General features: G+C 53.3%; 98 protein-coding genes and 2 riboswitches (2 of these 100 only partly in view). Of the genes, 68 read left to right on the top strand and 30 right to left on the bottom strand.

What is annotated here, in order from left to right; translation table 11 throughout:
- From MHI43_RS02200 to MHI43_RS02230, 7 genes are all read left to right on the top strand, one after another.
- Window positions 1-109, top strand: partial view of an EamA family transporter gene (locus MHI43_RS02200; RefSeq protein ID WP_012818639.1) — the final stretch only. 803 nt of this gene lie to the left of the window's left edge; only the last 109 of its 912 coding nucleotides appear in the window; its start codon lies off the left edge, out of view; it ends in the stop codon at window positions 107-109.
- A 231-nt stretch (window positions 110-340) separates the two neighbouring features.
- Window positions 341-1,300, top strand: coding sequence for a LacI family DNA-binding transcriptional regulator (locus MHI43_RS02205; protein ID WP_012818640.1), 960 nt, complete (start codon window positions 341-343; stop codon window positions 1,298-1,300).
- 164 nt (window positions 1,301-1,464) lie between these two features.
- The gene (locus MHI43_RS02210) at window positions 1,465-2,727 is read left to right on the top strand and encodes an ABC transporter substrate-binding protein (RefSeq protein WP_012818641.1); all 1,263 of its coding nucleotides are present in this window, start codon (window positions 1,465-1,467) and stop codon (window positions 2,725-2,727) included.
- Between the two features lie 168 nt (window positions 2,728-2,895).
- Complete coding sequence (locus MHI43_RS02215) at window positions 2,896-3,771, top strand: sugar ABC transporter permease (RefSeq protein WP_012818642.1); 876 nt, start codon at window positions 2,896-2,898, stop codon at window positions 3,769-3,771.
- On the top strand, window positions 3,771-4,607 hold the full coding sequence (locus MHI43_RS02220; RefSeq protein ID WP_009595886.1) for a carbohydrate ABC transporter permease: 837 nt from the start codon (window positions 3,771-3,773) through the stop codon (window positions 4,605-4,607). Before MHI43_RS02215 ends, MHI43_RS02220 begins: the two co-directional genes overlap by 1 nt.
- A complete protein-coding gene (locus MHI43_RS02225; protein ID WP_036664769.1) occupies window positions 4,604-5,365 on the top strand; it encodes a polysaccharide deacetylase family protein in 762 nt (253 codons plus the stop codon). The genes MHI43_RS02220 and MHI43_RS02225 overlap by 4 nt, the downstream gene beginning before the upstream one ends.
- A 75-nt stretch (window positions 5,366-5,440) precedes the next feature.
- On the top strand, window positions 5,441-6,850 hold the full coding sequence (locus MHI43_RS02230) for a serine hydrolase (RefSeq protein ID WP_341283217.1): 1,410 nt from the start codon (window positions 5,441-5,443) through the stop codon (window positions 6,848-6,850).
- Between the two features lie 67 nt (window positions 6,851-6,917).
- Here MHI43_RS02230 and pruA read toward each other — a convergent pair whose 3' ends face one another.
- On the bottom strand, window positions 6,918-8,465 hold the full coding sequence (gene pruA / locus MHI43_RS02235; protein WP_012818645.1) for an L-glutamate gamma-semialdehyde dehydrogenase: 1,548 nt from the start codon (window positions 8,463-8,465) through the stop codon (window positions 6,918-6,920).
- A 196-nt stretch (window positions 8,466-8,661) separates the two neighbouring features.
- Between pruA and MHI43_RS02240 the strand changes: the two genes are divergently transcribed.
- Window positions 8,662-9,582, top strand: a complete 921-nt coding sequence (locus MHI43_RS02240; RefSeq protein WP_012818646.1) for a proline dehydrogenase family protein — start codon at window positions 8,662-8,664, stop codon at window positions 9,580-9,582.
- 149 nt (window positions 9,583-9,731) lie between these two features.
- On the opposite strand, the gene MHI43_RS02245 is transcribed toward MHI43_RS02240, so the two are convergent.
- Window positions 9,732-10,193: a hypothetical protein gene (locus MHI43_RS02245; RefSeq protein WP_012818647.1), complete on the bottom strand. Its 462-nt coding sequence runs from the start codon at window positions 10,191-10,193 to the stop codon at window positions 9,732-9,734.
- Window positions 10,194-10,329: 136 nt separating this feature from the next.
- Window positions 10,330-10,502, bottom strand: a riboswitch (cyclic di-AMP (ydaO/yuaA leader).
- A 542-nt stretch (window positions 10,503-11,044) separates the two neighbouring features.
- Window positions 11,045-11,213: riboswitch (cyclic di-AMP (ydaO/yuaA leader) on the top strand.
- A gap of 129 nt (window positions 11,214-11,342) precedes the next feature.
- On the opposite strand from MHI43_RS02245, the gene MHI43_RS02250 reads away from it, so the two are divergent.
- From MHI43_RS02250 to MHI43_RS02270, 5 genes are all read left to right on the top strand, one after another.
- Window positions 11,343-11,753 carry a hypothetical protein gene (locus MHI43_RS02250; RefSeq protein ID WP_012818648.1) on the top strand — a complete coding sequence of 137 codons (411 nt, stop codon included), beginning with the start codon at window positions 11,343-11,345 and terminating at the stop codon, window positions 11,751-11,753.
- A 257-nt stretch (window positions 11,754-12,010) separates the two neighbouring features.
- Window positions 12,011-13,690, top strand: coding sequence for a potassium-transporting ATPase subunit KdpA (gene kdpA, locus MHI43_RS02255; RefSeq protein ID WP_036664767.1), 1,680 nt, complete (start codon window positions 12,011-12,013; stop codon window positions 13,688-13,690).
- Window positions 13,691-13,712: 22 nt separating this feature from the next.
- Entirely contained in the window at window positions 13,713-15,746 is a 2,034-nt protein-coding gene (gene kdpB / locus MHI43_RS02260) for a potassium-transporting ATPase subunit KdpB (RefSeq protein WP_012818651.1), read from the top strand.
- An 80-nt stretch (window positions 15,747-15,826) separates the two neighbouring features.
- Window positions 15,827-16,459: a potassium-transporting ATPase subunit KdpC gene (kdpC, locus tag MHI43_RS02265; RefSeq protein ID WP_012818652.1), complete on the top strand. Its 633-nt coding sequence runs from the start codon at window positions 15,827-15,829 to the stop codon at window positions 16,457-16,459.
- Between the two features lie 2 nt (window positions 16,460-16,461).
- Window positions 16,462-18,789, top strand: coding sequence for a histidine kinase (locus MHI43_RS02270; RefSeq protein WP_036664765.1), 2,328 nt, complete (start codon window positions 16,462-16,464; stop codon window positions 18,787-18,789).
- 338 nt (window positions 18,790-19,127) lie between these two features.
- Here the strand turns inward: MHI43_RS02270 and udk are convergent, their stop codons facing one another.
- On the bottom strand, window positions 19,128-19,766 hold the full coding sequence (udk, locus tag MHI43_RS02275; RefSeq protein WP_012818654.1) for a uridine kinase: 639 nt from the start codon (window positions 19,764-19,766) through the stop codon (window positions 19,128-19,130).
- 200 nt (window positions 19,767-19,966) lie between these two features.
- Between udk and MHI43_RS02280 the strand changes: the two genes are divergently transcribed.
- Window positions 19,967-20,602 (top strand): carbohydrate-binding family 9-like protein, encoded by a 636-nt coding sequence (locus tag MHI43_RS02280; RefSeq protein ID WP_012818655.1) that lies wholly within the window; start codon window positions 19,967-19,969, stop codon window positions 20,600-20,602.
- Window positions 20,603-20,704: 102 nt separating this feature from the next.
- On the opposite strand, the gene MHI43_RS02285 is transcribed toward MHI43_RS02280, so the two are convergent.
- Entirely contained in the window at window positions 20,705-21,700 is a 996-nt protein-coding gene (locus tag MHI43_RS02285) for an aldo/keto reductase (protein WP_036664760.1), read from the bottom strand.
- A gap of 279 nt (window positions 21,701-21,979) precedes the next feature.
- On the opposite strand from MHI43_RS02285, the gene MHI43_RS02290 reads away from it, so the two are divergent.
- From MHI43_RS02290 to comJ, 3 genes are all read left to right on the top strand, one after another.
- Window positions 21,980-22,579: an SMI1/KNR4 family protein gene (locus tag MHI43_RS02290; RefSeq protein WP_009595862.1), complete on the top strand. Its 600-nt coding sequence runs from the start codon at window positions 21,980-21,982 to the stop codon at window positions 22,577-22,579.
- A gap of 99 nt (window positions 22,580-22,678) precedes the next feature.
- Window positions 22,679-23,329, top strand: coding sequence for a hypothetical protein (locus MHI43_RS02295; RefSeq protein ID WP_036664759.1), 651 nt, complete (start codon window positions 22,679-22,681; stop codon window positions 23,327-23,329).
- 27 nt (window positions 23,330-23,356) lie between these two features.
- Window positions 23,357-23,842: a competence protein ComJ gene (gene comJ, locus MHI43_RS02300; RefSeq protein WP_036664758.1), complete on the top strand. Its 486-nt coding sequence runs from the start codon at window positions 23,357-23,359 to the stop codon at window positions 23,840-23,842.
- Between the two features lie 173 nt (window positions 23,843-24,015).
- Here the strand turns inward: comJ and MHI43_RS02305 are convergent, their stop codons facing one another.
- The 4 genes from MHI43_RS02305 to fabF form a co-directional block, all read right to left on the bottom strand.
- The gene (locus tag MHI43_RS02305) at window positions 24,016-25,131 is read right to left on the bottom strand and encodes a DUF3298 domain-containing protein (protein ID WP_036664757.1); all 1,116 of its coding nucleotides are present in this window, start codon (window positions 25,129-25,131) and stop codon (window positions 24,016-24,018) included.
- Window positions 25,132-25,315: 184 nt separating this feature from the next.
- The gene (locus MHI43_RS02310) at window positions 25,316-26,197 is read right to left on the bottom strand and encodes an anti-sigma-V factor rsiV (RefSeq protein WP_012818660.1); all 882 of its coding nucleotides are present in this window, start codon (window positions 26,195-26,197) and stop codon (window positions 25,316-25,318) included.
- Window positions 26,197-26,709: an RNA polymerase sigma factor gene (locus tag MHI43_RS02315; protein ID WP_012818661.1), complete on the bottom strand. Its 513-nt coding sequence runs from the start codon at window positions 26,707-26,709 to the stop codon at window positions 26,197-26,199. The genes MHI43_RS02310 and MHI43_RS02315 overlap by 1 nt, the downstream gene beginning before the upstream one ends.
- Window positions 26,710-26,933: 224 nt before the next feature.
- Window positions 26,934-28,175, bottom strand: a complete 1,242-nt coding sequence (fabF, locus tag MHI43_RS02320) for a beta-ketoacyl-ACP synthase II (RefSeq protein WP_036664756.1) — start codon at window positions 28,173-28,175, stop codon at window positions 26,934-26,936.
- A 134-nt stretch (window positions 28,176-28,309) separates the two neighbouring features.
- Here fabF and MHI43_RS02325 point away from each other — a divergent pair, with 134 nt between their 5' ends.
- Window positions 28,310-29,149, top strand: coding sequence for a helix-turn-helix transcriptional regulator (locus MHI43_RS02325; protein WP_012818663.1), 840 nt, complete (start codon window positions 28,310-28,312; stop codon window positions 29,147-29,149).
- A 687-nt stretch (window positions 29,150-29,836) separates the two neighbouring features.
- Here MHI43_RS02325 and MHI43_RS02330 read toward each other — a convergent pair.
- The 4 genes from MHI43_RS02330 to MHI43_RS02345 all read right to left on the bottom strand — a co-directional run bounded on the left by MHI43_RS02330 (window position 29,837) and on the right by MHI43_RS02345 (window position 36,113).
- On the bottom strand, window positions 29,837-32,797 hold the full coding sequence (locus MHI43_RS02330; RefSeq protein ID WP_036664755.1) for a DEAD/DEAH box helicase: 2,961 nt from the start codon (window positions 32,795-32,797) through the stop codon (window positions 29,837-29,839).
- On the bottom strand, window positions 32,794-34,443 hold the full coding sequence (locus tag MHI43_RS02335; RefSeq protein ID WP_036664754.1) for an SWIM zinc finger family protein: 1,650 nt from the start codon (window positions 34,441-34,443) through the stop codon (window positions 32,794-32,796). Before MHI43_RS02335 ends, MHI43_RS02330 begins: the two co-directional genes overlap by 4 nt.
- Window positions 34,444-34,584: 141 nt before the next feature.
- On the bottom strand, window positions 34,585-35,484 hold the full coding sequence (gene vgb(C), locus MHI43_RS02340) for a streptogramin B lyase Vgb(C) (protein ID WP_036664753.1): 900 nt from the start codon (window positions 35,482-35,484) through the stop codon (window positions 34,585-34,587).
- 458 nt (window positions 35,485-35,942) lie between these two features.
- A complete protein-coding gene (locus tag MHI43_RS02345) occupies window positions 35,943-36,113 on the bottom strand; it encodes a hypothetical protein (protein WP_012818667.1) in 171 nt (56 codons plus the stop codon).
- Between the two features lie 324 nt (window positions 36,114-36,437).
- Between MHI43_RS02345 and MHI43_RS02350 the strand changes: the two genes are divergently transcribed.
- From MHI43_RS02350 to MHI43_RS02390, 9 genes are all read left to right on the top strand, one after another.
- Window positions 36,438-37,514, top strand: a complete 1,077-nt coding sequence (locus MHI43_RS02350; protein ID WP_036664752.1) for a copper amine oxidase N-terminal domain-containing protein — start codon at window positions 36,438-36,440, stop codon at window positions 37,512-37,514.
- Window positions 37,515-37,911: 397 nt separating this feature from the next.
- On the top strand, window positions 37,912-39,732 hold the full coding sequence (locus tag MHI43_RS02355; RefSeq protein ID WP_036664751.1) for a sensor histidine kinase: 1,821 nt from the start codon (window positions 37,912-37,914) through the stop codon (window positions 39,730-39,732).
- The gene (locus MHI43_RS02360; RefSeq protein WP_235201869.1) at window positions 39,722-41,272 is read left to right on the top strand and encodes a helix-turn-helix domain-containing protein; all 1,551 of its coding nucleotides are present in this window, start codon (window positions 39,722-39,724) and stop codon (window positions 41,270-41,272) included. The genes MHI43_RS02355 and MHI43_RS02360 overlap by 11 nt, the downstream gene beginning before the upstream one ends.
- Before the next feature lie 117 nt (window positions 41,273-41,389).
- Window positions 41,390-42,715: an extracellular solute-binding protein gene (locus tag MHI43_RS02365; protein ID WP_009595478.1), complete on the top strand. Its 1,326-nt coding sequence runs from the start codon at window positions 41,390-41,392 to the stop codon at window positions 42,713-42,715.
- 45 nt (window positions 42,716-42,760) lie between these two features.
- The gene (locus tag MHI43_RS02370) at window positions 42,761-43,636 is read left to right on the top strand and encodes a sugar ABC transporter permease (RefSeq protein WP_009595489.1); all 876 of its coding nucleotides are present in this window, start codon (window positions 42,761-42,763) and stop codon (window positions 43,634-43,636) included.
- An 18-nt stretch (window positions 43,637-43,654) separates the two neighbouring features.
- Window positions 43,655-44,524 carry a carbohydrate ABC transporter permease gene (locus MHI43_RS02375; protein WP_009595479.1) on the top strand — a complete coding sequence of 290 codons (870 nt, stop codon included), beginning with the start codon at window positions 43,655-43,657 and terminating at the stop codon, window positions 44,522-44,524.
- Between the two features lie 256 nt (window positions 44,525-44,780).
- Window positions 44,781-45,845: a trifunctional transcriptional activator/DNA repair protein Ada/methylated-DNA--[protein]-cysteine S-methyltransferase gene (locus MHI43_RS02380; RefSeq protein ID WP_036664749.1), complete on the top strand. Its 1,065-nt coding sequence runs from the start codon at window positions 44,781-44,783 to the stop codon at window positions 45,843-45,845.
- 19 nt (window positions 45,846-45,864) lie between these two features.
- Complete coding sequence (locus MHI43_RS02385; RefSeq protein WP_036664748.1) at window positions 45,865-46,095, top strand: hypothetical protein; 231 nt, start codon at window positions 45,865-45,867, stop codon at window positions 46,093-46,095.
- Window positions 46,096-46,304: 209 nt separating this feature from the next.
- Window positions 46,305-46,757 carry a hypothetical protein gene (locus tag MHI43_RS02390; RefSeq protein WP_012818674.1) on the top strand — a complete coding sequence of 151 codons (453 nt, stop codon included), beginning with the start codon at window positions 46,305-46,307 and terminating at the stop codon, window positions 46,755-46,757.
- A gap of 116 nt (window positions 46,758-46,873) precedes the next feature.
- Here MHI43_RS02390 and MHI43_RS02395 read toward each other — a convergent pair whose 3' ends face one another.
- A complete protein-coding gene (locus tag MHI43_RS02395; RefSeq protein ID WP_036664747.1) occupies window positions 46,874-47,701 on the bottom strand; it encodes an AraC family transcriptional regulator in 828 nt (275 codons plus the stop codon).
- A gap of 139 nt (window positions 47,702-47,840) precedes the next feature.
- On the opposite strand from MHI43_RS02395, the gene MHI43_RS02400 reads away from it, so the two are divergent.
- Both MHI43_RS02400 and MHI43_RS02405 read left to right on the top strand, forming a co-directional pair.
- Window positions 47,841-48,614, top strand: a complete 774-nt coding sequence (locus MHI43_RS02400) for a sugar phosphate isomerase/epimerase (protein WP_012818676.1) — start codon at window positions 47,841-47,843, stop codon at window positions 48,612-48,614.
- 26 nt (window positions 48,615-48,640) lie between these two features.
- Window positions 48,641-49,660 (top strand): Gfo/Idh/MocA family oxidoreductase, encoded by a 1,020-nt coding sequence (locus MHI43_RS02405; RefSeq protein WP_012818677.1) that lies wholly within the window; start codon window positions 48,641-48,643, stop codon window positions 49,658-49,660.
- Between the two features lie 148 nt (window positions 49,661-49,808).
- Here the strand turns inward: MHI43_RS02405 and MHI43_RS02410 are convergent, their stop codons facing one another.
- The 8 genes from MHI43_RS02410 to MHI43_RS02445 all read right to left on the bottom strand — a co-directional run bounded on the left by MHI43_RS02410 (window position 49,809) and on the right by MHI43_RS02445 (window position 60,478).
- The gene (locus MHI43_RS02410; protein WP_036664746.1) at window positions 49,809-50,720 is read right to left on the bottom strand and encodes a glycoside hydrolase family 43 protein; all 912 of its coding nucleotides are present in this window, start codon (window positions 50,718-50,720) and stop codon (window positions 49,809-49,811) included.
- A 23-nt stretch (window positions 50,721-50,743) separates the two neighbouring features.
- The gene (locus MHI43_RS02415; RefSeq protein WP_036664744.1) at window positions 50,744-52,390 is read right to left on the bottom strand and encodes a hypothetical protein; all 1,647 of its coding nucleotides are present in this window, start codon (window positions 52,388-52,390) and stop codon (window positions 50,744-50,746) included.
- A gap of 21 nt (window positions 52,391-52,411) precedes the next feature.
- Complete coding sequence (locus MHI43_RS02420) at window positions 52,412-53,728, bottom strand: extracellular solute-binding protein (RefSeq protein ID WP_012818680.1); 1,317 nt, start codon at window positions 53,726-53,728, stop codon at window positions 52,412-52,414.
- Between the two features lie 74 nt (window positions 53,729-53,802).
- Window positions 53,803-54,642 carry a carbohydrate ABC transporter permease gene (locus MHI43_RS02425; protein WP_012818681.1) on the bottom strand — a complete coding sequence of 280 codons (840 nt, stop codon included), beginning with the start codon at window positions 54,640-54,642 and terminating at the stop codon, window positions 53,803-53,805.
- A 5-nt stretch (window positions 54,643-54,647) separates the two neighbouring features.
- Entirely contained in the window at window positions 54,648-55,562 is a 915-nt protein-coding gene (locus tag MHI43_RS02430) for a sugar ABC transporter permease (RefSeq protein ID WP_009595490.1), read from the bottom strand.
- A 122-nt stretch (window positions 55,563-55,684) separates the two neighbouring features.
- A complete protein-coding gene (locus MHI43_RS02435) occupies window positions 55,685-57,283 on the bottom strand; it encodes a response regulator (RefSeq protein WP_012818682.1) in 1,599 nt (532 codons plus the stop codon).
- Complete coding sequence (locus tag MHI43_RS02440; protein ID WP_012818683.1) at window positions 57,258-59,075, bottom strand: sensor histidine kinase; 1,818 nt, start codon at window positions 59,073-59,075, stop codon at window positions 57,258-57,260. Before MHI43_RS02440 ends, MHI43_RS02435 begins: the two co-directional genes overlap by 26 nt.
- A gap of 113 nt (window positions 59,076-59,188) precedes the next feature.
- Window positions 59,189-60,478 (bottom strand): Gfo/Idh/MocA family oxidoreductase, encoded by a 1,290-nt coding sequence (locus MHI43_RS02445; protein WP_012818684.1) that lies wholly within the window; start codon window positions 60,476-60,478, stop codon window positions 59,189-59,191.
- A gap of 126 nt (window positions 60,479-60,604) precedes the next feature.
- Between MHI43_RS02445 and MHI43_RS02450 the strand changes: the two genes are divergently transcribed.
- The 4 genes from MHI43_RS02450 to MHI43_RS02465 all read left to right on the top strand — a co-directional run bounded on the left by MHI43_RS02450 (window position 60,605) and on the right by MHI43_RS02465 (window position 64,672).
- Entirely contained in the window at window positions 60,605-61,471 is an 867-nt protein-coding gene (locus MHI43_RS02450) for an AraC family transcriptional regulator (RefSeq protein WP_009595482.1), read from the top strand.
- Window positions 61,472-61,996: 525 nt separating this feature from the next.
- Complete coding sequence (locus MHI43_RS02455) at window positions 61,997-62,725, top strand: hypothetical protein (protein WP_036664740.1); 729 nt, start codon at window positions 61,997-61,999, stop codon at window positions 62,723-62,725.
- A 56-nt stretch (window positions 62,726-62,781) separates the two neighbouring features.
- Window positions 62,782-63,204, top strand: a complete 423-nt coding sequence (locus tag MHI43_RS02460) for a hypothetical protein (RefSeq protein WP_036664739.1) — start codon at window positions 62,782-62,784, stop codon at window positions 63,202-63,204.
- Between the two features lie 361 nt (window positions 63,205-63,565).
- Window positions 63,566-64,672, top strand: a complete 1,107-nt coding sequence (locus MHI43_RS02465) for a GIY-YIG nuclease family protein (protein ID WP_012818686.1) — start codon at window positions 63,566-63,568, stop codon at window positions 64,670-64,672.
- Window positions 64,673-64,728: 56 nt separating this feature from the next.
- Here the strand turns inward: MHI43_RS02465 and MHI43_RS02470 are convergent, their stop codons facing one another.
- From MHI43_RS02470 to MHI43_RS02485, 4 genes are all read right to left on the bottom strand, one after another.
- Window positions 64,729-65,250 (bottom strand): hypothetical protein, encoded by a 522-nt coding sequence (locus MHI43_RS02470; RefSeq protein WP_012818687.1) that lies wholly within the window; start codon window positions 65,248-65,250, stop codon window positions 64,729-64,731.
- Window positions 65,251-65,274: 24 nt separating this feature from the next.
- Window positions 65,275-66,237 carry a phosphotransferase gene (locus MHI43_RS02475; protein ID WP_036664738.1) on the bottom strand — a complete coding sequence of 321 codons (963 nt, stop codon included), beginning with the start codon at window positions 66,235-66,237 and terminating at the stop codon, window positions 65,275-65,277.
- A gap of 168 nt (window positions 66,238-66,405) precedes the next feature.
- Window positions 66,406-67,080: a beta-phosphoglucomutase gene (gene pgmB / locus MHI43_RS02480; RefSeq protein ID WP_036664737.1), complete on the bottom strand. Its 675-nt coding sequence runs from the start codon at window positions 67,078-67,080 to the stop codon at window positions 66,406-66,408.
- Window positions 67,081-67,158: 78 nt separating this feature from the next.
- The gene (locus tag MHI43_RS02485; RefSeq protein WP_036664736.1) at window positions 67,159-69,447 is read right to left on the bottom strand and encodes a glycosyl hydrolase family 65 protein; all 2,289 of its coding nucleotides are present in this window, start codon (window positions 69,445-69,447) and stop codon (window positions 67,159-67,161) included.
- A 111-nt stretch (window positions 69,448-69,558) separates the two neighbouring features.
- Here MHI43_RS02485 and MHI43_RS02490 point away from each other — a divergent pair, with 111 nt between their 5' ends.
- The 17 genes from MHI43_RS02490 to MHI43_RS02570 all read left to right on the top strand — a co-directional run bounded on the left by MHI43_RS02490 (window position 69,559) and on the right by MHI43_RS02570 (window position 91,035).
- Window positions 69,559-70,302 (top strand): AraC family transcriptional regulator, encoded by a 744-nt coding sequence (locus MHI43_RS02490; RefSeq protein ID WP_036664734.1) that lies wholly within the window; start codon window positions 69,559-69,561, stop codon window positions 70,300-70,302.
- Between the two features lie 42 nt (window positions 70,303-70,344).
- A complete protein-coding gene (locus MHI43_RS02495) occupies window positions 70,345-72,147 on the top strand; it encodes a sensor histidine kinase (protein ID WP_036664733.1) in 1,803 nt (600 codons plus the stop codon).
- Between the two features lie 6 nt (window positions 72,148-72,153).
- The gene (locus tag MHI43_RS02500) at window positions 72,154-73,710 is read left to right on the top strand and encodes a response regulator (RefSeq protein WP_036664732.1); all 1,557 of its coding nucleotides are present in this window, start codon (window positions 72,154-72,156) and stop codon (window positions 73,708-73,710) included.
- 173 nt (window positions 73,711-73,883) lie between these two features.
- On the top strand, window positions 73,884-75,131 hold the full coding sequence (locus MHI43_RS02505) for a sugar ABC transporter substrate-binding protein (RefSeq protein WP_036664731.1): 1,248 nt from the start codon (window positions 73,884-73,886) through the stop codon (window positions 75,129-75,131).
- A 120-nt stretch (window positions 75,132-75,251) separates the two neighbouring features.
- A complete protein-coding gene (locus MHI43_RS02510; protein WP_036664730.1) occupies window positions 75,252-76,196 on the top strand; it encodes a sugar ABC transporter permease in 945 nt (314 codons plus the stop codon).
- Window positions 76,197-76,201: 5 nt separating this feature from the next.
- A complete protein-coding gene (locus tag MHI43_RS02515) occupies window positions 76,202-77,026 on the top strand; it encodes a carbohydrate ABC transporter permease (protein ID WP_009593690.1) in 825 nt (274 codons plus the stop codon).
- Window positions 77,027-77,052: 26 nt separating this feature from the next.
- A complete protein-coding gene (bglX, locus tag MHI43_RS02520) occupies window positions 77,053-79,182 on the top strand; it encodes a beta-glucosidase BglX (protein WP_036664728.1) in 2,130 nt (709 codons plus the stop codon).
- A gap of 14 nt (window positions 79,183-79,196) precedes the next feature.
- Window positions 79,197-81,269, top strand: coding sequence for an amylo-alpha-1,6-glucosidase (locus MHI43_RS02525; protein ID WP_036664727.1), 2,073 nt, complete (start codon window positions 79,197-79,199; stop codon window positions 81,267-81,269).
- 148 nt (window positions 81,270-81,417) lie between these two features.
- The gene (locus tag MHI43_RS02530) at window positions 81,418-81,888 is read left to right on the top strand and encodes a DinB family protein (RefSeq protein ID WP_012818697.1); all 471 of its coding nucleotides are present in this window, start codon (window positions 81,418-81,420) and stop codon (window positions 81,886-81,888) included.
- A gap of 543 nt (window positions 81,889-82,431) precedes the next feature.
- Complete coding sequence (locus MHI43_RS02535) at window positions 82,432-82,986, top strand: glycerol-3-phosphate responsive antiterminator (protein ID WP_012818698.1); 555 nt, start codon at window positions 82,432-82,434, stop codon at window positions 82,984-82,986.
- Between the two features lie 300 nt (window positions 82,987-83,286).
- Entirely contained in the window at window positions 83,287-84,624 is a 1,338-nt protein-coding gene (locus tag MHI43_RS02540; RefSeq protein ID WP_012818699.1) for an ABC transporter substrate-binding protein, read from the top strand.
- A gap of 5 nt (window positions 84,625-84,629) precedes the next feature.
- Window positions 84,630-85,580, top strand: coding sequence for a sugar ABC transporter permease (locus MHI43_RS02545; RefSeq protein WP_051425401.1), 951 nt, complete (start codon window positions 84,630-84,632; stop codon window positions 85,578-85,580).
- The gene (locus MHI43_RS02550) at window positions 85,570-86,430 is read left to right on the top strand and encodes a carbohydrate ABC transporter permease (protein ID WP_009593684.1); all 861 of its coding nucleotides are present in this window, start codon (window positions 85,570-85,572) and stop codon (window positions 86,428-86,430) included. Before MHI43_RS02545 ends, MHI43_RS02550 begins: the two co-directional genes overlap by 11 nt.
- Window positions 86,431-86,679: 249 nt before the next feature.
- Window positions 86,680-87,399 carry a glycerophosphodiester phosphodiesterase family protein gene (locus MHI43_RS02555; protein WP_036664724.1) on the top strand — a complete coding sequence of 240 codons (720 nt, stop codon included), beginning with the start codon at window positions 86,680-86,682 and terminating at the stop codon, window positions 87,397-87,399.
- Window positions 87,400-87,745: 346 nt separating this feature from the next.
- Window positions 87,746-89,200 (top strand): MDR family MFS transporter, encoded by a 1,455-nt coding sequence (locus MHI43_RS02560; RefSeq protein ID WP_036664723.1) that lies wholly within the window; start codon window positions 87,746-87,748, stop codon window positions 89,198-89,200.
- Window positions 89,201-89,227: 27 nt separating this feature from the next.
- Window positions 89,228-89,827, top strand: coding sequence for a TetR/AcrR family transcriptional regulator (locus MHI43_RS02565; protein ID WP_251500652.1), 600 nt, complete (start codon window positions 89,228-89,230; stop codon window positions 89,825-89,827).
- A 176-nt stretch (window positions 89,828-90,003) separates the two neighbouring features.
- Window positions 90,004-91,035, top strand: coding sequence for a copper amine oxidase N-terminal domain-containing protein (locus tag MHI43_RS02570; protein WP_036664722.1), 1,032 nt, complete (start codon window positions 90,004-90,006; stop codon window positions 91,033-91,035).
- 51 nt (window positions 91,036-91,086) lie between these two features.
- Here the strand turns inward: MHI43_RS02570 and MHI43_RS02575 are convergent, their stop codons facing one another.
- Window positions 91,087-91,803: a DUF421 domain-containing protein gene (locus MHI43_RS02575; RefSeq protein ID WP_036664721.1), complete on the bottom strand. Its 717-nt coding sequence runs from the start codon at window positions 91,801-91,803 to the stop codon at window positions 91,087-91,089.
- Window positions 91,804-92,018: 215 nt separating this feature from the next.
- Here MHI43_RS02575 and MHI43_RS02580 point away from each other — a divergent pair, with 215 nt between their 5' ends.
- Together MHI43_RS02580 and MHI43_RS02585 are read left to right on the top strand one after the other, a co-directional pair.
- Complete coding sequence (locus tag MHI43_RS02580) at window positions 92,019-93,341, top strand: MFS transporter (protein WP_036664720.1); 1,323 nt, start codon at window positions 92,019-92,021, stop codon at window positions 93,339-93,341.
- Window positions 93,307-94,230: a polysaccharide deacetylase family protein gene (locus MHI43_RS02585; RefSeq protein WP_036664719.1), complete on the top strand. Its 924-nt coding sequence runs from the start codon at window positions 93,307-93,309 to the stop codon at window positions 94,228-94,230. Before MHI43_RS02580 ends, MHI43_RS02585 begins: the two co-directional genes overlap by 35 nt.
- Window positions 94,231-94,327: 97 nt before the next feature.
- Here MHI43_RS02585 and MHI43_RS02590 read toward each other — a convergent pair whose 3' ends face one another.
- Window positions 94,328-95,059, bottom strand: a complete 732-nt coding sequence (locus tag MHI43_RS02590; RefSeq protein WP_036664718.1) for a hypothetical protein — start codon at window positions 95,057-95,059, stop codon at window positions 94,328-94,330.
- Between the two features lie 162 nt (window positions 95,060-95,221).
- On the opposite strand from MHI43_RS02590, the gene MHI43_RS02595 reads away from it, so the two are divergent.
- The 3 genes from MHI43_RS02595 to MHI43_RS02605 all read left to right on the top strand — a co-directional run bounded on the left by MHI43_RS02595 (window position 95,222) and on the right by MHI43_RS02605 (window position 98,985).
- Window positions 95,222-95,941, top strand: a complete 720-nt coding sequence (locus MHI43_RS02595; RefSeq protein ID WP_036664717.1) for a response regulator transcription factor — start codon at window positions 95,222-95,224, stop codon at window positions 95,939-95,941.
- Window positions 95,938-97,302 carry a HAMP domain-containing sensor histidine kinase gene (locus tag MHI43_RS02600; RefSeq protein ID WP_036664715.1) on the top strand — a complete coding sequence of 455 codons (1,365 nt, stop codon included), beginning with the start codon at window positions 95,938-95,940 and terminating at the stop codon, window positions 97,300-97,302. Before MHI43_RS02595 ends, MHI43_RS02600 begins: the two co-directional genes overlap by 4 nt.
- A gap of 252 nt (window positions 97,303-97,554) precedes the next feature.
- On the top strand, window positions 97,555-98,985 hold the full coding sequence (locus MHI43_RS02605; RefSeq protein WP_175320790.1) for an aspartate ammonia-lyase: 1,431 nt from the start codon (window positions 97,555-97,557) through the stop codon (window positions 98,983-98,985).
- Between the two features lie 59 nt (window positions 98,986-99,044).
- Here the strand turns inward: MHI43_RS02605 and MHI43_RS02610 are convergent, their stop codons facing one another.
- A complete protein-coding gene (locus MHI43_RS02610) occupies window positions 99,045-99,662 on the bottom strand; it encodes a hypothetical protein (RefSeq protein WP_036664714.1) in 618 nt (205 codons plus the stop codon).
- 206 nt (window positions 99,663-99,868) lie between these two features.
- On the opposite strand from MHI43_RS02610, the gene MHI43_RS02615 reads away from it, so the two are divergent.
- Window positions 99,869-101,482, top strand: a complete 1,614-nt coding sequence (locus MHI43_RS02615; RefSeq protein WP_036664712.1) for an ATP-binding protein — start codon at window positions 99,869-99,871, stop codon at window positions 101,480-101,482.
- Window positions 101,483-101,588: 106 nt separating this feature from the next.
- Entirely contained in the window at window positions 101,589-103,211 is a 1,623-nt protein-coding gene (locus tag MHI43_RS02620; RefSeq protein WP_036664710.1) for a Na/Pi cotransporter family protein, read from the top strand.
- A 101-nt stretch (window positions 103,212-103,312) separates the two neighbouring features.
- Here the strand turns inward: MHI43_RS02620 and MHI43_RS02625 are convergent, their stop codons facing one another.
- A complete protein-coding gene (locus MHI43_RS02625) occupies window positions 103,313-103,771 on the bottom strand; it encodes an SAM-dependent methyltransferase (RefSeq protein ID WP_036664708.1) in 459 nt (152 codons plus the stop codon).
- A 19-nt stretch (window positions 103,772-103,790) separates the two neighbouring features.
- The gene (locus tag MHI43_RS02630) at window positions 103,791-104,591 is read right to left on the bottom strand and encodes a helix-turn-helix domain-containing protein (protein ID WP_036664707.1); all 801 of its coding nucleotides are present in this window, start codon (window positions 104,589-104,591) and stop codon (window positions 103,791-103,793) included.
- A 203-nt stretch (window positions 104,592-104,794) separates the two neighbouring features.
- Here MHI43_RS02630 and MHI43_RS02635 point away from each other — a divergent pair, with 203 nt between their 5' ends.
- From MHI43_RS02635 to MHI43_RS02685, 11 genes are all read left to right on the top strand, one after another.
- Window positions 104,795-105,247: an SRPBCC family protein gene (locus MHI43_RS02635; RefSeq protein WP_036664706.1), complete on the top strand. Its 453-nt coding sequence runs from the start codon at window positions 104,795-104,797 to the stop codon at window positions 105,245-105,247.
- 353 nt (window positions 105,248-105,600) lie between these two features.
- Window positions 105,601-106,932 carry a hypothetical protein gene (locus tag MHI43_RS02640; RefSeq protein WP_012818716.1) on the top strand — a complete coding sequence of 444 codons (1,332 nt, stop codon included), beginning with the start codon at window positions 105,601-105,603 and terminating at the stop codon, window positions 106,930-106,932.
- Between the two features lie 41 nt (window positions 106,933-106,973).
- Window positions 106,974-107,108 carry a hypothetical protein gene (locus MHI43_RS02645; protein WP_012818717.1) on the top strand — a complete coding sequence of 45 codons (135 nt, stop codon included), beginning with the start codon at window positions 106,974-106,976 and terminating at the stop codon, window positions 107,106-107,108.
- A 115-nt stretch (window positions 107,109-107,223) separates the two neighbouring features.
- A complete protein-coding gene (locus MHI43_RS02650; protein ID WP_012818718.1) occupies window positions 107,224-108,240 on the top strand; it encodes an NAD(P)-dependent oxidoreductase in 1,017 nt (338 codons plus the stop codon).
- Entirely contained in the window at window positions 108,240-109,322 is a 1,083-nt protein-coding gene (locus MHI43_RS02655; RefSeq protein WP_012818719.1) for a dihydrodipicolinate synthase family protein, read from the top strand. The genes MHI43_RS02650 and MHI43_RS02655 overlap by 1 nt, the downstream gene beginning before the upstream one ends.
- A 39-nt stretch (window positions 109,323-109,361) precedes the next feature.
- The gene (gene sdaAB / locus MHI43_RS02660; RefSeq protein WP_012818720.1) at window positions 109,362-110,045 is read left to right on the top strand and encodes an L-serine ammonia-lyase, iron-sulfur-dependent subunit beta; all 684 of its coding nucleotides are present in this window, start codon (window positions 109,362-109,364) and stop codon (window positions 110,043-110,045) included.
- Complete coding sequence (sdaAA, locus tag MHI43_RS02665; protein ID WP_012818721.1) at window positions 110,042-110,974, top strand: L-serine ammonia-lyase, iron-sulfur-dependent, subunit alpha; 933 nt, start codon at window positions 110,042-110,044, stop codon at window positions 110,972-110,974. Before sdaAB ends, sdaAA begins: the two co-directional genes overlap by 4 nt.
- Before the next feature lie 506 nt (window positions 110,975-111,480).
- Window positions 111,481-113,088: an extracellular solute-binding protein gene (locus MHI43_RS02670; protein WP_012818723.1), complete on the top strand. Its 1,608-nt coding sequence runs from the start codon at window positions 111,481-111,483 to the stop codon at window positions 113,086-113,088.
- Between the two features lie 79 nt (window positions 113,089-113,167).
- Window positions 113,168-114,133, top strand: coding sequence for an ABC transporter permease subunit (locus MHI43_RS02675; protein WP_009595687.1), 966 nt, complete (start codon window positions 113,168-113,170; stop codon window positions 114,131-114,133).
- Window positions 114,127-115,008, top strand: coding sequence for a carbohydrate ABC transporter permease (locus MHI43_RS02680; RefSeq protein WP_009595681.1), 882 nt, complete (start codon window positions 114,127-114,129; stop codon window positions 115,006-115,008). The genes MHI43_RS02675 and MHI43_RS02680 overlap by 7 nt, the downstream gene beginning before the upstream one ends.
- A gap of 65 nt (window positions 115,009-115,073) precedes the next feature.
- Window positions 115,074-115,343: the beginning of an AraC family transcriptional regulator gene (locus MHI43_RS02685; RefSeq protein ID WP_012818724.1), read on the top strand. The gene runs 1,971 nt beyond the window's last position; the window shows 270 of its 2,241 coding nt (coding positions 1-270); the start codon lies at window positions 115,074-115,076; the stop codon falls past the right edge of the window.

The raw sequence follows: 115,343 nt of genomic DNA on the forward strand, positions 1-115,343 counted from the left end.
GGCCGGAACAGTCTGTATTGGGCTTGGCATTTATCTGGTGAACCGGCCTGGACGAGTGGACGTAACAAAAGATCCATTCATGATCAAGGAGCGGTGCGGTACCGCATAAAGGCAAGAAACCTAATATATTCGAATTTAGCAGGTCGCGACGATGCCATTCGTGCGGCCTGCTTTTTGCCATGACAAGCAAAGGTTTTCTGGCCTGAGCAGGTATCACGATAAGTTATGACAAGGGGGAAATCCAAGAAAAATCTTGTCCCAGCAAAATAAGTAAATTTTATTAAAAATAAATCCATGTTATATTAAATTTACTAACGCCTTTGGAGAGGGGATAGGATTCATGAGTGGTTTGAAGGAAATTGCAAAGCTCGCGGAGGTCTCGGTGTCTACGGTGTCCAACGTGCTGAACGGGCGCAAGAACGTGGGGCGGGAGACGAGGGAGCGGGTGCTGAGGTTATGCTCGGAGCACGGCTATTTTCCGCATAAGTCAACCAAATCCGATAAAAGCAACACGATTATATTCGTCTTCAGCGACTTTGATCGCGATTATTATTTAAAAATCATCAAGGGGATCAGCCATTGCCTCACGGAGAATGGATACGACCTCATCATCTGCACGAATAAATCCAGCACCAATTTTATGCGCAGCAAGTTTGCAAGCGGTACCATAAGCCTCGACCGGAACATGACGGACGAATATTTAGTCTCGGTAGCCACGCCGCAGTTCCCCGTCGTTCTCATGGACCGGATTATCGACAACGAGTATGCCAATACCAAAAGCGTGATCGTGGACAATTACCCCGTGATGTGCGAAATGGTTCAGGCGCTGGTGGATAAACAGTTCAGAACCTTTGGATACATTGGCGGACTGGAGTTTACCCTGGATCATAAGGAACGCTTCGCCGGATTTATGGATACGCTTTCGAAGAATGGCATCGCGTTTGACAGGCGGAATTACTTCCATGGCGATTACAGCGAGGAAAGCGGATATCAGGCGGCCAAGATCCTGATCCTTAGCAACGCATTGCCGGAAGTGCTGGTCTGCGCTAACGACAATATGGCTCTGGGCGCGATCAAAGCTTTGGAAGAGAACGGCATACGGGTGCCGGAGGACATATCGATCACCGGCTTCGATAATTCGGACGCGGCGGCGATGGCCGGCTTGACGACCATTGCGATCCCGCGTTATGAAAGCGGTTATTTGGCGGCGAAGGAGCTGCTCGAGATGATCAAGGGCACGACGGGCAGGGAGCCCTTTAAACTGAATGCCACGATCCAGTGGAGAAAAACGGTGAGATAAACTTTATTTTTACAGCTAGTAAAATATCATAGATTTTACTAGTTTTTTTACTTAGTATTTTTATGAAAACGTGTACATTTTTTATTGACATTCTAGGTAAACCGCCCTATGATGGGTTTGTAAACGTTTTACTTTATAGAGTCCTTGAGGGGGAGGCGTGTCACTTGAAAAAAGTAAAAAAGGTATTGAGCATACTTACGGCAACGGCTTTGGTTGCGACACTCGCGGCCTGCGGCGGTACATCTGACAAAGATTCTGGAGCAGCAGCCGGAGGAGATGGGGGAGATAAGCTGAAGAAGATAACCCTCTTCCAATCGAAAGTCGAAATTACGGAACCTCTTGAAGCCTTGGTTAAAACCTATAAAGAAGAAACCGGCAACGAGGTTGAGGTATGGGGTGCCGCGGGCGACGCTTATTCGCAGCAGCTGGTGGCGAAGCTCAGCAGCAACCAGGGCCCAACGATATTCAGCGTGGCTCCTGGACCCGAGTCCGAGAAGCTGAAATCCTATTTTTCCGATTTGAGCGGCGAGGAGTACGTTAAGAACATTGCGCCGGACATGGAATTGAAGGTCGAAGATAAGACCGTCGGCGTTCCGTACGGCGTAGAAGGCTTCGGTCTCGTATATAACAAGGATCTGGTGGATCCGGCCAACATGAAGGACCTGGACTCCTTCACCAAGACGCTGGAGCAGCTGAAGGCTGACGGCAAGAACGGTTTGAGTCTGTCCCAGGAGGCTTACTTCCTGATCGGACACATCATCAACACGCCGTTTGCGCTTCAATCCGATCCGCTGGCCTTCATCGACCAGCTGAACAAGGGCGAAGTGAAGATGGCCGACACGAAGGAGTTCCAGGAATGGGCGAAATTCATGGATGTCATCAAGGCCAACACCAAGAATCCGCTGGAAGTGAAATACGATAGCCAGATGGGCGACTTTGCAACGGAAAAAACGGCCATGGTGCATCAGGGCAACTGGAGTTATTCCATGCTTGCGGACTTCGGCGATTTCGGCTCCAAAGTCGGCATGATGCCGTTCCCGCTTGCCGGCAACGATAAGATCGCCGTAGGCGTAGCCAGCTACTGGGTCGTCAACAATCAGGCGGACGCTGAGGAAGTCAAAGCCGCAAACGCTTTCCTGAACTGGCTCTTCACGAGCGAGACGGGCAAGAAGGCCATCGTGGACGATTTCAAATTCATCCCGGCTTTAACGAACATTGAAGCAGGCGATCTGGACCCGTTGTCTCAAGCGGTGCACGAAGCAACCACGAAGGGCGAGACGATCACTTGGGCGCTGAACTACTTCCCATCGGGTATCATCACCAATGATTTGGCTCCGGCTACGCAGGAGTACTTCATGAATCCGGGCATGACAGGCGAGCAGTTCCTGCAGAAACTCGATGAAGTATGGGCGAAAGCATCGAAGTAATCTAATTGAAGCCGAAAGGCAATCATCTGATATCACAATTCCATGAAAACGAAAGCCTAGCCTCAGACGTTCTGATGATGAGCGTTAGGCTTTTGTTTTTTCTAACACGACTTCAAGGTTTGATGCCGCCTTGCGGGAATCATCCGGAACGGAAAGAAGGTATGGATTATGAGCAAAAGAAAGGATAAAGCCTGGTTTGCCCTGTTTACGGTGCCGCTTCTGTTTATTTTCACGACCGTGGTCATCATCCCGTTCATTATCGGGATCGTGTACTCCTTCGTCAATTGGGACGGCATTCCGGCGAATCCGAAAGTATTCGTAGGGTTCGACAATTACGTTCAGCTGTTCCAGGACGACCGATTCCTGTCATCGGCTTGGCATACGGTTCAATTCACGCTGCTCGCGCTGGTATGCGTCAACGTACTGGGACTGGGCTTTGCGCTGCTGGTGACGACAAAGCTCCGCTCGAGAAATGCGGCGCGGACGATGTTTTTCATGCCGAACCTGATCGGCGGCCTGATTCTGGGTTACATCTGGCAGTTTATTTTTACGGATGCGTTCAGCTTCCTGGGCGAGAAGACCGGATTCGACAGCGTGTTCTTTAACTGGCTGCTGCATCCGCAGTTTGCGCTGTATGCGATCGTTGCGGTATTCACCTGGCAGCTGGCGGGTTATACGATGATCATCTACATCGCAGGCATCCAGGGGATTCCGGATGAGCTGATGGAAGCGGCGAAGGTCGATGGCGCCAACCTGTGGCAGCGACTGAAGAGCATCGTGTTCCCGCTGTTAATGCCTTCGTTCACGATCTGTCTGTTCCTGACGCTGTCCGGGGCGTTCAAAATCTATGACGTAAACCTGTCGTTGACCAAGGGCGGACCGAGCAATGCGACGGAGATGTTTGCGATGAATATTTTCAACGAAATTTTCGCTTACGGTAATTATGGATTAGGTCAGGCGAAAGCGATCATCTTCTTCCTGATTGTGGCCGGACTCACGCTGACGCAAGTCATCATCACGAAGAGAAGAGAGGTGCAGATGTAATGAAGAAATCAGGGAAATGGCTGCTCGATATCCTGCTGTTCCTCGCCTCGCTGGTCTTCTTGTCTCCGGTCTTCATCATGCTGATCAACTCCTTTAAGGATCGTGCCGAGCTGTATGAGAATGCGCTTGCGCTGCCTTCTTCCTTCAGCTTTGAGTACTATAAATCCGCGATGGAGAAGATGAATTTCTTCACGGCGCTAGGTAACTCGCTGTATGTCACCGTCATCTCGGTGATCATCGTCATCGTGCTCGCCTCCATGACGGCATGGATGCTGGTACGGACGGACAATAAGCTGAGCAAGGTCATTTTCTTCACGTTTGTGGCAACCATGCTGATTCCGTTCCAGACGCTGATGATGCCGCTGATGCAGGTGATGGACTGGATTCGCACCAATCTGCACATTCCGATGCTCAACACCCATGAGGGCTTGATCTATATGAACGTCGGCTTTACGTCCAGTATGGCAGTCTTCCTGTACCACGGGTTCATCAAATCCGTGCCCGTTGCGCTGGAGGAGGCGGCTACCCTTGACGGCTGCTCCAAGCTGGGCGTGTTCTGGCGGATCGTGTTCCCGCTGCTGAAGAACATCAGCGTGACCATCGCGATCCTGAACGTCATCGCGCTGTGGAACGACTATCTGCTTCCATCGCTGACGCTGTCGGACAAAGGGCTGCGGACAATCCCGCTCTCGACCTTTTATTTCTTCGGAGAATTCACGATCGTGTGGAACCAGGCGATGGCCGGTCTGACGCTGACGATCATCCCGGTTGTCATTTTCTACGTTTTCGCGCAGAAATACATTATCAAAGGGATTGCCGCAGGTGCTGTGAAATGAGGCGGATCATTACGAGAGCCGACGACTATGCTTCCAGCCGTTCCGCCAATGCTGCGATTGCCAGGACCGTTGAGGCCGGATTCATCAAAAATGTGTCCATTATGGCGCCCCGTCCTTATCTTGCCGAGGCCGCGCAGCTGCTGGCGCATCGCAAGGACATCTGCTTCGGCTTCCATATGACGCTGAACGCCGAATGGGATAACGTACGCTGGGGACCTGTTGCCGCGAAGGAACAGGTTCCTTCGCTTGTCGATCGGGCCGGGTACTTCTATCAGGACCCGAGCTTGTTTCAACATCATCCGCCTTCGCTGCAGGAGATCCTTATGGAGTGCGAAGCGCAGCTGGATAAACTGACTGCGGCTGGCTTTAACATTTCTTACGCGGATTCCCATATGCTGCCCGAGCGCTTCATTCCCGGGCTGCAAGAGGAGCTGGACCGCTGGATGGAGGCGAAGGGGCTTATCAACCACCGATATTACTACAACTTTTTCCCTGGCGGCGTTCCGGACGGGGCCGAGTCGTTTGAAAGGGTGCTTGGCGGCCTGACGGACGAACAGTACTTTTTCCTGTCCCATCCGGCGCTGTATTCGGAGGAAATGGTGCAGTGCGGCAATGCTCAAGTGGATGGGGAGGAGCTGGCACGAGGGCGTGATCAGGAGGCCGCCTTCCTTGCTCGGGAGGACTTGAACGAGATTAGCGAACGTTGGGGCTTCCGTACCGTGCGATATGATGAAGCGGCGCCGATATCTGGTGTATAATGGAAGGGTCATGATGAATTTATCTTGTTATACAGGGAGAGGCGGAATAGGATGAACACGAACACGGTTCGATTATTGCCAAGAAGTACCCCCGAAAACCAAGGAATCTCATCTCAGTCCATCAAACGTTTTATCGGCTCGATTCAGGAGAAGGAGCTTGAGCTGCACAGCTTCATGCTGGTTCGGCACGGGCATTCCGTCGCGGAGGGCTGGTGGAAGCCGTACGACGCGGACAAACCGCATATGCTGTTCTCGCTAAGCAAGAGCTTTACCTCTACCGCGATTGGACTCCTGGTCCAGGAGGGCCGGATTACGCTGGAGGATCGGGTGATCGGCTTTTTCCCGGAAAACAAACCGGAGGATCCGTCCCCGAATCTGTCCGCGATGACGATACGCGACTTGCTGATCATGGGCACGGGACATGCCCAGGAGCCTGCCATCCAGTCCGATATTTGGGTGGATGATTTCTTCAAGCAAGCAGTCGAGCATGAACCTGGAACCCACTTTGTATATAACAGCGCAGCGACGTACATGCTCTCGGCCATTCTGCAGAAGGTCACCGGCATTACGCTGCTGGATTATTTGCAGCCCCGTCTGTTCGAACCGCTCGGCATTCAGGGGGCTGCATGGGAAAGCTGCCCGCAGGGAATCAACACCGGCGGCTGGGGTCTTAAGCTGAAGACCGAGGACATCGCCAAGTTTGGCCAGCTCTATCTTCAGAAGGGAGAATGGGATGGTCGGCGCTTGATTCCGGAGGCTTGGATTGAAGAAGCGACCTCCAAGCAGATATCCAACGGACCTGCGGATTCCACTTCGGACTGGACCGAAGGATACGGCTATCAATTCTGGATGTGCCGCAACGGCGCTTATCGAGGCGACGGCGCGTTCGGGCAATTCTGCATCGTGTTCCCGCAGCAGGATGCGGTTCTGGCGATTACTTCCGGCCTTGGAGATATGCAGGCCGTGCTGAATGAGGTATGGGAGCATTTGCTGCCGGCGATGGGAGCAGATCCGCTGCCGGCCGATGCCGATGCGGCAGCCTCCCTTGCCGAAACGCTGCAAGCGCTTAAGCTGGATCCGCCAAGCGAGGAGGCGTTATCTCCGATTGAGAAGGACGTATCCGGGATCGTCTATGATCTCGAAGAGAACGAGGAGAAGCTGCATTCGTTCTCCGTCCGGTTTGAAGAGGATGGCGGGGTGTTGGAGCTTACGGGGGAACATGGCGTCAACTCGATTGCCCTTGGCCGGAGCGAGTGGAAGTCGGGAACCACGAAGCTGATCATGATGACGGATCAAGCGTATGCTGCCTCCATGACCTGGAAGGATGACCGGACGCTGCAGCTGATCGTCAGGCTGACCGAGACGCCGTTCTACTTAACGACGGAATGCACCTTCAGCGAGGAAGGCATTCATCTTGCCTACTGGATGAACCAATCGTTTGAAGGCAAGGTAGTCCGGGAGATTAAGGGCAAAGCCAGGGCATAATGCCGATAAAACAAGGTACATCAAAAACCTCTCCATGATCATGGAGAGGTTTTTTGGCATGCCGTATTCAGAACCGTTCTGACACCACCTTCGGCTGCGTGAACAAGAGCAGGTAGTCGCGGCCGCCGGCTTTGGAATCCGTGCCGGACATATTGAAGCCGCCGAACGGGTGGGTGCCCACCAAGGCGCCGGTGCATTTCCGGTTCAAATACAGGTTGCCGACATGGAAATCGCGCCGTGCCTGCTCCAGATGCGCGCGGTTGTTCGAGATCACCGCGCCGGTCAGCCCATAATCGGTATTATTGGCGAATTGAATCGCTTCGTCGAAGGAGGCTGCCTTCGTGAAGGCCACCACCGGGCCGAAGATTTCCTCTTGGGAAATACGGGCAGTGCTGTCCACATCCGCAAAAATCGTAGGCTGAATGAAATACCCCTCCGGATCGCCCGGAAATCCGCCAAGTACCAGCTTGCCTTCGCTTTTTCCGATTTCGATATAGTCGAGAATTTTACGGTACGCCTTATCGTCGATGACGGGTCCCACCTGAGCCTCGGCATGGGAGGGGCTTCCGATCACCAGCTTCTTGGAGCGCTCGATGACCTTCTGCAGCACGGTATCATAGACGTCCTCATGCACGATGGCTCTGGAACAGGCGGAGCATTTCTGGCCGGAGAAGCCGAAGGCCGAAGCGGTAATCGCATCCGCAGCAAGGTCCAAATCGGCTTCGTTGTCCACGATGATGGCGTCTTTCCCGCCCATTTCGGCGATGACGCGCTTGATCCATCGCTGCCCCGGCTGCGTTTTGGCCGCACGCTCTTGAATTCGCAGTCCAACGTCGCGGGAACCCGTAAAGCTGACAAACCTGGTCAAAGGGTGATCCACCAAATAGTCGCCCACTTCCTGACCCGGACCAGGCAGGAAGTTAACGACACCCGGAGGCAGGCTGACTTCTTCCAGAAGCTGCACGAATTTGGCGGCTATGACCGGGGTGGTGCTCGCCGGTTTCAGCACAACGGTGTTGCCGGAGACGATGGCCGCCGTGGTCATACCGGCCATAATCGCGAGCGGGAAGTTCCAAGGCGGAATGACGATGCCGACGCCAAGCGGGATGTAATCGAGATGATTCTCTTCCTCCTCGTGGACCGTCAGCGGCTGGGGCGCGCTCAGGCGCTGCATTTCGCGTGCATAGAACTCCATGAAATCGATCGCTTCGGCCGTATCCGCGTCCGCTTCGGCACGCGTCTTGCCGGCTTCGAGGGTCATCAGCGCGGAGAACTCGAGCTTGCGCCGCCGCATGATTGCCGCGGCCTTGAACAGGTAGCGTGCCCGCTCGTTCGCCTCGGTGTGCTTCCACGTCTCAAAGGTACGCGCCGCCGTCTGAATGGCTTGCTCGGCAAGCTTAGTATCCGCTTGGGACACGACGCCGATGACTTGGCGTTTGCGCGACGGATTGACCGACTTAGCGGTACGTTCCGTATGGATTTTGGCACCGCCGATAACCAAGGGGTACGATTGGCCAAGCTCGGCTTCGACCCCGGATAACGCCGCATCGTATAACTTGTTGTTCCACTCGTTGTTGAAGTCCATAAATGGTTCGTTCCGAAAAGGTGCTCGCATGGGGAGGCCCCTCCTTAACATGATATGAATCGAAGCTTCAGGCCAATGGTCCAGCTGCGGATCGTCATGGTGGCATGGTTAGGATCTCCTGGTGAAAACCTCTATTTAAATATGTATGTCTCCCTGCATGCCGTCATGATTTTTGCATATGAGTTAGATAGAGTCATTTTGGTTACCTTGCAAAGGGGGCGCGCGCATGGACGGAACCGAGCTTTACCGTAAAGTGATCCTGACGGTGTCCGGCAATAAACTCGTGAAATGGCTGTCGATCAAGTACGGCCGGAAATTGGCTGGCCGATTCATTGCCGGCGATACCTTGGATGAGGCGCTGGACGAAATCGAGAGGCTGAACGCGAAAGGCATTCTCGTTACGCTGGATCATTTGGGGGAGGGCATTACGACGCTGGATGAAGCGGCCGGGTACCGAGAGGAATATTTGAAGCTGGTGGAAGGGATTGGGAGGCGCGAAGTGCAATCGAACGTATCCTTGAAACCGACGCAGATGGGCATGGCCCTGGACCCCGAGAAGGCTTACGAAAACATCAGGTCGGTGGTAAGAAAGGCTAAAGAGCACCGCAACTTCGTTCGCCTGGACATGGAGGATTCGCCGTATACCCAGGCAACCATCGATATGACGCTCCGCCTTCATAAGGAGGGGCTGACCAATGTGGGGACCGTGATGCAGGCCTACTTGTTCCGTACGGAGGAGGACGTGAAGAATCTGTTAAGGGCCGGCGTTAATTTACGGCTAGTAAAGGGCGCGTACAAAGAGCCGGGAACCATCGCCTTTCAGCAGAAGCGGGAGGTCATTGACAACTACAAGAAATTGGTCAAAATGCATTTCGACCAAGGGGCCTACGTCGCGATTGCCTCGCATGACGACAACATCATCGACTGGGTGAAGGTATTTGCCGAGCAGAGCCGCATAGACAAACAGGACTATGAATTTCAGATGCTGTATGGACTGCGGATGAACGATCAAGCAGCGCTTGCGCAGGACGGCTACCGTATCCGGTGTTATATGCCCTATGGAACGATGTGGTACCCGTATTTCACCCGGAGGCTGGCAGAGAAGCCGGCCAATCTGATGATGGTGCTCAAAAATATGTTCAAGTGAGCGGGATCCGATTGCAGAACCCCGTCAAAATGCCTGATGAAATAAGTGGCTTTTTGACGGGGTTCTTCATGGTTTCAAAAAACATCAGGCTGCTTAGAAGTGCCCAATCCAAAGGAAACGGGGATAGTAGCTCTCTGTAGCTGCTGCCCCTAGAAATGATAATACGCCTCCGAGCAATCCATCAGGAAGGAACGCTCCAGCGGCAGACTGCCTAACCGCTTCCGGCTAATGTGCTGATGCTGATTGGCCTCTAAATCGGCGAGGGCCGATACCGCCAACAGCATCCGTACGGATCCCCATTGCTGCTTTTGGACATAGCGAATGGCTTCCATCACGTGCATGCCTCTCAGCCTTGAGAATACGGATGCCCAGCGAACCAGATCCGCAAACTCTCTTGTGCTGGGCAGCGCATATTCGGCATACCCGGATGCGTTTTTACAGCTGATTTTGAACAAGCCGCAGTTCCTGCTGTGATCGCTCCAGGGGATAAAACGTTCGGCCGAACCCCGGTCGAAACGAAATATCTCCATATGGCGGATAGTCTCTTCACCTAATGCAGGCACTGCGGTTTCGATGACGGGTGTAAGCGCTGCCTCGATGAGTTTCGTCATGATATGATCTACGCTCCTTTATAAGAATGTTATATGCACGGCAAATAGGCCTGGTGAGCAGAGAAACCCCGCTCTCCAGGCCTATTTATGGTTAGAGCCCCAATTCCGGCGGCCGCTATGCCAAAGCTTGGATGGTATTCTCTCTCAACAACGCGCCTACGAGGTTAGCTGACGGATTCGGACTGAGAGCACCCTACCACTGGGCCCTTCGATCCTAGGCGCAGCGGATTCACCCCATTCACCAATCGAAGACTGGTGACTTTGGTTCCCCCGTCTCCCGGTCTGTCGGGAGCTCGGCGTATAACGTGTTTCGAATAGATGGATGAATCATACGCCGGAGGAAACGAAAAGTAAATGACCGTATGGGACGAATAGATTCCGAAATGTGATGAAAACGGTAAAAGAAAACGCGTACAATCGGCCGTGTCATCTATTATCGTGGCAAAATCTCGGTATCTCGTTGGATTGCGATAAATAAGAGAAAACAAGAGAAATACATAGTATAGAGCAGTATACGGAAGATAAAGACGAAATACTGCTTGGTTCCTGTTCGACATAACGCCAGATGTGTTTTTGCTCACATTTACATCCTGCAGGGCCGGACGTATGATACGAACTATGAATTGACGGTTATCAACGACCAAGGCATACGGGCAGCCGTTCCATGAAGGTAAAGGCAGTGTGAGAGCTGCGCCTGGCGCTTTATGGATCGAATCTTAGGAGAAGGCACCATGGGCCTTGCTGAGATTTGAAGGTAGAGGCGACTCTCACCGCGTGAACCTCCTGTTGCTGTGCTGTTATGCCCAGTCTGGATGACAAGTCAATGGCTAATAGAATAACATGCTACTCGTTTTTAATTTTCGCTGAGTCCTTGAATGGAAAAGGAACGGGGGAACCAGTCGGGAGATGAACCTGATCTCTCTGGGGTGAATCCTGTAGACAAGATAACGGTCTATGGGTAGGGCGACTCTCACGCCCGAATCCGTCAGCTAACCTCGTAAGCGTATCGAGAGAGGCAACGATTGTCGTGGACTTGGGCCACGGTGTATTTCACCGTGGCCTGTAAGAAGCCTGCGGGAAGAGTTCTTCTCTTTCCGCAGGCTTCTTTGTTGTTGCCTTCTCTTTCTGACCTTAGGAGGAGAAACGAAGATGGAGAAACCACAGGAATTCATCCTGGTATCCGCGCCGAACAAGGCCGGGGAGGAATTCGTCCGCCAGCTGATTCACAAACGTGTTCCGTTTGCGGCCATAGCCAACAACCGGGCTGAGCAGCAGAGGCTGCGAGAACTGGGCTGCAGACCCATCATTTTGATTGATACAAGAGACGAGCAGACCTGGATCATTCCCGAGTTTCCCGTCAGCAAGGTGTTTCTGTTCGAAAGCAGCTTGAATCTGTGCTGCCGCTATTTACGGATCTGCCGGACATGGACCTCGGAGTCGATTTACGTGATCACCCATTCCGGCAATCCGCGCTTGATATACAAAGGGCTGGGTGCCGATGTGGTGCTTCATACGAATCATCATCAGGTGTCCTTTCTGATGGCATCCGTAATGAGCTAAGCGTTTGGACTGACGCCACAAGAGTTAGGGGAGGTTACATTCATGCAGGATTTAGTTATGGTGCTCATTTTGGGAGGAACCTACGGACTGCTCATGCTGTTTATGTCCTGGTGCGGGCGCGTGGTTTCGGAACCGGAGGCTGATCAGCCGTGATGATCATGTTGATATTCACGATTTTTATTTTTCTCTATTTGATTTATGCGCTGATTCACCCTGAAAAATTCTAGGGAAACGGCTGAAGGAGGAAGGCATTCGTCATGGGCATTTTACAAATTGCCATCGTTATACTCGTTCTGGTGCTGCTGGTCAAGCCGCTGGGAACTTATCTATATCAGGTGTTTCGTTATGAAAGCAATGGAACGGACAGATGGTTCTCCTGGGCGGAGAAACGGATCTTTGCTCTGATCGGCTTAAAAGAACGCAAGGGGATGACATGGAAAGGATATGCCGTCAGCTTTGTGTTAACGAATATCGTGCTGGTTGCGGAGGGCTACTTGATTCTGCGGCTGCAGAAAGTGCTGCCGTTGAACCCGAGCGGTATCGGCCATATGGAACCAACCTTGTCGTTCAATACGATTATCAGCTTTATGACCAATACGAATCTTCAGCATTACAGCGGCGAGTCGGGATTGTCTTATCTGGCCCAGATGGCCGTCATTACGATGATGATGTTTACGTCCGCAGCGACCGGGCTGTGCGTGGCGATTGCTTTTATCCGGGCGGTGACCAGCAAGGGCACGACCGTCGGCAACTTTTTTGAGGACTTCGTTAAGGCGCATACCCGTGTATTCATTCCGGCTGCTTTCATCATTGCGATGGTACTGGTGGCGCTGCAGGTGCCGCAGACCCTGAAGCCTACGCTCAGCGTCACGACGCTGGAAGGAAGCGAGCAGCAAATAGCGGTGGGCCCGGTGGCTGCGCTCGAATCGATCAAGCATCTGGGCACCAATGGGGGCGGTTTTATGGGGGCCAACTCGGCGCATCCGTTCGAGAACCCGTCCCCGCTGACCAATGTGATCGAGATTCTGTCCATGTGGAGTCTTGGGGCGGCGCTTCCTTACACATTTGGTTTGTTCGCGAAGAGCCGCAAGCAGGGATGGATCATATTCTCGGTAATGATGACCTTGTTTATCGGCTTCCTGTCCTTGAACTATGCTGCGGAAACCAACGGCAACCCGGCATTAAACCAGCTGGGCATCGACGCCTCGCAAGGCAGCATGGAGGGCAAAGAGGTCCGGTTCGGGATCGCCCAATCCTCCCTGTTTACGACGGTGACAACCGCGGCTACGACCGGGTCGGTCAATAACATGCATGATACGCTCACGCCGCTCGGCGGGATTACGCCGCTGTCCCTGATGATGCTGAATTCCGTTTTTGGCGGAAAAGGCGTCGGGCTGATGAATATGCTCATGTACGCGATCCTGGCGGTGTTCCTGGCCGGTCTTATGGTTGGCCGTACCCCCGAATTTCTCGGCAGAAAAATCGAGGCCCGGGAGATGAAGCTGATCGCGATTGTCATTCTGGTACACCCATTGATCATCCTTGCTCCGACGGCGCTCGCGCTCATGACGGATGCGGGACAGGCGGGCATTGCCCATTCGGGCTTTCACGGCATCTCGCAGGTGCTTTACGAATACACGTCATCCGCGGCCAATAACGGCTCCGGGTTTGAGGGCCTTGCGGATAACACGCCGTTCTGGAACATCAGCACCGGACTGGTCATGCTGATCGGACGCTATATTTCGATGATTGCCCTGCTCGCTGTAGGCGGCTCGCTGATGCGGAAGCAGTGGGTTCCCGAGACGCTCGGAACGTTCCGGACAGATAATAAGCTTTTTGCAGGCATTCTCATCGCGGTGGTCCTGATCATCGGTGCCTTGACCTTCCTGCCTGTGCTGGTGCTGGGACCGATTGCCGAGCATCTGACGATTCGTTAAATAGAAAAGGTGGCCTATTACCATGAATAATACGAGAAAAAAAGCGATGTCCCAAGAGATGGTCCGTCAGGCGCTGAAGGAAAGCTTCACGAAGCTGAATCCCGTCCTGATGATGAGAAATCCGGTCATGTTTGTCGTGGAGGCCGGGACTCTGGTCGTGCTGCTTATGACGATATTTCCGTCCTATTTCGGTACCGAGGGCAGTATCGGATTTAACCTGACCGTATTCGTCATCCTGCTGTTCACGCTGCTGTTCGCAAACTTCGCAGAGGCGCTTGCCGAAGGGCGCGGCAAGGCGCAGGCCGATTCCCTTAAGCAGTCGAAGCAGGAAATGACGGCTCGCAAAGTGATGGAGAACGGCGGGGTACAATCCGTGTCGTCCACGGCTCTGCGCAAAGGAGATATCGTGATGGTCGCGCAGGGCGAGATGATTCCCGGGGACGGGGAAGTGATTGCGGGCCTTGCATCCGTTGACGAATCGGCGATTACCGGGGAATCCGCCCCCGTCATTAAAGAAGCCGGCGGCGATTTCAGCTCGGTCACGGGGGGGACCCGGGTTGTCAGCGATACGATCCGCATCCGGATTACGAGCGATCCGGGGGAATCGTTTATCGACCGGATGATCTCGCTGGTCGAAGGGGCCTCCCGGCAAAAGACGCCAAACGAAATTGCGCTGAATACGCTGTTGATCGTCTTAACGCTGATCTTCCTGATCGTGGTTGTGACGCTGGCACCGATCGCGAAGTATCTTGGCATCGAGTTGACCGTTCCGGTGCTGATCTCGCTGCTGGTATGTCTGATCCCGACCACGATCGGGGGGTTGCTGTCAGCGATCGGGATTGCCGGCATGGACCGGGTAACGCAGTTCAACGTGCTGGCGATGTCCGGCAAAGCGGTTGAGGCCGCCGGGGACATCAACACGATGATTCTGGATAAGACGGGTACCATTACGTTTGGTAACCGGATGGCCAGCCGGTTGATTCCCGTCGGCGGCGAGTCGCTGGCATCGGTGTCCCAGTGGGCCGCGGTGAGCTCGCTGCAGGATGAGACGCCGGAAGGACGGTCGGTGTTGGAGCTGCTGAGGAAGGAAGGTTTCGCAGTGGATGAGAGCATGGCGGATGGGGCGGAATTCATCGAATTTAAGGCGGAGACCCGGATGAGCGGCATGGACCTGAGGGATGGCCGGAAAGTCCGCAAGGGCGCTGTGGATGCCGTCAAGGCGTGGGTGCAGTCGCAAGGAGGCCCTATCCCTTCGGATTTGTCGCCAAATAGCGACGCCATCGCCACAGAGGGGGGAACCCCGCTTGCCGTCGCCGTGGATAACCGCATCTTTGGTTTGATCTACCTGAAGGATACCGTGAAGCCGGGCATGAAGGAACGGTTTGACCAGCTGCGCCGGATGGGCATCAAGACGATTATGTGCACGGGCGACAACCCGCTCACCGCGGCGACGATTGCCCGTGAAGCGGGCGTCGATGATTTCATCGCGGAGAGCAAGCCCGAGGATAAGATTGCCGTCATCCGCCGAGAACAAGCCGAAGGCAAGCTGGTGGCGATGACCGGGGACGGGACGAACGATGCCCCGGCGCTGGCCCAGGCCGATGTGGGGCTGGCGATGAACAGCGGTACCACCGCAGCCAAGGAAGCGGCCAATATGGTGGATCTGGATTCGGATCCGTCGAAGATTATCGAGGTGGTTGCCATCGGCAAGCAGCTGCTGATGACGCGCGGCGCGCTGACCACCTTCAGCGTCGCGAACGATGTCGCCAAATATTTTGCCATCATTCCGGCGATGTTTGCAGCTGCTATTCCAAGCATGAACGTTCTGAACGTCATGGGACTGGGTTCTCCCATGTCGGCGATTCTGTCGGCGCTGATCTTTAATGCCATTATCATTCCGCTGCTGATTCCGCTTGCGATGAAGGGTGTGGCCTATAAGCCGATGAGCTCGTCGAAGCTGCTGCAGCGCAATGTGCTGGTCTACGGATTAGGCGGCGTGATCGTGCCGTTCATCGGGATTAAGCTGATCGATATGATCGTGCATCTCTGGATTTAGGCCGGAAACAGCAGCCGTCCTATCGAGATATCCCGGAGGCTGCTATTTGAGGAAAATATGAAAGAAGGGATCGAGGAACCATGAATAAGCCATTGCAGAAATCATCGCCGGCCCCTCGCGCCGGGGTGGGCGCGGCCCGTGTCTCGCTGGGCATGGCCCTGAGAACAAGTCTTGTATTTATCGTGTTATGCGGAATTCTTTATCCGCTGGTCACGACGGGAGCGGCGCAGCTGCTCATGCCGAAGCAAGCCGGCGGCAGTTTGGTCACGGATCGGGGCGGAAAGGTGGTCGGATCGGAATTGATCGGCCAGGACTTTACGGAGCCGCAATATTTTCACGGCAGGGTGTCCAGCATTGAATACAACGGGGCCGGCTCAGGCAGCAATAACTATGCCCCTTCCAACCCGGATTTGATTGAACGAACGAAGGCATCAATTGAAGCGTGGACGGAGAACAACCCGGACGTTCCGGTGAGCGAGGTGCCGATCGATCTGGTAACGAATTCCGGCTCCGGGTTGGATCCTCACCTATCGCCGCAGGCCGCGTATATTCAGATTCCGCGGATCAGCAAGCAAACCGGAATTGCGGAAGCAGAGCTTGATCAGCTGGTAAAGGAGCATACGGAGGGACGGGATTTGGGCGTATTCGGTGAACCGCGCGTGAATGTGTTGAAGCTGAATCTGGGGCTCCAAAAGCTTCTTAACCTTGACTGATCATGGATCCCTTTCGGAGAAAATCGCCGGAGGAGCTCTTAAGGTCGATTTCCAAGCTCCATCAGGGACGGCTCAAGGTATATATCGGGGCTGTGAGCGGATCGGGAAAAACCTATCATATGCTTCGAGAAGGGCAGACCTTGAGGCTGCAAGGCATCGATGTCGTCATATGCGCGGTATCCACGATGCAGCGGCCGGAAACGGTGGAGCAGGTCCGTGATCTGGAACGGGTGCCCAGCATTCATTGGATGGAGGACGGCGTAGAGAAGAAGGATCTTGATCTTGATCTGCTGGTGCAGCGCAACCCTGAGGTAGTGCTTGTCGATGGGCTTGCCCATCGCAACCGGAAGGGAGCGCGGCATGCTGCGCGGCTGGATGATATCCGATTCCTGTTAAGCCGCGGAATCAGCGTCATCACAACGGTCAACGTGTATGAGCTTGCGGATGTGCAGGACATTGCCTCCAAGCTGACGGGCATTAAAGCCAGCCATACGGTACCGGCCGATACGCTGGAGAGCGCCGACGAGGTGGTGCTTATTGACGTAACGCCCGAAACGATGCTGGAACGGGCACAAGGCGGCCTGCTTGGAGACGGCAGCCTATGGAAGCAGGGCAATCTGGCGGTGCTCCGGGAGTTGACGCTCCGCCTCGTTGCCGAAGGCGTGAGCCATTCCCTGGAGCGGTACCGCAAAGAACAGGGACTCGTCGGCCCATCGGGAGCCGATGAGCGAATACTGGTGTCCACCCAATACCATTGGAACGGTTCCATCTATATGCGGCGCGGGCAGCAGATCGCGAAGCGTTTAAACGGCGAACTGTTGGCTGTTACGTTTGTGAAGCCGGAAGTAGAGCTTACGAAAGAACAGGCCGCCTTTAAGCGCTCCATGGTGAAGCTCGCGGTGCGGATCGGCGCCAAGCTGGAGGAGCTGCCCCTCCGTTCCCGGAGGGAGCTCGCTGACATGCTGGTTCAGTATGCGCTGGAGCACCACGTTACACGCATTGTGCTTGGCCATTCGAAGCAGACGCGCATGCAAGAGCTTTGGCAGGGTTCGATTATTCAGGATCTGCTCAAGAAAACGCGCGGGATTGATATTTTTATGGTGGCGGATCGGGCGGAACATGACGGGGAGCGGATCATTCCGGCCCGGCTTCATCCGCTGCGGCTCCCTTCCGAATCGTTTCACCGCTTGAACGAACAGGAGCTGGATCAGAAGATTGAGCAGGTCAAGCGGGGACGGTTCAAGGTATATATCGGCGCCGCCCCGGGCGTAGGGAAGACCTATGCGATGCTGCGGGAAGGCAACGATCTGCTGAAGAAGGGATTGACGGTTCTCGTCGGTCTGCTGGAGACGCACGGCCGGAAGGATACGCTGTCCCAGGTGGGCAATCTGGAGGCCCTTCCGCGAAAAAGGGTGGACTACAGGGGATCGCGCCTTGAGGAGATGGATACCGATGAGATCCTTCGCCGGAGGCCGGACGTGGTCCTCGTGGATGAGCTGGCGCATACGAATGTGCCCGGAAGCAAGCGCAAGAAACGGTATGAAGATGTGCAGGATATTCTGTCGGCCGGCATCTCCGTCATTACGACCGTGAACGTGCAGCATCTGGAGAGCTTGAATGATGCCGTCGAGCAGATTACAGGCGTCCGTGTCCGCGAGACGATACCGGATCATATTCTGCAATCGGCCGATGAGGTTCAACTGGTCGACGTGACGCCGGAGTCGCTGCGGCAGCGGATGAAGGATGGGAACATCTATGCGAAGGAGAAAATTCATCAGGCGCTCAGCCATTTTTTCAAGACGGGAAACCTGATCGCCCTAAGAGAGCTTGCCTTAAGGGAGATTGCGGATGATGTGGACGAAAGGCTGGAGTCCTGGCAGCGCAGCGGCTCGCTTCGGGGGCCGTGGCGGCGCGAGGAAATTATCTATGTCGTGGTCGGCAGGGGGCCGCAAGCGGAGCGGCTCATTCGCCGCGGCTTCCGGATCGCCCATCGGCTGAAGGCAGCCTGGTATGTGGCATTCCCTCTGGAGCGTCATGACAGCCTGTCTCATGACGAAGAGCAGCGCTTGACGGCGCTCCAGACGTTAACGGAGCGTCTTGGGGGCACCTTCACGATGCTGCCGCTGCCGATAAAAAGGGGACCGGCATGCGCCTGTTCTGGCCGATTGGTCGCCGCAGCAGACGAGGTCAAGGCGACCCAATTCATTATCGGCCAGCCGCAGATGGCCGGTTGGAAGCTGTTCGCTCGGCGAAAAAGGATCAGGAGGCTGCTGCGATCCTCAAGGCATATGGACGTGCTCGTGGTTGCGGATTACGATCCGCGCGTATGACGGCTGAAGCGCCGGGAGCTGAATGTTTTGAGAGGACCGGTGACGCAGGAGACTTGGGAATGCTGAAAGTGCAGGAAAAGCAGTAAACGCAGGAATCGCAGAAAACGCGGATAACGCAACAATCCGGAGAACAAAAACACCGGACGTACATTCCGGAGAAAAAGAACGTACAGACCGCAGAACGCTCGGAAACGGAAGAATGCAAGCCATACGCGCAGGCTGGCTTACTAGCGCGTAAGCGAACGGACAACGTCAAGAAGCCCGCTGACCTGTCATTACAGATCCGCGGGCTTTTTTCATGCTGCCGACATGCCTAAAGGCTGACGTACAAGCTTGTCTTATGATTCGCCCGACAGCGTGCGGTCGCCGGTCAAATATTTCTCGGTCAAGACGGAAAGCAGGCGAATGCCGACTTCATTCTCTCCGCCTTCGGGAATGATCAGGTCGGCGTATTTCTTGGAGGGTTCGATGAACGCCTCATGCATCGGCTTGACGGTTGTCAGGTATTGATTATGGATCGACTGGATGGTTCGGCCGCGGTCCTCAATATCGCGTACGACCCGGCGAAGCAGGCGCACATCGGGATCGGTATCCACAAACACTTTAATGTGAAGCAGCTTGCGCAGATTCTCATCGGACAGCACATGCAGGCCTTCGATGATGACGATGTTGTTCGGCTTCAGCTCGATGGTCTGATCCGTGAAGCGGGCATGGGCGGTAAAATCATATACCGGTGCGAAAGCGGGTTGTCCGCTTTTTAAAATGCCGAGATGCTCGACGAGCAGCTCGTTGTCAAAAGCGAACGGATGATCATAGTTAATCGCTTCGCGTTCCTCGAAGCTGAGCTCTTTATGATCCTTGTAATAGTTATCCTGCGAAATAAACGTGACTTTATCTGAACCAAGACGGTCAATGACAGAGCGGGCAACCGTTGTTTTGCCCGATCCGGTGCCGCCGGCGATACCAATTATGAGCATGGCGAATCCATAACCCTCCCTAGAGTTTGCAATTTTATTATTGTAGCACAGCATGCGCTTCTTTTCACTATGGGAGCATAGAACAAAAGATGGGATTTCCGTATGTTCTTTATTCTTACCACGGAATAGCGAACCGAATCTGTATGACTTATCATAGAGGATATTATGACTACAATTGAAAATGTTTCGGAGGGATGATCATGCGTTATACCGCTATTTACCCATGCAAGCCCGCCATATACCTTCAACAGGGAGAGAATCGGGGAAGCGTCGATTGGAGCCGCTATGAAGCTGTGGCCCTGAGCGACACCGTGACCGGGCTTGCCGCGAAGGAAGCGACGGAGGTGCGTGCCTGCTGGAGCGCCGAATGCTTCTACGTGCAGTTTGTTTGCCAGGATTCACATATCGTCTCGGAGTATCGGCATCGGGATGACCCGCTGTATGAGCAGGATGTCGTGGAGCTGTTTATGGATGATGCAGGGGAAGGTTTGGAATATATCGAGCTTGAGGTGAGCCCGAACAATGTTGTATTTGATGCGCGGATCCGTAACGATGGGCAAAAGTCGATCACGGACAGCGATGTCGAGTGGGACCTTACCGGCCTTCTGACCACGGTAGAGAACGATGGTAAGGGAAATTTGGTTTACGAGATTCGCATTCCGGCGCAGAACTTTCAGAATCCGCCGCAAGCGGGACGATGCTGGAACGTGAATTTTTACCGCATTGACGAGGACGACCAAGGAAACCGGGAATATCAGGCGTGGAGCCCCACCGGAGAGGTCAATTACCATATCCCCTCGCGTTTCGGAAGGCTGGAGTTTGTGGATGCCACATAGCATGCACGCCCGGAATCGGTTGAACCGATTCCGGGCGTGCAGCGTTGAACGTAGCTTTTTTGGTTGGGTGATGACTTAATGCCTTACGAGTCCGGCTCAAGCTCACTTAAACCGGTAAGCACGCGGTTCGTTGAACCAGAAGCTGCCGTCCTGGGAGAAGTCCCGGTATGGGCTTGGGGACACCTCGTCCACCAGCTTCAAGTCTTCTTCGGTCAGCTGCACGTTCAGTGCATGCAGATTGTCCGCAAGCTGCTGCTCGTTGCGGATGCCGACGACGGGAATGATGTTGCGCTGCAGCAGCCATGCGAGCGCGAACTGGCCCAGCGTGATCCCTTTGTCCTCTGCACGCCGGGCGAGCCATTCAACCTTGTCCAGTTTGGCACGGTTGCCGGGAGCATCCAAATCCATGCGCTCGCCCCGCGAATTGCCCGGCAGCGGCTGCCCGGCACGGTATTTGCCGGACAGCCAGCCGCCGTCCAGCGGGGAGTAGGCCAGCGTAGCCAGGCCGTGGCGCTGTGAAGCCGGCAGGATTTCCTGCTCGATATATCGGTTGAAGATGTTGTATGAAGGCTGATTGGTAACGAAGCGCTCCAGGTTCATTTTCTCGCTGGTCCACAGGGATTCGACGATACGCCAAGCCTCGAAGTTCGAGCAGCCGATATATCGTACCATTCCTTGGGCAACCAGATCATCGAGCGCGCGCAGCGTCTCGTCCAGCGGGGTATGAGGATCCGGTCTATGCACTTGGTAGAGGTCGATGTAATCCGTATTCAACCGTTTCAGGCTGGCCTCGACCTGTCTCATGATGCGGTAACGGCTGGCGCCTTCTCCGTTCGGTCCTTCGGCGGTCCGCACCTTGAATTTGGTCGCGACGATCACCCGGTCTCTTCGTCCTTGAAGGGCTTTGCCTATAATTTCTTCGCTCGTACCCTTGCCATAGGTATCTGCCGTATCGATAAAATTAATCCCCGAATCCAGCACCTTGTCGATAATGCCGAGCGAGGTCTTCTCGTCCAAATCCCAATCTCCGTAAGTCATGGTTCCCAGACAGAAGCGGGATACCTCAAGTCCGGTTCTTCCCAAATAGACGTAATCCATCGTTTAGCCTCCCCATCTCCAAGTGATCTTCGTGATCGAAATCTGCTTCCATTATCGGCCTTTTACGAATGGATGACAAGCGCAGCAGCCGGAAGCGAAAATACCCGGGGCTTTTTCATAAAAGAACAAAAACGGACATCTCAACAGGGATTTTGTCCCTTTTTTTGCATGCCGCTGGACATGTTGTTTTCATTGGGGCGGGTTCTATATACTTTTTAGTAAAGGGAAAGCGTTCCGCTTAGAGTGAGCGGACATGCTGTAAACGGAGGGGATGTTAAGATGAATGCTGTCATCGATGGTCTGATGACCGAGCTGGAGCAGCTGCTGGAGGAGAAGGTGGCCGAAGATCTTCGGGATCTGCTGGGCGAGTATAAACAATTGGAGGGAGCGCCCTCGGATCGATTGAAGCAATTTGAAGAGGAGTTCGGGATCGCTTTGCCGGAGGATTTCCGTTCGTTCTACAGCAAGAAGGACGGCAGCGGGTACGCATTCCACGTGCTCTATCCCGGTAACGAGGGAGATGGCGAATACACCCCGTTCTATCTGATGAGCCTGGATGAGATGAGGGAAGTCAAATCGTATTTCTGCGAGCGGGACGAACGGCTCGATGCGTACTACGGTCCAGAGGAGGTACAGCGGCTGGATCCTGAAATTAAACCGTACCTGTTCCACAAGGCATGGTATCCGTTTGCCACGATGGCGGGCGGCTCATTGTATCTGATGCTGGATTTCGATCCGGCTGAGCCGGGAACGTCCGGGCAGATCATCATGTACGTGCATGATCCTGATTTTGTGTACTATATCGCGCCTTCCTTCACGGAGCTGCTTCAGGCGTCCAACCGCAATCTGCGCACCGACATTGAAGAAGTGGACTACTAATTGAAGCAGAAGACATAGAACCACTCCTAATGCCCATAACTTTGCCTAAAGGCCGTGTGTTAGGAGTCGGATGAAGAACCGGCGAGGAGAGGTGACAGCATGAACAACAGACGGGTCCTCTGGGGAGTCATCCTGTTGGTGGCGGCCGTGTTGTTGACACCCGGCTATTTTATTGCGCGCACGTATGGGCTTTTTCAGCATGAGGTGGTCTTGACCAAATACCAGCTCGCCGTTGAGTTGGATGGTGAACAAGTGGATGCTTGGCCGCTGCTGGCTGGCTTCGCCGCAACCGATAAGAAGGGGGAGCTGCGCCCGCTCTATTACAGACTGGAAGGGTCGGACCTCAACATGCTGTATCAATTGGCATATGGGCAGTTCGAGGTGGAGGCTTCGGAGGACAATCCGTTCTTGGCAGGGAGGGTCCAGTATGACCATCTGGAGAACGACTATATCGAGACCCGGAAAGAGTATGTGAACGCAAAGGAATATCGGCAGGACATCATCTTTTATAATGACCGTAAAGAGCCCGTATTTACATATGACCCGGCAGCCAAAGCGGACGGGGATATAGTGAAGGGGATTATCACCGCAGGCATGACGCGCTCCAACGGCCAAGGAGGGTCGGGCGTGGTGGAGGATAAGTATCTGAATGTCACCCGGTTGTTCGAGGAGAAGCTGGGCATCAGCATGCGGGTTAAGGTGGATAGAGAGCGCAGGCTGGCCACGATCCATATGGAGCAGCTTAAATAGAAATTTTTTAAAACGAGGTGCGGAACAATGCAGCATACAAAAATGACCCAAGAGGTGGATCTCACCATCTCGCACCACCAGATTCAAGTCCGATCGCGGGATTTTGACGAGGAGTTGTGCCAGTGGGGAGAAATCAATATCAAGCAGGGCGCGGTCATTCATCCCGGGTATCTGACCTTTGATCCGATTCCGGACGATGCCTTCGGCGCTTGGGTGAAGCTGGCCTTGACAGAGTCGTTCACGGAAGACCCGAACGCGCAGCGCCGAATGGTCGTGCCGTTTGACGTTTTGGATTCTGGCAAGCTGGAGCTGCTATCCGTCATGTCGGACGCCGTCATCGAGCTTCCGCTGCAAGAAGGGCGGTATGCCTTGTATTTTGAGATTTGCGAGGATGAAGAGGTGTATTACCGTCTGACTTTCGTGCGTGAAGGAGAGTATGTCCAAGCCCGATATTTGATGGACGATGAATGGGGCGGCAGGGCTGGAGAAGCCTTGGCGGAGGGGTATTGTTGACCAATTCATTGCAGAAAACGGGGTACTGAAAGCCGCGTCAGGCAATTCCCCTGTCATTGAAATAAGAAGAGGCCTTCTCCGTGTTGGAGAGGCCTCTTTTGTTGCCGCTATGCTGCTCTGCCGTTGTCCCGTCTTGCTAGCTCTTTACGGGATTCTGATTGCGTGGAAAATAGCTATTGTGCTGCCGTCACCGTAATGTCGCCATATGGGCTTTGGTCAGCCTGCAGCTGCAGAATGTCCGTGAGGAAAGCGAGCGGAACATAGACGTGGCCGTCTTTCATTGCTGGAGACGCGCCTAGCGAGCGCGGAGCCATTTTACCCAATGCGTACGCATCCTTGTTCAGCGTCACCGCGCTCCAGACGGCGCCTTTGGAGATTTCCGCGGTTTTGCTCTTGGCGTTCCACTTGACGTCGAATTGGAGCTGACGCAGCACGCGGGCCGCGGGAACCATCATCTTGCCGTTGTTATCCTTGTAGTAATCGCCTGTCTTCAAGACGGCGGAAACGGGCTTTTCTTCGGGTGCTGTATCCGGCAGCTTCACGGCAAATTCCGGCGTTCCCGTGGATCCTGGAGCGATGCTGTATTTTTGGAATACGATGTAGGCTGTTCCGTCCGCGACATAGAAGGATTGCTCCGCGTCTATGCCTTGAAATCCGTCTTCGTTCGCGAAGTAATGGTCCTGATCCGCGGCAATCGCGGTTTTGACCGCCGTATCCACGATCGATTTGTAATTCTTCCCGAACAGGTCCTCCAGCGTCACGCGCTGGGCTTCGGCTTCGTTCGTGAAGTTATACGTATCCACGCGGGGATCGCCATTGTTCATTCCCATGCCTTCCGTGATGACCTTAAGGGATATCAGGCTGTCGTCCGTGCCATCCGATGTAAGCTCATAGGTGATCGTCAGCTGATAAGGGTGCATGGTATAGCCGTTCTGTTCCGCATTTGCCGCAGCCTCGGAGGCCTCCTTTTCCCATTTGGCGATATCCTTGGAAGCATGGGATTCGATGATGTCATTTAGCTGATCTTGGTACTTGGTATCGGCCAGACCCTGGAATACAGGAATCTTGATATCCGTTTCGAGCCATTTTTCCTTGGAGTGCAATGTTTTGAACGTTATCCGTTGCGGGGCAGCAGTCGAAGCCTTCACCTGATCGGTGCTCGCTGCAGTTTTGGTTTCGGCATGGACATGAGCGGATGGCAGACCCGAAGCGGAAATCATCAGGACGCCCGCTAATCCGGCAGCCGCGAGTGTTTTGGCCAGTGGGCTTGTATGCTTCATTGTTTTCATCGTGATTACCTCCAGGGTTAGGTTTGATATCTTTAAAGTGAGAAGACAGAAGCGTTTTGGAGAAGCGAAGCGGTCTCCTTGTCCTCCGGATTCCCACGGACTCATAAAGTTTCAAAAGAAAATTCGGGGGCAACGGGGATCGGAAGAACGATCTGCACTCGTAGGTTGGTGATGAATGGCGGATCTATCGAATGTATTCGTTGCTGACGAGCTGATCCGCGATGGCCTCCGTAGGGATCGTAAATTCCACGACGCCCATATAGCCGGGAGCCACGTCGTATTCGTTGAAGCTGATGACCAGTTTGCCATTCTTATCAATATAGAAATTGTGATCCTTGGCGATCGATTGGAATAGATCCTCCGGTATATCGGATTCGACGCCAGGCTGCTCTACCCAATAGACGATGTCCGGGTTATCCTGCATCTGCTGTCGCATCTGCTCCTTGATATTGTCGCTGATGACTTGGATGTAGGAATCATCCTTGAACAGGCTTGGCAGCGTGATCACCAAATGGTTGATCTTGTCGATCGTATCGTATTGTCTGGACTCGGCGGAGCCACCTGCGGACTCTACGACGTAGCGGGAAAGCGTCAGCAGCTGTTCATTGTCGGTCACGACTTCATAACCGCTATCGAGGCTGAGATGCCCGCCGCCTTCATGATTTAGCTGGGCGACTTCGTCTTTGAAGTCCTCATACAGCTTCTTGTTCTCTTCCAGGTATTTGTTATTCAGCGTTTGCTCAAGCTCCGGATTGCCCAGGTTGGCAATGCCGGGCGTTTCGATATGCACTTCCGTGCTGCCGTCCTGCTCGGCATATTCGCGGATGGTCATCACCTTGACGATCTCGCCCAGAACGGGCACATCGGACATGGCCTTGGCGAAGGCGGGACTTGCGTTCACGCCGGCAAACAGCAGTGCGCATGCAGCGGCCACGCCGGCGAGCCAGGGCAGGGCTCTATTTTTTGTTCGTCTGGCTGCAATGGCTTTGTTGACCACCGAGCTTAGTTCGTCGGGAATAGGAGTGCTCTCGTACTGCTCTTTCATCCTATTCAGCTTGTCATGCATTATCGTTGTGCCTCCTCTTGGTCTTCCTCGCTTAGGTTTACCCGCAGTCTCTGCAGTCCTTGGTATAGCCTCGTTTTCACCGTGCTGACATTCTCATGGAGAACTTCGGCAATTTCGTCAATCTTCATATCTTCGAAAAACCGGAGAATAATGACGACCCGATACTTGTCAGGCAGATCCTCCAAGGACTGGGCCAGATCCAGATTCGGATAGTGGTCATGACTGCCGGGTAAGATGAACTCCAGGTTCTCGTCGTCCATGACGCGGACTTTTTTCTGTTTTCGAATGAGATCCAGGGAGGTTGTGACAATAATTCGGAAAAACCAGCTTTTTAATGAACCCGTCTGCTTCAGCTTTTCCATGGATAAAAATGCTTTGTGGATCGCGTCCTGAACGATATCGAGGGCATCCTCTTTATTTCTGACGTAGCTGTATGCCAGCCGGTAGGCGCTGTCCTGATTTTCGGTTATGCATTGGATAAGAAGCTTCTCAAGCTTCCGGCCGCCTCTCATGTAAATATGACACTCCTTTGGGCCCGCGCGGGTAACCATCAATTGCAATTGACTTACGGAAGCAAGACGTGCGAGTCTTTCAAAAAGTTTGATTCTGCGAAAAAAATTTAAAAAAGCCGTTGTTTCTGTTTCTGTTTCTGTTTCTGTCCCATTATTCAGCCCATCTTCCAATTATCGCAACAAGAAAAAGACCCCAGTTCAACTGGGGTCTTGTAGACTCATGGTTATTCGTTCTCATATCTCTTTAAAATAATTGCCGAATTATGTCCGCCGAAACCGAAGGAATTGGACATGCCGATGCGGAGCTTGGCGCTTCTCGCCTCGTTGGGCACATAGTCCAAATCGCAGGTTGGATCGGCATGATCCAGATTGATCGTCGGCGGTATGATGCCTTCTTGCAGGGATTTCACGAGGGCAATGGCCTCCGCGCCGCCGGATGCGCCCAGCATGTGTCCGGTCATCGACTTGTTGGCTGTTACCGGGATACGGTATGCCTCCTCGCCGAATACCTGCTTGATGGCCGCCGTCTCCGAACGGTCACCGATGACCGTGCTGGTGGCATGGGCGCTGATGACATCCACGTCGGCCGGGGAGAGGTCCGCTTCGGCCAGTGCCAGCTTCATCGCACGTGCCGCGCCGCTGCCGTCTTCCGGCGTTGCGACCATATGATAGGCATCCGAGCTGGCACCGTAACCGATAACCTCGCCCAGTATGACGGCGCCTCTGCGCAAGGCATGGGAAAGCGACTCCAGGATGAGGATGCCGGCTCCTTCCGCCATGACGAATCCATCGCGGTCCGCATCGAACGGCCGGCTGGCACGGCCCGGTTCCTCGTTGCGGGAGGACAGGGCGGTGGCATTCGCGAAGCTGGCCAGCGAGATGTCGGTCAATGCGGCTTCGGATCCTCCCGCGATAATGACGTCGGACCGGCCGGCTTGGATGTTAAAGAAAGCCTCGCCGATCGCCGTATTGCCGATCGAACATGCCGTAACCGGTGCCAGCGTGGAGCCCAGCGCCTTGTATTTAATGCTGATGAGTGCGGCCGCCATATTGGGAATCATCATGGGTACCAGGGTAGGACTGACCCGCTCGGGACCCCGCGACGACAGCGTGCCGCTCTGATTCATCAGGGTTTGGATGCCGCCGATGCCGGAGCCTACGTAGACTCCCATGCGCTCATGATCGATCTGATCAAGATCAAGGCCCGACTGGCTTATCGCTTGATCCGCCGCAGCCAGCGCAAACTGGCAGAAGCGGTCCAACCGCCGGGCTTCCTTCGCACCGAACAGCGCGTTTGCGTCAAACCCCTTCACGGCGCCTGCTATTTGTACCTTTTGTCTTGATGTGTCCAAATTTTCTATATGTGCAATACCGGATTCTCCTCGTACAAGCCGGGACCAGAACGTATCCACATCATGGCCCAGCGGCGATATGACGCCCATACCGGTGATAACGACTCTTTCCATGGATGAACAGCCTCCTTAGGACTTTATAACTTGTCAATCTTAAGGTTATAATGTCACGTGTAGTATCCTATTACAAGATACCGTTTATCCTAGTATAAAAACTGCTATCCTTGTTGAAGGAAGGAGGATGATAGATGAATTCCCAGGTTAGGCTGCAAGCGTTATCCGCTTTTTTGAAAGGGCAGCGTGCCAAAATCTCTCCCGAGTCCGTCGGGCTGCCACCCGGTACCCGGAGGAGAACACCGGGCTTGCGCAGGGAGGAGGTCGCCCAGTTGGCCGGCGTCAGTACCACTTGGTACACCTGGCTCGAGCAGGGGCGCGACATCCAGGTGTCGTCATCCGTGCTGGACTGCGTCGCAAGTGCGCTGCAGTTGAACGCGGACGAGCGCAGATATCTGTACTCCCTGGCGCTGGAGAGCGGGGCGGAGCCGTATACGGTCAAACACGAAGCGGTGCAGATCAGCCCGTCCCTACAAAAAATCATCACCGAGCTGAAATATTGTCCCGTCATGATATCCGATCGGAAGTGCAATATCGTGGGGTGGAACCGCGCGGCTGCGTACGTGTTCCTAGATTTTGACCGGATCCCGCCCGAGGAGCGGAACATGATCCGGCTGCTCTTTACCCGCAGGGAATTCCAGCGGCTGGCGGTGAACTGGGAGCAGTTTGCCAGCGGCTTCTTGTCTATGTTCCGAAGCTATTACGGTCAATATGTCGAGGATGAATGGTATGATCATTTTTTGGAGGAAATGAAGAACGGGCATCCGGATTTCAACCGCATGTGGGAGCAGAGCCAGGTCAGCTACGCCCCGGAGGTGCATCTGGAATTCCGGCATGCCAAGGCCGGGAAAATGGTATATGAGCTCACGTCGCTCAAAGTGTACGGAAATGATGACCTGCGGTGCAGCATCTATACGCCGGCTCCCGACACGACCACGGAAGCGAAGCTGCGGCAGCTGATGGAGGAGAAGTGAAGGGAGGTAGCGGGGGAGCGGCGAGTTTACTTGCTGCGCCAGAGGTAACGGATTTGATGCTGGATACACTTGTTGTGCCAAAGTAATCGGGCTCCGTGCCGTTTGCACTTGCTGCACCTGATGTAACAGATTGCGATGCTGATGGCACTTGTTGCGCCAAAAGTAATGGACTCCTGTGCCTTTTGCGCTTGCTGCAGTAATTACAGACTCCGCGCCGGCACTTACTGTTCTTGAAGTAGCCAAACTACTTGTTGTTCCCGACTAAACGGACTCCAGTTCCGTTATTTGACGAGATTACGCCCTAATTACAACTTTATCGGACACAAGATCCGTTATTGGGCTCATAACCGGCATATTCATCATATTTTGGAGCAAATAACGGACTCACGGTCCGGTTCGTCTTCCAGAATAGTGGGTTTTGGGTTAATAGCGTATTCTGTGTCCGTTAATAGAAAACATCGCCCTGTCATACAAGCTTCAAACGCGTAACAATGTAAATCTTCTCGCAGCTCGTCAACCTTGCATATAACAAAAGCCCCGTGTCTGCACACGGGGCTTTTTGCTACTCCATGATGTTGTTATAGAGCTGCAACTGGAACACGCCTAGAGTTCCACAGGCATTCCGCGCTGCGCTCCAATGGGGCGATTGTTCACAATCGCCTAACAGCTCACTCCTTGACGCAACGATTACGCCCAATCGCGCCGCAGCGTGAAGAGATCCTTCAGCTCATCGGTAGACAGCTCGGTAATCCAGCCCTCGCTGCTTGCAATAACCTGATCGCTCAGCTGCTGCTTGCTCTCCAGCATCTCATCGATCCGCTCTTCGAGCGTTCCCATGGAGATGAATTTGTACACTTGGACGTCCTTGGTCTGCCCCATCCGATAGGCCCGGTCGGTTGCCTGATTCTCCACGGCAGGGTTCCACCAGCGGTCAAAGTGGAACACGTGATTCGCCGCGGTCAGATTCAGGCCGACGCCGCCGGCCTTGATGGAGAGAATCATGACATTTGGCTGCTCTTCGGGCGGCAGGGTCTGGGACTGGAACTGCTCGATCATGCGATCGCGCGTCCGCTTCGGCGTGCTGCCGTTCAAGTACAGCACCGGCTCACCAAGCTCCTGATGCAGCACCTGCCGCATCATCTCGCCCATGCCGATATACTGGGTGAAGATCAGGCAGCGTTCGCCCTCGTCCCGCAGCTCCTTCACCATGGACAGCAGCCGCTCCAGCTTGGCCGAACGGTTGACCACGGCCTCGGTGTCAAGCAAGCCGCCTCCCCCCGGGAGTTCCGGGAGCGGCTCCTTCGTGAGCAAAGCCGGATGGTCGCAGAGTTGCTTGAACTGCGTCAGAGCTGCCAGAATGGCGCCTTTGCGCTCGATGCCCTCGAGCTTTTGCATGCGTTCCAGGAGGCTGTTCACGGTCTGATCGTAAAGCGCGCCTTGCTCGGCCGTGAGATGGATATAAGTCTTCATCTCGTTCTTGTCCGGCAGGTCGAGCTGAATCGCCGGATCTTTTTTCTTGCGGCGGAGCATGAAGGGCTTGATCAGCTTCTGAAGATCGGCCGTGCGCTGCTCGTTCTTGTCTTTTTCGATGGCCTGGATGAACCGGAGATTGAATGCCCGCAGGCTACCGAGATATCCGGGGTTGATGAAATCGTAGATGGACCACAGCTCGGACAGCCGGTTCTCAATCGGTGTGCCGGTCAGCGCAACGCGGTGCCTTGCCGGGAAGCTTCGCACGGCGGCGGATTGCTTGGTGTCGGCATTCTTGATGTTCTGGGCCTCGTCGATGCCGATCGTTTCCCATTTCATGTCTCTTAACATCTCTTGATCGAGCGTTGCCGTCGCATAGGAAGTAAGAATAATGTCCGCTTGGTAAGCCTCATGATAGAAATCCTCGCTGCTGCTGCGCTTCCCGCCGTAGTGCAGCATGATCCGGAGCGACGGGGCGAACCGTTCAAGCTCCTTCTGCCAATTCCCAAGTACCGAGGTCGGACAGATCAGCAGGGAAGGGAGGCGTCTCTCTTCCCGCTCCATCGTCGTCTCCTTCACGTGCAGCAGGTAGGCGATAAACTGCACGGTCTTGCCAAGGCCCATATCATCGGCAAGGCATGCACCGAGCCCGTAACGCCGTAAAAAGGCAAGCCAGGCAAAGCCGTCATGCTGGTACGACCGGAGCTCGGCTTTCAGACCGATGGGGACAGGGAGGCTCGGCCATTCGCTTTGCCGGCCGAGTTGGCCGATGAGCTTCACGAGATGCTCGTTCAGCTCCACTTCCAGTTTGATCCGTTCCGGATCCCGCGTTTCCTCCGCATCCTGACGAACCTGCTCCGCCTCATCGCTGTTCCCGAGCAGATGCAAGTGCAGAATATCCTGGAACGACAGGCCTTCCTCACGGTCGACGCCCGCCATCATCTGGCGGATTTGGGCGACCAGGGCCGGGTCCAGCGGAATCCACTGGCCCCGGAACCGTACCAGCCGTTCGTTCCGGGCAACAAGCTCGGCGAACTCCGCTTCGGACAGGGTAGCTTCGCCGATGGCGATGCGCCAATCGAAATTGACCAGCGCATCCAAACCGAACAGGGAACCGCCGCTGCTTCGTTCCGCGCTCTCGCCTTCGCCGGAGCGGACTTTCGCCCGCAGCTTGGGCTTCTTCCTGCTGGCGGCTTCCCACCAAGCCGGCAGCAGCACCAGCCAGCCGGACTGGAGCAGCCACTGGCTGTCGACGGTCAGGAACTGCCACGCGGCCTCGTCGGACAGCGGGGCGCCTAGCATGTCTTCAGCCGGAGCGTGAAGCACCCGGGCCGGCAGGGCTGCCCGCAAACCTTGGAGCCAGCCGGAGGACCGCTCCTTGATATGGGCGGTCCATGTCTCCGGCCACGATCCGTATGCCTGCCCGTCTTCGGCCAGACGAACGGCTGCAAGCGCCGCTGCGTCCAGCTTGTCCTGCAATACGAGCCGAAGACGCCACTCGGCTTCTTCTTCGTCCGGCTCCAGCAATTGCAGCAGGGGCCGGAACGGAGCGGTATCCGGCCGCCATCCGATGGCGATCAGCCAGGACTTGTCATCCATGCCTTCGGCCGCGGTACGGCTCGGCGAGAACAGCAGGGGATACTCCCTGCGCAGGTCAGCCGCCGCTTCTTCGCTGCCGTACCACTGTTCTTGAACGGCGGCGGAGAACGCGGCGCGCAAGCCTTCATTCCATATCTCGTCTTCATCCAAGACGGAGAGGCGGGCCTGCTCTTCGGCTGAGAAAGCCTCCGCATCCCAGATCCATTGCAGCTTGCCATTCTTGAAGGCGCTCAAGCTGGGCGCGTACTGCTGATCCTGAATGCAGGCTGCCAGCGAAGGCGCAAGTTCAATGAAGGGAAGGCAATCCTCGTCCCAAACCCATTCGATATGTTCGAGCAGCCGGCCGTCCGCGAAGAACGGTATGACTTGTTCGGAAGGCAAGATGATGACTTCCATATCCTGAACGGATTGGACGATAAGCTCTGTTCCGTAGAAGGAGGCTTCATGCCACGCGAATAAACGGTGCTTCAGGTATTGTCCGGATACGTAACCCCGCATGACGGTAGAGCCGTAGATCACGGCATCTCCGTATTCGCTTAATGCCATATGGACCGTGATGGTTTCCGTGTATCTGCTCATGATATCAGCTTTCCTCTCCGAAGCTCTTCCTGGAATGCGCGAAGCCGGCTGTTGCGTACGGACAAGGACATAATGAACAGATCCCAGCGCTCCTGCTGTTTGAGCTTTTTATATAACTTAGCTAGCCGTTTGAGCAGCTTGACGGCTGCTTTGTAGCCGGCTCGGTTCTTATGAAGGATATATCGTTCGACGGCCTGATGGTAAAAAGGCAGCAGCAGCTCGGGCGCGTTCTTCTCAATCGGCGCGAGCTCGCTGACCCGGAGCTCCAGCGGCTCCCGGCCTGTGCTTAATTGATAGTCGATCCATTCCCGCCATCTGCCGTGCGTGATCAAGGCATTCTGATAGATGTCCTTCGAATAAGGGAGCATGTCGGCAAGACTGCTCCACATCCGTTCCGTTTCCCCGGGCAGGTGCTCTATGACGGCATCCCAGTAGAATTGATAGCTGTTGAGGTGCTCGTTGCGGTGACTGCCGAGCAGCGGGCCGATCTCCGGCAGCCAGCGGGCCAAGCGGTCCCAGTCTTGTCCCGAATGCAGCATGTCGAAGAAGCCCAGGACGGAAGCCGGGGGCAGGCTGCTGACCTTGTCCGCTGCCCTGATCAGGTCCCAGGACGATTCGTCTTCTCCGAGATAGAAGGACATGAAGCTCTGCGCCATATACCATGAGGCGCGCGAAAGGCTGCTGCCGAGCTCCGATTCGGCTGCCTGCAGCTGCTCCAATTCCTCCTTGATGAAGCCCTCGTTCTTTTTTGCCAACGGATGAATCCAGTGCATCCAGAGCTGCATATAGACCTGGGCGTAAAATTTACGGTTCCGCGGTTCGCTTAGCATGCTCCGCCGGACAAACGAAATCGTCTCGGTCAGCCGCTGTCCGAATGCCTCTTCGGGCTCGTTGCCCTCCAGCCCTTCATGAAGGATTCGCTCGATTCTGGCCAGGATATGATCCGCCGCCACCTGCGTATGATAGCCGATGTAAGAGCCTGAGGTATTCCAAGCACTGGCTGGCTGCTTGACCAGCTTCTCGAGAATGAAGAGATGGGCATGGAGCTCGTATAACGGATCCATATCCGGCGGCAGCGGCGGTTTAATGTGATGGAGTGAAGCCAGCGCGTTTTTGGCGTAAAACGAATTCTGCGTATTAGCTCCCAGCGAAGCCGTGCAAACCTCGAACAGCTCATGCCATGCGGAGATCGGCAGCTCGGGCAAATGGTCGGCCTTGACTCTCCATTTCGAAACTCCGGCAGGCGGCCGTTCATGGCCCTGGCTCAAGCCGGAATCGCTTCGGTCATACGAGGAAGATGCGGCATACGTAGTCGAATGCGCATTAACCAAAGCATGGATGGATCGGCCCTGAAGCTGGGCATAGTCAAGCAGAACGGCCACCATATGCTTGCAGCCCCCGTTAACGGGACAGCTGCATTCGCTGTCGCTCAGGGAATGCAGCTGAAGCCTGATGCGGTAGGTTTCCGTTCCATCCACGGAAGCCTCGATCACACCGGAAGCATCCGCCTTTTCGCTTGCGTGGACACGGCCCTGCTTGTAATATTGAAATCCCCGTTTAATGGTCAAATCGCTGAAATAACCGGCAGTTTGCCGAATGAGCGTTTGCCACTGCAGATCATCTAAAGTTAAGTTTGGGTTCATCATCGGACGGTCTCCTAAGAGAAATAATTCTAAGTATCCATTTAATCTATCACATTCCCCTAGATGAAGAAACCAGCCGGAGCAGCTTCGCGCTGGAAAAGCCCGGCAGCGGGCTGCACGGGCTTTTCGGCGTGGAGCGTTCGATCAGGAATCCTCATATTGAACGATGAAACGGCCGATCTGATCGCATTCCTCGGCGAACCATACCTCGCCGCCGGAATCCACGGCAATGCCGTGAGGCTCGGCTGAGGGGGTGGGGATCGGGTACTCGGTAATGTCCCCGGTACATGTCATTCGTCCGATCCGGTTGGCTCCCCACTCCGTAAACCATAAATCTTCGCGAGCTCCCGCCGCGATGGCATGGGGTCTGGCATTCCCGGACGGGAGCTTGAATTCCGTAATCTCCCCGGCCGTCGTGATCCGTCCGATTTGATTGCCGTTGATTTGAACGAACCACAGGGCGCCATCGGCATCTGCCGTGATGCCGACAGGCCCTGATTGTTCGGTTGGAATCCGGTACTCGGCGATCTCCCCGTCTACCGTAATCCGGCCAATGCAGTTGTTTTGGTTTTCCGTAAACCACAGCGCGCCGTCCGGACCGGCCGTAATATAGGAAGGGGACGAGCCTGCGCGCGGCAAATCGTATTCCGTGATAACGCCTGCCGGCGTAATCCGGCCAATCCGATTGCCGATTAGCTGGGTGAACCATATGGCTCCATCCGGGCCCTCCGTCAAGCCGTAAGGAGACGAGCCTGCTTCCGGCAGCTCGAATTCCGTGAATGTCCCTTCCGTTGTCATCCGTCCGATTTTATTCGCTTTGTACTCCGTGAACCAGAGGTCCCCGTTAGGGGCAGAGAGGATGGACATGACTCCCGCATCCGGCGTCGGGACATCGAAAGTACGCATATCCCCTCCCTTGGTGATTCGTCCGATCCGGTTTCCTTTTTGCTCCGTGAACCAGATGGCCCCGTCTCGTCCTGCCGCAATGCCATAAGGTCCCGACTCCCGGTTCGCTGCCTTGTACTCCTGTGCCGTGATCTGCATGCAAACATGCCTCCTTGTAGAAAGTTGTTAGGATGTTTAAAGCGGATTCTTCATTTGTTTAAGCGTGTTCAAATCTCGCGTTCGGGTTTCCCGGAATGGGGAAGTCTCTTCCTTGGATGCTTGGATGAGTTCCTGTCATCGATAATCTCTAGCCTCTCAATTGGTGTTGATTTAATAGAAAAACCCCCCACTCCGAGATTTCGGAATAGGAGGCGAATACGAACAAAGAAGATGCGGACTCTACATGGAGAAGTCTCAAACATCCACCCGTCACATATAAAAAAAGCCGCACGAATCCTATCCCGAAAACCTCGTATCGTGAAATCGAAGTGTTTTCCAAATGCTTGGGACAGGATTAGTAGATCATTGGCTTTGGGTTCACCCTTTCATTTCTGGTTGCCTAGACTTTACCATAGGATATTCGGTGGTTTCAACCTCGGTTTATCCGAAGTTTGCCTTTACAACCGTCGGTTGCGCTTCTCGTCGATGTAGAGTTCAAGCGCGGTTATGGCCCGGATCATCAATTTGATGAGGAGATACAAAGCATATAAACCGAGAAGTGCGAATAGCCCGTATACGATAATGCTAAGCATGGAAAACATGCCGAAAAAGGATATCCCCTGGTTCAAGGAGCTCACCTCCCTTCAAGGTACTGTTTTACGAATCATATCGAAGATTCCAGTTGTCGTATCCTTAAGACCAGGCGATGGCTTAGCTCCCCACTGAAGTATGTTCCATAATATAACAATCATTTCTGATTCTAACATATCATCTGGAATGTGGTCATGAATTTAAGTTTAAAAGCGGCAATTTTTACTGATGATGATCGAAAAAAATCGAAATAGAGACGTTTTTCGTCATTTTTCATGGATATGCACGAACCAACTGCGTTCACCTTGCGTCTTAGTTATAGATGCATTGCTGAATATTACAAGCCAAGGAGATTAGCGAACATGATAACCCGGAAATGGACGAAAATGGCTGCAAGCGGCGCTATAGCGGCCGCAATGCTGTTAAGTACGGCGGTACAGGCCCAGGCCGCGCACAAGAAGGACTTGGAATTTTTAAACGTCAATCATTATGTAATGACGCCGGATGTCAAACCCGTCATCGTGAACGGCACAGTGCTGGTCCCCCTGAACACGGTCAAGGAATACTTGAAGCCTATGGGGCTCCGCTGGGATAACAAGAATAAGACGCTAACCGTCAACACGGGCACCGATCAAGTCACCCTGAAAATGGGAAGCGACGTTGCCGAGGGAAAAGAGAAGACCTACGCCCTGTCCGTTCCCGCGCAGCTTATGGATGGTCGCGTCATGGCTCCCGCCCGATTCATGACGGAGCTGTACGATGCTGAAGTCCGCTTGGATACGAAGGATGGCATGGTTTACATTTATACGCCGGAGGTTGACCTGTTGACGGCGGAGGAGAACAGCAATGTGAAGCTGTATCCGGTCAGCGCATCGAAATATGGCAGATATGAAGGCATGGTGGTCGAGGTAGAAGGCAGGAAGCGGGTCTTTAAGGACTGGCATGGAGGAGAGACTACGCGTAAACCGGTCATTCATTACCAGGATGTCACAGGCGATGGCAAGCCGGACGTTGTTGTGTTCTACGTGGATGGGACGGGCACCGGTCTGTACGCGGGGGAGATGCATGTAGTGGATGCCGGTTCTCTGGAGGAAATCCCGATCGAATCGCTGGAGCAGGCCGTATCGAGCCATGTGAAATCCAGCATCGAGAAGGAAGCGGATCACTTTACGGTTAAGGTTACGGTTGACGGAAAGGAAAGCGTCCAGAAGTTCAAGGACGATTCCAAAGATAAAAGCTATCTATTTGATAAGCTTGGCTTCGGAGCCGTTGTCAGACATCGTTTGGCGGAAGGACGGCTTCTTACGGAAGCGGCAGGAAGCATGAGCCCGGCCGGTTTTGCCGGGGATCTCCGAATAACATACCGATTTAATGAAGAGCTGAACCGGTTTGAGGTGGATGACATGGAATATCGTCGTTTGGAAGAGCGAGGGCGATAACGGTTTTTCATCATAAAGCTTTAGGACTACACATAAACGCATGTTGGCAGGATGTGATCAACATGGGTTAGAAGCGGAAGGTTTCGGTCGGATGATGTGAATTCCGAATGTGAGGGCGCTGCGGCGCCCTTTTTGTGCTGTGCTTTTATAGATTTCAACGCCGTTTTCATCTCCGTAGCCGATCGCCGAAATGGGGCGTATACCATATGCTTCAAGAAGATTTCATTCCTCCTCATAGGACTTTATTACCATTTACTTGAGTCTTAAGATTCCTCTAAGATAGTTAATAAACCTGACACATTTTAGCGAAGAATGGAGATTGATTTTGAAGTAAACGCATTCAATGTTAAGTAATATAACAAGCCCATACCATGGGGGCTTTGAACGGGGTGTATGTATGCAGCAATGGCTTGGGAAATCGCTAAAGCATAAATTGTCGTTGCTTATCATTATCGCTACGCTGGTGCCGCTGCTGTTTCTGGGTATTTTCTCTTTTAACATAGCCAAAAGCCTGACTGAGGAGAAGGCCAAAATTACGGGGATGAATACGCTCCGCCAGCTTGAAGCTTACCTGGATACGATGGTCAAGGACGTGGAGAATATCTCGCTGTTTCTCATCGGGCATACCGGTGTTCAGGCCTATCTGAAGACCGAGCAGAGCAACTACGTTCAGCAGACGACGGTTATTAATTTTTTGACGAACCTGGCCTTTTCCAAAGATTATATCGCCAACATCATCGTTGAACCGCTCGGCAGCAAAGATGCGATTTCGCATAAATCCTTGGTACGCTCCGAGTTCCGGAATATTACCGAAATGGTTCCCGATTATTACGAACACCATCCCAAATGGTGGTCATTCGTTCACCGGCAGTGGACCTTTGAAGGCGTCAGGAAGGTCATCACGCTGGCCCGGCCGATTCGGAGCACGGATAAATACAAGCCGATCGGGAACCTGCAGATCAATCTGGATCAGGGCGTCATTGCCAATCAGTTCCGGCAGGCCGTCCTGGAGAAGACCGGATTCGTCCTTCTTCTTGACGAGAATAACCGGATTATCGCCGGTCCGCCGGATATGGAGACCAATTTGACGCTGGCGGATTATTATCCTGCGATTGGAGAGTTCGAGGGGCTCAGCGGCAATATTGACTATGGCGAGGGAAGCAGCAAGAAGACCATTCTCTATAAGAAAATGTCCAGCGTGAACTGGAAGCTCGTCGGCATCATTCCCTCGCAGGAATACCGTTCCCAGAACCAGTATTTCATCAAATTGACGGCGGTTGCGGTCACGGTGGCCATCCTGCTCGCCATTGTTCTGGTTCTTTTCCTGATCCAGAAGATTACGAATCCTCTGTCCGTCTTAACGAAATTCCTCAAGAACTCAAGCCCGGAAGAGCCGCTGCCGGCGCTGCCGGTCAAGACGGTCGACGAGGTCGGGCAGCTTATTATCAGTTATAACCGGCTCAGCTCCCGGATCGTGAAGCTTACCGATGAAGTGAAGCTGAACGAGTCGCTGAAGAAGGAGGCGGATATGCATGCGCTGCAGGTGCAGATCAATCCGCATTTCCTCTACAATACGCTGTCATCGATCCATTGGCTGGCGCTGATGAACCAGGATGTGAAGATTGCCGAGATGGTGGGATCGCTCAGCGATTTTTTGAGGTTCAGCCTCAACAACGGGCAGGAATACTGCACGATACAGCAGGAGATCATGCATGTCCGCCATTACGTGAACATCCAAACCATCCGCTATCCGGAAAAATTCGAGTTTGAGGATCATGTGGAAGAGGATTTGTATCAGCACACCATGCTGAAGCTGCTGCTGCAGCCGTTGGTGGAGAATTCCATGCTGCATGGCATCCTGAGCCGTGACGGGATAGGGACGATTACGATTCGCGGACACCGCGAACCTGAGGGGATCCGCTTCGTGGTGGAGGATGACGGCATCGGGATGACGGCGGAGCGCCTGAAATGGCTCCAGGAGCAGTTGGTCGAAAATCCGCTGCAGTACGAGAAGGGACAAACCCCGCGCGGCAGCTACGGGCTGCGGAACGTCCATAAGCGGCTGCTCCTTCATTACGGGAAGGATGCGGGGCTGCGTGTGGAGAGCACCGAGGGTACCGGGACACGGGTGATGTTTACGATACCTGATTTACCTGAAATTCAACAATCGGAAATATCCGGCAAAGGGGATGGCGACATTGAAGGTCATGATCGTTGATGATGAAGTGATCATTCGAAATGGTTTGAGTACCGTGATCAATTGGGCGGATAACGGCTTTACGGTGCTGACGCCCGCGGCTTCGGCGGAGGAAGCCCTTCAGCGTATTCCCGTTGAAATGCCCGAAATCATATTTACGGACATACGCATGACAGGCCTGAGCGGATTGGACATGGCGCATCAAGTCAAGCAGCAGCATCCCGAGATCGAGATCATCGTCATTTCGGGATACGATGAATTCGCGTATGCGCAGCAGGCGATGCGGGAAGGCGTGAGCGATTACCTGCTGAAGACGAGCAGGCCCGGTGAAATTATCGAGGCGGCTGTCCAAGCCAGGGAACGGCTGTTGCAGCGCAGGCTTACACAAGCGAAGGGGCAGGCCCAGGAAATGGTGGTCAACCGGGGCTTTCTGCGAAGACTGCTTGCTTCCGGGACTCCGCTGGATGAGCATGCCGAGGCCGAATTGTGTGAGCGATACCCGGAGCTGCGTTTGGAATCGAACGATTCGGTGCTGCAGATCTGGATGCTGTCGGTCTATCCGCTGCATCCAGAAGAGGCGGAACAATCGAACGTCAGCAGCGAGCTGCATCGATTAATCGGCACGGAGCTGGCCGAAGTGCTGCCATGCGCGTGGCTGGAGTGGAACGGCTCGCTGCTTCTGTTGGTGCGGGCAGAGCCGAATCATGGCTGGGGGCGGGTAGATTCCGCTCTGCATAAGATGGAATCCACGCATGCCTGCCGCATCACGGCTGCCAGCGGCCGACGGGTCGCAAGCGCCAGGGAGCTGCACATTGCGCTGGCTACCGCGGTAGAGGCCTGCTCCTACGAGTGGCTGCTGCAATCGGAACGGCATATCCGTTATGAAGATATCGAAGGACGTACAGGCATCCGCACGGTATGTTCGATGGAAGAAGAAACCAAGCTGTCATCCCTGCTGCGTTCGGGGGAATCCGCCGACTTGCAGGCATGGGTGGCGGATCTGCTGCGGCGTATCCAAAGCCAGGGCCAGGCAACGCCCGGCTCGGTTCAGGCTTACCTGCATTCCCTGATCGTCTCGGCACAGCGCTGGCTCATACGGGCTGCGACGTCTATCGGCTATACCAGTCCGGTGAAAGTGGAAGAGACGTACGATATCCGCGAGTTGACCAAGAATCCGGAGAAGGTGCTGGTCGATTCGCTCGGGCTCATCATGAAGGAGTACCGTGATATGGTGTCGACGACAAGTCCCGTCCAGCGAGCGATCTCCTTCATTCATGAGCATCTGGGACAGAGCTTGTCTCTCCAACAAGTGGCCAAGCATGTTCATATGAACCCCAACTATTTCAGCGAAATGTTCAAGAAGGAGACCGGGCAGAATTACATCGAATTCGTAACCCAGGCGAAGCTTCGGAAAGCGATGCACCTGCTGCGGGAAACGCCGGCCAAAATCAGTGAAATCGCGAATGAAATCGGCTACGAGGATATCAAATATTTTAACCGCCTGTTCAAAAAGTGGACCGGACTGACCCCTTCGGAGTATCGGACAAATCCCGAATCCTGAATTTTGTCCCTCTATGGACTGAATTATATCCCCTATGTAAGCGTTACATCCTCTTTTATACTTGGGCTAATCATCTTGAAGCTTCATCATTTTCGTATATTAAAAGGGGGATTGACCATGAGACCAAAACGTAAAATAGGTCTTGTACTGCTGATGATGACACTGGTTCTTGCAGCTTGCGGAGGCGGGCAAAGCAAAGAGCAGGCCGGAGGGAACGAAGGCGATCAAGAAAAGGTCAAGCTGACCATCTGGCATAACTTTGCCGGTGACGACCTGCGCGCGAAATCAGTCCGGAGTTTTATCGATCAATTTGCTCAGGACCATCCTGAAGTTACGCTCGACGCGCAAGCGATTCCGCCGGACGGTTACCGTCAGCGTCTGAGCACCGTTGCGGCTGCAAATGAAATGCCGGACGTGTTCTTCGTTTATGCGGGAAGTCAGTCGGCCGAGCTTCATCAAGCGAAGCTGCTTCAACCGATCACGGAAGTGTTGGACGCCCATTCCGATTGGAAGGACAAATTCCTGCCGGGCGCATTTGATCCATACGAGTTCGAGGACGGCCAGATTTACTCCGCTCCATTGGGCATGTCCGCAACTTCGATTCTCTACTACAACAAAGCGTTGTTTGACAAACATAACGTAAAAGTTCCGACGACTTGGGAAGAAATGATGGCGGCGGTTAAAACGTTCAACGATAACGGCATTACGCCGATCGCCCTCGGAAACAAAGCGCCGTGGGTTGCGCAATCCACCATTATCGGATCGATTGCCGACCGCGTGACCGGCACCGAATGGTTCAAAAAAGCGGCAGCACAGGATGGCGCGAAATTCACCGATCCTGAGTTTATCGAAGCACTTGGCTATTTCAAAGAGCTCGTCGACAACAAAGCATTCCAAGAAGGTGCCAACAGCATCGACAACACGCAAGCCGAGCAGTATTTCATCCAAGGCAATGCAGCGATGATGATCAGCGGCGCGTGGACGCTCACCAACTTGGCGGCTTCTTCCTCCGAAGAGCAGATGAAGGATATTGAAGTGACGACTCTGCCTGCGATCCCTGGAGGCAAAGGCGAAGCTAACACCATCTCCGGCGGAGCTGGCGGCGGTCTGGCCCTTAGCAGCAGAACGGAAGGGAAAGCGAAAGAATTGGCGCTCGAACTGATTTATGCCGTGAGTGGACCGGAAGCGCAAAAAGCGATTGCCGAGAGCAACTCCATGGTCATGTACGATACCGAAATCGATGAGTCGAAAGTTACTTCCCTGTACTACAAAGCCTTTAACCTGGTGAAATCCACAGGCATTACGCCGGTATACGATGCTTATCTGTCTGCAGAAGCGGCTGAAGTCATCAACAACGGCCTGCAGGAAATCATGATGGGCGGTGCCGTCGAAGGCGTGGCCCAGAAGCTGCAGGATGCGCAAGCCCGATCCGCTACTCCATAAGAATAGATTCACTGCTGCATAAGGATTAGGAGGGAGGAGGCTGCCATGCCTACAGCGATGAGAAGCAAAGGATTTATAGCCATAGCTCTTCTTCCTGCGCTTCTGTTGTTTCTGATATTTGTCATCATTCCGGTTTTTTGGTCAGCATACTACGGATTTTTCAGTTGGAAAGGGTTCGGAGACGCCACGTTCATCGGCCTTGACAATTATAGAGAGATGTTCAAGGACCCGATCTTCTGGCGGGCGCTTCGAAACAACCTGATTCTGGTCGTATCGTCCATTATCGGCCAGGTTCCGATCGCGTTGATTCTGGCTATCGTATTGTTCAAGAATTCGTTCTTCTCCAGGTTCATCCGGTCCGCCGTCTTCATGCCGATGGTTCTCTCCACGGTGGTTGTCGGTCTCATCTGGGGTTACATTTACCACCCGCAGTTCGGGATTGCCAACTATGTGCTGGAGATGCTCGGCCTGGAGTCATGGACCCGTGCTTGGCTGTCCGATCCGAAGGTCAACATGCTGGCGATATCGATCCCGATTAACTGGGCGAACATCGGCCCTTATCTGGTCATCTTTATCGCAGCGCTGCAAAATATTTCGCCAGAGATCCACGATGCGGCCAAAATCGATGGCTCCACCGGCTGGAACAAGCTGATGCAAATCACGCTGCCGATGGTCTGGAGCACGGTGGTCGTAACCATTGTGCTCTGTATCTCGGGAAGCCTGAAAGCTTTTGACCATGTCATCGTCATGACAGGCGGCGGACCGGCGCAATCGACCGAGCTTCTTGCTACCTATATGTACAACAGCACGTTCAGCGTGTACCGCTACGGTTACGGCTCCGCCGTTTCCACGATGATCATGATCGTCAGCGCCATTCTTATCGCGCTTAACTATTTCGCAACGCGCAGAAAGTCAAGTTGACATGAAGGAGGGAGCGATGTGAATTTACAGACGACCGGGACCGGAAGTACCTCAGGGAAACGCGTCATCACGAAGGGGTTAACCGGATTCGTAAAATTGCTGCTGATTGTGTATGCGATTCTTACGCTCTATCCCTTGTACTGGCTTTTTACGAGCGCGTTTAAATCGAACCAGGATTTCTTCAACAACCCTTACGGCTTGCCGAAGGAGTGGATGACCGAGAATTTATTCCGGGCATGGGAGCTCGGAAATATGGGTCGAGCGATGATCAATTCGACGGTTGTAACGATTACGGCCGTCGTGCTGACCATCCTGCTAAGTTTACTAGCGGCGTATGTGCTGTCCAGATTCCAGTTTCGGTTTAAAAAGCTGGTGGTCGTGTTGTTCACGACCGGACTGCTGATTCCGATCCACAGTACGCTGGTGCCCCTGTTCATTATGATGAAAAATATCGGCCTGCTCGACACGTACGGCGCACTCATCCTGCCATATACGGCGTTTGAGCTGCCGATCGCGATCTTCCTGGCGATGGCGTACATGTCATCCATACCAAGAGAGATTGAAGAAGCGGCCATGATCGACGGCAGCGGCTGGTGGGGAATCTTCGGCCGAATGATTCTGCCGCTCTGTACGCCGATTGTGGCAACGATATCGATTCTGGCATTCCTCCGATTCTGGAATGATTTCTCTTTCGCCCTCGTATTCATCAATACGCAGGCATTGAAGACGCTCCCGCTCAGCTTGTCCCTGTTCTCGGACGGCTTCGGCACGGATTACAGCCTGACGATGGGAGCGATGGCGATCGCGGTCATTCCGACGATCGTGGCCTACCTGATCCTGCAGGAGCAGATCATGAAGGGCATGGTGGCAGGATCCATTAAAGGTTAAACTTCAAGCGAAATTCATATTCTTGAAAGAAAAAAGCCTCTTCCGGTCAACGGAAGGGGCTTTTCGTATGATTAGGTCAATCAGGGTCATCGGGGCGGGCGCTTTTTTACTCTCGAAAATATTCATGCACGTTTTTCGGCTACGTCATGCCGGCAAAAGAAATATAATAGAAACACGGAGAACAAGAGAGCATGATGATCAAGGCCAACAAGCGTATGGCCCCTTAGAAAGTACATCAGAGCGGGGAGGAACCCAAGTGATATCGGCTGCCAATCAGCAGGAGTATTACCAGGCGCTGCTGGAAAAGAAATCGGAGTACGAAGGCGTGTTTTATGTAGGCGTGAAGACCACGGGGGTGTTCTGCCGCCCGACATGCCCGGCCCGGAAACCGAAGATGGAAAACTGCGAATTTTACGAGACGGCTCAAGAAGCGCTGCTTGCATCCTTCAGGCCTTGCAAACGCTGCCGTCCGCTATCGCACCCCAATCAGGTATCGGACTTGGTCCGGCTGCTCGTAGAAGCCGTTGAGGAGAATCCGGAGAAAAGGTGGACCAACCAGGACTTTCAGAAGCTGTCCGTGGATGCTTCGACGGCAAGGCGCCAATTCAAGAAGCGGTTCGGGATGACCTTCGTTGAATACGCACGGGCACGGCGAATGGGACTTGCCCTGAAGCAAATCCGGGAGGGGCATGCCGTCATCGATGCGCAGCTGTCGACCGGATACGAGTCGAGCAGCGGTTTTAGGGATGCATTTTCCCGCATCATGGGCGCGGCGCCTAGCCGATCGGGGCACCATAACATCTTAAAAGCTTCATGGATCGACACGCGTCTCGGGCCGATGATGGCCATCGCGGATGAAGAGGCGCTGTATCTGCTCGAATTCGTGGACCGCCGGGGCCTGGAGCGTGAGGTTGAACGTCTCCGGCAGAGAACCAAGTCGGCGATCATTCCGGGCCATACGGCTCCGATCCGTTCAATCGAGCTGGAGCTCGCAGCGTATTTTGAAGGGAAGTTAACGGAATTCAAGACGCCCTTGTTCTTGCTGGGTTCGCCGTTTCAACAAGAAGTGTGGGGCCGATTGCTGCGGATTCCCCCCGGCCAAACGTCTTCGTATGGCGAAATCGCAGCGGTGATGGGAAGACCGACCGCATATCGCGCCGTTGCCCAAGCGAATGGCGCCAATCAGCTTGCGATTGTCATTCCATGCCACCGCGTGATCAATACGAGCGGTGAGCTCGGCGGATATGGCGGCGGCCTATCACGAAAGCAGTGGCTGTTGCATCATGAGCAGTCCATGAGTACCGGAACCATACATGAATAGTGGACTTTCGTCGTAGAAAATGGTCTTACCTATAGGTAAGACCATTTTTGTATTTTTATCCGAGCTCAGCGAGCTGGGAGGGGTCATCGATCAGGAGTTTCATCTCCCCAAACTGCCTGTTGAAGATGCCGTGAAGGTTCTTCAGGAACTCGGATTTGATATTTTCAAAGGCAGCGGTCTAACCAATTCTCTGGAGCAATCTGTAATTATTATCCAAGTAAACGGCTTATCGCCTCCATCCTGCTGGTGACGATAAGCTATAAAGTAAGCCCCGGGATACAGGAGCTCTATGCTATAATTTGGAATGTCCCTATCTGGTTTCAAGATACCTGTTTCTGAAACGGGACGTTTGTTACATCGGTTCCTGTACATCGAAAGAAAGCGTGTTGGATCAAGAGTTCAACTATTTTATGCTAAGACCGTACGGTTCAGCAGGTACGAAAGAGAGGAAAAGACGAGATGATGATTCCGATTCTAGCCTTGGCAGCTGCCATTTCCGGAGGCATTGTCGCTTCAGGAGCAGGTGTGGCCATTTTGGTCGGGTTTGTATTCTTTTTGATCGGCTTTTCCGGAAAGAAGGGGAGACGGCCGAATTTTCTGACTTCGGACGGGCTCAAGGCCATCGGCACGCTCTTGGTCGTGGCCGTGTTCATGGTGTTGGCTTATTCCTGTACCTTGACCAGCGGCTCCCTGATCCGTTTTAACGGGATGGACCCTGTCTTCCAATACGAGCAAGGAAAGAAACTGCTGTTTATCGGATTGGCCTCCGCTGCATGGTTTGTCGCCAGCTTCCTGTGGCTGCTCCCGTATATCGTCGAGATCAAGCCGCGGGATTGGAATCGCAATCATCTGATAGGGGTCGGCGTTTATTTCACGCTGGTCTTTGCCGCCGCCGGGGCTGCGATGCTATGAATGTGGCCGGAAAAAGCATTTTGCAGAATACTTTCGAGTTACTAAAGTACAAAGCAGCCTAGCCCCTGCCTTTAAGGAGGAGCATGGCTGCTTCTTTATATTATAGTAGAAAAAAATTAGCGGGGGTTTTTCTCCTGCCCCGGCCTTGCCGGCACCGTTGCCGTTTCCCGGAATTTCACCGGGGACACGCCATAGTTCGCCCGGAATACCCGGTGAAAATAAGAGTAGCTTGCGAAGCCGCAGGTTTCCGCGATTTCCTCCAGCGTCATCGTGCTGTATTTGATGCGTTCGACGGCTGCGTTCAGCCTGATCTCGAGTGCGTACTGGATCATGGTTTTTCCGTAATACTCCTTGAACAGTTTGACCGCCCGGGATAAGCTAAGCCCGACATGGGAAGCAGCTTCCTCCAGCTTGAAGGTTAGGGTGGCATGCTCCTCCACGAATCGCTTCAGCCGCAGGGCAGTGAAGGCAAGGCGATCGGTCGGCTTGATCTCGGTGATGGCGCGGTCCAGGCAGAGGCAGAGACTGCGCAGCAGGTAGTCGGTCAGTTCCCCGATTTCCCCTTCGAGGCCGCGCCGCTTCTCCAGCAGCATCTGTCTCCACAGACCGAGCAAATAATCGTCGAGCCCGACATGACTGACGACAGGGCGGGGGATGCGGTTCCACCAATCATCAATCCAGGAGCCGTCGCAGAATATAAAATAATCCCCGCTGGACACGCGGCCATCCTCGCCGTCTTCCTTCACCCGCAGCTCGTATTCATCGCCGGGCTTCAGCAGCAGCAGGTCGCCTGCCTGCACATGGTGCTCGATGCCGTTGCAGTAGATTTCGCAGGAGCCTTCGGTTTGAAGTCGGAACAGATAGGTCGTCAAGCCGCCCCGATGGCTGTTGCTGAATTGCTGAAAGTGATAGGAATAGTCGCAGATGAGCAGCCTAGCTTCCATAATGGTAACAACCCCCAGTAAAAATATAAGCAGATAGTTCATGTTGCAGCAATATTGTTTATGTTCATTTTAGCCTATTTGCATGTATGATAGTAGCAGATAGAGCAGTAACTCATTTTTGGAATCGAGGTGCGCTATAATGAGAAGAATGAACATTGGTTTGCAAATGTATACGCTGCGCGATGAAACGGCACAGGATTTCCGCGGTACGCTCCGCAAAGTTGCTGAATTGGGTTATGAAGGCGTGGAATTCGCAGGTTATGGAGACATTCCGGCCGAGGAAATGAAAACGCTTCTTCAAGAGCTTGGCCTGAAAGCGATCGGCAGTCACGTGGGCCTGCATCTGCTTCGTGCAGACCTGCAGAAGGAAATTGATTACCTGAAAACCATTGGCGCTAAATATATGATGTGTCCATATGTGGCCGAAGAAGATCGTAAAGATGCCGAGGATTGGAAGAACCTCTTCTCCTTCCTGGAGGAAGTAGGGGCCGAAGCCCGCAAGCAGGGACTGATCTTTGGATACCATAACCATGCATTCGAATTCGAAGCCGAGGTTGATGGCCAGTTCGTTTTTGATGCGATGTATTCCGCAACGACGCCGGAAGCCGTGCAAGTGGAGATGGACGTATGCTGGGTACAATTCGCCGGACAAGATCCGCTTACCTACATTCCGAAATACGCCGGACGTCTTCCGCTGCTTCACCTGAAAGACTTCAGCAAGGATGCGGAAGGCAACATGAAGACGCTGGAGCTGAGCCAAGGCTCGGTTAACCTGCCGGGCGTCATTCAGGCTGCATCCGATGCAGGCACGGAATGGCTGATCGTCGAGCAGGACGTATGTCAGAACCCGCCGCTGCAAAGCGTGGAGAACAGCATGAACTGGCTGAAGCAGAACTACCTGAACCAATTTTAATCTATAAGCAAAAAAGGAGACTTTCAATGAGCAAAATTAAAGTGGCAGTGTTTGGCTGCGGCGCGATCGCCCAGCGCAGACATATTCCTGAATACGCGAACAATGCTAACGTGGAGCTGGTTGCTTTTGCCGATCCGGTGAAGGAACGCGCCGAAGAGATGGCAGCCCAGTATGGCGGTAAAGCCTACGCAGACTACCAAGAACTGTTGAAGAACGAGAAGCTGGACGCCGTTAGCGTATGTACGCCGAACTATCTGCATGCTCCGATGAGCATCGCGGCTGCGAATGCCGGCCTTCATGTGCTGGTGGAGAAGCCGATGGCTACGACGGCTGAAGAAGGAGAACAAATGATCGAGGCCGCCCGTAAGAACGGGGTATACCTGATGGTAGGCCACAATCAACGCCTCATGCCTCCGCACGTAAAAGCGAAGGAGATTCTGGATTCCGGCAAGCTCGGCAAAGTGCTTACCTTCCGTACTTCCTTCGGCCACGGCGGTCCGGAGAGCTGGAGCCTGGATGGACGCGACAGCTGGTTCTTCCGCAAGGAAGAAGCGATTATGGGCGCCATGGGCGATCTCGGCGTGCACAAATCCGACTTTATCCGTTACCTGCTGAACGATGAGATCGTGGAAGTGGCAGGTTTTATCGGAACGGTCCATAAAGAAGGAACCGATGTGGACGACAACGCGACGTGCATCGTTCGCATGAAGAGCGGGGCCGTGGGCACGCTGATGGCAAGCTGGACGCATTACAGATCCGGCGATAACGGAACGGTATTGTGGTGCGAGAAAGGTGCCATGAAGATCGGTACCGTTAACGGCGACGAGGTGGTTGTAGAGCTGACCGACGGTACGGTGGAGACCTACAAGGTAGGCGCCATGGCAACCAATGAGAAGCAGGTTCCGAGCGGCGTCATCGACGCGTTCGTCGAATCCATTCTCACGAACACGCCGCCTAGCATTTCCGGTGAGGAAGGACTTCGTTCCTTGAACGTGATCCTGGGTGCATTCGAATCCCAAGAGACCGGTAAAATCGTAAAGCTGTAATAAATGAGAGTAGAGGGAGGCCGTATGCGTACGGCTTCCTTTTGTTTGTACTGCAAATCAAAGCAAAGCATAGCTTAGGAATGCAAAAAAACTATTAAAAAAGTCCGCTCTGCCATCTTCATGGAGAGCGGACTTTTTAATATGGATTTTACTTGGGCATACGAGTTGTCCGATACATCCCATCCACCTTGATGCTATCACCGTCCTCCGCGACGGGAATGAAGATCGGTCGTTCATCCGGCGTGCGGTTCGGGGTATGCACGGTCAGCATCAGCTGGCCGTTCCAGGTACGGAACATCATGCCGTGCCCGCCGTCGCTGGAATATAAAGGTTCGGGTTCTTGGAGCCAAGGCCCGCATAGCTTGCCGGTTGGCGACTTGGCAACGCCGAGCGCGTATCGGCCATCCACAAAGCTGGCCCATAATAGGAGCAGATTCCCCGACGTTGTTCGAAACAGAAACGGGCCATCCGTCACATAGTTGCCCGATCCGGGAAAACGGGGCGAGTGGAACGGCGTGGCCCAAGCGGCTTCGGAGGCTCGGAACAGGGTTACGGGATCAGAGGCGGCCTCCGTGAGATCGGGACTCAGGCGCATGGCGCAAATCTCGCCGTCGCCGACCTGCTGCCACTCGTGGCAGAACACCATCCACGGCTGATCCCTTTCGTCGACATAGAGCGTGCCGTCCAGGGAACTCCAGTCGACAGGGGTCACGGGCCCATCGCTATGAAGGGAGAAGGGCCCTGTCGGCTGTTCAGCCGACAGCACCGCAGTGCCCAGCAGATCGTTATCTTTTCGGCGGAAGGTGGCAAACATGATGTAACGCCCGTGGTAATAGTAGACTTCGGGTGCCCAGAAGTTCACGTCCGCGAAGAAATCGTCCGGTTTGCGAAAGACCGGATAAGGGCCTCCCCAATCGATTAGATCCCGGCTGATATAGACATCGAAGCCGTTTCCTTCCTTCCATATATTTTTGTCGGTGCTGCCGTACATGTAGTATGTTCGCTGTGTCGGATCAGGCAGTACGTAGGGGTCCCGAAGCTGAATGTCTGCAGTTTTCACGCTTAAGCGTTCACCTCCTTCAATTAACGATAGCTAGGATAGATGATGCCGATATCCCTCTCCGTCTTCAAATCTCCGTCTGAATACTGCTGCATTTCATTGCCTTTGATCCGGATCGGAATGGATGTGCCTTGATAGCGGAGCTCGCCTTCAATAATTCGCGCGCTCATGCCGATCACGCCCTCCAATTGTCCGCTGCGGTCCGTGACCAGCCGAATCCCGGCGGGCCCTTGAATATGAACGCGGCCTTCCCGGTATACGGTGACGTTGTCCGGGGTATTCACCAGTTCGTAGTGCAGCCCGTTCACAGTTCGGCTATAGGCCGTGTTGCCGGCGACTTCTTCGCCATGGTCCATATCGACCGGAAGCAATCCCGTAAACGACAGTCGATCCGATCCGATCGGCATGATGCCGCAGAGCCGTTCCACGTAATCCAGCAAGCACAGAATGGAGGGGGAATACGCCTCGGTAAAGCCCTCAGCACCTGTCCAAGGGCTCAAGGTTTGCGGGAAGCGCTTCGCCTTGGACAAGGCTGACAGAATCGGTTGCAGCACCCAGGTCAGCTCGACATAGCGGTGATGATGTTCAAAGGCATGCGGCGCCCGGATCAAGCTCAGGAAATTGGACGGCCCGCCCCAGCTGTTGTAAGAGGAGGACGGATCGAACCGCGGGTCGTCCATCGCCATGGACGTAAACGGATATTTGGCGAAGAATTTGCCGGTATTCAGCAAATACCGCCGCAGCATGTTGCCAAACAGCTCGGCGTCGCCCACCTCGCAGGCCATCACGCGCAGCAGCACGTCGGATTGGACCCGGACCAGCCCGTCGTTCCGATCCCGGTCATAGAAGAATTGATCGTCTTCGTCATAACAGTAACGGAAAAGGCTGTTCAGGCTGGCTTCGGCTTTGGCCCTCCAATCGGCTCCGGATTCGCCGAGCTCTTCGGCCATGCGGGCCAAATACATGCGCTGACAGTAGATGTTGGCCGTCAAATCCGGTGCCAGGAAGGGCAGAACCGGGGAGTCCGGGTGGAAGGCTGCGGCATCGTTCCTATAAGGCGTGTCCGGAACATGCCAGAACCTTGGCGACAGATCATGCCCGGTATCAAAGGTACTGAAAGCCTCCACGCAGCCGGTTCCCCGGGTGTTGCGGTAACGCGCGATCCAATCGTCGTAACGCGACATGGCTTGGTACATGGTCTTCAGGAAGGAGAGGTCCCTTCCATGAAGCTCATAGTGGTTCCAGACGCAGCGCGCCAGCGGCGTGACGAGCTGGATCTGGCGGAACGAAGGGCCGTTCTCCGTCAGTTTATAAGGGAGCAGCCCATCCTCTCTTTGCTGATCGGCAAAGGCGAGGTAGGTTGTTTCCGAGACCGAGGGAATCAGTCGCGATAGCAGCTCCGCATTGATGGTGCCGGTGCTCTCCAGCCAGCAGCCGAGATAGATACCGCCCTCCTGCAGAATCGGATCGCTGCCGTTCATCGGCACGATGCAGGTCAGCAGCTTCTCCAGCGCGGTATAATAAGCCGTTTCCAGCCGTCCGCCCGATGCCGCGAATCGGACGCCTGTCGCCTGCCACTCCTGCAGCAGCTTCCGATCTTCCGGTTTGCCCGGCTGCACCCGATCCGGTATCGAAATCCGTCGGAGCCGGTCCAGCATAGCTTCTGTCATGTCCGCCTCCTTGAAAGCTTGTTATTGATTCGATTCAAATATGCGCACGGTGCCGTTGTAGAAGTCCGCAACGGCCTGCTCGACGTTTTTCCGGCCGAAACCGATCTCCTGGGTCGTCGTCTGGGCCAGCTTGGAGAACTCGGCGAATCCCGGCGGATTATAACTTACGTCAAAAGGCTCGGTCTTCGTGGCTTCCGATACGAGACTCGTGTAATTGTACACAATCTCTTCCACGGGGCCTGCTTCTTCCTGAAGAAGGTTGCGGTTGGCTTCCGTCACCGGCACGCCGCGGTCGTTTCCGAGGATTTTGGCCGCTTCGGGATCGTTGATCCAGAAGTCCATGAGCGTGGCGACCTCCTTCGGATGCTTGGTGTTGGCATATCCGGATAGTCCTTGGCTGGACTCGAATACCACGCCCGTACCCTTCGGTCCTCTAGGTACCGGGTGGAGGATGAGCGGATCTTCCGTCAGGCTCTGGAATGCGGCCAGCTGATTGGAAGGGAGGAGGCTCATGGCGGCTTTACCCGTAATCAACAAGGATTTGCTGGTATCATCGTGCGGATTGGACACCTGAAGTTCAGGCGTAACGACACCGCCGGCCTTCGAAGCCTGTTCCCAATACTCGAACCATTCCTGAATGTCTTCCTTCGCGAAGCCGAGCTTTCCGTTCTCCATATCATACAGCTGTTTTCCGCGCTGCTTCAGAAAGATATCCATTCCGTCGACGGTGAAATTATAGGTACCGTATACGCCGTCGCCAAGCTTATCGGACAATTCTTTGCTAATGGCGGCAAAGTCCTCCCAATCCCAATCCTGCTCCGGCAGAGGAATGCCTGCCTTTTCGAACAGTGCCTTGTTGATGACGATTCCCCGGGCGTTTGCGCCGGCCGAAATATGCTGCAGCTTCCCATCCAGCCGGCCGTATTCCACCATGGTGGCATCCATGCCGTCCAGCTTCAGTTCGCTGCCGACATACGGATCCAGGTTCAGCAGCACATCTTTTTTGGCATAGTCCACCACATTTCCGCCCAGGAAGAAGATATCCGGCGCGGTGCCGGAAGCCAGCTGGGTGTTCAGCTTATCGAAATATCCGGAGGAAGGCGAGAATTCGCCGACGATTTTGATGTTCGGATGTTTGCTTTGGAACACCTTCAGGGCTTCGTTCGTAATATCGGCCCGTTTCTGGTCGCCCCACCACATCATGCGCAGCTCGACTTGGCCGCTCGGCTCGGCCCCTGCGTCCGCATTCCCGCCTTCTCCCGTGTGATCCGTTCCGGAACAGGCGGTGACGAATAATAGGAGCGAAGCCAACATGCCAACGAAACATTTCTTCAACATGGATAATCCCCCAGTCTAATCATAATTGGTTCATTTGCAGCACGCCCTCGCACGTCGGCAGGCAGCTTCTGAGGCTACTTCAGGCCGGTTGTGGCAATGCCTTCGAGAAAATACCGTTGAAACACCAGAAAAATGATCGTCACAGGCAGCAGCGATAGCGTGGACATGGCGAGCAGCGCCCCCCAATCCGATTGCCCCGAAGGATCGAACAGGGATCGGATCCCCAGCTGTACAGTGAACAAATCAATCTTGCTTAAATAAATCATCTGGCTGAAGAAGTCGTCCCAGCTCCAGATGAAGGTGAAGATGGCCGTCGTAATCAGCGCAGGGACGAGAAGCGGCACCACGATGCGGAAGAAGATCTGCGATTGTCCGCAGCCGTCGATGGTCGCGCTCTCGTCCAGCTCCCGCGGAATGCCGCGGATGAACTGAACCATCAGCAGAATGAAGAAAGAGTCATGCGCCAGCCATTTGGGCAGGATGAGCGGGAAATACGTATTGATCCAATGAAGCTCGTTATACAGAATGTATTGAGGCACGAGCGTTACATGGTAAGGCAGCATAATCGTCACCAGCATGATGCTGAACCACAGGCCTTTGAATTTGAACTTCAATCGGGAGAAGGCGTAGGCTGCCAGGGAACAGGAGACGATGTTCCCGATGACGCTCATGACCGAGATCAGCACGGAGTTGCCGAAGAATCGGCCGAAGGAAATGCCCTGGAGCCCGCTCCAGCCGTTCACGTAATGATCCAGCGTGAAGGCAGTCGGAATGAGGCTGCTGTTGGTGAAGATAAGATGATTCGGTTTAAACGAGCTGAAGACGAGCCATAGCACCGGATACAGCATGAGCAGGCCGAGGAGGATAATGGCGGCATGCCTCCCGGCTTGAACCAGTTGTCGCTTAAGCGGCATATCCATTACCTCCCTTCCTGGTTATCCCCGTAGAAGACCCAGAATTTTGATGTAAGAAAAACGATTCCGGTGAACACCCCGATGATGACCAGCATGATCCATGCCAGTGCCGAGGCATAACCCATATCGAAGAACGAGAAGCCTTTCAGATACAGGTACAAGGTGTAGAACATCGTGGCGTCGAGCGGTCCTCCCCGCCCGTCTCCGATGACGTAGGCCGGCGTGAAGGCTTGGAACGAATTGATCATGCTCATGATCAGATTGAAAAAGATAACGGGTGACAGCATCGGCAGCGTGATGCCGAAGAATTGACGGATCTTTCCGGCACCGTCTACGCCGGATGCTTCATATAAATCAGTCGGAATCTGTTTTAGACCGGCAAGGAAGATGACCATGGCCGATCCGAACTGCCAGACGGACAGCGTGATAATCGTATACACCACATAGTCGGGGTGGGCGATCCACGAGGGGCCCGTGATGCCGAACCAGCCGAGGAACTGATTGACCAGCCCGCTGCCGTCAAAGATTTGGCGCCAGACGATGGCAATGGCAACGCTGCCTCCCAATAGAGAGGGGATGTAATACACGGTCCGGTAAATGCCGAGTCCGCGGATGCCCTTGTTCAAGGCCATGGCGATCAGCAGCGCGAACGCAAGTCTCAGCGGCACGGACAAGAACACATAATAGAACGTTAGCCACAAGGATCGTTGAAACGTATCGTCTTCGGTAAAAATCTGGACATAGTTGCTGAGTCCCGTCCAAGTCGGCGATGACAGCAGGTTGAATTTGGTCATGGACAAGTACAGCGATGCGATCATCGGCCCCAGCGTCAGACAGAAGAAGCCGATGAGCCAAGGCAGAAGAAACAAGTAGGCTGTCTTATTCTGCTGGCCGTATAAGGGCTTGGACAGCTTTCTCATAATGTGCCTCCCTTCAGGATGAATGAGCATGGGCGGTTACCTGATGGCCTGAAGCGCTTACAATCGGTATGTCGGTGCGCCCGGTAAACACATCATACCGGGGGAGGAGAGAGGGCGGAATCTCATTTCTTCGGATCATCGTGTTCGATTTTTTCGGATTGCGACAGTCGGAACTCGGAAGGGCTTTGATTGAACATTTTTTTGAATTTGGAGCTGAAATAGCCGGGTGAAGAGAAACCCGTCAGCTCGGCTATGTCCCATACCGTCAATCGGGTCTCCTGCAGCAGGCGTACGGCGTGTTTCATCCGAACCTCCGTAACGTACTGGATGAACGAGACCCCAGCCCCTTCCTTGAACATTTCCGAGAAGTAGGTAGGGTGGTAGTTATACTGCTCGGCCAGCGAGGTCAGCGATAATTCCTGCATGTAATTTTCCTCGATATACCGCTTGGCGGATTCAATCAGGGTAGCGTCTCTGTCTCCGGATTCTGTGAGGTTGTCAACAAAATCCTGTGCCCACTGCATCAGCAGGCGTTCCGCCTGCTCCGGGGTCTCCAGCCATAAAACCCATTCGGGTGAAATCCATAGAGGCCCCCCTCCCCGTGAATGCCGTATGTTGTCGAAAGCGGCGGATTCCATAATCAGCGTGATTTGAAAAAGGCTCCGTACCAAGCGGGCAGGCGATAGCCGGAATGACTCGCCCAGCTCCCTCCGGATGATGCTGCGGAAGGATTCCAATTCGCCCCGGATCAGGCAGCGATGAAGCGCGCGGCTTGTTTCGTCCGGCAGCAACGGACTTTGGTCGGTTACGGGTGCCTGATCCGGTCCGTTCTGGCGTCCTGCCAGATTCCAGGCCAGGAGGGAGTGGATATAACCCTCTTTCCAGCGCTCAAGCCCCGACACGGGCAGCCCTAATCCTACCTGCACCTCCACGGTTAAATACGAGGATGCCTGCGCGACGAGTTTATCCGCGAATGCATGCTGAATGCCGTCAAGCGCAATGAAATGCATGATACCGGGATGAGCTGCGTCATGAAACACTTGAACGCCGCCCGGATAAGATTCGGCGATTTCATGGCAGACCATTTGAAACGGAAGGCGGAGCTGCTCGGGCGCTCGGCCTTCGGGTGCTTTCTGCATGCCGGATTCCCTCATGCCCGCGGTGATGAAGCATACGCGGCCATCCTGCCAATCCTCCAGGTGAAACAGTCGAATCCGTTCCGGCATGGAGGCGGAGGGCAGGCGGTCGCCGCGAACGAGATCCAGCAGGAAGCGTTCCTTCATTTCTTTGTAATACTGGGATAACCGCCACTGCAGCATTTCCGAATCGTCCCGTACCTTGCGGTTCTTATCCAATTCGTGTTTGATTTTGCTTAAGGCGGATTTCAGGTCGTCCCGGGCAACGGGCTTCAGCAAGTAGTCCATGGCCTGGCTGCGGACGCCCGCTCTGGCGTATTGAAAATCCTCGTATCCTGTAATGATGATGATCTGTATGGTCGGATTGTGGCTCCGGCAAACGTCCAGCAGCCGGACGCCGTCCATGACAGGCATGTTCATGTCGGTAATGAGCAGGTCATACGAATGGGATTTCAAGAGCTCTTCAGCTTCCAGGCCGTTCCCGGCCTCCCCCGAAATGGCAAAGCCCATGCTTTCCCAGTCGACTTTCAGCTTCAGCCCTTCACGAACCTCGATCTCGTCATCTGCGATCAATACGTTGTACATGATATTCCTCCTGTACCGGTAGAATCAGTTCGATGCATGTGCCGGTTTCGCTCCCGTTCCGAATATGAACGGCAAATAAGTCGCCGTAATGCAAGCGGCAGCGAGCAATTACGTTGCCAAGTCCAATGTGCCAGCTCTCGCTTCGGAGGATCGGCTCCAATTGGGAGGCCGCCGCGGGATCTTGGAGCTTGCGGATGATCTCGGAGGGCATGCCGGGACCGTTATCCGCGACGCGGAGAAACAGGCGGTTGTCCTGCCTGCTGATTTGGATGTCGACCTGTGCCGTGGTTTGATGCTGAAAGCTGTATTTGACCGCATTCTCGATCAGCGGCTGCAGAATGAACTTGATCATCACCAGCGAATCCAGCCGGCCTTCCTCGTGGATGGAGATGTCGAGTTTATGCCCGAAGCGGGTTTGCAGAATGGAGATATAGTGGCGGACATAAGCCAGTTCTTCGGTTAAGGGGACCCGGTCGTCGCTGGTATTCATGGAGAAGCGCATCATTTTGCCCAGGTCCTCGATCACCTGCACGGTATCGTCCGTCCGGCGCTGCATGGCAAGACTGCTCACCAGCTCCAGGGTGTTAAACATGAAGTGGGGATTGATCTGCATGAGCAGCGCTTTATATTCCGCCTGCTGGCGGAGCAGCTTCAGCTCGAATTCGTTCTGGATATGCTGCCGCAGGCGGCTGATCATATAGCGGAAGGTGGAGATGACGTAACTGACCTCGCTCTTAACGTTTTTGTCAGGAGGCAGAACGGACTCCGCCTGGTCGAAGGCTCCGCGCTGCACCTGCCTCATCGCCAGCACCAGACGCGTTAAAGGCTTGGTGACGCCATAGGAGAGCCATGCGGCGGCAAACAGGGAGACCAGGATCAGAACGACGGTAACCAACAGAATGGTACTCTGAAGCTTGTGAAGAGAGGAGTACAGCTCCTTCTCCGGCGCCAGGCCGGCCAGCATCCAGCCGGTGCGCCCCAGTTTCTTGTAAACCAGAATGTCCCGCTGCCCCTCATCGTTGGTCAGATAGATGACGCCCGATTTCAGCGGGCCGTTTCGAATGCGATCGATCTCCGATAGGGCTCCGGCGCCGAGTTCATGCGCCTGTTGAGATAGAATCGGGCTTCCTTGTTCGTTCAGCAGAAAAATCGTGCTGTTCTTGGCCAAATGGATCCGGCTGAGCGGCTCCAGAAAATAAGACTCGCTGACGTTAACCTTCATCACGTTTTGTGCCGTGGCATGATGGAAGGTCCCGATGGGCATCAGCAGGCTGACGACGGGATTGCCGTGATCCCGGACGCGTTCATGCTGGTCCGTATGCGCTGGCAGCCAGCGGTCTCCGGACGCGAAGAAGTTCGTGTACCATGATTCCCGCAAAAAGGCAGGGTCGGTTTCGACTTGGTTCTCGCCGCCGATTCGAAGCCCGCTGCGCCGGTAGATGGATACGTCGGAGATACTGGTGTAGCTGTTGGTCGCTTGGGTCAGAAATCGGCTCATCGCAAGATTGGCCAGCATTTTCTCCCCTTCGGGCAGCAGCGGATCGCCGATGGCGTTATCCCAGTTCTTGGCCGTGTCACTGTTAAAGACCAGGGAAGCGACGTCATAAATCTGCATCTGGACCATATCCACGTAGGAACCGTATTCCTCCATCTTTTCAAGGGCCGAGGATTCGATGTAGGAGCGGATCACGGTGCGCGATTCCGTAAACAGCAGGAAGGAGAGCGTGCCGAAAGAGAGGACGAAGAGTGCGACGATAAAGGCGATCAAACGGCTTTTTAATGAGAAGAACATCCATTTCCTCCTTTACGAAAAGCGGATTTCTAGGCGGTCTGCGACATGTGAAAAAAGGCTGCGCAAAATACGCAGCCTTTGAAGGAAAAATGCTTGGAGCAGCCGTGTACGGCTTAGAAACGAACCAAATTACCGATTCGTACAGGCATGCCGGTGGCGATGGCGCGGTTGGCTGCAATTCCTGTCAGTATGGATCTCGCCCCATCGATATGGTTGGCCGCGCGGGCATAAGGATCTTCCACCGGTTCCCCGAACAGATCATTCAGCAGCACCGGGTCGCCTCCGCCATGTCCGCCCTGCTGCTCCTCGACGTGAACCTCGTACGGGGCATCGAACATCGGAAGCACCCGCAGCGTTTTCCCGATTAACGCGCCTTCCAGGCTCTTGTCGCCCAGTGAATTGACGTAGGATTGTTCGACGATGTTCATCTCGATCCGGCCTTTGGTGCCGTTGATGGCGATGCGATAGCCTTCCCACGGCTGATAGGCGACCAGCGAATACGTTAAAATGGCCTTGTTCTGATATCGCACGAGGACGCCCATCGTATCTTCAATGTTGATGCCGTCCCCGAATACGCTTTGGTCCCGCTGGTAGCCGTCCTCCGGCTCGGCATCCAGGTACATGGCTTTGAGATGCGCATCGGAATCCAGATGGAGCGCAAAAGGGTCCTCTTTCGCAACCTTGTTGCCGGTCGCGCGATTATAGAATTGCGTAACGCCCCGGGCTTCGGCATTCTCTCTACCATAATACATGAGATCGCCGAATGCGAAAACGGTTTCAGGATGGGAACCGATCCAGAAGTTGACCAGGTCGAAGTGATGGGTGGATTTATGAACGAGCAATCCGCCGCTGTTCCGCTTGTCCCGGTGCCAGCGCCGAAAGTAGTCCGCGCCGTGGCGGGTATTCAGCAGCCATTCGAAATGAACCGAGGTCACCTGGCCGATGGTATCGTTCATGATCAATTCCCGTACCTTGGTATGGTGGGGGGCGTAACGGTAGTTGAAGGTGACCCTGATGTTCTGTCCGGTCCGCTTGGCGGCATCCAGGATGGCCTGGCATTTTTCCTCGTCGATCGTCATCGGCTTCTCGGTCACGACATCGCATCCAAGCTCCATCGCGCGGATAATGTACTTGTGATGGGTCCGGTCGATGCTGGTCACGATGACGAAGTCGGGCTTTTCGTTCTCGATCATCCGGTCGAATTGGTCCGCGGGATAGGTAGGCACCTCGGTGTACTTATATTTTTCCCGCAGCAGCTGATTCGCGTAATTCATGCGGGTTTGATTGATATCGCAAAAGGCAGCAAGCTCAGATTTGTCGCGGAAGTTTTGGGCCAGGGCGCCATAAAAAAATTCGGCGCGGCCGCCGGTACCGACCAATACATAACGTTTCTTGTCACTCATCTCTATCGCCTCCTTGAATATAGCTCTAGCCTATAACAAGGGAGCATTGCTTTCGCCGCATTTCATGCGTAATCGCTTTCAAATACCGCATATTTTGCTATAATCCAAGAAAAGGGGGCAGCCCGCATGACCAAGCCTTTTCGAGCAGATTATCATGATCCCACCGGATATTTGAGCATGGAGTATGACCGCCGCATTGGCTATTTCTCGATGTCGGCCGACCATCTCCACGATCATTATGAGCTGTATTACCTGTTATCGGGCGAGCGGATCTACTTCATCAAGGATCGCTCCTACAGGGTTCGGGCCGGTGATCTTGTCTTCGTGGACCGGAATGCCGTTCATAAGACGCTGGACAGCGGCCGGCCCGACCATGATCGCCTTGTCCTCTATATAAACCCGGAATTGTTTGCGGATTTGGCCGTACCGCCTGAGCTGGCCGAAGGGTTGAAGGAGCCGTTCGGTTGGGATGTTCCCATTCTAAGGCTTCCTTCGCCAGCGAGTGAAGCGGTGGAGCGAATGGTCGGCGACATGGTGAATGAGATGATCCATCCTCAAGCGGGAAGCAGCTGGCTGCTTCGGCACCGAACGGTCGAATTGCTGCTCTTCGCCTACCGCAGCCGGCATTTGGGCATGGTTCGTTCCGCCGATACGGAGCCGGTCCTTCATCCGAAGACCCAGGCGGTCGTCCGGTATCTTAACGACAACTACCGGCAGGCCTTAACGCTGCCCGAGGTAGCGGAGGCGTTCCGGATCAGCCCGCACTATCTCAGCCGGCTGTTCAAGCAGACGACGGGATTTACCTTCAGCGATTATCTCAACCTGCTTCGGGTCAAGGAAGCGCAGCGTCTCCTGCGGGAGAGCGATGATTCCATCACGGATATCGCCTGGCGATCGGGCTTCAGCAACTTCTCCCATTTCGGGAAGATGTTCAAGCGGACGGTTCAGCTGTCTCCGAGGGCATACCGGCAGCAGTATCGAATGCGAAGCTAGAGGAATATGGCTGTGTCTTCTTTCTGGTTCACTAGAAAAAGCTGAAATAAAATAGATAGTCTCTATTTTATTTCAGCGAGGATGTGAGGGGATTTGTAATTGAACTTGAAGAGAAAATGGATCGACTTAACATAACTAATGACGGATTAAGCTTACTCGGAAAGACGAAAAAGAGATTGCTGCTTAGGTTCGTCTTGATCGAGAGTTTAGATGGTCTTCTTGTAATAAATAATCTAATAGAATATCAAGATAATGTTTTATATACTCTGTTAATTCAATTCGCTCATATTGCAATTCACGTATAGAGACGATCACTTTTCCAAAGTCGTAAGATTAATGTAAACCTTCGAGTCAGTTCCTCATTACTTTCTACAGTATCCGCCATTTTTTTCGTCTTTTTATTCAATACTTTCACAAAAAATATGCATTATATTTATTATATGGAACTATTACCCTTTTATAGAAAAAAATATATCATATTTTATGAGTTATTGTTACCATCCAATAAAAATAAGGAGTGATCAAATGTCTTTGGTGAAAAAGTTTTTCATTAAGAGGGGAAGTGCTGTCTTAGCAACAATCTTAGCACTAGTTTTATTGGTATCCGCTCCCCTTAAAGTAGGAGCTAGTGGATCTGCCGGGTTATTCGCCCAATTATACCCAGGTAATTATAAAATTGATGTTATTCAACTACACAATGGATGGGCAGGTCCATGGAATGAAACACAGAACATACTTCATACAAACATTCACGTATGGGAAAAAGATTCTCGTGGAAACTACTCAATACATAAAGCCAATCTTCATATCTCAGCGAGAACTAATCTAGCTGGAAGCATTTGTTGGTATGTTCATGACACTGTAAATAATACCTCTAAGACGAACTGCCACCCCCTACTTGCCATAACTGAAGCCAAAGAAGCTATGCAGGAAGAAGTTAAGGCGCAACTGAATAAAGCAACAAATTGGGAAGTTGCTGTAACTGTTGGTGTAGTTGTAGCAATAGTTGTAATCGCTTGGGCTACATGGCCTGCAAGTGCTATAGCTTTGGTTGCTGCTGCTAGATCAGCGGGAGATCAACCGGAAGGAAATAGTGAGCAACCACCTATCGATACTGGATCAGATGAACTTTCTGCTCCTCCTAATGAGAAGGCACAAGAACCAGACGAATCTAAAAAAGCTCCAGGAGTTCCGGTTGAATCTGAAACGGTTCCAGGGATACCACCAAACGAAGATATTCCTGAAAATGAATGACAGTATATAATGATAAATAGAATGTTAGTTGTCAGAAATGAGGTGAGTTCAAAGAATTGTACACACATATACTGAGTAGCAAACTTGAAACAGAACAAAGAAAAGATCTGGTAAAAAAAATTATTTTGTTTTTTTGCAAAGAATGTAAGTATCTTAAGATAAGATGTTGGGCACAAGATGATGCTGACGCCCCCTTTCTGAAAAAACAAACGGTTCAAAGGACTTTTGGTGATGACGGCCTACTTGAATTACGTGTACCTATTGATAAGGAAGTTGTGGATTTCTTCAATCATTATGAGATGAGTGAAACTGAAAGCTATATCCTACCGTTCTTCCATCTTGAATTTCTAGATGAACAAAAGAATGTACAATTATATTGTGGCGATTCTGGAAGTGATGTTCTATTTGATGAAGCTACCTTCAATGCCCCACAGTTATTCGATCTAATAAGTGAAGAACACTTCAATAAATTAAATTGATTCTGATTAACAATAAGACGGACTGCTTCTTATCAGAGTTCGTCTTATTGTTTTTTTGTACTACCTTGAGACACCTTGAATAACCTGCCTTCAACTTTCTACTTGCCTGATCCTGTTCCAACAATTATATTCGAGAATCAGTTATTATGGGGCCTTCGGTCGCATGCGGGAGCACGACAATCAATCCACCCTATGTGAGACGGGGGTAATAGAGGCCGTAGCCCTAGTCGCTAATAAAATCACCACGTCCATCGAGTTGAATCAGCCCGTGAATGTGGTGCTTTTTGGTGTGCATATGGTATCTTGGAAGTGAACGAAAACGCCATGTTTGATAGATTCGTTGAGAGGATCGACAGTCATAATGAAAACAAAAATACAAGAGCTGCCGCTGTCGCCGGGCGTATATCTCATGAGAGATTCGCGTGGAACGGTCATTTACGTTGGCAAATCCAAAAGTCTCAAGAAGAGAGTACAATCGTATTTTTACAACAATAAATCGCACTCCCCAAAAGTGAAGAGGCTGGTTCAGCATGTCAAAGACCTCGAGCATATCGTCACCGACACGGAGTTTGAGGCGTTCATGCTGGAATGCAGGCTTATTCAGGACATAAAGCCGATGTATAACCGCAAGATGAAAAATCCGCTAGGTTATAGTTATATCGTATTGCGGCAAAAGCGAGATTGGCGATGGCTGGAAATTACAGATACACTGGATGAAGGCACACACGAACCGTCTCGTTTTTTCGGTCCCTATACAGCCAGCAGACATAGTCTTGAACATGCAGTTCAGAAGGTTAAGGAATGCTGTAAAATCGCCTGCAATCATGCACCTGCTGCTTCTTCGGCAAATACTCCCTGCTTGAATTATTCGATTGGCCTCTGTCTTGGCAAGTGTCTTGGCGGCGAAAGCGCGCGGCAATTTGATGAAGTCATGGATCGATTCATTGCTCTGCTTCAAGGGGACGACCGACGTTTATATGATGAAATGGAGCGAACCATGCTGGGCGCCGCAGAGCGTTTCGATTTTGAGCAGGCTGCAAAATACAGGGACGGCATGGAGGCGGTGAACTTGCTCTTAAGTAAACGGGATGTGATCGAGTTTGCCGAAGAGAATCACAGCATCGTTGTCTACGAGTATTTAAACGAAGATACGATCAAGTTATTTCTGATTAAGGGGAACGTTGTGCTGCACAGCGAGCGATGCTCTGTGGCTACCACGGCGGACATTGAATCGTTGAGGCAGAGGGTCAAAGCCTTGATTCTCAGCTATTTCACGAGGGATCCGGAAAGCGATGCTGCCGAGGTTACCCGGCAAGACATCGATGCTGCACAAATCATCTACAGCTATTTGCAGAGCAGCGCCTGCCGCTATCTTGTTCTTCAGGATTCATGGCTCGAAGACGGGGGGGAGCCTGATATGGAGGCTGCGCTGCGGGATTTTTTGAATCATCATGTTGTGTCATTTTAATTTGAGCATGAGCCGGGCTGCAGCAGCCCGGTTTTTTATCGCCTATATTTCCAATCTTATTTTGTGGAGACGTTATCCCGGAAAAATCGCCCCATCGGCATCTCTCTCGTAAAAGTGATGCCCCCATACTTATATTTCACTTCAATCTGCGTGATGGGCTGATTGTTATAAAGACGGATGCCGTAATTAAGCGGAATCCGCGAACCTTGATCAAGGGCGGCTCTCTTCTCGTCCGGCATGAGCTCGGGCTTTAGCGGCACCTCCCGAATATCGACGAATTCGATATCGGGATCTTCATCAAGGCCTTCGCCTCCGACCAGATGAAGGGAATAACTGACGCCCAACTCGGCCTTGGCGGGCTTCATGCCATCGTTCACCCGCACGTCCAGCAGCTTCACATCGGCGAATCCCTTATTTATCACTTCGAAGATCATGGTATTTTCATCCGCGGAGGACGTAAATCCACCCACCTTGATGGGCGTGGGGCGAAGGAACAGCAGGTATAGAAGGATGGCCGAGAGGAGCAGCCCCAGGCCCAAATACCCGAGCCGGCGGAGATGTTTGGATTTAGGTTTCATGGCAGAGCAATCTTCCTTCTCTTATTAAATAGACAGCTTTACAACGGATTTGCCTGCCTCAATATCCGCTTTCATCGCTAACAGATATTTCCGGGTGCGTTCATCCATCTCATTCCAATTTACGAATTTGGCGAAGTAGACATAGGAGTAGATATTACGAAAGTCGATGAACAACGGGATCCGCTGGATCCATTCCTCGCTCAGCGTATTCTCTTGAAGATAGCCGGATAAGAACGAGTCGAGGAACCGGGCCACAAACTCGGCTTTCCGGTTTTCCGAAACCGTCTGAACCGCATGATAGATGGCGATGGCGATATCGTAGGCGAACCAATGGTACGAGACGTCCCCGAAATCGAAAAAGATAATCTCCCCGTTATGTACGTGAAAGTTGTGATGGTGGAGGTCATTGTGGACGATGCCGTAGCCTTCTTCATTCTGCGGGAGGGACTCCAATTCCTTAAGATACTGCTTCCACTGCGTATGGACTCTTACACCTGCAGCCTCCGGGAACGCATCGGTAAAAATCACATGATCATTCCATTGGGGAAACGCCATTCGGTGCACGAGTGACGAAGCGGTGGCGTCCTTTTTGCCGAGCTTATGCATACGGCCCATCCCGCGTCCCCACTGCTTGATTATCGCAAAATCCGATGTTACATCCGTTAACGGGCTGCCGGGAGCCTTCGTAAAGGCAACGACATGGTATCGCTTGGAATCGTGGGTTACCTCTTCAATAAGAAGATCCTGTGCGGATCGAATGGACACCGCCATGTTCAGACCCTGCTCGGCGAGATAGGCCATCCACGTCAGCTCGCGAATGATCGAGGCTTTGCGGTATTTGGACGCGTCCAGGAATTTCATAATGAAGCTGCGTCCGTCTTCACCGTTGTATTCAAATACATTCTGATCGAATCCCCCGAGTAACTTCAGCGAATAAGAACCTCGGCCGAATCGTTCGGCCCCTTGATCCAAGACAGCCTGTTCCATGGAAAGTCCCCTTTATCGTATTCTCGATATGATGCTTATGCTTACATACCGGAAAGTTACTGTACTCACTACCAATTACAGTCTAACGAAGATGGCGGGTGGTTGCAAAAAATGGGAGGGCATACGAAAAAGGGCGCTCCCTTAGGAGCACCCTTACATTTTTCTCTATCAACCTTGGAATTTCTGCGCCAACTCACGGAAATTCAGCTCTACCGTGCTGGACAGCACGACATCCGCATGCGGGAAATGCGCGGCGTTGCCGATCGCGACGGCGAACATGCCGGCGCCCTTGATGGCGTCGACGCCGGAGGCGGCATCCTCCACGCCGATGCAGTCGGCAGGCTCTACGCCAAGCTCTGCGGCAGCGGTGAGGAAGATCTCCGGGTCCGGCTTGTTGTTCTTCAGCTTGGTTACGTCGACAATCACGTCGAACTGGTCCATGACCTCAAGCCGTGTAAGCACGGCGATGGCGTTTTTGCTGGCTGACGCGATGCCGGTCTTCAGGCCGGACGACCGGATGTCTGCCACAAACTCCGTAATTCCCGGCAGCAGGTCGGCTGGCGTGATCGTTTCGATCAGCTCGACGTACAGCTTGTTTTTGCGGTCAGCCAGCTGTACCAGCTCTTCATCGGAATAGTTTACAGGCGTCTCCGCCTGGCTTAACAGGAGCTTTAGGGAATCCATGCGGGATACCCCCTTGAGATTCTCGTTGAATTCTCTCGTGAAGGGAATGCCCAGCTCGGTTGCCGTGGCTTTCCATGCCTGATAATGATACTCCGCGGTATCGGTAATGACGCCGTCCAAGTCAAAGATGACAGCCTTCAGCTTGCGTGTTTCTTTCATATCTTATAGCTCCTTTGTGAGAAAACGGAAAGTATAAACCCGAAACAGGGACCTTCCGGATATCGCAAGAAAAATGCGTTATTTGCTCTGCAGCGCATGTTTCACAGGTTTCCCGGCTTCAAGCGTTACGGCCTCGTCGTACAGCTTGATCTCGATGGATTCGCCTTCGACGATCTCCAAGGTCACGCCGTCCTTCTCGATGGAGACGCCGATGAGACGGCCGCGGAAGTTCAAGCGGAACGCATACTTCTCCCAGTCCTTCGGAATGGCCGGGGAGAGGGAAAGTCCGCTTTCCTTCAGGCGCATGCCGGCAAAGCCGTAGACGATCGACATCCAGGTACCGCCCATGTTGGCCATGTGCAGGCCGTCCTTCGTGTTGCCGTGCGTATTGTCCAGATCGAGGCGTGCCGTCTCGATGAAGTACTCATACGCTTTGTCCATATTGCCGATCTTTGAGGCCATGATGCTGAAGATGCAGGAAGACAGCGACGAATCATGCGTCGTGATGCCTTCGTAGTAATCATACGAACGCTGGATCGTTTCCAAGCTTTGCTCGTCTTCCAGCAGGAAGTGGGCGAGCACCGTATCCGCTTGTTTGCATACCTGATAACGGTAAATGGTGAGCGGGTGATAGTTCAGCAGCAGCGGATATTTGTCCTCCGGCGTGTTCTCGAAATCCCATACCGCTTTGCGGAGGAACGTATCGTCCTGCGGGTTAATGCCGAGCGCTTCATCATACGGGAGCAGCATGGCGTCCGCCGCTTTCGCCCAAGCGGAAATTTCATCCGCGGTTACGCCAAGCCGGTCACATAGGGATTTGAAGCCTTGCGCATCGTAGGATTCCAGAATGGCGCAGCTCTTGGCGGCCCATTTCAGGTTATGCTTTGCCATGACGTTTGTGTAATAGTTGTTGTTCACGCAGCAGGTGTACTCATCCGGCCCCGTCACCTCATCGATATGGAAAGCGCCGTTATAATAGTGGCCGATGTCGGCCCACAGGCGGGCGGTTTCGATCAGCACCTCGGCCCCGTAGGACAAGAGGAAATCCCGGTCCTGCTCGGCGAGATAATACTGAATATAGCTGTAGGCGATATCTGCGCTGATATGGTATTGCGCCGTTCCCGAAGGAAAGAAGGAGGAGCATTCCGTTCCGGAGATCGTGCGCCACGGGAACAACGCCCCTTGCCGGTGTCCCATTTCCCGCGCTCTGTCTCTCGCCTGCTCCAGTGTGGAATAACGATACAGCAGCAGCTGGCGCGCAATGTCCGGCTGCGTCATCAGAAATACCGGGAACATGTAAATCTCCGTGTCCCAGAAATAATGGCCTTCATAACCTTCGCCGCTCAGTCCTTTGGCGGAAATGTTGCTGTGCTTGTCCCGTCCGGCGGATTGCAGCAACTGGAATAGATTGAAGCGGATGCCTTCCTGGAGCTGGTCATCGTTCTGAATCACGACGTCGGCCGATTTCCAGTAATCGTTCAGATACTCGCCCTGCTCGGCAAGCAAGTCCTCGAAGGAAGTATCCTTCAACTCCTCCTGCAGCTGAATGCCGTGCTCGAGCATGTCTTGCCCGTGACGAAGACTGTCGGTATACAGATTGTATTTCGTAAAGTGGATCGGTCCGGTCAATGGAAGGACAGCCGTGAGGGTAACCTCTCCAGTTCCGGCTTCGAGCTGAATGTCCGCATCAGCATTCAAGCGGTGACGGGTCACGCAAGCGGCACGCAGCTTGGACGCCATCGTCTCGTCTACGACATAGGCATCGCTGCCCTTGACGCCGGCATCGATGACGGTCATCCGTTCCGCATGCCCTGCGCCTACCCGGGGATCGTTGGCATTGGTGTAGTTCTTCACTTTGCCGTTCACGGTGGAAACGATGCGAATCTGGCCGTTGAAATTGACCGGCTCCATCCGAACGTCGATGGCGAACAGCTCCCGGTGCGCAAAGGACACCAGACGGCGGAAGGTCAGCTTGATCTCTTTGCCCTCGGGCGATTTCCACTGCACGATTCGTTCGGAGTACCCCTTGTCCATATGCAAGCGGCGTTCATGGGCAGTGATCGTTCCGTGATCCAGGCGGAAGGGTTCTTTCTCGTCGCCTAAATAGATCAGGACCGTTTGGGCATCAATATTGTTAACGAGCTTTTGCTGTGTATCGGGAAAGGCGAAGAGCTTCTCGCCGTAAGGGATTTCAATCACGTCGTGGAAAGCGTTCAGGTAGGTGCCTCGAATGGTGGACAGGCGCTCGCCGTAGCCTTCTTCGAAGTTGCCACGCACACCCAGGTAACCGTTTCCGAGTGCAAAAATACTTTCCATATTCAGCAGGGCTTGCTGCGACAAATCAGGATTTGATATATTCCAGGTCATGGTCTACACTTCCTTCCTAGCATGGTTATGCTTGAATTTTAGAGCCAATCGGAGTTATGTTATACTAAAATATCAAGGTTTTTATCAATATTTTTAGGTGGTGGGGAAATAATGAAAGAGGCTTCACGTTCTGGAAACCAACCCTTTTACCTTTCTTCCCGCATGTTTTATTTGCGCGAGAATTTTATCCATCCCCCGTTCGACTATGAACACGAGCTGCTGGAAGCGATCCGCTTCGGCGATGAGAATAGAGCCATGGACATGCTGCGCAAAATTAACGAGCTGGAAGCGGCCGTGCTGGCGACGTATCCGCTTCGATCGAAGAAGAATGCCTTGATTGCCTCCTGCACCTTATTTACCCGGGCCATCATCAAAGGCGGCGTGGATCCCGAGATCGCCTTTCATTTAAGCGACACGCTGATCCTGGAGATCGAGCGAATGAGCGATGTAGAGCGGCTGGTTCATTTTGAATATGAGATGCTGGTGCAGTTTGTGTCGATGATCCGCTCCGAGAAGGAAGACGTGTCTTTCTCTCACATTGTGAACCTGGCGATCTATTACATCCGGGAGCATATTTTCGAGGAGCTGACCCTGAGGAGGGTCGCGGATTATTTGAAGGTCCACCCGAGCTACCTGTCCGATCGTTTCAAGCGGGAGACGGGCGAAGCCATAACCACCTTTATTAATCGGCGGAAGATTGAGGAATCCAAGCATTTGCTGGCCAATACGAACCAGTCGATATCCGAAATCGCGTTTACGTTCAAGTTCTGCAGCCAGAGTTATTATACGCAATTATTCAAGAATTTTACGGGAATGACGCCGAGAAAATTCCGGATAAGCGGCACGGCGCGGTAAAGGACGATCCTATCGAACAACGAGAAAAGAGAGACGCGGCCCATGAAGAAACTAAAGCAGAAAATGCTTCACTTAAGTCTGGAGAAGAAACTGATTGCGGCGTTCTCCGCCTTCATCATCGTTCCCCTTCTTCTGATCGGCGGGATCGTATCCTGGGTCTACGTGGAGAATAATCGGAGCACGATGATTGATGCCGCCGTGGAAAACAACAAACAAATCATTAAAAATATCGATACCTCCCTGCAGCCGCTGCTCCGGCTGTCCATGTTCCCGATCCAGGATTCCACGGTGTATCCCATTATGCGGAAGGATTACGGCAAGGTGACGTATCCATTGCTGGAGCGGGGGCAGGATTTCGATAAAGTGAACGGCTTGATCCAGAGCGGGATCATGCTGTATTCGGACTTGATTGACTCCGTGGTTATCTACCACGAGAACAGCCGGACCATCATCGGCCGAAGCAACCGGGAATATATGAACTTCGCTTATTTCAAGGAGCAGTTTACCCGCGAGCCTTTTGTCCGGAAGATCAGGGAAGCGTATGGCGGCTTTGTCCCGATAGGGATTCATCAGGAGCGACTGCTGTCAACGAAGGGAATTCCGGCCGTGTCGGTGGGCAGGGCCATCTTGGACCCGTACACGAAGGAGGATCTCGGGTTTATCCTGTTTAATATTTCGGTGGATAAACTCAAGACGCTGTGGAGCGATTCGGCATTTTCCGAGAATACGAATTTTTACTTGATCGACGAAAGCGATCATATCGTGCACAGCGTTCACCCCGAGGAAATCGGACTGGCGGCGTCCGAGGTATTGGGAAGCGATTTTCAATATAAAGCGGACGGCCAGGTCAACACGCAGATCAACCGGGATACCTACATGATTTCTTCTTCCTCTTCCATGGCGAATTGGAAGGCGGTCACGGTCATCCCGAAGAAGGATCTGTTCTCGATCGTGTACCTGATGGTGGCTATTCTGATCGGTGCGTTGATCTTACTGCTCGTGCTGTCCATCCTGATCTCGGCCCGGATCGCCACCACGATCATGAAGCCGCTGGCGGTGCTGAACAGCAAAATGAAGCTTGTCTCCCAAGGTCAGCTTGACGTAAGCTTTGATACGAAGCAGCACGGGGAAATCGGCGTGATTAGTCATACCGTGGACCAGATGCTGCACGAAATTCGCGATTTAATCGAGCGGATTTACGTAGAGGAAGAGGAGAAGCGGAACCTGGAGATGAATGCGCTGCAATCGCAGATTCGTCCGCATTTTATCTACAACACGCTGAACGTGATCAAGTGGATGGCCAAGATTCAGGGGGCAACGGGCATTGAAGAAGCGCTGCAGGCTTTCTCTTCGGTTATCAAGTTTACGGTGAAGAAGGAAGGCGACTACGTGACCATTGCCGAGGAAGTCGAATTCATGGAGAACTATACGAAAATTCTTGATTTCCGCTATTTTAATAAATTTGATGTCACGTACGAGGTGGATCCGGCCGTAATGAATCATAGGACCCTGAAGTTTCTGCTTCAGCCCCTTGTGGAGAACGCGGTTTTCCATGGCTTTGAAGGCATCGATTACAAGGGCAGCCTTGTCATATCGATTTATGAGGAATCGGATGCGCTGATCATGAAGGTATGCGATAACGGGCGCGGTTTTCCGGAGGGCGGACAGGCGAAGGTGGAGCAGGACGGTCCGCAGGATACCTTCAACTCGATCGGACTGAACAATATACGGAACCGGATATCCCTTCATTTCGGGCCCGAGTACGGCCTGTGGATCCAAAGGGGAGAACAGGGCGGAACGGTCGCATGGCTTCGGGTTCCGATCATCACAGAAGAAGCAGGGTGATAGCAAGTGCGAATACTTATAGTAGATGACGAGCCGCTCGTTCGGATCGGGATCAAATCGGCGATTGACTGGGAAGCTCAGGGCGTGGACATTGTCGGTGAAGCGGGGGACGGTGAAGAAGCGCTGCGTCTGATAACGGAAACCGTGCCGGACGTGGTGCTGCTGGATATCAAAATGCCGAAGATGGACGGGCTCGAGGTGCTCCGGACGATCAAGGACCGGCAGATCCCGGTTCAAACGGTCGTGTTGAGCAGCTTCGATGATATTGCCTACGTGAAGGAAGCGTTGAAGCTGGGGGCTTTTGATTATTTCCACAAACCCGACATGAATGAACGCGAGCTGACTGCGATGCTGAAGAGCGTCCGGGAGCAGTTCGGGAGCCGGGGGATTCCGGCCCAAGTCGGGCCGGGTACGGCGGGCAACCGGAAGGAGCAGATATTATATGACGCTCTCCGAGGCCATGTTCATGATCTGCATGAAACGGAGCTCAAAGAGGGCAATATGTACGTCGTTCTTTTCAGAATCAAGGATTATCACGCGGTTATCAAAAGGTACCCCAAGGAAACCGAGTCGATCCTGCCGAATACGGTGCAGAACGTCGTCAGCGAGATTCTGTCCACGGAGAAGGAAGTCGAATATCTTCAGCTGGATGAACAGTGCACTGCCGTATTCATCAGCAACAGCGAGCTAAAAAGCCTGCTGGCCTCGTTGACGCGCGTCAATAAAATGGTGCAAATGATCAGTTCGGCGCTCAAGCGGTTTGTCAATATCGACATCGTGCTGGGCATCAGCGACTGGTTTGCCGATTTCAACGGCATTCAGACGGGCTACGAGCAGGCGGGCAAAGCGCTGTCCCATCAATTTTACCACCCGGATACGTCGATCTTTTATTATCAGCATCTGAAACAGAAGGGTGAGCACGTATATAGACAGGCCGATGCCTATTTAAGCCAGATGAAGTCTGCCCTCAGGGAGGAGGCGAACGAGCGCTTCCTGGAGCTGCTGTCCCAGTGGGAGAAGTTTCTCGCGCAAGAAGAATGCATGGAAGAGAAGGATGTCCGCAAGGTATACGAAGGTCTGCTGTTTATGATCGGAGAGGGCACAGGCGTACCGGGCCGGGGAGACGTTCAAGAAGAAACATCGGCCTTTGAAGAGATCCATGAATTCAGGCAGCTATCGGCCGCATACCGTGCCTTGTTCGAGGAACGGCTCAAGAATCGCAGCCATCTGGAGCTGAGAGGCTACAGCCAGCTCACGCGCAATATTATGGAATATACGGAGGAGCACTACCCGGAGAGTCTTTCCTTGAAATTGTTCGGGGATTTGTTCCACGTCAGTCCGAATTATGTCAGCCGATTGTTTAAGCAAGAGGTCGGTCAGGGCCTGTTCGATTATATTAACGAGCTTCGGATCGAGAAGGCGAAGGTGCTCCTCAAGGACTATCGCTACAAAATTTATGACGTTGCCGAGATGGTGGGATTCAATAATCAGGCCCATTTTGCCATTGTATTCCAGAAATACACGGGCTTTTCTCCTAAGCAATATAGGAAAGATGAAGTGTGATATTAGAGAAGAAAGTGTGATTTTTCATAAAAACGCTCGTGCAGCGCAATCTATTTATAAAAAAATAGTCAATTTTAAAAAATTAATCATCATTTGATTAATTTTTTTTGTTCTCCCGGCTCTTTATCATGAAGATGTAAGGTAAAACGAAAAGAAACGTGGGGGGTAGCATCATGGGTAAATGGAACAAGAAGTTTTCGGCCATGCTGGTTTTGTGCCTGGCTCTTGTTGTGGGTTTAACCGCTTGCGGCGGCAGTAAAAGCGCTGACAATACAGATAATGGAGCCGGAGACGCTGCTGAAAAAGTAACGGTGAATTTCGGATTCTGGGGTACGGCGCAGGATTTGGAGATTTATCAGAAAGCGGCTGACACCATCTCCGAGCAGTATCCGGAGATTGAACTGAAAATCAAGCAATATCCGAGCAGCGAGCAGTTCTGGAACACGCTTCCGGGTGAAATTGCTGCGGGCGTAGCGCCTGACTTCATTAAGATGTCCAACGAAGGTGCTTACGAGTACATCAATAAAGGGCTGTTCTCGCCAATCGATGACCTGGTTCAAGCGACGGGCGTGGACATGAACCGTTTCCCGGATACATCCAAGAAGATTTGGAACGTGGACGGCAAGCAATACGGCGTACCGAACAGCGATATGCCGGCGATGTTCTTCATCAATGAGCAAATGTGGAAGGATGCCGACCTCGGCGAGTATCCAACCACATGGGATGAAGTGATCGAAGCGGCCAAAGTGCTGAACAAAGGCGATGTGAAGGGCATTATCGTGAACCTGGACGCTTTCCATATCACGAACTACGTGAAGAGCTTCGGCGGCGGCTGGGGTAACGGTAAGACCATCAACTCCCCAGAGAACGTCAAGGCGCTGGAAATGATCATCGATATGTACGACCAAGGACTGGCGGTTACGCCGAAATCGCTCGGCTTCGGCTGGGACGGCGAAGTATTCAGCAATGAGCAGGGTGCTATGAGTACAGGCGGTTACTGGTACAAAGGGTATCTGAAGGATGCGAATCCGGACCTGAAAATGGTTGCCATTCCGGTTCCGAAAGGAACGACGAACGGCAGCACCATGAGCTCTGACGCTTACATGGTATTGAAAGACGCGAAGAACAAAGAAGCTGCGCTGAAGGCTGCTTATTACATGACCAACGACGATACGCAAACCGCATTCATGGAGCTCGGCTTCAATCCGGCCGTATCCTCGCTGTCCGAGCAGTATTTCGAGAAGAACCCTGAATTCAAGGCGCTGCAGCCTGCGCTGGAGTACAGCACGGACTATGGGTATCCAACGGATACCAAGCGCTTTACGGATGAGCTCGTGAAAGAATTGGAAGGCCTGATTCTGGGCGGCTCCGGTAAAACGGCTCAGCAAATTCTCGACGACATTCAAAGCCAGTTCAAATAAGAAAGAGGCAACGCCCGCTCCCGCTCCTTGTTCTCAGGGGAGCGGGAGCCTTTGTTCACACCACTTTGTGGGGGTTTCTCATGAACCAACCAATTTAAGTTTGGAAGCGGGGGATAACTTATGTCCGATTACAGCAGCAAGCACGCTGATATGAAGGGGAACAAGATCAGGCAATCCTGGTTCCGTTCGCTGGCAGACTCCGATAAGACGCTGGGCTGGTTGTTTACGCTGCCCTTTTTGATTTTGTGGGCATGGTGGTTTCTGTATCCATTCATCCAGTCTTTCGTAAGAAGTTTTCAGGATGCGAACTTCGCTGCCTTGGACCAGGCCAAATTCATCGGCCTCGAAAACTATGTCACCATTCTGCAAGATAAAGAATTCTTCCGGGCGCTGCTTCACTCCCTGGAAATCGTCGTCATCTCGATTCCGATTCAGACCCTGCTCGGTCTGCTTTTGGCGATCCTGGTGAACCAGAAGCTGAAGGGCAAGGGGATTTTCCGGACCGTGTTCTTCATTCCGTATATTACCTCGCAGATCGCGATCACGACCGTGTTCATGATGCTTTTCAAGCAGGGCACCTTCCTGACGAAATTTTTCGGAGCTTTGGGCTTCGGGAACGTGACTTGGTTTGCGGATACCAGCTATGCGCTCTTATTCGTATGTATTCTGTTTATCTTCCAGCAAGCCGGCTTCACCATGATTGTGTACTTGTCGGGCCTGCAGGAAATTCCGAAGGATCTGTATGAAGCGGGCGAGATCGACGGCGCGTCCAAGTGGAACAAATTCCGCTACATTACGGTGCCGTTCCTGAAGCCGATCACGTTCTTCATCGTGTCGGTATCGACGATCGCCGGCTTCCAGATCTACGACCAAATTGCCGCGATTTCCCGTTATGGCGCGCTCGGCTCGCCGGCCGGCGCTACCAGCACGGTGGTGACGTATTTCTACCAGCACGGGATCCGTTACATGAACATTGGATACGGAAGCGCGGCGGTGGTGCTGTTCTTCATGATCATCATGCTGATTACGTACCTGCAAAAAAAATTCCTGGATGAGAAGGAGTGAGAGTAATGTTGACCCGAACGAATAAAGGTCGGCCGTTTCTGTACATCGGCACGATCATCCTGGGGCTCTTATTCGCCCTTCCTTTTCTCTATACCATCTATACGTCCGTCATCCCGATGCGCCATGTCAATACGCTGACGTCGCCGGCCAACTGGACGTTCGAGAATTTCAAAATCTTCTTCACGAACGATGCGTACAACGTGCCGAGATGGTTCATGAACACCGTGATCATGACCGGCGTCGTTGTCATCGGGAACCTCATCATTAACCCGATGGCCGGCTTTGCGCTGGCCAAGCTGAATTTCAAGGGTAAAGGACTGATATACTGGATCGTCGTGGCCACCATGATGGTGCCGTACCATATGATCCTGATCCCGGTATACGTGAACGTGGCACAGCTCGGATGGCTGAACACGTTCTGGGGATTGACGGTGCCCTTCCTCTATCAAGGCTTGTATATCTTCATGCTCCGCCAGTTCTTCATCTCGGTTCCGAACGAGTTCCTGGAGGCTGCGCGGATGGATGGCTTGACGAAGATGGGCGCTTTCTGGCGGATCGTGTATCCCCTGGCCCGCTCATCGCTGATTACGATGTCGATCCTTGCATTTGCCGGGACCTGGAACAGTTACCTCGTTCCGAGCACGCTGGCGAATACGCCGGAAATGTATGTGCTGGTGGTCGGCCTGAACAGCGTGAAGGATATGTTCTTCGAGAATACGCCGATGATCATGGCAGGGGTCGTTCTGTCCACGCTGCCGATCATCCTGTTTTTCTTCCTGTTCCAGCGCCAATATATCGAGGGGATTTCGAACGCAGGCGTCAAAGGCTGATATCGAAGCATCGGGAGGGATTAGACATGGATAACGTGGAACAGCGTGCAAAGGAGCTTCTCGCGCAGATGACCTTGGCCGAGAAGATCGGTCAAACGGTGCAGTACGGCCGGTGCGAGGCGCGGGAGCTGAAGCTGGTTGCCGAAGGCAAGATCGGGTCGCTGTTGAATGTGCATGGTCCGAAAAAAATCAACGAGCTCCAGCGGCTGGCCGTGGAGGAAACGCGGCTGGGGATTCCTCTTCTCATCGGGGATGACGTCATTCACGGTTTTCGCACCATCTTTCCGATTCCGCTCGGCGAAGCCTCCAGCTGGGATCTCGAAGGGATGGAGAAGAACGCCCGCATTGCGGCAGAAGAGGCGGCAGCTGAAGGCATCCGCTGGACTTTTGCCCCGATGGTGGACGTGACGCGCGACCCCCGGTGGGGCCGCATCGCGGAGAGCACGGGGGAGGATGCCTATCTGTCCTCCCTGGCCGCTGCCGCGAAGGTAAGAGGATTTCAAAGTCCGAACGGGGACGGCAACCCGACCGTAGCGGCATGCGTGAAGCATTTTGCCGGTTATGGCTGGATTGAAGGCGGCCGGGATTATGATACGACGGACATGTCGGAGCGGACGCTGCGGGAAACCGTGCTGCCGCCGTTCGAGCACGGGATTCGAGCAGGCGCTCTGTCGGTGATGAGTGCTTTCAGCGAACTGAACGGGGTTCCCGCTTCCGGAAGCCGCTATCTGCTGCGGGATATATTGAAGCGGGAGTGGGGCTTTGACGGCATGGTGGTCAGCGACTGGGAGTCGATCGAAGAGCTGATCTACCATGGCTATGCGGAGGACCGGAAGGATTCCGCGCGGAAGGGGCTGAACGCCGGCGTCGACATGGACATGCATTCCGGCGTCTATCTCGATCATCTGGAGGCGCTGGTCCAGGATAACCCCGAGCTGCTTCAGCTGTTGGATGATGCGGTGCTTCGCATTTTGAGGGTGAAAATCCGCCTCGGATTGTTCGAGAACCCGTATGTAAGCGAAGAAGCCGAAGAAGCCGGAGATCTGCTGAAAGGGCGAGCCATTCCAGCGGCGCATCTGGCCCAGGCCAGGGACAGCGCCCGGAAATCGATCGTGCTCCTGCAGAATCGTAGCGGAATTTTGCCGCTGGATACCGGCAAGCACAAGAAGCTGGCCTTGATCGGGCCGCTGGCCGATGATCGCCATAATTCCATGGGCTGCTGGGCTTGGAAAGGCCGGGATGAGGACGTTGTCACGGTGTGGGATGCCTTTCAATCGGAAATCGCACCGAAGGCCGAGGTGTTCTACGAGCAGGGCAGCGGCATACTGGAGGAGTTGGACGGCGGGGTCGATCGTGCCGTTCAACTTGCCAAGCAGTGTGATGTCGCCGTGGTCGTTGTCGGCGAATCCGAAGCAATGACGGGCGAACATTACAATGTGACCTCCATTACGCTTCCGCCCTGCCAGGAGCACCTGATACGGGAGCTGAAGCGGCAGACCGGCACGCCGATCGTCGTCGTGCTGATGAACGGCCGTCCGCTTGCCACTCCATGGCTGCATGAACATGCAGACGCCGTAGTGGAAGCTTGGCATTTAGGAACCGCCACAGGCCATGCGCTTGTGGACGTGCTGACCGGCGCGTACAATCCGAGCGGTCGCCTGCCGGTTACCGTTCCGCGCGCGACGGGACAAATTCCGATGTATTACAACCGGAAGAATACCGGGCGGCCCCATCTGTACGAAGATTACATTGATTGCGACGATTCTCCGCTGTATCCGTTCGGGTACGGCCTCAGTTATACAACGTTCGAATATACGGATCTGAAGCTGGATCGGCATCAGATCGGCCGGGACGAATCCGTGCATGTATCCGTGAGCATCACGAATACGGGAACCAGAGCCGGCGAGGAAACCGCGCAGCTCTACATCCGCGATTTGGTGGCGAGCTCGACCCGGCCGGTCAAAGAGTTGAAGGGGTTCTCCAAAATGCAGCTTCAGCCTGGTGAAAGCCGGGAGGTGCATTTTACGCTGGGACGTGAAGCATTGGGGCTGCTGGATGAAAGGCTTGAATTTACGGTAGAGCCCGGAAAGTTTCATGTCTGGGTCGGACCGCATTCGGAGGAAGGACTGCAGGCTGAGCTTGAGGTTGTTGAATAAAGGGGGATTTATGCATGGACTACCGCGTAATTAAAGAAGGGGACGTGTTTTTTCTGACCGGGCTTAACGGAGATATCGTCCAGGGGGACGATCAGGGCCATGGTTTGTATACGAAGGATACGCGTTTTCTGAGCCGCATGGAGTTGTTCATCGATGGCGAGAAGCCTTCGCTTCTGTCCTCCACGGGGGATAAAAGCTATGTGGCCTCCTTCCGCCTGATGAAGGACGCCAAGGATGAAGGGGCGATCGAAGTGCTTCGGGAACGCTTCATCTATGATGGCGTCCTGTATGAGCGCTGTACGCTGACCAATTACTTTGTGACCGATTCGAATATCGAGTTCGGGGTTTCCTTCGATGCGGATTTTCAGGATATGTTCCTGGTCCGTAAATACCGTACGGGCGAAGTCGGCAAAATGGAGGGGATTCGGACAGGCGATCAAGAGTTGACGCTGGCCTACGTCGGCGCCGACAAGTTGAGAAGGCAGACGCGCATTGCCTGGGATGCGGACGGCGTCAAAGCGGATGATACCGGCACGGTTTCGTTCTCCTTGTCCCTGAAAGCCAAAGAGCAGAAGGTGATTACGTTCTTTGTCACGCCGATGACGGAGCGGCAACCCGCAGCAGAGACGCTGACTTATGAAGAGGGGCTGAAGAAACTCGAAGCCTCGTACGAAGCTTGGTACGGGAACAGCTCGCAGGTCCAGTCGGATTCCGCGCTGTTCAGCGGCTTGTACCAGAGAGGATTGCAGGATCTGCGCATGCTGACGACGGATGTAGGCTTCGGCGATACAACGGTAGCCGGATTGCCATGGTTCGCGGTTCCGTTCGGCAGAGACAGCTTGATCACGGCGCTGTTCATGCTTCCGGCGAACCCGCAGCTTGCCAAAGGAACCTTGAGAACGCTGGCGGCTTATCAAGGCGAGAAGACGGACCCTTGGCGGGATGAGCAGCCGGGCAAAATCATGCATGAGATCCGCTATGGAGAGCTGGTCACGACGAATCAGTCCCCGTTCTCGCCGTACTACGGCACCATCGATTCCACGCCGCTGTTCCTGGCGCTGATCGGCGAGTATTACCGCTGGACGGGCGATCTCTCCTTAGCGGAGGAGCTCAAGCCGAACGTGCTGCGGGCTTTGGATTATATCGATGCCGCCCTCGAAGCGGGCTCCGGCTTCATGGCCTACAAGCAGGAAGCCGAGAAAGGCTTCCCGAACCAGGGCTGGAAGGATTCCGCCAACTCGATCATCCATGAGAACGGCGAGTATGCGGAATCGCCGATCGCGCTGTCGGAGGTTCAGGGTTACGTGTATCAAGCGAAGCAATCGCTGGTACCCGTCTTCGCGGAGCTGGGCGAGCCGGAACTGGCCCGCAAGCTGGAAACGGAAGCCGAGGAGCTTCGCGTCCGTTTTGAAGCGGCCTTCTGGATGGAGGATGAGCAGTGTTACGCCATTGCGCTGGATAAGGATCAACGCCAGGTACGAAGCGTAACCTCGAATCCCGGGCATCTGCTCATGAGCGGATTGCCGGAAGAGAGCCGCTCGAAGGCGCAAGCCGAGCGGATGCTTAGAAGCGACATGTTCAACGGATACGGCATCCGCACGATGAGTACTGGCTCCACCGGCTACTATCCGGTGAGCTATCACAATGGGAGCGTATGGCCACATGACAATGCCATGATCCTGCTGGGTCTCGGCAAGCAAGGATTCAAAGCTGAGGCAGGCAAGGTGATTTCCGGCCTGCTCCAGGCATCCGCGCATTTTGAATACCAGCGTTTGCCGGAGCTGTTCTGCGGTCATGATGCGAAGCTGGGCCATCCCGTTCCGTACCCGACAACCTGTTCGCCGCAGGCTTGGGCGGCGGGAACCTCGATCGTCTTCCTGCAGGCGATGCTCGGATTGTATCCGAACGCGGCGAAGAAGGAAATCGCGTTGTCCCCGTTCCTTCCGGAGGGGATGAACGAACTGAAGGCCGAACGGATTGCGATCGGAAGCGGGCACCTGTCGGTTAGCGTTGTGCGTAAGGCTGACGGCAGCGCGTTTCATGTGGAAGTGCTTGAGAATACAACCGGATTTGACCTGGTTAGCTGATCTTTTGCAAGATTTGCTTCTGAACAACCTGACTCTTAGTGCTTAAGGGTCAGGTTGTTTTTTTGTTGAAATATTAGGAACGTATGTTCTATAATAATGAGGTGATTTTGAACAGATTACTGTATACATACCGGATTGGAGAGAACCTATGAATTCCTATTGTACATATGCCCTACATCAGATCGAGGTGGCTGTCGTCTCGGTTGTCGCGATTATCGATAAGCTGGATGAACGGGATTTGCTCGTCAAGCCGACGGAAGGCAAACATTCGGTCGGAGAGCTGCTCAAGCATATCGCCGTCATCTGCCGGGCCGATTATCATATATCCGGAGGAGCCACCCAAGAGGAGATGAGCGCCTATTACGCAGGCGTGTCGTTAAATAACCTGAAGGACATACAGGCGGAGTTATTGAGCAACTATTCATATCTGGAGCAGGCGTTCCGAGAAATGACGGAAGAGGAGCTTCATCAGGAGATGACCTCTTATTGGGGCGTCACCTATTCGAGGTACGAATGGTTGCTCGAAATCGTGGCGCACCTGTATCACCACAGGGGGCAGCTGCACGCGATGCTGGTTCACTGTAACGGGAAGGACCCGAAGGTTCCTTTGTTCGAATAGCTAGTGCTCGACGGGATGGATCAAGGGGGGCCGGCCAAGAAGTTTTCTTGGCCGGCTTATTGATTAAGCTCGTGCGCCTGCTGAGTCAATGAGTCCGGATTACCCCTGCATCCAAGCCTCCGGAAAGCCCGCTGTCCTGAAACTGCCTTCATGGGTCTTTGAATCGCTGTACGATCACAAAAACGAGCTTCCTGCCATGATATTTATTACATTGAGCAGACATTCTTTTAAATTCGACAAAATAAAACAAATTTCGCTATAGACTCTAGCTAAATAATTCCTCTATGATAGATACTAAATAGCTCGACAAGCTATTTTGAAAGCGCTATCCAAGACTCCGCAGAACCGCATGATCCTGAATCTAGGAGGGAATCCATCAAACAGGGATATAGCAGAATCTGTTGTTAACTGAATAGAAAGCGTATTCATGATATGCAGATGCCTAGAAGAGGGCCGTTAACACAGATTTTACATATCGTTAATACTCGCATGATCTTATAACTCTATCATAAGAGGTGTTCATAATAAGGAGGACACGCACTTATGACAGATCAAGGGAGTCGCCGTCTTCCCGTTATTGCTTCGATTACCAAGCTGGAACAGATCGACGCGGCTGTGAACAGCGCGGTGGAACGGGTGAACCTGATGACAGGCGACATCATGAAACTAAGGGATATCGTAAACCGACTGCACTCCTCAGGCAAAAAAGTGTTTGTCCATCTGGAAATGGTAAGCGGCATCGGCCGGGATAATTCGGCAGTGCAGTATTTGGCGGATTCGTACAAGATCGACGGGATCATTACGACGAAGACGAATACGGTATTGGCTTCGCGCCAAGCAGGCATCAGCTCGATACAGCGCGTGTTTGCGATCGATACGACAGCTTTGGGAACCGCAGTGAAGATGATCGGACAAGCACGTCCGGACGAAGTGGAATTGATGCCGGGACTTATGCCCCGCGTCATCCGCGATCTGAAGAAGGAAATTCACTGTCCGCTCATAGTGGGAGGTTTTTTACGAAGCGAAGAAGAAATCGACGAGGCGCTGGCGAACGGCGCAGACCTCGTATCTACGGGAGACACGCGTTTTTGGACGTAACGGTCTTACGTAGGAATGACGGATTAACCACAATTACATATTTGCTAGGGGTGGAGACGATGAGATAACCCGAGTAGCAGCTACTTTAGCTTTTATAGGAGGTGGTGGCTCTTAGGTTGCGCTCTTTTTGACGTCTCTATTTTTGTGCGCTTTTTAAGGGATAGGCGGGCTGTTTGGATGGGGATTCTCCCGTTCCTATGGGATCCGCGTGCCGTTCCAACCGGCATTTGATGAAGTGGATCGACGGTAATTTTGGATGATGAATGATGAATAGATTCGAAAGGGGACAACAGATCATCTATGAAAAAGAAATCATGGTTGTTAATGTTATTGACCATATTTATGGTGATTACCACGGCTTGCGGAGGCGGCGGTGGAAGTGAAAGTGCCGGAGGAGAGGTCTCGCTGGATGACGTGGAAGCCGCTTCGATGGATATGAAGAACGACACGACACCCGTTAAAATCCAATACTGGCATGCCCACGCGGATGCCCAGCTTGAAGGCTTGAACTACATGATTGCCGAATTCCAGAAGAAATACCCTCATATCACGGTTGAGCCGGTGTTCCAAGGCGGTTATCCTGATCTTCACAAAAAATTATCGGCTGCAGTGGCTGCGAATGACGTGCCGGCCGTTACCAACGTCGAGGTATCATCGCTCGCCAATTTTGCGGACAGCGGCGTTTTTGCCGACTTGGGCCCGTGGATCAAGCGCGACGAAGTGAAGATGGACGATTTTGCTAAAGGGATGCTGAACGCCTATGCTTACAACGGCAAGCAATTCGGATTTCCTCTCATCGTGAGCACCAGCGTATTTGTCTACAACAAAACGATGCTGGACGAGCTGGGTGTAGAGCCGCCTGCGAAGTGGGACGAAATCGAGGATTTCAATGCAAAAGTTACGAAAAAAGAAGGCGATAAAACGACTCGCTATGCCTTCTCCGTTCCAGGCTGGGACACATGGTACTATGACCCGTGGAACATTAACGGCGGCGGACAAATCCTGACGGAGGACCTGAGTGCTTCCGCTGTCGAGACCGAGGATTCTCTCCGGTACCTTCAGAACTTCTACAAGTGGCAAAATGAAGGCAGCATGCATATGGGCTTCGGTAAAGGGGCTTCCGACAATATGCGCCAGATGTTCCTGAACGGCGAAATCGCCATGGTGCAGCATACTTCCGCTATGCTGAAGATGTACCGCGAGAATGCGGACTTTGAGGTTGGCGTATCCTTTATCCCTGGCGATAAAGTGCGGACCTCCAATATTGGCGGCGCGGGGATCGTCATGATGGACGGCGCAGAGGATCTGGAGAAAGAAGCGGCTTGGAAATTCATCGAGTTCATGACTTCCGCGGAGCACAACATTAAATGGGCGGAATCCGTTGGATACCTGCCGACAAGAAAATCCGCGATCGAATCCGAGGAAGGCGATCAATATTTCGAAAGATGGCCGCAATACAGAGCGGTATACGAGCACTTCGACGAAGTAACGCCGCGTCTGCAGCATCCGGCTTATCCTGAATTCAGCGAAGTCTACAAAGAAGTCGTAGGGGAAATGGTATTGAACAAAAAAGATCCGACATCACTTATGCAGGATGCAGCCAAGAAGATCAACGATATTCTGGCTGACTATGAGTGATGCCTATGGAGACCAATAAAGCAATGACAAAGGCGGCGTCCGATCGGGCGACCGCTTCGGTCTCTAAACGGATGTCTCATACGTTGATCGAGAAGTGGAAGGACTTCTCGTTCGCAGTTCCGGCCTTGCTGTTTATGGGCGTGTTCCTGTATTATCCGCTGGGTTATTCCGTCTACATCAGCTTCACGAATTGGAACATGACCCGTCCCGTGAAGAAATTCGTGGGCGTCGATAACTATACGCGCCTGCTGTCGAACTCGGATTTCTATCACTCCTTGAAGGTCACGTTCCTGTATACCGTCATGGACGTTGTATTCACGCTGGTCATCGGGCTGCTGCTGGCCTTGCTGCTCAACGTGTCATCGTCACGGTTGTTCGGCTTCATGCGCGGTGTCATCTTTATGCCGTATTACGTATCGATGGTTGTCGCGGCCATGGTGTTTACATGGATTTATAATGGACAGTACGGGCTATTGAATTCCATTGTTTCCTGGTTCGGCATGGAGCCGGTCGAATGGCTGACCAACCCTTCGACGGCCTTGCCGGCGCTGGTTGCCGTTTCGGTCTGGAAAGGCGTCGGCTTTGCAATGATCCTCTTTATTGCAGGCATGCGGGGGATTCCGGCCGAGTATTACGAGGCGGCCTCCATTGATGGAGCCAGCAAGTTCCGGCAGTTCCGCAACATTACGCTGCCGCTCTTGTCGCCGATGACCTTGTTTCTGGTCATTACCAGCTTTATTTCCTCCATGCAGGTGTTCCAGTCGATTGACGTCATGACCGATGGAGGTCCGCTCAAAGCAACGAATGCGATCGTGTACTGGATCTATACGATGGCCTTTGATGAATTCAAAACAGGAAGAGCCTCAGCGCTTGTCATGATTCTGTTCGTAATCATATTGCTGTTAACATTGGTACAATGGGTGGTCAGCAGGAAGAAGGTGCACTATGAAGGATAATTATATGGCTGGATCCGCCAAGAACCGAAAGACCATAATGACGCTCCGCGTAATCGGGGCCGTGATCGTGACCCTCGTCATGTTCTTTCCGGTGTACTGGCTGCTGATCAGCGCGCTCAAGACGCAGTCTGAGATGCGGATGGCCGTTCCTACATTCTGGCCGGAAACCTTTGCCTGGCAGAACTTTGCCGAAGCCTTCCGGGTTATCCCTTACGCGCGGTTCTTCGGCAATACCTTGCTCATGGCGGTCGGAACCATTATTCTGCAGCTGAACGTGGCGCTCATGGCCGCTTATGCATTCGCGAAGGGGAAGTTCTGGGGACGGGACGCGCTGTTTCTGTTGGTGCTTGCCGCGTTGATCGTGCCGGAACAGGTAATTTTCGTTCCCGTGTACGTCATGATGTCCAAGCTCGATTGGTTGAATACCTTCTGGGCGCTCATCGTGCCTCACGGGGCGTCCGCCTATGCGATATTCCTGCTCCGGCAGGCGTTCAAATCGATTAACAACGACGTGCTGGAAGCGGCGCGCGTGGATGGAGCCGGCCGATTCTCCATTCTGTACAAGCTATTGTTCCCGATGGCGATGCCGACGATCGTCACCATGGGCGTGTTGATCTTCATCTCGTCCTGGAACTCGTATTTCTGGCCGCTGATCATGACCAACAACAACGACATGCGCGTGCTTACGGTCGGTATCGCGATGCTGCGGGATTCCATCGCCGGGAATGAAGCGATGTTCTTCAACGTCATTATGGCGTCCAGCGTCATGGCGATCATCCCGATCGTGCTGGTCTTTACGGTGATGCAGAAGCATATCGTGGCCGCGATGGCGAACTCGACGTTTAAATAACCGCATAATCATATGTTGCGGAATTCAGGACGGTGTGGAGACGGTGGGTAAGGAGACACCGCCATACCGTCTCTTTGTTCGAGCGAAGGACATAAAGCTAATTCCTGCGGTGCGCAGCAGGGATCGGGAAGCCCACGGCGAACAAACCTATAGAGCTGCAAACGGCCATTTCGATTGCGTAAGTCCGTCTTCTTGCGGCGGCAGTGTGATCGAGGCCGTCAATCGACTTATATATGGAGGGAATGGCACATGGAAGTACGGGGATTAGCCCATCGAGGTTATCCGCTCAAATATCCGGAGAACACGATGCTGGGCTTTCGGAAAGCGCTGGAGCTTGGCTTCTCGCACCTGGAGCTGGATGTCCAGCTGACGAAGGACGGCGTGCCTGTCGTGATTCATGATCCCACGGTTAACCGGACGACCAACGGAACCGGAGCGATCAATGCCTTCACGCTGGAGGAAATACGCAAGCTGGATGCAGGCCGGGGGGAAGTCATCCCCACGCTGGAGGAAGCGCTGCTTTTTGCCAAGGATCGGATGATCGTTGACATCGAGCTGAAGCAGATGGGGGACACCTATCCCGGGCTGGAACAGAAGGTCATTGACGTGATCAAGGATACGGGCATGGAGAAGCAGGTATTCCTGACCTCCTTCGATCATTATTCGATAGAACGGGCCCGTTCCCTTGATCCTGACATCGAGCTGGGGCTTGTGATTTACGGGGCGACGCCATCGGTCTTTCCTTATCTGGAACAGATCGGCGCTCGCTATGTGTCCGTCAAATATGTATACGTGACCCCTTCGTTTATGGAGGAAGCGCGCAAGCGGGGGATTCAGCTCATCGTCTGGACGCCGGATGACGAGGCGGTATTGGCATCCCTTGCCCAGTATCCTGAACTCTTGATCGTAACGAACAACTTGGAAGGCTGGGCCAAAGTGTACAAAGAAAAGATTGCACTGAATGCTTAGCGTTTTCAGGGACTGACTTGCGCGCAGCGGAGTGACCTATTAGGACACTTGCATTTAGGAAATGCCAAGGGTCTTTCGGGGCAAGGCGAACCTAAAGTCGAAATGTGCATAGAAAAAGGATCTGCCCTAGTCTCGATTTAGGGGCGGATCCTTTTATTATGAATGGCCGAATCCTGCTTGTTTCGGCTGCTTATGGCAGCGGAAAACGCCGCGGGCTTCATCTGGGCGGACGAATTTGAAAATTTAATGAAAATTTTCAGTTGACCTGCGGACAATTGTCCGTTAGAATAAAAAACGCGTTACCGGACAATTGTCCGTATAGACAAAAGACAGGGAGGATAAGGTCTTGGATATGGGAGTGGGGCCAAGTTCGGCCAAGATTGATTTAAGCAAAATAAAGAGAGGGCCGATCGTTGCCGCACTGATTATCGGCGCGTTCGTGTCCATCTTGAATGAGACACTGCTGAACATCGCTTTCCCAAGCTTGATGGAGCAGTTTGGCATTGGGGAGTCGACGGTGCAGTGGCTTTCCACATCTTACATGCTGGTTGTCGGTATTCTGGTGCCGGTCACGGCGCTGCTGCAGCTTTGGTTCACGACAAGACAGATGTTTATTGGCGCTATGTCGCTATTCCTGATAGGTACGATTATATGCGGCTTCTCGCCGGTATTCGGGGTGCTGCTGGTAGGCCGTATCCTGCAAGCCGTCGGAACGGGGCTTATGCTGCCGGTTCTGATGAACACCATACTTAGCATTTATCCGCCTCAGAATCGCGGAGCCGCTATGGGGATGATCGGTCTGGTCATCATGACGGCACCGGCGATCGGGCCAACGCTTTCCGGTTTGATCGTGGATGCGCTGAACTGGCGCTGGTTGTTCTACCTGGTCATTCCGCTCGCTGCGTTCTCCATCGTGTTTGCCGCGGTGTTCCTGAAGAACGTATCGGAACTGACCAAGCCGAAAGTCGATTACATTTCGATTATTCTGTCTACCATCGGTTTCGGGGGAATCGTATACGGATTCAGCAGTGCCGGCGAAGGCACTTGGTCTGATCCGAAGGTCATATGGTGCATTACCGCCGGGGCTATCAGCTTACTGCTCTTCGTATGGCGTCAGCTGAAGATGGAGGAACCGATGCTGGATCTGCGTACCTTCAAATTTCCGATGTTCTCTCTCGTGACCTTGCTGATGTTGGTACTTATGATGAGCATGTTCTCCACCATGATCATGCTGCCGCTGTTCCTGCAGAACGCTCTGGGCTTGACTGCGCTATCGGCGGGTCTGGTCATGATGCCGGGCGGGATCATCAACGGATTGATGGCGCCGATTACAGGAAAGCTGTTCGATAAATTCGGACCGCGCGTTCTGATTATTCCCGGCTTGGCGCTGCTGAGCATCGCCATCTTCCTGTTCTCGCGCATCGACGCTTCATGGACGGGTGGTTATGTCATCTTCCTTCATGTTATGATGATGATAGGGATTTCGATGGTTATGATGCCGGCCCAAACCACGGCTTTGAATCAGCTGCCGCGCTTGCTGTATCCGCATGGAACGGCGATCATGAATACGCTGCAGCAGGTCGCGGGAGCTGTCGGTATGGCGCTCTTTATCAGCATCATGACTGCAGGTGCTAAAAATTACGTTGAAACAACCGGGGATCTCAATCCGGTGCAAAGCATGGTTGCCGGTCTTCATAATGCTTTCGTAATCGGGCTTGTTCTTGCAATCATCGCTTTCGTGCTGGGCTTATTTGTTAAACGTACGTCTTCACCCGTTGAAGAAAAACAGTCTGCCGCATAAGGTTCCCGTTTGTTTAATTAGAAAGGGATGCGTGCATTGCCGAAAGAGAATGACGAGTTGGGTCAAAAGATTTTGGATACGGCTCAGGCCTTATTTAACAAATACGGAGTCGAGGACGTCTCCATGCATCAAGTGGCCAAAACGGCGGGAATCGGTCAAGGTACCCTTTACCGCCGGTATCCCAGCAAGAGCAAGATTTGCTTCACGCTGATGGAAGCCAAGATCGACCGGTTTATGGAAGGGCTGGACGTTTATCTGCGCAATAGCGAAGGTGAAACGGTAGCACACCGGCTTCGGACGGTAATGACGAAGGTGATTCTGCATTTCAACGAGGATCTGGAGTGGCTCAGGGTGATGCTGACCTCTGACCGTTTGGAGGAAACCAAGAACATTATGTGCGAGAACCCGCCCTTCACGTATTTGCGCTTACAGATCAAGCGTCTGCTGGAGCTTGCGGCTGAGCGGGGGGAGCTGATGCCCCTGGATCCTCTGTTCACCTCCGTGATGCTTGCATCCTTGCCGCGGGCCGATATTATTCTGTACATGCGCGATATGGGATACAGCGCGGAACAGATTGCGGAGGAGTATTGCCGAAGCTTCGTGGACCCGCTATTCATACAACGCTAATTGATATATTCACTTACAGTACAAAAGCCGTTTCGGGAGATTGGAAAAGTCGCCCGGAACGGCTTTTTGGTTTATGTTCGGCCCTTGGACTTTCGATTTCAATGCAACATTTGGCAGATGCGTCCGTCAGTATAGTTGTACATGATAATCTAAGGCACCTAGAAAGGATGATGAACATGAACAAACAATGGAAGAAGCAAGCAGCGACGCTGATGGTTGCGGCCATGGCGGTTTCCGGCGGCGCAGCGGCTTATGCGGCACCCCAAACCGGAGACATTCAGGAACAGAAGCCGGTGGTGATCTCGGCGATCATTGATTATGGTGTTCTGGTCAACGGCAAGGAAGTGGCTGGAGCCGGATTCATGAATGCCGGCGCGAAACAGGTCATGATCCCGCTGCGCAGCGTATCCGAGGCGCTCGGATTCGAACTGGAGTGGAATCAACAAGACCGGTCTGCGGAGCTAACCCAACCGGGATCGCCGATCTGGACCCTCGTGCAAACGGGCAAAGATCAGTATGCGGTTAACAAAATGTATAAGTCCCTCGGCGCTGCTCCGGTGAACGTAAAAGGCACGCTGTATGTTCCTGCGAGCTTCTTCAGCGAAGTGCTCCGGGTTAACGTCGCGGTTGATGGAACGAAGGTAAACATCACGTCCGAGGAAGAGGTTAAGAAGGAAACCGTGGTCGGAACCATCACGGAAGTTATCCATAACGAAGAACGCCAAGCCGTTCATATTAACGGCACGGGCACCGAAGGAATCGTGCTGAACGTGGATGAGAACACGGTCATCCGCGATGCGGAAGGCAAGAAGATCGAGCTTAAGGATCTTGCAAAAGGCATGAAGATCGAAGCGGTGCACAGCCTGGCGATGACGATGAGTCTGCCTCCTCAAACGTATGCTTACGAAATCAGCGTGAAGTCCGACAAGGAAGAGACGGAGCAGCTGGCTACGGCCGGCGCCATCACCGACATCAATGCGGATGGCGGCAACCTGCGCGTAACGATCAATGGCAAAGGGTTGACGGAACAATCCCCCAATGAAGTGATCCTAAATCTGACGCCCGAGACGGTTGTCGTGAATCAAGACGGCAAAGCCTTGAAAACGAGCGACTTGACTGACGATGCGGAAATTATCGGCTACTACGGTCCGGTACTGACCAAGAGTCTGCCGCCAATCGGCAATGCCATCAAAATCGTTCTTCAATAAGTCATAAACGGGAAGAAGCCTGGCGGCAGCGCCAGGCTTCTTTCGGAATCCTTAATGATACAAGGGAGGGAGCGGAATTTCCTTATCGTAAATGGTGATATTTAAACGCTTCTGTTCATCGAGTGAAGCGAAGAATACCTGATCGAGGAGAATTCCCCGCTCACCCAGCTGAGTCTCCAGCCATTCTCCGGTAAGGTTTAATTTTCGAAGGGTAATCGTTTGAATGCGACCTTCTTTGACGACGGCGTAGGACAGGCCGGCATTCTGCCGCTTTAACTTCAGGTCCTCCAGCGTGACGGCGATCTTCTCCATCTTTTTCAGGATGGATAAGGCACCGCTTGGCTCCAGCACCGCCATATCGACTTCCGCCATATCGAAGATCTGTTCCTTGCGCAGCATTTGCAAAATGTTATCGATCGAGTAACGTGCTTTTTTCATATTCGGATAAATGAACTGCCCGTCTTTAACGACAATCAGCGGTTCAAATGTAATCCACTTGCCGATGCGCCGGCTCTTCACAAGCAGAATCGAGGCAAGCTTCTGTAACAAGCCGATGGCGATGATCGCAAAGGCGGTATGGATATGTTCGATTTTGGGATCCGCGATGTCTGCTCCGACCACGGAGCCCAGGGACAGGATAATGATGTAGTCGAAAACGGGAAGCTCGGCGATGGAGCGGCGGCCCATGAATAGGGTAACGCCCAAGAGCAGCGGGTATATGGTATAAATTCTCCCAAGCACTAGCAGAAGATCCTTAAGGAGTTCCATGGCACAGACCCTTTCCGAAGATTTTGTGGTCCTTAACTAGAAGGGTGGGCAGTTGTCATGAAAAATATGTATATGCGTCCATTTCCAAGTCTCGATCATGGCTTTTTCTCCAATCTATAGACGAGATTACCTAAGCCTTCGTTTGCGCAGGTATATTCCCTTCGCATGCCGAATACTGTACAACAAAATCGTCCATGACGGATGGAGGGAAACGGATGAAGCGCAGTTGGGTGAATTCGCCGTATTCATTTTCGCTGGGCATGTTTGCCATGATGGTTCCGAGTCAGGCGTTCAGCTCCTTTTACATCTTTTTTTACGTCGATACCTTGGGTCTTGGCATAGGGCTGGCATCTCTGGCACGAACCGTATTTCTGATCTGGGATGCGGTAAACAATCCGCTCATGGGGTATTGGTCCGATCGCACCAGAACCAGGCTGGGACGGCGCAGGCCGTGGGTATTCGGGGCGATTCCGCTCTTCATGCTGACCTTCGTGCTCGTGTTCTCGCCGCCGGAAGGATTGTCTGAGAACGGGCTGTTTATGTGGTTTTTGGTTGCCCTTATCCTGTATGAAGCCGTGGCAACCGTATTATGGGTCAATTATGGGGCGCTGTTCCCCGAACTGTTCCGCGGAGACCGCATCCGGGCGAAGGCCTCGGCCATCCAGCAGGGCTATCAAGTGGTGGCATTGTTGATCGGTACTGCGCTGACTCCGATCATCTATGACGCCATGGGATTTTCGAACATGGCGATTCTGTACGCGCTGCTGTTCGGCGTGTTCATGTTCCTGTGCATGATGAGCGTCCGCGAGGAAGAGGCGTTCAGCGCAAGCGAGCCGCTCAAGCTTGTCCACGCGTTTCGTGAAACGCTGCGAAACAAGAAGTTCTGGGTGTTCAACATCTCCAATTCTTTTGCCCAGACGGTGAATGGGCTGATAAGCTCCACGATCCCTTTTTACGCAAAATACGTGCTCCGTATCCCGGACAATCAAGTGTCGATTCTGCTGGCGGCCGTGTTTGTATCCGTCATCCCCTTGGTGTTCGTGTGGTACTGGATGATCCGCAGGATGGACGGCGTGAAGGCATGGCGTTTGTCGCTAGGGATATATGGGTTATCCGTCATCCCTCTGTGGTTTGGCTATGATCTGATGAGCGGCATTCTGGCAGGGATCGGGGTAGGGTTCGGTCTGGCGGGATTTCTGGTTACGCCGGCCATGGTTAGCGGAAACATCATCGATGAGGATGCGGAGCGGACAGGGCTTCGCAGAGAAGGGATTTATACGGCGGTCAGCGGGTTTATTACGCGTTCCAGCGGATTGATCTCCGCCCTGGCGTTTTTTGTCGTAGGCATGATATTCGGATATGAAAGCGGCGACAACCCGGGAAGCGATCCGGAATCGACCTTTCGGTACTTAATCAGTGTCGTTCCCTTATGCCTGTTGGCCATTTCCTTCGTGCTGTCGTATGCAACCAAAATCGAATTCTCAAAATCCATAGGAGGCGGGCATGACCATGGAGCGAAGACTGATCATCAACTGTGACGATTTCGGCCAGAGCAAGGCCATGAATGAGGCGATCCGGCATCTGCTGGAGGAGAATAAAGTTTCATCGGCGACCATCATGACCGTGGCCCCCGGCTTTGAGGAGGCAGCCTCCTGGGCCGCACGCCGGCGCCAACCCAATGTGGGGCTGCATCTGACCTTGACGAGCGAATTCGAAGCTTTGCGGTGGAAGAGCTTGACGGGTCATTCTTCGTTGCATGACGCTAGCGGTCATCAATACCGGACGGTTCAGGAGTTTGAACGGGGAGCGGAGACGGGCGCCGTGCTAAAAGAGCTGGAGGCGCAATACCGGCTGGCGAAGAAGGCCGGCATCCGCATCAGCCATGCGGATAACCACATGGGAAGCCTTTACGGGATGGAAACGGGGCGGAGCCTTATCCCGCAGATGCTGTGGAAGACTTCCCGCTGGCGCCTCCCCGCGCGCTTGTTTCGTTATATTCACCCGGAGGATCCGCTGCTCAGCACGCTGCCGAATATCGAGCGGCCGGTGGCGCTCGCCTCGAGCCTGGCCGATACGTTCGGCGTGCCGATCCCGGATTATCTGCTCTCGCATCCGTTTCCCGTCGTCGAGGGAGAGACCTACGAGAGCTTCAAACAGTCGCTAATCGATAAGCTATACAGACTCCCGGAAGGGGTCAGTGAAACGTACGTTCACCCGGGAGCGGAGGATGAATGGATGCTGGCGAATATTCCGAATTGGGAGAAGCGGGTATGGGAGTACCGCCTGCTGTTTGATGATGATTTTGCTTATGGTCTGCGGGATGCCAAGGTGATCCTGACGGATTATCGCTACGTGGAGGAGCACTTGAAGCGTCCCCGCGTGCGCTCGGCGGTGAAGCTGATGAAGGCAATGGCCAAAAAAACGTAAGCCTATGCTAAAAACAAGCCCTGCCGCGGCACCGGCAGGGCTTGTTTTCGGTTAAGTACGCTGGGCTCGCACTGTCATGTACGGTCTCGTATCGACGTTACTTCGCTTCAGCTTCCAGCTTGGCAATCTGTGCCTTGTATTGGTCCAGCAGTTTCGCAAGCGCTTTTTTAATGGCGTCGGCGTCCTTGGAATCCATTGCTTTGAAGAGGTCGATTCTGGCATGGATAAACGCCAGATCCTCATCGTCGATCTTCACTTCCAAACTTTCTGCATCGCGGATCTTCACTGCCTTCACGCTGGCTGTCTCGAATCGGATCACGTCGTGTTTCCCGTCGCCGGCATCGGTTTTAACAGCTTCGGCTACTTTGATGGCTGTGCCTTCCAGAGGGACAAGCTCCTTGATCTTGGTAATCTGGATATCCTTAATATCCCCGCTGTCCACGAATCCCTTGGCAGCTTCAGCCGGAGCAGCTTGCACGGCAATGGATATCCCGAATTCGCCTTCTGCCGCTAACGGCTTTACCTCTCCGTTATCTGCAGCGACAGCGGCGGCCTCCGAGAAAAAGAAGGTTGCCTCGGTTCCGGCAAGCTTGCCGTATTTCGCCAGCGTTTCCTTCCAGTCTTGAACCGCTTCCGGCGCGTATTTCTCAGCTAATTCCAACGGATTCGGCATAACGGAAATGGTTGCAGCGGTGGCAACGGGCGCGCTTTTACCTGTTTGGTTCGGTGCATCGCTTGGGGTTTCGGCACCCGAGGCATGGACGGGAAGGGCTGCTGTTCCAAGAAGGGCAGCGGATAGGGCGAGCTTGCCAAATAGTTTGTGTTTCATCGTATTAACACTCCTTATCGGGGTTGGTTTGTCTTACAGTACCCAGTGTACGAATCAGCATTGGCAGAACATTGGTGTATTTGTGGAAAAACAATGGCATTCCCCATTCGCTTTGTGCCGATTGGTATACTAAAGAGGAGATGAAGCTCGGAGGTACTGATTATGAACCAAACCTATCTCATCGCCGTTGTGGATGATGATTTGCATATACGAAATTTGGTGGAGGCTTATTTGCGTAAGGAGGGTTACCGGACGGTGGGCCTTGGCTCGGCGGAGGAAGGCTGGGACATGTGGAGAACGAATCCGCCGGATATGTGGGTGCTCGATATTATGCTGCCCGGCATGGACGGTTTCGAACTGTGCCGGCGAATCCGTGCGGAAGCCGAGGTCCCGATCATCATGATCTCGGCCAAGGACAGCGAAGTGGATAAAATATTGGGGCTTGAGCTGGGAAGCGATGACTACATGGTCAAGCCGTTCAGCCCTCGCGAGTTGGTTGCCCGAATCAAACGGCAGCTGAGCCGATGGTATAAATTCAATCAGGCGGAGACTGTCCCGCGGCTTGCGGCCGCTTCCCCGGAGCTTAGCAATGGGCGGCTTCAGTTACTGCTGGAGGAGAGGCGCGTGTTCTGGAACGGGGAAGAAGTGGATATGACCAACAAAGAATTCGAGATGCTGAGAGTGTTTGCCGAGCATCCGAACCGTGCGTTTACCAGGGACGAACTGCTGACCTCCGTATGGGGGGACGATTATTTTGGGAGCGACCGGGCGGTTGACCATCTCATTAAACGGCTGCGCAAGAAAGTGGAGCAGCTGCCGATCGAGGCCATATGGGGACATGGATACCGAATGAGAACGGATGGGGAGGAATCATCGATATGAAGCTGGTCCATCAGATCAATCTTGCGTTCGCCTTGTCGCTTATACTCGTGCTGTCCGTGACGGCCGTCGTCATTCATTATGTGCTGCTGGACCACTTTATCGGCACGCAAAGAAAGGACATGCAGTCCATTGGGGCGGCGCTGACGGCAAAGCTGGAAACCGCGGCTGCACAGAGCATCCCTATCGAGAGCGAGCCTTTGACCGTTAGCGGGTTTGCCTCTGCGCAGGTTGCCGAGGTAGGCGTTATTATTCAGGACAGCCAAGGGAATATAGTCCGCTCGACTCCTGTAACCCCTACCGCCCAGTACATGGGCATAGCAGCAGTCAGACCCGATAGCATAGCTTCGTTTAAATCGTCATCGGTGGACGGGCAATTCCTAACCGAGGTCACGGCAGTTCCCCAAGGGACGATGACGCTGATTACGCCAGTGAGCAAAATCAAGGCGATTGAGCAAGCGCTGCTGGGGCGCTTGATGCTCGTATTCGGCGCAGGGGCCGTGGTCATGGTGATCTTAAGCCTATTCATCACCAAGAGGCTGATTAAGCCGCTCATGCATCTGCAGGAAGAATTGAAGAAGGTGAAGGAACGCCAATTCTCCGATGTCCGGCGCGTGTCGGCAAGCGGGGAGCTCGGCGCCGTGGCAGAGTCCGTCTACGAAATGGCCGGTGAGCTGGAGCGGTACAATCATGTGCAGAAACAATTTTTCCAGAACGCTTCGCACGAGCTGAAGTCGCCGCTCATGTCCATATCCGGATATGCGGAGGGAATCCGGGACGGCATATTCGAAGGGGAGGATATTCGCAAAGGGCTCGATATCATTATGAGCGAGAGTGGCCGGATGAGAAACATCGTGACCGAGATGACGCTGCTGGCCAAGCTGGACAGCGAAGATGATATTTTCAAGGCCGCAGAAGTCAATATGAAAGAGCTTGTAGAGGAAACGATCGAGAGGATCAATCCGGTTCTGGTGAAAAAAGGGCTGTTCGTGCATCTTTCGTACGGGGATAACGAATCGTTGACGGTGTATGCCGACCGGGATAAGCTGCTGCAGGCGCTTCTGAACATCGTTTCGAATGGGGCGAGGCATGCAAGCAAGCATATTTACATTCAAGCCGGTCTCCAAAAAGGTCGGGTGGTGCTCACCGTATCCGATGACGGCGATGGGATCTCCGAGGAACTGCTGCCGCATCTGTTCCACCGGTTTGTGAAGGGCAAGAACGGGGAGACGGGACTCGGTTTGGCGATTGCCCGGGCCATCGTGGAGCGCTGCGGAGGCCTGATCACGGCGGGGAATCGCCAAGAGGGAGGCGCCGTGATTTCGTTAGGTTTTCCGGAGCACAGGAAGGCTTCCGTGGCTTAGGGTCTGTAACCATCCATCTTAACGGACGTCAATGGAAATCAAGCCGTTTGGGGTAAGAGGGGCTTTTTCTGGGTAATTATACTTAGAGAAAGCCTCATTTTTTGCGCAATCACACATATTATTCAATATTCCCTAACAAAACGCGTAAGCTATAGAGGATTTCAAGTTGAAAGGCAGAATTCTGTATATATCCGGGCAAGCTGGATGATAACAGGTGACAAGCAAGATACAAAATAATCAAAGGCGATGGTGATGTTGTCCATGGATATGCAGTATCGAGTGGAGAAAGATTTTCTGGGGGAAAAACAGCTTCCTATAGATGCCTATTACGGCATCAATACGGTCCGGGCGGTAGAGAATTTTCCGATCAGCGGGGTGCCCATTCATGCCGAGCTCATCTCGGCTCTCGGAGAAGTAAAGAAAGCGGCCGCGCTGGCTAATATGGAACTTGGCCTGCTACCGAAAAAGATAGGCAGCGCCATTATAGAGGCGGCAGACGAGATCATCGCAGGCAATCTCCGTTCCGAATTCATTGTCGATTCCATTCAGGGCGGGGCGGGCACTTCGATCAATATGAACATGAATGAGGTATTGGCGAACCGGGCGCTGGAGATTTTGGGAAAACAGAAGGCCGAGTATTTCTACTGCAATCCTAATAATCATGTCAATATGTCGCAATCCACGAACGATGCCATTCCGACGGCGATCCGCATTGCGTCGTACCGTCTGACCCAGGATCTCCTTGGCGTGTTCCGGACCTTGGTCGCCGGCATTCAGGACAAGGCCAAGGAATTCGACGATGTCATCAAGATGGGACGCACGCATCTGCAGGATGCGGTACCGATCCGGCTTGGACAAGAGTTCGGGGCTTATGCCAACGTGCTGACAAGGGACATCCACCGCATCGAGCGGGCAGCGCAAGGGTTATTGGTTGTCAATATGGGCGCGACGGCCGTAGGCACGGGATTAAATGCAACGCCGGACTATATGCAGAGCGTCGTCCAGCATTTGATTGAGCAGACAGGCTTCTCCTTGAAGCAAGCCGAGGATTTGGTGGACGCCACCCAGAACACGGATGCATACATGGAATTATCTGCTGCGCTTAAAGTGTGTGCGGTGAACTTCTCGAAAATGTGCAACGATATCCGCCTGATGGCTTCCGGACCGAGAGCCGGCTTGAACGAGCTGAACGTGCCTCCGAGACAGCCGGGCTCGTCGATCATGCCGGGCAAGGTCAATCCCGTGATGGCGGAGGTTATGAACCAGGTGTCGTTCCAGGTGATCGGCAATGACCATACGATCAGTTTGGCTTGCGAGGCCGGGCAATTCGAGCTTAACGTCATGGTACCGGTCGCCGCCAACAATCTGATGCACTCCCTGAAAATCCTGAAGAACGGCATGGACGTGTTCTACAAGAATTTGATGGTTGATCTTACAGCCAATAAGGAACGCTGCAAATACTTCGTGGATAACAGCTACGGCATCATTACGGCATTGAACCCGCATTTGGGCTATGACGTAGCCTCCAGGCTGGTGAAGGAAGCGCAGAAGACAGGCCAAAGCATCAAGGAGATCATCCTGGAGCAGGGACTTTTGACAGAGGAGCAGATTCTGGTCATTCTGGATCCTTACCACATGACCTCGCCGGGCATTGCAGGAGAAGAGTTCCTGTTGAACCAATAAGGATGTCTTTAACGATAAATAGAGCTGACCCCGATCAGGGTCAGCTCTATTTTTTGCGTTTATGGATTGTCGAGTGCCGCTATGAGGGAGGCGATGACGTCCTTCTCGGCATCATGTAGCACCTTGTTCGTTTGCCACTGATGGATTTCTTGTTTCACTTGGGCAACATCCTGGTAACCGAGATGGTACGCTATGCTTGAGATGACGCTTTGCCTACTTGCTTCGTCACCCAAATCAGCAAGTGCCTGCACCACGCCCTCCCTGTCTTTCGCAAACAATTCACCGACGATGGCGGCATATTGCTCGGCTGAGGCACCGTCGAGATTCGTTGTTGCGAGGAACAGGCTCGCATAATGCTCGGGTTGGATGAGGGAGCGATGGGTATACAGCAGCTCCAGCGTTTCCAGCGTTTTGCCGCTGCTCAGGCGGTTATATTCCGTCCAGTCCATGCCCTCCAAGTGAGCCAGCATGTTCGTGGCTTTATCCTCGGCACTCATGTCCTCTCCTTCGTACAATGACAATACGCGCTCCGCCGGACTTTCATGGTCCGTCACTGCACTTGTCGCAGGTTCGGAGGGCGACGAAGCCGGCGCTTTGGATGGGGTGCTCGAACAGGCTGTTACAAGAATCAGAAGAGCAAGGACGAAGCCGTAATAAGCTGCATGACGTTTGAACATGGATTCTCATCTCCTTTATAGTCTAAACGGATATTTCCTGTAAATAGTTACATAAAAAGGAGGGAGATATCGAGCTCTTTCCCATGATAAGATGAAGGCTGCATATTCGCATGCTCATTAAGTTTACGGTTGGGCTCCATTTGCCGATAAAAGTGTTAGAATAAACATATGTGACATGAAAGTGGCAGTATGATAAAAAGGGGTATGTGATTTTGAACAATCGATTTGGTGTGATAACCGATCAGGAGATCATTCAACAAGCAAAGCAGCAGTGTATAGACAAGGGGATGAACCCGGAGCTTCTTCCAACACATACTTATCGATTGAATGCTGAAGCACTGGCTGCAAGGCGTGCCAAATATAACGAATATATCGAAGTGATCCAAGTCTTCGTGAATAAATTCCTTTCCTCCGGATCCGGGAACCCTGTCGTGATTACGATGACGGATAACGAGGGCTTCATTCTTGATATGGAGGGGGACCCGACCATTATAGAAACAGCCCGTTATTTGGGCATCATGGAGGGCAGCGGGTATTCCCAAGAAGACGGCCCCAGCTCGATAGATCTGTGCCTTCGGTACAAACGGCCGTTTACGTTGATAGGAGAAGATCATTTTCATCACATTCTTCACCGCATGGCCTGTTATTCGGCTCCCTTTCACGGCGAAGACGGGAAGGCGATCATAGGGACGATCTCCCTAATGACGAACAAGGAGTTTGTTCACCCGCATTTATATGCCTTGCTCTGCACGATGGCCGATTCCCTGGAACGGGAGATGGTGACCCGCAAACAGAACACGCAGCTGCAAACCTTGAATCAGGTGCTGCTGGGAACGAAGCATTACGGCGTGATCATCACCGATGCGGAGGGACAGATCCTGCAGATGAACGAAACCAGCTTAAGCCTGCTGTGCCCGGATGCCGGCGACCGTGACCGGACGAAATACGTGGGCCGCCCGGTGTTCGGCATCAAGCCGATTGGCGAGTATTATGAGCGGGTGATACACGGACAGGAGATTTGCATCGGAGAAGAGCTGTCCCTTGAGATATCCGGAAGCATGCACCACTATATCCTGGATGTTCAGCCGGTGTATGACCGGGAAGGGCAGCTTATGCGGGTCGTGGGCTCTCTGCGCGACATTACGGAGATGAAGCGTACGGAGGAAGTGCTGCGGAATACGGAGAAGCTGGTGTTTGCCGGCCAGGTTGCCGTCAGCATCGCCCATGAAGTCCGCAATCCCCTCACGACGGTAAAAGGAATGCTTCAGCTGGCCAATAAGGATGCCGCTCTCCGGCACTATGACCTGATCATGTCCGAGCTGGAGCGGGCCAATCTGATGGTAGGGGAATTCATGATCCTGGGCAAGCCCCAGGCGGCTGTGTTTAAGCTTGAGAATTGCGGCGAGATTCTGGAGGAAGTGCTTCATTTGTTTGCCATTCAGGCAAGCCTTGGCGGCATAAAGATGACTCAATGTTTCGGCCGGAATGCAACGATTCTGTGCGACCGGAACCAGATCAAGCAAGTTTTTCTCAATATTCTGAAAAATGCGATGGAGGCCCTGCCGTATGGTGGAAACATACACATCCAGATGGATGTGGAGGATGAATATCAGCGCGTGACTTTTACGGATAACGGCTCCGGCATGACGGAGGACGTGCTTCAACGGATCGGGGAACCATTCCATACCACCAAGCCGGACGGCAATGGGCTGGGTATCATGATCGTCCAGCGCATCATGGAGAGCCACAATGGCCGGATCGTCATCCGGAGCGAGGAAGAGCGCGGAACGTCGGTCGAGATCCGTCTGCCGATCTCGTAATATGTCGATACTTAGATAGGTATATCTTGTTGTGATATTGTGCTAAATTATTAGAGGGTTTTAATGGCCACACTACGAGATTGACATCTAAAGGAGGACTTATTTCTTGGATTGGCAAGATATCCTATTTAAGTTTGTAGGCGGCTTGGGCATTTTTCTGTTCGGCATCAAGTATATGTCGGACGGGCTGCAGAAGTCAGCAGGGGACAAAATGCGCGGGTTGCTGGAGAAATACACATCCAACCCGGTACTGGGCGTGCTGGTCGGTGTCGGCGTTACGATTCTGATCCAATCTTCATCGGGAACGACCGTGATGGCGATTGGACTGGTTAACGCGGGACTCATGACCCTTAGACAAGCCATAGGCGTCATTATGGGTGCCAACATTGGCACAACGATGACTGCATTCATCGTGGGGATTAAAATCGAAGAATATGCACTGCCAATTATTGCGGTAGGAGCATTCTTTTTATTTTTCTTTAACAAGAAAAAATTTCAATATGTAGGTCAGGTGGTCTTTGGCTTCGGTACTCTTTTCTTGGGGTTATCCACCATGGGTAGCGGCGTAAAGCCGCTAAGTGAGCTGCCCGCCTTTACGGATTTCATGATCCATTTACAGGATCAGCCTATTCTTGCGCTCGTTGTAGGCACGGTCTTTACGATGGTCGTACAGAGCTCCAGCGCAACGATCGGTATATTGCAGACGATTGCCGATGAGGGCATGATCAGCTTGAAAGGATCGCTGCCGATCCTGTTTGGCGATAACATCGGCACCACGATAACGGCAGTACTAGCTTCAATCGGCGCAACGGTCGCCGCGAAAAGGACGGCCTTAGTGCATGTTATCTTTAACGTCGTGGGTGCCGTAATCTTCATGATTTTGCTGATTCCTGTGCATTCCCTTGTGTTATGGCTGGGCGAAGGCGTTAATATCCGGATGCAAATCGCGTACGCCCACGGCATCTTCAATACGACCAATGCCCTGATTTTCCTGCCTTTAATTCCGGTTCTGGCATGGCTCGTCACCAAGATCATACCCGGCAAAATGCAGGAAATTGAATTCAAGGCGATCTATTTGGATGAGCGTTTACTGGCAACGCCGGCTGTCGCTTTCGGACAAGCCCAGCATGAAATATTGCGTATGGGGCAATATGCCCGTGAGACGCTCAATGATGCATCCACCTTCTTTTTTACCAAGGAATCCCGGGTAGGGGAACTTGCCTTGCAGAAGGAAGAGCTCATCAATGAATTGAATCGGAAAATTACGGATTATATGGTGAAAATCCAGCAGCAGAATGGATTGCCCGAAGGGGAGTCCGAAAAAGCCTCCGGTTGGTTCCAACTGGTGAATGATATTGAGCGTATCGGCGATCATGCGGAAAATATCGTGGAGTTGTCGGAATTCAGCATCAATAAAAAGGTTGATTTCTCTGAGGAAGCCGGGCGCGAGTTGAAAGAAATGCTGTCCCTGGCAGACAAAGCGGTGGAGCGGGCACTTGCTGCGTTAGAACATAACGACGTGGCTGCGGCGCAAGAAGTGCTGGACTATGAGCGGCAACTGGATGAGATGGAGATCAAGTTCCGTAAGAGCCATATCCAGCGATTGAACCAGAATCTGTGCACAGGGAACTCCGGGGCGGTTTATCTGGATATTCTGAGCAACCTGGAACGAGTTGGAGACCACAGTAAGAATATCGCTCAGTTCGTCATGCACGAGGAGCAGGCTTAATCGATATGGATTCCATAGAAACAGCGCTGGCCAAGCCAGTCCTTAGAACTCAAGGACAGGGCATGCCAGCGCTGTTTGTTATAGGATGAATTATTTCATCCTTATTCCCAGTAACGGGACATGATGTCCGTAGCCCATTCGGGCTGCTTGGTCTTTGTCTTCGGCAAAAACTCCTCCATGACAGGTTTGATATCGACGACGGGAGTCCCGTCTATGGCATCCAGCCCTTTTACGAAAACGGACTTGCCCTCTCTGCTTACCAACTCCACTATGGTGGCTCCTAGCTTGTTGGGGCGGTTCTTGCCCCGCTGGGCGAAGATACCGACCTTGGGAAAGCTCGGATTATTCCGCGGATGTCTCGCCGCATGTTGGATGCTGTCGTCCTGGACGAGATGGAAGACATAGATGATTTCAAGGTGGCTGAACGTTTCAACCCCATCCAGGGAGCTTTCATTCCATTCTTCGCCAAGCTTGATCTCCGAGATGACATCCCCCCAGTAATCATCCTGAATCGTCTTTCTTTCGTTATGGATCGTTCCGATCGCCTGGAGCGTATACATGCTGTTACCTCCCTTAGATTTATCGTTCCTTCATATAAACTTCGGGCGTTTTACCGATCACCGCTTTAAAATCCCGGATAAAATGCGACTGGTCATAATAACCCATATCCATGGCCAGCTCCAGCATATCCTGATGATCCAGGCCTTCGAGCATTTCGGCGGCATTCTGCAGCCGGTACAAGCGAATCACCCATTTAGGGCTTACTCCAACGTATTGCTTGAACAGGCGCTGAAGTGATCTCGGGCTCATCTGGAACCATTCGCTAACCTGCTCGACCCGAATGATGTCCCGGTTGTGATGAATTTGGTCGATCATGGCATGAATCCGTTCGATCTGTTCATCCTCTTCGGGAAGAATGCGGCGAATAAGCTCCTCCATGTACCTAACCTTGTGCTCCGGCTCCTCTGCGGTCAATAGCTCCTGCTCCAGCTTATGGGGCTCAACTTGGAGAATCTCCATGGTTCCTATGGAGGAATCCGTCAGGCGGTCCATGGAAGTGTTCATGAACGGATAGAATCCGCCGGGTCTGAACTTGACGCCGAATACTTGCCCCCTGCCCTCCAGATGGTGCGAATGCCTCGTGCTGGCTACGCCGTAAAAAGCGGTCCGACGGGGTTGAACGACCAGATTGGCGCAAGGATTAGGAACAACATCCTGCAGATGAGATTCGTGATCGGTTAAATCCCAATGAATGATCCAATAATGCTTGATGAAATAGGAAAGGTCCTCCGACGGGGGGACGCGCAGGAGCTGGAATTTCTCTCCGGCTTTTTTCATGTTCAAGATGCCGAGGCTGGGCTGATGAGAATGCTGAATCATGGATATAAACACCTCCCATAACCCCGTAGCAGGCCTGGATTGATAGACCACTGGCCTCCACGGGACTTGAGCTTGAAGTGCTTCCGCAGGTTGCAGCCTGTCGCATTTTTACAATACTTGGATCGCGGCTGCTTGATAACATCATCATATCACAGTAGGACAAGCTGGTTTTACTTCGTACTTCAAGATGGGAGGAAACTAACATGGAGCCGTTACATTATGAGTTTTATATCGGAGCTTCGCCGGAGAAGGTATGGGATGTCTTAACTTCGCCGGAGGGAACGCGGGCCACCTTTTTCGGGAGTGAACTGAGATCTTCTTTTCAAGTTGGGGAGCCTTACGCTTATGTGGGACCGGGGAATGACGGGGAGGAGACGGTTCATGTCTATGGGAATGTTCTGGCTTATGAGCCGCAGAAGACACTGAGCCTGTCCGAGCACCCGGGCCCGTCGTATTACGCGAATCATGAGGAGCTGGAGTCCCGCATTACGTTCACCCTTGAGCCGATAGGCAATTGTACCAAGCTAACGCTCGTCAATGATCAATACACGCCGGATCATCCGTCCCGCGCCAAGGCAGCGGACAGCTGGTGGATGGTCATGAGCATTTTGAAGACCTATGCGGAGACGGGAAAAACCCTGGATCTGGGCTGGTAGCCTTATAGCAATAAATAGGCATATGAAAGGCAGCATCCAAGGATACCTCAAGACCGCGCACCATGCGCATGATTTATGAATTCGTTATATATCTGGATAAGAAAATCGATTAAGAGCCGTAATGGCTCTTTTTTGTTGCTTTTGGGTATGTGATTGTTCTGGATCGCGATGTCATGATGGCTCTCGCAAGAGGTACGGAGTCAACGCTCGGGGCAGCACGCAGGTTCATTCGTTTAGCAGGGAGGACCGCGTTCCGCTTGCCAAATTTTCGATAGCGGGTATGATTTAGGTATCCGTACCGGCCTGCTCATGCACGGCTTCTCGGAAATGGGAAAGATGGGAGTGAAGGCATCATGATGGAGCGGACCCGCCCCCCTGTCCAGCAAATCCGCATCGGTATTATCGGAACCCGGACGATCGTTGACAAGATCATGAAGGTCATTGAAACCTTTCCTTCCTTTGACCCTGCGCCGCTGGTTTTCCAGGATGAAGACGAAGCGCCTGCACTGGCGGAGCGGATCGGGAGCGAAGTCGAAGTGTTGTTCCTCTCGGATCCGTTGTCCCAGCGCAAGGTGAAGGAGCTCGGTCAGGTCAAGATCCCTGTACATTACGTTCCCGTCACGGACGCGGGTTTATATAAAGCGCTGTTCCATGCCGGACAGCAGGAACGACTGGATGGAGGCATATCGGTGGACACCCTAACCGAGACGATGGTGGTTCGGACCATGAAGGATCTGGGCATCCCTGCTGTACAGGCTGTCGTCTACGACGGGCCGGCTTACGCCCCGAAGAGCAGCCTGATCGCGTTTCATCGCCATCAATACGAATCCGGCGGGTGCTCTGTTGCATTCACGGGCGTGGAATCCGTGGCCCAAGAACTGACGCGGCTCGGAATACCCAATGAATGGCTGCTTCCTTCCGATCAGGATATCGTGGTATCGCTGGAGCGAGCCCTGCTGTCCACGGCATCCCGCCGCAGCTGGGAAGGTCAGATTGTGGTCGGGATGATAAATATAGACGATTTCGGCACGCAGGCGCTGAGACGGAACAATGAGCATGAGGTGCAGAAGTTGAAGCTGGATATTCACCGGATGGTGCTCGATTACGTGGAATCCCTGGATGGTTATCTGACCCATCTGGGCGGGGACGAGTATCTGTTTTTCACGACGCGCGGCATCTTTGAACGGGAAACCGGAGGTTACAAAACGATTCCCTTAGCCAAAGACGTGAACAAAACCTACGGCATTTCGCTCAGCATCGGCATGGGATTCGGCCGGTCGGCCAGCATGGCTGGAACCCATGCGCGCATCGCGATGCGGAAGTCCAAGGAGGTTGGCGGCAACGCCTGTTTTATCGTGCGTGAGGATGGTACGCTGATAGGGCCGCTGGAGATGGCCGATCCCGTGCTGGAGGTGCTGTCCTTTACGGATGCAGGGCTGATCAAGCGAGCAGAAGATGCGGGCATGACGAGCGCCTATTTAAGCAAGCTGCTGAACCAGCGCGCCCGTTCGGGTAAATACGAATATAAGGTCCATGAGCTCGCCCACCTGCTGGACATTACCGTCCGCAGCTCGCATCGCCTGCTTCAGCTTTGGACCGACAACGGGTTGGTGGAGATTTCGGGGATCGAGAAGGTGCCGAGAGGAAGGCCGAGGCAAATCTTCCGATTTACATTTTTAGAATAAAATATTAGTTATGTACTATAATGGAATTCGAGGTGATGAACTTGAAGCGAACGAGAGCCCCGTTTTCCCGCTTAGAGAAAATCTTCATTTTTACGCTGATCGGACTGGCTTCCCTTTTTATCGCTGCCTTCTTCGTGCTTCGATATATCGTGCTGAACGTTTCGTTTGCTCCCTGACATCAGGGAGCTTTTTTTATGTGTCGTTTATTTAAAGACGATTTAAAGATTTGTCTTTATATCAAACGGGGCCGTATGATGAAGAAGAATCATCAATCGGAGGAGGAGATTGTTCATGTTAACCGTTGCAGCATTAGAAGCGAAGCTGGCGGAGCCTTCAGCACAGCTTGTTGCCGATTTGGCGTCTTTGGAAGGGGATATCCTGGTGCTTGGCGTCGGCGGAAAAATGGGTCCCAGCCTTGCAAGGCTGGCCGCCAACGCCGTGCGCGAAGGCGGTGGCGGCAAACGGATCATCGGCGTATCCCGGTTCTCGAACCAGGAGGCCAGGCGCGAGCTGGAGGAGGCGGGCGTACAGACGATTTCGTGCGACCTGCTGAACGACGGGGAGCTGCAGCAGCTGCCCGAGGCTCCAAACGTGATCTATATGGCCGGCAACAAATTCGGCACGACCGGCCGCGAATATTTTACTTGGGCGATGAACTCGTATTTGCCGGGCCGGGTGGCCGAGAAATTCAAGCAATCCCGCATGGTGGTGTTCTCATCGGGGAATGTGTATCCGTTCTCGCCGGTGGGCAGCGGCGGAGTCAACGAATCCGTTGCGCCGGAGCCGGTCGGGGAATATGCGCAATCCTGTCTCGGCAGAGAGCGCGTCTTTGAATATTTCTCCCACCAGAACGGTACGCCGATGGCGATCTACCGTCTGAATTACGCCATCGATATGCGGTACGGCGTTCTGCATGAGCTCGCCAGATCGATCCATGAGGACCGGCCGATTCACCTGGCGATGGGGCATGCGAATATCATATGGCAAGGGGATGCCAACGAGATGGCGCTCCGTTCGCTCCTGCATTGCAGCTCGCCTCCCGAAATCATCAACATTACCGGACCGGAGACGATGTCGATCCGCTGGGCGGCACAGGAGTTGGCGGCACGGATGGGCAAGGAAGTGACCTTTACAGGTACGGAATCCGAGACCGCACTCCTGAACAACGCCTCGAAATCCCACCAGCTCTTCGGTTATCCGAAGGTGTCTCTGCTGCAGATGCTGGATTGGACGGCAGCATGGGTGCAATCCGGCGGCGAGAGCTGGAACAAGCCGACGCACTTCCAAGAGAGAAAGGGGAAATTCTAATGAGCGGACAGATTCCTGCAATGCAGAGGTTGGCCCCCGAGAAGCTGAAAGCTCTTCACGAAGGGCTCGTCATACCGGCGCATCCGCTGGCTTTGGACGAGAACCGGAAGCTGGACGAACGCCGCCAGCGGGCATTGACCCGCTATTACGCCGCATCCGGTGCGGGCGGTGTGGCGGTCGGCGTTCACTCTACCCAATTCGAGATCCGCGATAAAGGCATTGACTTGTATGAACCGGTGCTGCGGCTCGCGGCGGAAGAGGTCCGCAGGGCGGAACTTGACCGCCCCTTCTTGATGGTGGCCGGCGTGTGCGGCCCCACGGAGCAAGCCGTGGAGGAAACGGAGATCGCCCGCAGGCTCGGCTATGATGCCGTCCTGCTCAGCATGGGCGGGTTAAGCGGCTGGAGCGAAGAGGATATTCTGAAGCGCACGGAAGAGATCGCGCAGAGAATGCCGGTGATCGGGTTCTATCTTCAGCCATCGGTTGGCGGCAACATCTTCTCCTTCGAATTCTGGCGTGCCTTCGCAGAAATTCCGAATATCGTAGCGATCAAGATGGCCCCCTTCAACCGCTACCAGACGATTGACGTCGTTCGTGCCGTCTGTTATTCGAGCCGCAGAGACGATATTGCGCTCTATACGGGGAATGACGATAACATCGTCAACGATTTGCTGACGACCTATCGATTCCAGGTGGACGGAACGCCGGTCGCCAAGCCTATCGTCGGCGGTCTGCTCGGTCACTGGGCGGTCTGGACCAGGAAAGCGGTGGAGCTGCTGGAGGAAATCAAAGAGGCGCGCAAGCAGGAGCAGTTCGCGAAGGAATGGCTGACGCGCAACGTCGAGATTACCGACTCCAACGCGGCCTTCTTCGATCCCGCGCATCAGTTTGCGGGCTGCATCCCGGGCATTCATGAGGTGCTCCGCAGACAGGGACTGCTGCAAGGCACATGGTGCCTGAATCCGCATGAAACGCTGTCTCCCGGACAATCGGAAGAGATTGATCGGGTCTACCGGGATTATCCCCATTTAAACGATGACGATTTTATTCGGGAGCACTTGGAAAGTTGGCTGGCAGACTGATACAATGAGGGCAGAATAGTCGAAAGTGGGGAATCGCGCATGCGGTTTAAAGATGTGTTTTCTATTATTGGGCCCAGCATGGTGGGGCCTTCCAGCTCCCATACCGCTGGGGCCGTGCGGATCGGAAGAGCCGCGCGGCGCATATTTGGAGCATTCCCCGATCAGGCGGAAATTGTGTTCTATGGATCTTTTGCCGAAACCTACCGCGGCCACGGCACCGATCTGGCTGTCGTCGGCGGGCTGCTTGATTTTGCCACGGACGATATGCGCATCCGGAATTCGATCGAGCTTGCCGAAGCGGCAGGCATTAAACTTACCTTCAAGACGGCACAGAATGTGGCCTTTCACCCGAATACCGTGGAGCTGAGGCTGAAGGGCGGCGATCATACCGATGTCATTGCGGGCGCCTCCATTGGCGGAGGCAGCGTGGAAATGCTGCGCGTGAACGGTTTCGACGTCAAGTTTACGATGAATTATCCGGTGCTGCTGGTCTTTCATGACGATACGCCGGGCATGGTCGCGCATATCACCCGGCTCCTGGAGGCCGGCGGCGTCAACATTGCCTATATGGACGTGGACCGCAAGGGAAGGGGCGGCGATGCCATGACGGTGGTGGAGTCGGACGAAGCGGTTCCGGCCGAATTGATGAAGCATATCGAAGGACTGCCGAGCGTGCATCGGGTCGTCATCGCGGATTTGACAGTAGAGGAGGCGCAGTCATGAAGTTTTCTACGCTGGAGCAGATCATTGCATGCTGCCGGGAGGATCAGGTGACGATCGGCCAGCTGATGCTGAATGAACAGATCAAGGAAACGGGGAAAAGCCGGGACGAGACGTTCAAGCTAATGGCCGATTACTACGGCATCATGAAGGAAGCGGTGCACCGAGGAATCCATGAACCCGTCCCTTCCAAAAGCGGCCTGACCGGCGGCGATGCCGTGCGCGTCCATCAATATATGAGCAGCGGGGTACCCGCGCTTGGTACCGACGCTTGCACGGCGCTGGCCTACGCCCTGTCCGTGTCCGAGGTAAATGCCTCCATGGGGCGCATCGTAGCGACGCCGACGGCGGGCTCATGCGGCATTATTCCCGGGGTGTTCGTCAGCACGCAGGAACGCTTCGGCTGGGAAGACGAGCATTTGGTGATGGGGCTGTTCAGCGCAGGCGCAATCGGCTACGTCATTGCCAATAACTCGTTTATTTCCGGTGCGGAGGGCGGCTGCCAAGCTGAAGTCGGCTCAGCTATCGGTATGGCGGCAGGCGCTTTGACGGAGCTGCGGGGCGGCACGCCGGAGCAGGCCGTTCACGCCGTCGGGCTTGCGCTCAAGAATTCCTTGGGACTTATCTGCGACCCGGTGGGCGGGCTTGTCGAGATTCCTTGCATCGTGCGCAACGGCTTCGGCGCCGTGACGGCGCTGGCGGCATCGGATATGGCGCTTGCCGGCGTGCGCAGCGTCATTCCATCCGACGAAGTGATCGACGTGATGCTGGAGGTTGGCACGGCTATGCCGTCCAAGCACAGGGAAACAGCGAAGGGCGGACTTGCGCAGACGCCGACCGGCAAGAAAATCCTGAAGGATCTATACGGTAAGGAAGGGAAAAAATTGAGGGAGCAGGGTGCCAAAGCGAAAAAAGAAGAAACGAGTGATTGAATTCACACCCGTTTTGATAGATCGCCGATGACGTTCTGATTCAAGAATATACGATGGGGAAGAGAAGAAATTTAACATCTTCCGTGAGGGATTTCGTGATGAAATCCCTCTATTTTTTTATCTATTTCTACCGCTTTAGCATTTTCCACATGCTCAAAAAGCCTGATGTTATGCGGGTTTTCGGCATTTCGCCCGCTTGAATAAGAAAAAACGCCATCTCGCAGAAATACGCTTCTTTACGAATCGTGGAAGCGTTTTTATGATGTGGATGGGTAGAAAATTCCGTGCCGGACCCTCGGCAGCGGATGCCCGATCATTTTAGAATATTCCTGCGACAGGCCGGGATCTTCGTCAACAAGGAGGCATGATAGGAAGCATCTTGATTTATAAACGTAGAACGGATGAGTAAGCAGACACACAGATGAGGAGAAATGACGGGGGTAGCGTAGCGATCGCACAGATTCAGTCAGCCGCATTCAAATGATCGATTTAGAGGAGGAACGCAAATGACAAAAAAATGGTTTCGTATGGCACTCGTGTTCACATTAATCATTTCAATCTTGGCCGCATGCAGCGGGGGAAATAAAGAGGCAGCTCCCGAAACAGACGGAGAAACAGCACCTCCAACGGCACCGGCAGATCCGGATCAATATGGGGATACTGGCGGTCTCGCGCTTCCGCTGGTCGATAAACCGACAACGATCAATTGGATGGTCGTCAGCGAGAAGACCAACCTGAACGATTCCTTGCTTGCCAAGGAGATCGAGAAGCGTACCGGTATCAAAGTGAATTTCCAACCCTATTCTTCGGCTACGTTTCAAGACAAGCTGAAAGTAACCGTTGCATCCGGCAAGCTCCCGGACATCATCCACGGATTGACGCCTCCGGAGCTGAAGAAGATCGGCAAGCAGAAAGCGGTCGTTGCCATTAACGAATATGTCGACATGCTGCCGAACTTCAAACGAATGTATGTGGACGAGAATCCTTGGGTCATTCCGTCCTACGGAGACGAATCCGGCAACATCTATACCTGGCCGGTTGCAAACATCAACCGTGACGTGAACCACGGCTTCCTGTACCGCAAAGACATCTTCGATGAGCTGGGCATCAAGGAATGGACGAATACCGACGAATTCTATCAGGCACTCAAAAAGTTGAAGGAAGCCTATCCGGATTCCTATCCTTACGCCTCGAAAACGAAAGAGAACATTTTCCGCGATTGGGCCTTCGGCTGGGGGATCGGCGGAGCCAACTATCCGACGTATTACGACGAGACGGCCAAGGTATGGAAGTACGCTACCATACAGCCTGAGCACAAAGAAATGCTCGATTTCATGAAGAAGCTGTACAACGAGGGACTCCTCGATCCGGAATTCATGACGGACACCGACGATTCCTGGACGGCGAAAATGACGTCAGGCAATAAATCCTTTGTCACCTATGACTGGATCGGACGTTTGGACCTGTTCTACAACCAGGTCAAGGACCAAAATCCGAACTATGACCTGCGATACGGCAATCCGGTCGGACCGACCGGCAACGGCAAGACGATCGAGAGCATCACGAACGGCTTCAGCATCGCGGTAGCCAACAACGACAACAAGGAAGCTTCCCTGAAGCTGCTCGATTACCTGACGAGCCCGTCCGGCGCCACGCTGGTGACGATGGGCGTGGAAGGCGAGACGTTCAAGATGGAAGGCGATAAAGCCGTCTATCCGGAGCTGACCGACGTGCCGCTGGTGGATATCAGCGTGCTGGAGGACCGCTATGGCCTGTGGCTGCAAGGATTGTATGTCAATTCCGACAAGCGCAGCGTGTACTTCAACTATACGGAGAAGGAGCAGGAGGCTCAGGATAAGCTCCTGAACGGCAATAAATTCGAGCCGCTGGATCCGGTCGTGAACTTTACGGATGACGAAACCGCAAAGATTGCGGAAATCCAAACCTCCCTGAAGAAATTGGCGGATGAATTTAACGCGAAATACATTCTCAACAAAAACTACGGCGATGCGCAGTGGCAGCAATGGCAGGCGCAGGCTGAGAAGCAGGGAGCCAAGCAGATCGTCGATATTTTCAACGCAGCCCAGAAGAGATTGGATGAAGCCACGAAATAATTCGCAGAAGAAATAAGAGTGATGGCGGCATCCGGGTACGACGCTCGGGTGCTGCTCATCATCTTAAGGAGGGAACACCATGTCAAGTGCAGGGACAGAGACAAATCTCGCCAAACCCCGCGGCGGGTTTGGGAGAAGAATGGTTTCGGCCTTTCAGCATATGAAGCGGGACAGACAGCTGTTGATTCTGTTTATCCCGTGCCTGTTGTTTTACGTTATTTTCCGATACGGGCCCCTGTACGGCTTGATCATTGCCTTCAAGGACTACAGCGTATTTACCGGCATTATGGAGAGCGAATGGGTAGGGCTCAAGCATTTCGAGAAATTTTTCGGCAGTCCGGATTTCTGGCTGCTGTTCAAGAATACGCTCCTTCTTGGCGTATACAATCTGATTTTCGGCTTTCCTTTTCCCATCATTCTGGCGATTCTCCTTAACGAGGTCAGAGTGAAATGGTTCAAAAAGTCGGTTCAAACGCTCAGCTATCTGCCTTCGTTCCTGTCGGTGGTCATTATAAGCAGCATGATTATCGACTTCCTGTCGCCCAATCAGGGGATCATTAATCAGCTGATCGCGGCGTTAGGTTTCGAGAAGACGTATTTTCTCATTGAGCCGAGCTGGTTTAGAACCATCTATGTTTCATCGGATATCTGGGCAACCGTCGGTTATGAAGCCATCATCTATATGGCTGCGATTGCAGGGATCAGCCCGTCGCTTTACGAAGCGGCCAAGGTGGATGGTGCCAAAAGGCGCCACATGATTTTTAAAATCACGATTCCCGCCATTCTGCCAACGATTATTATCATGTTTGTCTTGAAGACCGGGTCGATGCTTCGGATCGGATACGAAAAGGTATTGCTGCTTTACAATCCGATGACTTACGAGGTGGCGGACGTATTCTCGACTTATGTCTACCGGAAAGGCCTTCTGGAGAGCAACTATAGCTATGGCGCGGCCGTGGGCTTGTTCGAAGCCGTTGTCGCCATGATATTGCTGCTGTCCTCCAACTACTTCAGCAAGCGGCTGGGAGGTAGCGGACTATGGTAAACAACAAACGATTCAGCCTTCGAAACATCTCGTTATTCGGCATTATCAACACGCTGATTCTGACATGCCTTGCCATTATTACCGTGTACCCCGTCGTCTATATCACCGCCGTTTCCCTCAGCGCGACCTCCGAAGTGGTGCAAGGGAATATCACCTTGTTTCCCAAGGGTTTTAATCTCGACGCCTATGCCCAGGTGCTGAACGACGACCGGGTGCCGCGCGCCTATCTGAACACGATTTTTTATACAGCGCTCGGTACGGCCATTAACCTGCTGCTTACGGCGGTAGCGGCTTATCCGCTCGCTCGCAAAAATTTCTTCGGGCGCAAGTTTTTCCTGTTGGCAATCATCATGACCATGTTCCTGAACCCGGGGATCATTCCGAACTACCTGATCGTATCCGAGCTTGGCCTGCTGGACAGCGTATGGGCACTCGTGCTTCCGAATGCGATCTGGACCTTTGAGCTGTTGATCCTCAAAAGCTTCTACGAGAACATGTCGGAATCCCTGCGCGAGGCAGCCGTCGTCGACGGCGCTTCCGAGTACCGCATCCTGTTCCAGATTGTGCTTCCGCTGTCCAAACCGGCACTGGCCTCGATCGGATTGTTTTATTTCATGGGCCATTGGAACAGCTTCTTTATCCCGCTGATTTACCTGAACGACGCGAATATGTACCCGCTTCAGGTCGTGCTTCGGGATATGCTGATTTTCAGCGAGAACGGAAGCAATCCGAGCCTGGTGGATGCGTCGGCGCTTGCTCCGCAGGCCATGAAGAATGCAACGATCGTGTTGTCGATGATTCCGGTGCTGCTGATCTATCCGTTTGCCCAGAAGTATTTTGCCAAAGGGGTCATGCTCGGTTCCGAAAAGGGGTGATGGGAAGGTGCCGGGGGCTATCATGTTGAATATGAAGGGATGACATCCAAGAGAGGTGAATCCGTATGAATCGATTGATCGCCAACAGAGGCTTGCTCCAGATTTTCTTCGCTCTGCAACTGGTCATCGGCATCATGTTCATATTCAATTACATCGTGTACAAGAATTCCATTACCGGAATTTACGACAAGGTGAGCGAGAACAACCGGATGGTGATCAGAAACATTATTCAGTCGTTTGATACCAGTTTCTCCTCCATTAACAATTTGATTTTTAACATTCATGCGCTTCCTTCGGACCGGATGCAGTTGGATAACGGCAAACTTGACATGGAG

The sequence above is a fragment of the Paenibacillus sp. FSL H8-0457 genome (genome assembly GCF_038051935.1).
Classification (GTDB): Bacteria; Bacillota; Bacilli; order Paenibacillales; family Paenibacillaceae; genus Paenibacillus_AQ; species Paenibacillus_AQ lautus_A.

Excerpts from the sequence above, each read along its gene's own strand:
- MHI43_RS02205 (WP_012818640.1), top strand. The coding sequence starts at position 341 with ATGAGTGGTTTGAAGGAAATTGCAAAGCTCGCGGAGGTCTCGGTGTCT.
- MHI43_RS02215 (WP_012818642.1), top strand. The coding sequence starts at position 2,896 with ATGAGCAAAAGAAAGGATAAAGCCTGGTTTGCCCTGTTTACGGTGCCG.
- MHI43_RS02220 (WP_009595886.1), top strand. The coding sequence starts at position 3,771 with ATGAAGAAATCAGGGAAATGGCTGCTCGATATCCTGCTGTTCCTCGCC.
- MHI43_RS02225 (WP_036664769.1), top strand. The coding sequence starts at position 4,604 with ATGAGGCGGATCATTACGAGAGCCGACGACTATGCTTCCAGCCGTTCC.
- pruA (WP_012818645.1), bottom strand. The coding sequence starts at position 8,465 with ATGCGAGCACCTTTTCGGAACGAACCATTTATGGACTTCAACAACGAG.
- MHI43_RS02240 (WP_012818646.1), top strand. The coding sequence starts at position 8,662 with ATGGACGGAACCGAGCTTTACCGTAAAGTGATCCTGACGGTGTCCGGC.
- MHI43_RS02245 (WP_012818647.1), bottom strand. The coding sequence starts at position 10,193 with ATGACGAAACTCATCGAGGCAGCGCTTACACCCGTCATCGAAACCGCA.
- MHI43_RS02250 (WP_012818648.1), top strand. The coding sequence starts at position 11,343 with ATGGAGAAACCACAGGAATTCATCCTGGTATCCGCGCCGAACAAGGCC.
- kdpA (WP_036664767.1), top strand. The coding sequence starts at position 12,011 with ATGGGCATTTTACAAATTGCCATCGTTATACTCGTTCTGGTGCTGCTG.
- kdpB (WP_012818651.1), top strand. The coding sequence starts at position 13,713 with ATGAATAATACGAGAAAAAAAGCGATGTCCCAAGAGATGGTCCGTCAG.
- kdpC (WP_012818652.1), top strand. The coding sequence starts at position 15,827 with ATGAATAAGCCATTGCAGAAATCATCGCCGGCCCCTCGCGCCGGGGTG.
- MHI43_RS02270 (WP_036664765.1), top strand. The coding sequence starts at position 16,462 with ATGGATCCCTTTCGGAGAAAATCGCCGGAGGAGCTCTTAAGGTCGATT.
- udk (WP_012818654.1), bottom strand. The coding sequence starts at position 19,766 with ATGCTCATAATTGGTATCGCCGGCGGCACCGGATCGGGCAAAACAACG.
- MHI43_RS02280 (WP_012818655.1), top strand. The coding sequence starts at position 19,967 with ATGCGTTATACCGCTATTTACCCATGCAAGCCCGCCATATACCTTCAA.
- MHI43_RS02285 (WP_036664760.1), bottom strand. The coding sequence starts at position 21,700 with ATGGATTACGTCTATTTGGGAAGAACCGGACTTGAGGTATCCCGCTTC.
- MHI43_RS02290 (WP_009595862.1), top strand. The coding sequence starts at position 21,980 with ATGAATGCTGTCATCGATGGTCTGATGACCGAGCTGGAGCAGCTGCTG.
- MHI43_RS02295 (WP_036664759.1), top strand. The coding sequence starts at position 22,679 with ATGAACAACAGACGGGTCCTCTGGGGAGTCATCCTGTTGGTGGCGGCC.
- comJ (WP_036664758.1), top strand. The coding sequence starts at position 23,357 with ATGCAGCATACAAAAATGACCCAAGAGGTGGATCTCACCATCTCGCAC.
- MHI43_RS02305 (WP_036664757.1), bottom strand. The coding sequence starts at position 25,131 with ATGAAAACAATGAAGCATACAAGCCCACTGGCCAAAACACTCGCGGCT.
- MHI43_RS02310 (WP_012818660.1), bottom strand. The coding sequence starts at position 26,197 with ATGCATGACAAGCTGAATAGGATGAAAGAGCAGTACGAGAGCACTCCT.
- MHI43_RS02315 (WP_012818661.1), bottom strand. The coding sequence starts at position 26,709 with ATGAGAGGCGGCCGGAAGCTTGAGAAGCTTCTTATCCAATGCATAACC.
- fabF (WP_036664756.1), bottom strand. The coding sequence starts at position 28,175 with ATGGAAAGAGTCGTTATCACCGGTATGGGCGTCATATCGCCGCTGGGC.
- MHI43_RS02325 (WP_012818663.1), top strand. The coding sequence starts at position 28,310 with ATGAATTCCCAGGTTAGGCTGCAAGCGTTATCCGCTTTTTTGAAAGGG.
- MHI43_RS02330 (WP_036664755.1), bottom strand. The coding sequence starts at position 32,797 with ATGAGCAGATACACGGAAACCATCACGGTCCATATGGCATTAAGCGAA.
- MHI43_RS02335 (WP_036664754.1), bottom strand. The coding sequence starts at position 34,443 with ATGATGAACCCAAACTTAACTTTAGATGATCTGCAGTGGCAAACGCTC.
- MHI43_RS02350 (WP_036664752.1), top strand. The coding sequence starts at position 36,438 with ATGATAACCCGGAAATGGACGAAAATGGCTGCAAGCGGCGCTATAGCG.
- MHI43_RS02355 (WP_036664751.1), top strand. The coding sequence starts at position 37,912 with ATGCAGCAATGGCTTGGGAAATCGCTAAAGCATAAATTGTCGTTGCTT.
- MHI43_RS02360 (WP_235201869.1), top strand. The coding sequence starts at position 39,722 with ATGATCGTTGATGATGAAGTGATCATTCGAAATGGTTTGAGTACCGTG.
- MHI43_RS02365 (WP_009595478.1), top strand. The coding sequence starts at position 41,390 with ATGAGACCAAAACGTAAAATAGGTCTTGTACTGCTGATGATGACACTG.
- MHI43_RS02370 (WP_009595489.1), top strand. The coding sequence starts at position 42,761 with ATGCCTACAGCGATGAGAAGCAAAGGATTTATAGCCATAGCTCTTCTT.
- MHI43_RS02385 (WP_036664748.1), top strand. The coding sequence starts at position 45,865 with ATGGTCTTACCTATAGGTAAGACCATTTTTGTATTTTTATCCGAGCTC.
- MHI43_RS02390 (WP_012818674.1), top strand. The coding sequence starts at position 46,305 with ATGATGATTCCGATTCTAGCCTTGGCAGCTGCCATTTCCGGAGGCATT.
- MHI43_RS02395 (WP_036664747.1), bottom strand. The coding sequence starts at position 47,701 with ATGGAAGCTAGGCTGCTCATCTGCGACTATTCCTATCACTTTCAGCAA.
- MHI43_RS02400 (WP_012818676.1), top strand. The coding sequence starts at position 47,841 with ATGAGAAGAATGAACATTGGTTTGCAAATGTATACGCTGCGCGATGAA.
- MHI43_RS02405 (WP_012818677.1), top strand. The coding sequence starts at position 48,641 with ATGAGCAAAATTAAAGTGGCAGTGTTTGGCTGCGGCGCGATCGCCCAG.
- MHI43_RS02415 (WP_036664744.1), bottom strand. The coding sequence starts at position 52,390 with ATGACAGAAGCTATGCTGGACCGGCTCCGACGGATTTCGATACCGGAT.
- MHI43_RS02420 (WP_012818680.1), bottom strand. The coding sequence starts at position 53,728 with ATGTTGAAGAAATGTTTCGTTGGCATGTTGGCTTCGCTCCTATTATTC.
- MHI43_RS02425 (WP_012818681.1), bottom strand. The coding sequence starts at position 54,642 with ATGCCGCTTAAGCGACAACTGGTTCAAGCCGGGAGGCATGCCGCCATT.
- MHI43_RS02430 (WP_009595490.1), bottom strand. The coding sequence starts at position 55,562 with ATGAGAAAGCTGTCCAAGCCCTTATACGGCCAGCAGAATAAGACAGCC.
- MHI43_RS02435 (WP_012818682.1), bottom strand. The coding sequence starts at position 57,283 with ATGTACAACGTATTGATCGCAGATGACGAGATCGAGGTTCGTGAAGGG.
- MHI43_RS02440 (WP_012818683.1), bottom strand. The coding sequence starts at position 59,075 with ATGTTCTTCTCATTAAAAAGCCGTTTGATCGCCTTTATCGTCGCACTC.
- MHI43_RS02445 (WP_012818684.1), bottom strand. The coding sequence starts at position 60,478 with ATGAGTGACAAGAAACGTTATGTATTGGTCGGTACCGGCGGCCGCGCC.
- MHI43_RS02450 (WP_009595482.1), top strand. The coding sequence starts at position 60,605 with ATGACCAAGCCTTTTCGAGCAGATTATCATGATCCCACCGGATATTTG.
- MHI43_RS02455 (WP_036664740.1), top strand. The coding sequence starts at position 61,997 with ATGTCTTTGGTGAAAAAGTTTTTCATTAAGAGGGGAAGTGCTGTCTTA.
- MHI43_RS02465 (WP_012818686.1), top strand. The coding sequence starts at position 63,566 with ATGAAAACAAAAATACAAGAGCTGCCGCTGTCGCCGGGCGTATATCTC.
- MHI43_RS02470 (WP_012818687.1), bottom strand. The coding sequence starts at position 65,250 with ATGAAACCTAAATCCAAACATCTCCGCCGGCTCGGGTATTTGGGCCTG.
- MHI43_RS02475 (WP_036664738.1), bottom strand. The coding sequence starts at position 66,237 with ATGGAACAGGCTGTCTTGGATCAAGGGGCCGAACGATTCGGCCGAGGT.
- pgmB (WP_036664737.1), bottom strand. The coding sequence starts at position 67,080 with ATGAAAGAAACACGCAAGCTGAAGGCTGTCATCTTTGACTTGGACGGC.
- MHI43_RS02485 (WP_036664736.1), bottom strand. The coding sequence starts at position 69,447 with ATGACCTGGAATATATCAAATCCTGATTTGTCGCAGCAAGCCCTGCTG.
- MHI43_RS02490 (WP_036664734.1), top strand. The coding sequence starts at position 69,559 with ATGAAAGAGGCTTCACGTTCTGGAAACCAACCCTTTTACCTTTCTTCC.
- MHI43_RS02495 (WP_036664733.1), top strand. The coding sequence starts at position 70,345 with ATGAAGAAACTAAAGCAGAAAATGCTTCACTTAAGTCTGGAGAAGAAA.
- MHI43_RS02505 (WP_036664731.1), top strand. The coding sequence starts at position 73,884 with ATGGGTAAATGGAACAAGAAGTTTTCGGCCATGCTGGTTTTGTGCCTG.
- MHI43_RS02510 (WP_036664730.1), top strand. The coding sequence starts at position 75,252 with ATGTCCGATTACAGCAGCAAGCACGCTGATATGAAGGGGAACAAGATC.
- MHI43_RS02515 (WP_009593690.1), top strand. The coding sequence starts at position 76,202 with ATGTTGACCCGAACGAATAAAGGTCGGCCGTTTCTGTACATCGGCACG.
- bglX (WP_036664728.1), top strand. The coding sequence starts at position 77,053 with ATGGATAACGTGGAACAGCGTGCAAAGGAGCTTCTCGCGCAGATGACC.
- MHI43_RS02525 (WP_036664727.1), top strand. The coding sequence starts at position 79,197 with ATGGACTACCGCGTAATTAAAGAAGGGGACGTGTTTTTTCTGACCGGG.
- MHI43_RS02530 (WP_012818697.1), top strand. The coding sequence starts at position 81,418 with ATGAATTCCTATTGTACATATGCCCTACATCAGATCGAGGTGGCTGTC.
- MHI43_RS02535 (WP_012818698.1), top strand. The coding sequence starts at position 82,432 with ATGACAGATCAAGGGAGTCGCCGTCTTCCCGTTATTGCTTCGATTACC.
- MHI43_RS02540 (WP_012818699.1), top strand. The coding sequence starts at position 83,287 with ATGAAAAAGAAATCATGGTTGTTAATGTTATTGACCATATTTATGGTG.
- MHI43_RS02545 (WP_051425401.1), top strand. The coding sequence starts at position 84,630 with ATGGAGACCAATAAAGCAATGACAAAGGCGGCGTCCGATCGGGCGACC.
- MHI43_RS02550 (WP_009593684.1), top strand. The coding sequence starts at position 85,570 with ATGAAGGATAATTATATGGCTGGATCCGCCAAGAACCGAAAGACCATA.
- MHI43_RS02555 (WP_036664724.1), top strand. The coding sequence starts at position 86,680 with ATGGAAGTACGGGGATTAGCCCATCGAGGTTATCCGCTCAAATATCCG.
- MHI43_RS02565 (WP_251500652.1), top strand. The coding sequence starts at position 89,228 with ATGCGTGCATTGCCGAAAGAGAATGACGAGTTGGGTCAAAAGATTTTG.
- MHI43_RS02570 (WP_036664722.1), top strand. The coding sequence starts at position 90,004 with ATGAACAAACAATGGAAGAAGCAAGCAGCGACGCTGATGGTTGCGGCC.
- MHI43_RS02575 (WP_036664721.1), bottom strand. The coding sequence starts at position 91,803 with ATGGAACTCCTTAAGGATCTTCTGCTAGTGCTTGGGAGAATTTATACC.
- MHI43_RS02580 (WP_036664720.1), top strand. The coding sequence starts at position 92,019 with ATGAAGCGCAGTTGGGTGAATTCGCCGTATTCATTTTCGCTGGGCATG.
- MHI43_RS02585 (WP_036664719.1), top strand. The coding sequence starts at position 93,307 with ATGACCATGGAGCGAAGACTGATCATCAACTGTGACGATTTCGGCCAG.
- MHI43_RS02590 (WP_036664718.1), bottom strand. The coding sequence starts at position 95,059 with ATGAAACACAAACTATTTGGCAAGCTCGCCCTATCCGCTGCCCTTCTT.
- MHI43_RS02595 (WP_036664717.1), top strand. The coding sequence starts at position 95,222 with ATGAACCAAACCTATCTCATCGCCGTTGTGGATGATGATTTGCATATA.
- MHI43_RS02600 (WP_036664715.1), top strand. The coding sequence starts at position 95,938 with ATGAAGCTGGTCCATCAGATCAATCTTGCGTTCGCCTTGTCGCTTATA.
- MHI43_RS02605 (WP_175320790.1), top strand. The coding sequence starts at position 97,555 with ATGTTGTCCATGGATATGCAGTATCGAGTGGAGAAAGATTTTCTGGGG.
- MHI43_RS02610 (WP_036664714.1), bottom strand. The coding sequence starts at position 99,662 with ATGTTCAAACGTCATGCAGCTTATTACGGCTTCGTCCTTGCTCTTCTG.
- MHI43_RS02625 (WP_036664708.1), bottom strand. The coding sequence starts at position 103,771 with ATGTATACGCTCCAGGCGATCGGAACGATCCATAACGAAAGAAAGACG.
- MHI43_RS02630 (WP_036664707.1), bottom strand. The coding sequence starts at position 104,591 with ATGATTCAGCATTCTCATCAGCCCAGCCTCGGCATCTTGAACATGAAA.
- MHI43_RS02635 (WP_036664706.1), top strand. The coding sequence starts at position 104,795 with ATGGAGCCGTTACATTATGAGTTTTATATCGGAGCTTCGCCGGAGAAG.
- MHI43_RS02640 (WP_012818716.1), top strand. The coding sequence starts at position 105,601 with ATGATGGAGCGGACCCGCCCCCCTGTCCAGCAAATCCGCATCGGTATT.
- MHI43_RS02650 (WP_012818718.1), top strand. The coding sequence starts at position 107,224 with ATGTTAACCGTTGCAGCATTAGAAGCGAAGCTGGCGGAGCCTTCAGCA.
- MHI43_RS02655 (WP_012818719.1), top strand. The coding sequence starts at position 108,240 with ATGAGCGGACAGATTCCTGCAATGCAGAGGTTGGCCCCCGAGAAGCTG.
- sdaAB (WP_012818720.1), top strand. The coding sequence starts at position 109,362 with ATGCGGTTTAAAGATGTGTTTTCTATTATTGGGCCCAGCATGGTGGGG.
- sdaAA (WP_012818721.1), top strand. The coding sequence starts at position 110,042 with ATGAAGTTTTCTACGCTGGAGCAGATCATTGCATGCTGCCGGGAGGAT.
- MHI43_RS02670 (WP_012818723.1), top strand. The coding sequence starts at position 111,481 with ATGACAAAAAAATGGTTTCGTATGGCACTCGTGTTCACATTAATCATT.
- MHI43_RS02675 (WP_009595687.1), top strand. The coding sequence starts at position 113,168 with ATGTCAAGTGCAGGGACAGAGACAAATCTCGCCAAACCCCGCGGCGGG.
- MHI43_RS02680 (WP_009595681.1), top strand. The coding sequence starts at position 114,127 with ATGGTAAACAACAAACGATTCAGCCTTCGAAACATCTCGTTATTCGGC.